This is a genomic window from Massilia sp. YIM B02443, from assembly GCF_030411955.1.
Lineage (GTDB): Bacteria > Pseudomonadota > Gammaproteobacteria > Burkholderiales > Burkholderiaceae_D > Telluria.
Genome location: NZ_JASNRA010000010.1, coordinates 41,681 through 155,368 on the forward strand (window position 1 = coordinate 41,681; position 113,688 = coordinate 155,368).

Consider the following 113,688-nt stretch of genomic DNA (forward strand, 5'->3'; position numbering starts at 1 on the left):
GGGTTGGCGGCTCCGCCGCCAACCCTACGATGCAACGCAAGCGGTAAGCATCACGCAGCGCCGGTCCCGGCCTGCAGCGCGTCGATCAGGGTGCGCGTCGAGCGCACCCGCCCCATGCGCGGGAAGATCGTGCCGCAGGCGAAATGGTGGGCCTCGCCCTCCATCGAACTCATCGCATCCTCGGCAAACACCAGTTTATAGTTGCGGTCGAACGCCGCGCGCGCCGTCGATTCGACGCCGAAGTTGGTGGCGATGCCGCCCATGACCAGCGTGTCGATGCCGCGCCGCCGCAGCAGCTGGTCCAGTTCGGTGCCATAGAAGGCGCCCCACTGGCGCTTGACGATCACCACGTCCTGCGCTTCGACGCCGGCCTCCGGCGCCAGCTGCGCGGCATCCGGCGGCGCTGCCGGCGCGCCTGGCGGACGCATCGGTGAATCCGCTGGCAATGCGGGCAATTCGTTCACCAGCACCCGCACGTACACCACCAGCGCGCCGCGTTCGCGCATTTCTTGCGCCAGCAGCACGCAGTTGCCGACCACTTTCTCGGCGCTGTGCGGCGCCAGTTCGCGTTTGACGTTGCTGTTCTGAAGATCGATCAGGACCAGCGCCGTGCGCGCCGGGTCCAGGGTGAGTTGGTCCATAAAGATATCCTCCTGGACCGCAGTATTCCGCAATCGCGATCCACCCGGCGCACGGCCGGGTAGATCCTGACTTCACTTACGGCAGCGGCTTGCCGTCGGTGTCGATGCGGCGCACCTCGCCCAGGTTCAGGGCGCGGATGTCCTTCTCGACCTTGCTCATGTCGCCCACCACCACCCACACCAGCCGGTCCGGCACGAAGCTGCGTGCCGCCAGCGCGTTGGCCGCCTGCGGCGTCAGCGCCAATGCCTTTTCGGTATAGGTGTTGTAGTAGTCTTCCGGCAGTCCGTACTGCAGGATGGTCGAATACGCGCCACTGAGCTGGCCCGCGGTCTCGAAGCTGCCCGGCAGGCGCAGCGTGCGGTTTTCCAGCGCGAACTTCAGTTCGTCATTGGCGATCGGCTTGCCGCCGGCGATGTTGCGGTATTCCTGCACCAGTTCGCGCAGCGCGTCGCCGGTCTTGTCGGTCTGCACCGGCGAGACGCTGATGAACGGACGCTGGCCGATCGCCGCCGGCAGCTGGCTGCGCACGCCGTACGACCAGTGCTTGTCTTCGCGCAGGTTCATGTTGATGCGCGAGCTGAAGGTGCCGCCGAACACGTCGTTGACGATCTCGAGCGGCAGCGCGTCCGGGCTGTTGCGCGGCGGCGCCAGCTGGGCGCCCACGATCACGCTCTGCAGCGCGCCGGGACGGTCGACCACGTAGACCAGGGGCTTGGCCGGCGCCGCGACCTGGGTGATCACCTTCTTCGGCACCTCGCCCGCCTTCCACGAGGCGAACGCCTTTTCCAGCTGCGGCGTGATCTCGGCCAGCGTGGTGTCGCCCACCACCAGCAAGGTGGCGTTGTTCGGCTTGAACCAGGTGGCGTGGTACCTGGCCAGGTCGGCGCGGGTCATGCGCCCGACCGACTGCTCGGTGCCGGTGCCGGTGAACGGGCGCGCATACACGTGGTCGGGGCCATACAACAGCGCCGGCATCAGGCGCAGCGCCAGCGTCGACGGCTCGGCCTTCTCGCGCGCGATCGCGGCCAGGCGGTCCTGCTGCAGGCGCGCGAACTCGTTCTGCGGGAAGGCCGGATGCAGGATCAGGTCGGAATAGATGCCGAGCGCCTGCGGCAGCGTGGCCTTGAGCGCGTTCATGCTGACGAATGAGCCGTCCAGGTTGGCGCCGGCGCTGAAGGTCGCGCCCAGGCGCTCCAGGTCTTCGCCGATCTCGAGCGACTTGCGGGTGGCGGTGCCTTCTTCCAGCATGCGCAGCGCCAGGCTGGCCACGCCCGGCATGTCGGGCGCGTCCGACGCATAGCCGCTGTCGACCAGCAGTTGCAGGTTCACCACCGGCGCTTCATGGCGCTCAGCCAGCACCACCTTCAGGCCGTTCGACAGCGTGGCCTTCTGCATCGGCGGCAGCTTGAGCGACATCGGCTTGCCGGTCGCCGGTTCCTTGCTGCGGTCCAGGCCCGTATTCACGGCGGCGAGACCGGTCGGGAACGGGTCGATCTGCAGCACGAAGTCGCCGTCGCTGAGCCAGTCGTTCATCGCCTTCTTCACCGTGGCCGGCGTAGCGTCCTTGATGCGCTGCAGGTAGACCTTGTAGCAGTCCGGATTGCCGGTATAGGTCTGGCACGAAGCCAGCAGGTCGCTCTTGCCGCCGAAGCCGCCGACACGCTCGACCATGCGCGTGTACTGGGCCAGGATGGTGGTCTTGGCCAGGCGCAGTTCTTCTTCCGTGGGGCCGCTCTTCATCAGCGCGCGCAATTCCTCGTCGGCGATGCGCTCCATCTTCGCCACGTCGGCGCCAGGGCGCGCGGTGAGCGTGATGTCGAACTGGCCGCCGATTTCCGACGCGTCGTCGCTGGCCGAGGCGCTGGTGGCCAGTTGATCCTTGTAAACCAGGCGCTTGTACAGGCGCGAGGTCTTGCCCTGCCCCAGCACGTTGGCCGCCAGGTCGAGCAGCGCTTCCTCGGGCGTGTGCGCGCCCGGCACGTTCCAGGTGCGGTAGATGCGGGTCTGCGGCACGCGGTCCTGGGCCACCGTGCGGTGGGTGCCCGTACGCTTGGCGATCCAGGCGTCGTGCTTGGCCAGCGGCGGGCCCGGAGGGATGGCGCCATAGTACTGCTCGACCTTCTTGCGCGCTTCTTCCGGGGAGATATCGCCCGACAGCACCAGCACGGTGTTGTTGGGGCCGTAGTTACCCTTGAACCAGTCCTGGACGTCGGTCATCGAAGCCGCATCGAGGTCTTCCATCTTGCCGATCACGGTCCAGGAATACGGGTGGCCGACCGGGTAGGTATTCGTCACCAGCAGCTCGTAGGCGATCCCGTAGGGCATGTTCTCGCGCTGGCGCTTTTCGTTCTGCACCACGCCGCGCTGCAGGTCGAGCTTCTTCTGGTCCACGGTGCCGAGCAGGTAGCCCATGCGGTCGCTCTCGGCAAACAGGGCATAGTCCAGCATCGAAGTCGGCACGTTCTGGAAGTAGTTGGTGCGGTCGGTGTTGGTGGTGCCGTTCAGGTCGGTCGCACCGATGCGCTCCATCGCGTTCAGGTAGGTCTTGTTGAAGTTGTCGCTGCCGCTGAACATCAGGTGCTCGAACAGGTGGGCGAAGCCGGTCTTGCCCGGCTTTTCGTTCTTGGAACCGACGTGGTACCAGGTGTTGATCGCCACCACCGGGGTCTTGCGGTCCTCGTGCACCAGCACCGTCAGGCCGTTCTTCAGCGTGAATTTGGTGTACTTGATGTCGGGGATCGGAATGTCCGGGGTCGCTGCGGCGGACTTGGCCGGCGCGGCGTGGGCGGCGGTGACGCTGGTGGCCAGCAGCAGGGCTGCGGCCAGGCGGATGGGGCGACGAACGGTTACTGCCATGCTGCTCCTCCTGAAAGGGTGCGGGAAGGACGGGGCGACGGTCTTGAACGACGGTCGAAGAACGGCCGGGGCCGTTGTCCATTCTAGGCAGTTTTCAGGATGGCAACAAACAAAAGTGTGCTGGCATCGATGCGCGGCGCCAGATCATGCGCCCCGCATTCAGAAAGTGTCGTCACTGCGGCACGATCCGCAGCAGGCGGCCCCGACCAAGCATTTAGGTATGAACTTCTCGACAATATCCGCCATACACAATCCATTCAAAAAATGATTATAGATTTGATATCTTGGTTGTTTTGCCGCGTTTTGCCACATTTTATCTGCACGTTTCGCGTTTTAAGCGTATCATTGTCGGATCAGTGAACCAGCGTAAGGGCACCCTACATGATTCAACGACGAGCTTTCCTCAAAAGTTCCCTCCTCCTCGCTTCCTCCTCCCTCAGCCTGCCCGGATTTGCCAATCAGCTTGCCAATAATGCATCAGCCGCCACCGCTTCCGGCGATTGCTGCCTGCGTTTCTACAATACGCATACCGGCGAAAAATTGAAGAGCACGTTCTGGGCAGAAGGCGAGTTCATCCCGGATGCGCTGAAAGACATCAACAAAGTGCTGCGCGACCACCGCAGCAACAAGATCGCGGACATCGATCCGCAACTGCTGCTGCTGCTGGGCCAGCTGAACGACAAGCTCGACAACAGCAAGGAACTGCACATCATCTCGGGCTACCGCGCCCCCGAATCGAACGCCTTCCTGCGCAGCCACGGCAGCGGCGGCGTCGCCAAGCGCAGCCTGCACATGGACGGCAAGGCGATCGACATCCGCCTGCCGGGCACCGACCTGCGCACGCTGCACAAGGCGGCGATGTCGCTCAAGGGCGGCGGCGTCGGCTACTACGCCAGCTCGCAGTTCGTCCACATGGACACCGGCCGCGTCCGGTATTGGTAAGCACCATGGCGCGGCTGCAGATCGCCCGCTCCATGCTGGGACTGGCCCTCGCGGCCGGTTTCCTGGCCCCTGCCCCGTCTCCGGCGCACGCCGCCGGCCAGACCACGGTCAACGTCAAGTCGACCCGCGACCCGGTCGACAAGTCCTACCGCAAGATGATCCGCGGCATGGAGCGCTTCGAACGCGAGCGCGCCTTCGCCCCGAACGCCACCCTGCGCTTCCAGCTGCTGCCGCGCCTGCCGTCGGTCGACATGACCGGCATCACGCTGCGCATCGCCGGCGATACCGTCTCGGTGCCGGTGAAAGTGGAAACCGACAACACCTTCGTCCTGCCGCGCAATGAACAGGCGCTGCAGCAGGACGCCGCCGTGCTCGCCAGCCGCAAGACCAGCAGCATGACCTGGCGCGCGCGCATCGAGTCGCCCGGCGTGCCGGCCGGCAGCCGCCGCCTGGGCGACCTGCGCCTGGAATGCCGGGTCGGCAAGGAAGCCGGGTTGGTCTCGAACAGCTCGCCGATGTTCGGCTGGATCTCGGATGCGCTCAGCACGCCGGAAGGCGTGTGCACCAGCCCCGACGGCAACTACCTGTTCTTTGCCGAGCGGCCGATCTTTTCGGTGACGCTGCGCGCTGGCGATCGCGTCGAAACGCTGCCGTTCTCGATGCTGTATGCCGGCGGCGAGCAGACGCCCGACATGCTGCCCTTCTGCGATTGCCAGGTGCTGCTCGACCGCACTTATTACGTGCCATTGTGGGACGCCAGCTGGCCGGACGATACGCTGGTCGAATTCGAGTACATGCTTGACGCACCGGAGGCGCCATGACGATCCGTTCACTGGCCGGCGCGCTGGTCTTGTCGTTGACCGTGGCCGCTTGCGCCACCCAATCCGCAGCGCCACCCGGCACGCAGGTAGCGGCCGAGCGTTTGCAACAAACGGTGGTGGCCGGCCGCACCACGAAGGCTGAAGTATTGGCCGCGTTCGGGCCGACCAGGTCGATCCGCTTCGACAGCGGCTACGAAGCGTGGGTCTATCAATCGCCCGCCGGCGGCGGCCGCTTTACGGAGTTCGTGCTGCTGATCGATCCGCAGGGCGTGGTCAGCAAGACCCGCACCCGCGCGCCGGGCACGCTGTAAGCAGGCCGCTTCAGCGCTCGGTCGCCAGCTCCGGCATCAGGCGGTTGATCACGCTGTAGTTGATTGCAGTCCACCACTCCGATCCTTCTCCCTGCAGGGCGTTTTCCGAGGCCTCGATCGCGCGGTGGTCTTCGCTGACCAGGTAATCCTCGACGTCGTTGAGCGAAGCAAAACTGAACACCGAGACCGCGTCGATCTTGCTGCCCTCCGGGTCTTCCTGGGTCGAGCCGATATTGTGCAGCTGGGCATAGCGCCTCACGAACTCGCGCGTGGATGCCTGCGCCAGCACCAGGTCCGCATGCTCGCCCAGCAGGCGGCGCTGGAACTCTTCGCGCGACAGGCCGGGCGCGCGCATGTGGATCTTCACCAGGCTGATCGGATCGCGATGGCGTTCGCTCGGGATCAGGATGAATTCGCGCGTGATCTCGCGCGTGACCATGCGGAACGCCACCTGTTCGTCGGCCACGATGCGCTGGTCGAACTTTTCCTGTTTCAGTGTCTTTTCGATGTCGTCCTGCTCGGCGTAGGTGATGTAGGCGAAGCCGTCCCAGCGCGGTCGGCGCAGCGGCGGCACGTGCCGTTCCGGGTCCGACGGCAGGCGGCCATCGGCACCGATCATGGCGCGGTACGGCGGCGGGAACAGCGATGACGGGCCGGACGCGATGCGGTGCACCTGGTCGTAGCGCAGCACCAGCTTCGACGAACTGCCCGGCTCGTCCCATGCGAATTTGGGACCATGCACCTTGCGCCAGTATTCGTCCCAGTGTTCGAAGGCGAGGTTCGGATTGGCTTCCAGCGCCAGCGCCTGCGGCTGTTGTGCAGGATCGCGCACCTCGTTGCCATCTTTATCTTTAGACGATCCGGGATCCTGCGGCCGCTCGCCGCGCGGCGTGGCGTCGCTACGGGTAAGGAAGGTCGGCGTCACGATCAGGGGCTTGGTGGTAGAGCCCTGCGTTGCGCCCAGCGGTGGGCGGTGCAGGTTGTCGCTGCGGTCAAAATCGGTTGGCATGGCAAACTCCTCAATGGTCGGTTGATTCACTGCGGGATGCTGCTGGCGGACCACGGGCCGTGGTCCGCGCGAATTCATTGCTCGTCGCGGTAAGGCGGATAGTCGATATAGCCTTCGGCGCCGCCGCCGTAATAGGTCTCGCGCACCGGCTTGGCCAGCGGAAGGCCCTGCTGCAGGCGCGCCACCAGGTCCGGGTTGGCGATGAACGGCTGGCCGAAGGCGGCCAGGTCGATCAGGCCGGCGTCGACCAGTTCCTGCGCGCGCTGCAAGGTCATGGCGCCGGCCAGGATCAGGGCGGTGCTGCCGATCTCCCCTTTGATCGTGCGCAGCAGCTCTTCGGTGCGGGCGCTGGCCGACTGCGCGCCGGCTTCCGGCGACTCCTGGCCCTTCATCGCGTAATTCGACTGGTCCATCACGTGCACGTAGGCGATGCCGCGCTTGCCCAGCTCGGCGCTCAGGGCGCGGTAGGTCTCCAGCGTGTCGGCATACGGCGGCATGTCGAACAGCTGGCCGTAAGGCGAGATGCGGATGCCGACGCGCTCGGCGCCGATGCGCGCGACGATGGCGTCGACCACCTCGACCGCGAAGCGGATGCGGTTCTCGAGGCTGTTCGAATAGGCGTCCGTCCGGTCATTGACCAGCGGATTGAGGAACTGCTCGAACAGGTAGCCGTTGGCGGCGTGGATCTCGACGCCATCGAAACCGGCGCGCACGGCGTTCTGGGCGGCGGTGGCGAAGTCCTGCACGATGCGCCGCACTTCGTCGGTCGTCAACGCGCGCGGGGTCGAGGTCGGCACGAAGCCCGGCTGGCCGGCCTCGTCGTAGGCAAACGCCACCGCACCCTCGGCGCGTTTGCTGCTGGCGCTGACCGGCGCCTGGCCGTCCGCCTGGAGCGAGGTATGCGAAACGCGGCCGACGTGCCACAGCTGCGCGAACATGCGCCCGCCGACGGCGCGCACGGAATCCGTGCTCAGGCGCCAGCCAGCGATCTGCGCCTCGGTAAAGATGCCCGGATTGAACAGGTAGCCCTGGCCCTCGCGCGAGATCGGCGTGCCTTCGCTGACGATCAGGCCGGCGCTGGCGCGTTGGGCGTAATACAGCGCGGTCATGGTGTCGGCGGTATCGTGCGGGGCGCGCGAACGGGTCATGGGCGCCATCACGATGCGGTTGCGCAGTGTGATGCCGTTCAATGCGTAGGGTTGAAACAGATCGACCATTAACAATTTCCTCCTTGATGCAGACAATGTTTAGCGGGTAGCAGGCGCGTCCGGCGCCAGCTTGACGATCAGCACCACGGCCAGCACGGCCAGCAGCGCGATGGCGGCCGACAGGTAGCCGATATTGCCGGCGCCCCACGACGAGATCCCGACGCCGCCGATCAGCGCGCCCAATGCGATGCCGCCGTTGGCGGCCGAGACATTGATGGTGCCGGCCAGCGCCTGTGCGCCGGAGGCGGCCTTCATCACGCGGATCTGGCAGATCGGGTACAGCGCGGTATTCGCGATGCCCCACACGCCGAGCGCAACGGCGAAGCCGATGCCGATGCCGGTGTGATGGGCAAGCGCCATGGTCGCGGCCATGCCCAGCGCCAGCACGACGCAGAACAGCGCGGTGGTGGCGAGCGGCTTGCGGTCCACCCACAGCCCGCCCAGCCAGTTGCCGACCAGGCCGACGGCGCCAAAGCCCATCAGCCACCAGCCAACCTGGGCCGGCGCGATGCCGGCCGACTTCTCCAGCATCTCGGCCAGGTAGGTGTAGCCGGTGAACATGGCGGTGAACACCAGGATCGACAGCGCGACATTCGCCAGGAAGAACGGGCTCTTCAGGATGCGGGTCTGGGCGCGCATCGCCACCGGTTGCGCGGCGCGCACGGCCGGCATGCTGATCGCGATCAGCACCGCGATCACCAGCGACAGAACCGCCAGCAAGGCGAAGGCGCCGCGCCAGCCGATCGCATCCGATGCCAGCGTCCCGATCGGAATGCCGAACAGCATGGCGGCGGAAATGCCGAGGTACACGGTGGACACGGCGCGGCCGCTTCGCTCCGGCCCGGCGATCTGCCCGGCCGTCTCGCTGGCGGTGCCCCAGAACACCGGCAGCGCCAGCGCCGGCACCAGGCGCGCGATCGCCAGCACCCAGATGTTCGGCGCCACCGCGGCCAGGCCATTGGCGGCCGCGAACAGCACCAAGATGGCGATGAACAGGCGCTTGCGGTCGATATGGGCCAGCCAGGCGGTCAGGAACGGTCCGCAGAGCATGACCACGACCGCGAACAGGGTCACCAGCTGGCCGGCGCTGGCCACGCTGATGTTCAGGTCGCGCGCGAGTGCCGGCAACAGGCCGACGATCAGGAATTCGGTGGTGACGATGACGAAAGCGGCGACCGCCAGGATGGCGATCGACGCCGCGCCGCCCTTGGCCGGGGAATGCGTTGCCCCGGCGTCGGCGGCGGATTGAACAGCTGGCATTACAAGTACTCCAAGAATTATCCAACGTGCATCTTATGGGAGATGAAAATTCTTCTGTTGGATATAATTTCCTCTCTAATATGGAAATAAATTCCAGTTAAGGGAAGCAATGACGCCTGCAGAACGCCTGAAAGGCCTGGAAACTTTTGTCGCCGTGGCCGACGCCGGCAGCTTCACCGCCGCCGCCGACCGCCTGAACCTCACCAACTCGGCGGTCGGCAAGGCGATCGCGCGCCTGGAAGGACGCCTCAACCGGCCACTATTCGACCGCAGCACGCGGCGCCTGGAAATGACCGACGCCGGCGCCGCCTTCTACAAGGTGTGCGTGCGCGTGCTGGACGAGCTGGAAAGCGCGGAGCGCATGCTGTCATCGCCGCAGATCGCGCCGTCGGGCCGGCTGCGGGTGGACATGCCGGCGACGTTCGGGCGCATGCATGGCGTCCCGGCGCTGCTGACGTTCGCCGAGAAATATCCGCAAGTTACGCCGCACGTGTCGTTCACCGACCGTTTCGTCGACCCTGTCGAGGATGGGCTGGACGTCGTGGTGCGCATCGGCGGCGGCGATACCTGGCCGGCGGCATTGGGCCACGAATGCCTGGGCCACGAAGAACTGGTGTTCTGCGCCGCGCCCGCCTACCTGGCGCGGCACGGCGCACCGCGCGCGCTCGACGACCTGCTGGAACACGACGCGGTGCTGTACGGGCGCGCGGATGGCAGCGCCAGTCCGTGGCTGCTCAGGGATCCCGGCAAGGATCGCAGCACAGCGCTGGCGCGCCAGCACGTGGATGGACGGATCGTGCTTGGGCAGGCCGAAGCCCAGGTGGCGGCGGTGGAGGCCGGACTCGGCATTGCCCAGCTCGCCACCTGGGTGGTCGAGCAGCAATTGCGCGAAGGCCGGCTGCAGATCATCCTGCCCGAGCTGGCGACGCAGGGATTGCCCTTGCATATCGTATGGCAGCGTAGCCGCCAGCATCTGCCCAAGGTGCAGGCGCTGATCGCGCATTTCGGGCAGACGCTGGGTATCCGGATGGGAGCGCATACGGATGGCGCAGCGGGCAGGGTCACGGACGAACGCGCCGCGAGCGCTGCCTGAAACCGCCATCCATCGATACCCGGAGCCGTTCAGGACGGCTGCTGATCAAGCCTGGCGTCGCTTCCTGGCCGCGGCGAAGCCCGCAACACCCAGGCCGAGCAACGCCAGCGAATGCGGTTCGGGCACTGGCGTCGCCGGGCCGAACACCTCGTCGCGCACGCTGGCCGCGATATCCGGATAGTTCGTGAACACGCCATCCACCCCCAGCTGATAGGAAGCCTCATACAGGGCCGGATCGTTCAGGTAGGTGTATGGCATGACCGTCAGCCCGGCATCGTGTGCGGCCGTCACGCAGGCGGCGCCGAGCTGGCGGATCGACGGACCGATACCGTCGGCGATCGCGGCAACCGACGCTGCCGCGGCTGCCGTGGTGGGGCAAACGCCGAGATAGCTCACGGGGATCGACGAGTTGGCGTTCAGGTATTCGACTTGCGCCGCATTGAAAGACTGGGTCAGCGCCCGGCCCGTGGTGGTGAAGTAACCGTTGTATTTAGGGTTGGTCAGGCCGGCAAGGATGGCTTCCGCCACGCCCAGTCCGGTCTGCTTCGCTTCGGGGAAGACGCCGACCGCGATGCCGGTGTCGAGATAATGGTTGTAGGCGAGATCGAGGAAGTTCTCGTACGAAGCGAAGCTGTACGACACCGCGGGATCGAAGTAGGTCTTGTCCGTGCAGTAGCCGGCGGCATTGCGGCAGGTGACGGACAGTTGTTGCAACTGCGCCAGGGTGAATTGCCTCACGTCGTAAGTGCCATTGCTGGAACGCAGCGCGGCAATCTCGGGATGCGTCGCGGCATAGGCCACCACGTTCGTGGTCGCGTTCAGGGTGCCGTCATGCAGCATGACGGCTTTGCCGTCGGCGGTCAGGTACACGTCGCCCTCGATGTAGTCGGCGCCCATCTTCATGGCCAGCTGGTAGGACTGTACCGATTCCTCCGGCAGGTAGCCGCTGGCGCCGCGATGGGCGATGACCACAGGGCGCTCGCCGCTGAGCGTCGACACAGGCATTGCATGGACTGCAACCGGGCTCAGCATCGCGGCGGCAACTGGCAGAAGATACACATACGACGATTTTTTCATGGGAAGCACACTCTCACAGGTATGGTTTTTTCGCGTATCAACACTGCCAGCAGAGCGACAGTGAATGGGCCAACAATCCAGCAATATCGCCCCTTATAGAACAAAGTCGTGGCACGCAGCTTCAACGATAGGGGGGCGACGCTGACGAGAGGTATGCTAGCCAAGAGTTATGACAATGCTATGAATACACGGCGCTAAATCTTGCAATGGAAACATCGACACTGATGTGTCCAGCGCGCACATAAGCACAGATCAAACTTTGTGCGGACAGCTTTGCCATACACTGGTGCCGGGGGCTTGATTTCTCATGCATTCGTGGAAATCGCCAGCACAATTGTTCAGCAGGAAAAAACTCTGTCGGATAACCATGGGGGCGAGCATGCTGACCGGACATCTGCGCGGATTGCTTCGACTACTGACTGCCCTGGTCATCGCCATGGCGCTGAACGCCTGCGGCGGTGGCGGCGGCAGCCCCGGCACGACCGGGCCGGTCGCACCCGTCCCCATCACCACCGGTACGCTGAGCGTCACCACCGCCGGCCTGCCCGCCGGCGCCAGCGCCGCCGTGCGCATCACCGGCCCCGACAATTACCAGCTGGGCCTGACCGGATCGCAGACCGTGGAAGGCCTGGCTCCCGGCAGCTACACCGTCACCGCCGCGCCGGTCACCACCGGCGACGCCACCTACCAGCCCGCGCCCGCGTCGCAGACCGTGACCGTCGCCGCCGGCAACAACGCCAGCGCTTCGGTGGCGTATTCCGGCGGCGCGCTGGCGCTGGCCACCACCGTCGTCGTCTCCGGCCTCGACAGCCCCAGCTGGCTCGCATCGCCCCCGGGCGACACGCGCCTGTTCATCCTCGAGCGACGCGGCCGGATCCGCATCGTCGAGAACGGCGTCGTGCGCGGCGCACCCTTCCTCGACATCATCCCGCGCGTCGGCTTCGAGGGCGAAGGCGGCCTGCTGTCGCTGGCCTTCGATCCGCAGTTCGCGCGCAACGGCTACTTCTACCTCTACTACATCGACCTGCAGCGCAACATCACCATCGAGCGCTTCAGCGTGGGCCAGAATCCGATGCTGGCCGATCCGACTTCCGGTCTGGTGATCCTGAAGGTGCCGCATCCCGACTTCCTGAACCACTTCGGCGGCCAGGTCGTCTTCGGCCCGGACGGTTACCTGTACCTGGGCACCGGCGACGGCGGCGGCGCCGGCGACCCGCAAGGCAATGCGCGCAACCCGCAATCCCTGCTGGGCAAGCTGTTGCGGCTGGACGTAGCGCGCGCCACCATCGCCCAGCCATATGCAATCCCGGCCGACAATCCCTATCGCGACGGCCTCGCCGCACGGCCCGAGATCTGGGCTTCGGGCGTGCGCAACCCGTGGCGCTTCAGCTTCGACGACGGCCGCCTGTACCTGTCCGACGTCGGCCAGGACGAGCGCGAGGAAGTCAACATCGCCGGCGCCGGCCAGGGCGGGCTCAACTACGGCTGGAACGTCATGGAAGGCATCGCCTGCTACCAGGCCGGCAGCTGCGATCGCAACGGCCTGACCTTGCCCGTCTACGATTACGCCCACGGCACGGACGACGTCAACGGCTGCTCGATCACCGGCGGCTTCGTGTATCGCGGACGGGCGCTGCCCGAGCTGGCGGGACGCTACCTGTTCTCCGATTTCTGCCGCGGCTGGCTCAAGAGCTTCTACGCCAGCAGCGGCGGCGCGATCGCCGAGCAGCGCGACTGGAACTTGCCGAATATCGGCCGGGTGGTGTCGTTCGGGCAGGATGCCGAGGGCGAGCTGTACATGATCACGACGAGCGGCAGCATCCATAAAATCGTCCGCGCCGCCGCGCAATGAGGCTAGAATCAATACATGACCCGCTTACAACTCACCTTCCCCGAAGACCAGTTCTATTATTCGACGCCGCTCACCGTGCGCGTCACGGACATCAATGCCGCCAACCACCTGGGCAACGAGTCGATGATCTCGATGATCTCGGAAGCCCGGGCGCGCTTTTTGTTCGAATTCGGCGTCGCCGAGACCGAGCGCGACGGCACCGGCATCATCGTCACCGACCTGGCCGCCACCTACCGCGCCGAAGCGTATGCACGCGACCAGCTGCTGTTCGAGGTGGGCGTGATGGACTTCAACAAGTATGGCGGCGACCTGACCTTCCGCATCACCCGCCCGCGCGACAAGAAACTGATCGCCATGGCCAAGTCCGGCTTCGTCTTCTTCAACTACAAGACCAGCCAGGTGGTGGCGATGCCGGATGATTTCCGCGCCAAGTTCGAGCGGGTGAACTGGATCGATTGAGCTGACCGGCTCGTTCGGCGCAAGCGGCCGGCCGCCCCGGTCCTGTCGTCGGCGCCAGCAACATCGCAGGACCATCCAGCATCGCACGAACCAGATGACGCGTTACGATCGCGGCGATGCTGCGCGTTTCACTTGCCTGTCGCGTTCGGCCGCCTGTTCCTTGCGCAAGCCGGCTTCAAACCCGGCGCCCGCCGGCAGCTGGACGGCGCCGGCCGCGTCCTCTCCACTCACATCCTCGGCGATGCGAAACCCTTCGCCGACACTGCTGCGGTTATCCAGGCCGGCATGCGCGCGGATCGTAGGGCTGGCGCCCACCGCACCATTGTTGTAATGGCCGCCACGATGAATCGCCATCGTCGAACCGTGGAATGCGCTGCAGTTCTCGGTCCATGCACGGCCATCCTTCGGCGCATTTTCATACGTCAGGTGCTGGCAGTCCTCGACCAGTTCGCGGACGTTGCCAAGCATGTCGTACAGGCCGAAGGCATTCGCTTGATACATGCCGACCACGGTCGTCAGTTCCGCCTGGTCGTCGCATGCGATGGCGTCGCGCGCCTTGCCGGTGATGCGCGTGATCGCGGCCTTGCCGGCATGGTCGAAGACATTCGCGAACCTGCACAGGTCGGCAGGATTGTCGCCGAACGGGTAGCGGCTGTCGCTGCGCGCACGTGCGGCGTATTCCCACTCCGCCTCGCTGGGCAGACGGTAATGCCTGCCGGTCTGTTTCGAGAGCCATTCGAGGTAGGCGTGGGCATCGCTCCAGCTCACGCACATCACCGGGTGATACTCGGTCGGTGCGTTGACCGGCGAATTCCAGCCGACCTTGCCGTTTTCGATTCCCCAGTCATTCGCCACCAGTTTCCAGCAATCGCTGCCGGTCTGGTAGCCGGTGGCGTCGACGAACTGGCGAAACTGTCCGACCGTCGTTTCATACCTGGACAGCCTGAACGTCTTGACCTGCACCTGATGCACCGGCACCGACGCAGGGAAATTGGCGTCCACCGGGTTGGCGCTGCTGCCCATGGCGAACTGGCCGCCCGGAATCGTGACCATCGGCGCAACGATCACGGGATCGGCAGCCAACAGCTGGCCACTTGCGCACGTCATCGCGATGAACAGCAAAGCGCTAACTATTTTTCGCATCGTATTGTCCTTAGAGAGTGAGAGGTAACATGTCCATCATATGTAGCCCAGCTCCAGGCCACGCAGCACCGCGCGCACGCGGTCGCGCACCAGCAGCTTGGCCAGGATGCTCGAAACGTGGTTCTTGATCGTGCCTTCGCTGGGACCGAGGGCGGCGGCGATCTCGCCGTTGTTGAATCCCGCCGCCATCAGCGCCAGGATCTCGGTTTCGCGGCCGGTCAGCGGCGTGCCATCCGCCAGGGCGGCGCTGCCGCTGCGCTGTTCGTACGCGGCCCGGGTGCGCTCGGTCAACGCCGGCCGGAACAGGGTGGCGCCGGCGGCGACGCTCCGGATCCCATCGGCCAGGCGCTCGAGTGAAATGTCCTTGAGCAGGAAACCCCTGGCGCCCGCGCGCATGCCCTCGAACAGGGCCTCATCGTCATCGAAGGTGGTCAAGAGGATGGTGGGCGGAAGCTTGCCCTGCTGCGCGCGCAGCAAGTCGATCCCCGAGCATTGCGGCATGCGCACGTCCAGCAGCAGCACGTCGGGACGGGCCTCGGCCAGCACGGCCATGGCAGCCGCACCGTCGGCCGCTTCGGCGACGACGCGAATGTCGGCGGTCAGGTCGAGCAGGCCGCGGATACCGCTGCGCACCAGCATCTGGTCGTCCACCAGCACAACCCGGGTCATCGCGCAGCCTCTGCAACGGGCAGCGTGAGCTCGATGGCGAACCCGTGTGGCCGGCGCCAACCGGCCTGCATGCGGCCGCCCAGCAATTCGGCGCGCTCGCGCATGCCGCGCAAGCCATTACCCTCGCTGAGGCCGGCGTTGCCGGGACCGTCGTCGTCCGCGCGCATCGTCAACCCATCCCTGCTGCGCACGATGTCGATCTTGATGGTCGCGGCGCTGGAATGGCGCATGGCGTTGCTGATGGCTTCCTGGACACTGCAGAACAATGCGTGCGCCTGTGCCGGCGATGCATCGGCGCACGCCTCGTCCATCGTCAGCACCACGCGTGGCCGCGGGATGCCTGCACACAGTGTGGCAAGCGCACGCTGCAGATCGATCGACTGCACGCTACGCTCGGCACTCACCACGCTACGCACTTCGGCGAGCAGCGACATGGCCAGTTCGGAAGCATTGCGCAGCGCTTCAGGGACGGGTTGGTTGGCCTGGCGCACTGCGATGTCGAGATGCAGCTTGAGCGCTGTCAGATGATGGCCGACGCTGTCGTGCAGATCGCGTGCGATGCGCATGCGTTCCGCGTCGCGCACCATGTCGCCGAGGAGCGCCTGGGTGGCCAGCAGCTCGGCATGTGCCGCGGACAGTGTATGGCGCCCGCGGCGCTCGCGCGCGGCCAGATGCACGATACCGAACACGATCGTATGCATCAGCACTTCCATGCCGAGGAACAGCAAGGCCACCCGCATCCGGTCTCCCTGGAAGTGGGCCGAGCCGGCCTGCATGACCAGCCTGATGGCGACGGCAACCAGCATCTGTGCGATCACCCACGCCAGGCCACGCCAGAGCGGCAGCAACAGCGCCAGCTCCACCGAGCAGACCAGCAGCAGTTCCGAATTGCCGGGCAGGCCGAGCAGCGTCTGGGGGACCAGCCACAGCAGGTTGCGCCCACCGGAGCGCCGCGCCTGCGGCCGCACACAGCGCCATGCCAGCAGCGCGAACAGCGACGTCTGCAGCAGCGTGACGGCAAGGTACAGATGATGGATATGCGCGTTGCGGGCGAATTGTTCCGTACCTGGCGGCGCCGCCGCCGGGAACTGGTCGGCCAGGGTGACGGCGAAACGGCCAAGCGGCGTGCGCAGGTCGTCGGCAAGCAGCCCGCGCATGTCGATGACGGCAAGATTGAAACCACCGAGCAGCAGCGTCAGGCCGACGACGGCGATGACGCCCAGATAGCGGTCATAGCGTTGGAAAAAAGTGTTCAAGCAAAAGTCCCGTACAGCGCCACCGATACCATCGTGCGCGAGCAATGATGAAAGATGGTGAATTCTACAAAGCAAGTTTAAGTATGGACAGTGCTGAAAGTCATGGTTGGATACGGCGCCGCGCGAGGCGGTGACCGCAAGGCGTTTATGTTGAAAAATAGTGGGAACTTTCGCAGGGCCAGGACGGAATACGGTAAAAGAGACCGCCATGACGACCACATCCCGCCCCGACGCCAGCTACGGCAAGTACGCCGACCAGACCGATAGCGACCTGCTGCGCCAGCTCCGCACCGGCAAGGCCGAGGCGTTCACGGCGCTGTACCGCCGGCACCAGGGTCCGCTGTACCGCTTCGCGCTGCTGCGCTGCGGCTCATCCGACGCCGCCGCCGACATCGTGCAGGAAGCCTTCATGGGGCTGCTGAACGGCCGCCTGCAGTTCGACCCGCTGCGCGGCCAGCTGCAGCACTTCCTGTTCGGCGTGGCGCGCAACCTGGCGCTCAAGCTGGACGAGGCGCGCCGGCGCCAGCCGACGGCACCCGTTGCGCCCGAGCCGGACGACGACGGGGCCGATCTGGAACTGGCCATGGAAGCGGCGTGCGAGGATTCCGGCCCGCTGGCGCGACTGCTCGACAACGAAACGGCCGAGGAAGTGCGGCGCGCGCTGGCCCTGCTGCCGCCGCATTACCGCGACCCGGTCATCCTGTACGAACTGCACGACATGACTTACCAGGAAATCGCCGACATCTGCCAGGTCGACCTGGGCACCGTGCGCTCGCGCCTGTCGCGCGGACGGGCGGCGCTGGCCAAGCGGCTGCACGCGCTGCATCCCGCGCACCCGGCATGAAGGAAAGGAACACCATGGACACCAGACACGATAGCCCCGACGCCCTGCTCGATGCGCACTTCGCTGCGCTGCGCGGCGAGCTGGCCGCCCACGACGCCCCGCGCTGCGTCGAGAAGGAACTGATGCAGGCTTTCACGCGTCAGTTCGCCAGGCAGCGCCCGTGGTACCGGCGCTGGTCGCTGCCGCACTGGGGCGCCGCCGGCGCCTTTGCCTCCGTCGCCGCCGCCGTGCTGCTGCTGGTGCTGGCGCCGCAGCGGCTGGTGACGGTGGGGCCGGCGCCCGTCGGCTTCGACGACGGCGCCGCCTTCATCGCGCTCGAGTCGCTCGAACGCATCGCCCGGGAACCCGATGCGCGCCTGGTCGAGGCCGACCTGCCGCAGACCGCGCTGGCGCCGCTGGGCGTGCCGGTCGATCCGCAGAACGCGGACGGCACCGTGCGCGCCGAGATGCTGCTGGCGGCGGACGGCCATCCGCTGGCGCTGCGCCTGAGCGCGAGCAACTGACACCAATATGTGAATCGCTGACGAGGACATCATGAAAGCACTCCACCTCCTGCTCGCGGCCATTGCCGCCGGCATCGCCACCCCGGCCCTGGCCGAAGACCTTGCACTCCTGCCGGGCGAGGCCGGGCCGGCCATGGCCGCGGCCGAGCCGGCGCCGCCGCGCGCGCCAGGCCTGATCACCTATATGGGCAGCGGGCGCGTCATCAAGAACCAGCCCTACAGTGCCGAGATCGTGTCCGAGCGCGTGCAGCAGCTGGCCGACGGCAACCAGATCGTCAACAAATCGACCTCGATGAGCTACCGCGACAGCGCCGGCCGCACCCGCACCGAAGTGCGCGACGAGCACGGCGCCGTCAAGAGCATCACCATCGACGACCCGGTGCAGCGCAAGCGCTGGAGCCTGGATCCGAAGCGCAAGACCGCGACCAACCTCGAGATGACGGAAGAGATGGCCCGCGCCGGCGCCGAGATGGCGCGCGCGCAGGCCGAGCACGCGCGCGCCGCGGCGCAGGCGGTACGCGCCGCGGCGGCCCAGGCGCGGCTGGCGGCGCAGCAGGAGCGCGACGTCGCCCGCAGCGCGGCCCAACAGGCGCGCCTGAGCGCGGCCCAGGAACGCGAGATCGCCCGCAGCGCCGCAGCGGCGGCCGCCGCGCAGGTGGCGCAATTGCGCCGCGAAGGCAAGCTGCCCGAGGACGGACAGCTCATCATCAAGGAAGTCCAGCGCGGCGACGGGCCGAAGGAAGTGCGCATCCGTATCGCCCCGCCGCCACCGGCGCCGCCTGCGCCACCCGCTCCACCGGCAGCGCCGGCCATCGCGGCGCCGCCCACCCCTCCTGCCCCGGCAGCCCTCCCGGCCCCGCCCGCGCCACCGGCTCCGCCGCAGCTCACCCGGCTCGCAGCCCAGATCGGCCCCATGATCACCGGCGCCGCCGCCGACGCCAAATGGTCGCGCAACACCTCCACGCGCGACCTCGGCACGCGCAATTTCTTCGGCGTAGCGGCCAAGGGCGTGCAGCGCAGCTACCAGATCCCGGCCGGCGAGATCGGCAACCGCCAGGCGATCATGGTCAGCAACGAAACCTGGACCTCGCCCGACCTGCAGATCATCGTCTATCACAAGCGCAGCGACCCACGCAGCGGCGCGCTGACTTACCAGCTTGCCAGCCTGAGCCGCACCGAGCCGGCGCCGGCGCTGTTCTCGGTGCCGTCCGACTACACGGTGCGCGACCCCCTGCGCACGATGCGGCAGACCATCGTCGAGCACGGATCGAACAGGCAGGAGACCGGCCACGGCACGCCGGCGAAACGCGACTGACATGCGGCGCAGCCGTGACCGATCGGCAACCGTTGTACGGATGAAGTTCGATCAAGCTGGCCGGCGTAGCCCGGCCGGCCCGGCAAACGACAACGGCGCCCGCGGGCGCCGTTGTCGTTTGCAGCTGCGTGCTTCAGCCGCCGCGCTTCTTCTCGAGAATGGTCTTGTCGAACCAGTCGTCGATCATGCGTTTTTCGTAGCGCAGCGGATCGCTGTCCGACGCGCGGCTGATGCGCTGCTGGTAGGCCATGTCGGACAGCTTGGCTTCGCCAGCCTTGAGCACCTGGCCGTTCTGGCTCAGCGAATAGCGCAGGTTCATGATCGGCCAGTCGGCCATCCCCTTCATCACGCGCAGGTCGCGTCCGGCGCGCGGGGCCGGGTATTCGCGGCCCGCCAGGTCGATGTCGGTGACTTCGATCGTCAGGTCCTGTCCTTGCGGCAGCTTTTCGCCGAGCTTGTTGAAATGCTCGGTAATGCGCTCGAGCACGTTTTCGCGGTCCCATGGCGAGAACGGCAGATCGGCAAACTTGTCCGAATCGACATACGTCACTTTCACTTCCGCGGACGCCATCCCGGCGCTCAGCGCGAGCAGGCCCGCCAGGGCCGTTTTCATCCATACCGTTTTCATCGTTCGTTCTCCCATGCTGTCAGCTTCCGATCCAGAATATACGCCGCTTTCACCGCTCGCGCTCGCTTGGCCCGGTCCCGTTTCGTCGCAGTTTTGTATCCAAATGTTAGGTTCCGTACAGGACCATAAATGGAGGCGGTTCAAGATGGCACAAGGGGAGGTCAACCGTGCCAGAAGGTCCATCGCTCTATATTCTCAAAGAACAGACTGCCCGTTTCGTCGGGCAGGAAATCGTCCATGCCGGCGGCAACGTACGCGCCCTCGATCCGCAACGCCTGGTCGGCCAGCGTATCCTCAAGCTGCATACCTGGGGCAAGCATTTCCTGATCGAGATGCCGGACCTGGTGGTGCGCATCCACTTTTTATTGTTCGGTACGTACCGCATCGACGAGGACCGCGACAAGGTCCCGCGCCTGTCGGTCAAGGTGGCCGATGGCGGCGAGATGAATTTCTACGCCTGCGCGGTCAAGGAGATCGACCGCGCCACCTTCGAGGCGTATGACTTCAGCGCCGACGTGATGTCCGAAACGTGGGACCCGAAACGCGCGCGCAAGAAGCTGCGCGCCGATCCCGGCATGCTGGCCTGCGACGCCCTGCTCGACCAGGACATCTTCTCGGGCGTGGGCAACATCATCAAGAACGAGGTGCTGTTCCGTATCCGCGTCCATCCCCTGTCCACCGTGGGCGCCCTGCCCGCGCCCAAGCTGCGCGCCCTGGTCGACGAGGCGCGCCAGTACAGCTTCGACTTTCTGGAGTGGAAAAAGCAGTGGGTGCTGAAGCAGCACTGGCTGGCGCACGCCAAAACCATCTGCCCGCGCTGCGATATCCCGTTCACCAAGGCCAAACTGGGCAAGACACAGCGGCGCAGCTTCTATTGCGAGCGTTGCCAGAAACGTTACGAATAAGGCGCGTTGTGTACTGACAGCAACGAATCATCCGAGGCGGGTGAAGTTGTGACATCTTTGAATCACAACTTCAATATTGCATCTTGTTACGGGTCAATGGTCGTACTACAATCAAATTGACTCTGAGCATCTTTAGATCTAAAACAAAGTCTGCTCGGCAACTGACCCATTACCCGATATCGGATTCGTCATGTCCTTCCTCTCCGCCGCCGCGCCCAAGCTCGCCCCATGGAAAGTATTGCTGGTCGATGACGAACCCGACATCCACGACATCACGAAGCTGACCCTGTCGCGCTTCCGCCTAGACGGCCGTGCCCTTTCCTTCGTGCACGCCTACAGCGGCGCCGAAGCCAAGGAAGTGCTGGCGCGCGAGAACGACATCGCGCTGGTGTTCCTGGACGTGGTGATGGAGCGCGAAGACAGCGGCCTGGAAGTGGCGCGCTGGATGCGCCAGGACCTCGACAACCAATTTACCCGCATCGTGCTGCGCACCGGCCAGCCGGGTCAGGCGCCGGAAGAGCGCGTGATCGTCGACTACGACATCAACGACTACAAGGAAAAGACCGAGCTCGACCGCACCAAGCTGTTCACCACCACCTTCGCCGCCCTGCGCGCCTACCGCGACATCATGAAGGTCGAGGAAGCGCGCCGCGTGCAGCAGACCTACCGCGAAGGCCTGGAGCGCGTGATCGCCGCCTCCAGCCACATCTTCCAGCAGCGCAGCCTGAAGGACTTCGCCAACGGCCTGCTGCAGCAGGTGGTGGCGCTGCTGCGCCTGGAGCAGAGCATGCTGCTGCGCCTGAAGGCGGCCAGCGTGATCACCGGCCAGAGCCAGTACGAAGTGCTGGCCCAGATCGGCGACATGGGCGAGGACGAGATGGGCCCGGAACTGGTGGCCCAGCTCGACGACGCGCGCAAGAACCGCATCTCGCGCCTGCACGGCGACACCTATGTCGGCTATTTCCCCAACAACAGCGGCAAGGCCTCGCTGCTGGTGCTCAAGGGCGTGGAAGAGATTTCGGACATCGACGCCCAGCTGCTGGAAGTGTTCTGCTCGGGCGTGGCGATTGCCTTCGACAATATCCTGTTGAACCAGGAAATCACCGACACCCAGGCCGAATTGATCCTGCGCCTGGGCGACGTGGTCGAATCGCGCTCGCACGAAGCCGGCAACCACGTGCGCCGCATGTCCCAGGTGTGCCACATGCTGGCCCAGGTCTCGGGCATGCCCGAGGACGAGACCGCGGTCTTGATGCACGCCGCGCCGATGCACGACGTCGGCAAGATCGCCACGCCCGACGCCGTGCTGCTCAAACCCGGCCGCCTGACCGAGGACGAATGGGAAATCATGAAGCAGCACCCGACCGTGGGGCTGCAGATCCTGGACGGCTCGCAGCGTCCGATCCTGAAAGCGGCGGCGGTGATCGCGCACCAGCACCACGAGCGCTTCGACGGCAACGGTTATCCGCAGGGGCTGCGCGGGCACGATATTCACCCGTATGCGCGGATCGTGGCGGTGGCCGACGTGTTCGATGCGCTGAGCCACAAGCGTTGCTACAAGGATGCGTGGCCGCCGGCGAAAGTCACCGAGCATCTGCGCGAAGTGGCGGGGCATCATCTGGATCCGTATTACGTCGATCTGCTGATCAAGAATATGGATCGGGCGTTGGAAATTAACGCGAAGTGGCCTGATTAGGCTGGTTGGACGCGTGGACGGGGAACCCGGCTGCGCGCCCCGGCCCCCCCCCCTACTATCAAACTGCCACTTTTTCCTTGCGCTGCGAACGCGGGAAACGCAGGTGGTAACGCAAACCCTCCGCCGGCGCGCTTTCTACGCGCACGGTTCCACCCAAGGCCCCGGTCACCAGGTTGTACAGGATGTGCGCACCCAGTCCACTGCCGCCGGTGCCGCGCTTGGTCGTGAAGAACGGATCAAACAGCTTGTCCAGCGTGTCCTTGTCCATACCCGCCCCGTCGTCCGCGTAATCGAACACCACCCAGCCATCCGCCTCGATCCCGGCACGCACCGTGATGTTGCCGGCCTGCTCGCGCTCGAACCCGTGCACCAGCGAATTCATCACCATATTGGTGACGATCTGCGACACCGCCCCCGGATAGCTGTCCAGCACCAGATCCTTCGGACAGCTGACGTCGACCTTGACCGGCCGCCCCTTCAATTTCGGCTGCAGCGACAGCAGCACTTCGTTCAGGTAGGCCTCGAGATTGAAGCTGCGGATGTCGCCCGACGACTGGTCGACCGCCACCTGCTTGAAGCTGCGCACCAGGCTGGCCGCGCGCTGGGTGTTGGTGGTCAGTATCCGCAATGACTGGTCGACGATATCGAAGAAGCTGCCCAGGCTGTCCTCGGTCATCTCGCCTGCCGCCAGTTCTTCGCGCGTGAGCTTGAGTTCCTGCACCAGGTGGCTGGTGGCGGTCACGCAGATGCCCAGCGGCGTGTTGATCTCGTGCGCCACGCCGGCCACCAGCCGTCCGAGCGAGGCCAGCTTCTCTTGCCGCACCAGTTCCGACTGCGCTTCCTGCAGCGCATGCAGGGCGTCGTTCAGGGCCGCATTCTGCTGCTCGAGTTCGAGCTTGGCGCGGCGGATCTTGCGGTCGGCCTGCATGCGCGCGATCGCCACCGCCACGTGGCTGGCCATGAAAGCCAGCAGGTCGAGCTCGGCCTTGGTGTAGACGATCGCCGGGTCGTAGCTCTGCACCACCAGCACGCCGTAGGGCTGGTCGTGGACCAGCATCGGCGCGCCCATCCAGCTGGCGATCTCGGTATTGCCGAGCGGCTCCTTGACCACGCCGTTCGCCACCAGTTGCCGGAAGCTGCCCAGATCGTGCAGCTGGGCCTGCTTGCTCGACAACACGTACGAGCACATCGCCATGCCGAACGGGAAGCGTTGCATCGGCGGCGTGCTGTCCTTTTCGTCGACAAAATACGGGATGCTGATTTCCTGCGTCTCGGGGTGGTACAAGCCGATCAGGAAATTGTCGGCCACCATCAGCTCGCCGATGATGCGGTGCAGGCTGGCGCTCAACTGATCGGTGTCGAGCGCCTGCGCCGACAGGTCGGCGATCTGGTACAGCGCGTGCTGCACCTGCTCGGCGCGGCGCCGCTCGGCCACCTCGTGCGCCAGCGCGGCGGTGCGTTCCTGCACCGCGCGCTCGAGCCGGTCCATGCTCTGCAGCCCCTGCAGCGCGTTCGAGACATGGTTCGCGATCAGGGCGAACAGGGCTTCGTCCTCGGCGCTGTAGGTTTGTGCTTTGGAATAGCTCTGGATGACGATCGCACCCAGCAGCTGGTGGTTCTGGTCGAGCAGCGGGCAGCCCATCCAGTGTTCCGGCGCGCTGCCGTTGCCGTAGCTGGCGCCGCCGGATCCGCGCGCTGCGAAGTCGGCGCTGGTCAGCGTCAGCGGAGCGCGGTTGAGCAGCACCCAGGCAGTGGGCGACTGCTCGGGCGAGGCCAGGCGGATAGGCGCGCCGGGGTCCGGCGCTTCGTCGGCTTCATCGACGAAATAGACGAAGCGCACAGTGCCGTCTTCACGGTCGGCCAGCGCCACATAGAAATTGGCCGCGTACATGATGCGGCCCAGCGCGCGGTGCACGGCCTCGATGAATGCGCTGATGTCGCTGCAGCCGGTCGACAGTTGCCCGATCTCGAGCAGCATCGACTGGACCGCTTCCAGCCGGTCTAAACGTTCCATCCCATCCCCTACACAAATTAACTATAGAATTAAAAATGCGTAGAGGAAATATTAGCAGCTTGCCGGGGCGCTGGATCGGCCGCCACCAGCTAAATATTGCTCTGGAAAATTACTGACGCGGCGCGCGGAAGTCGTTCTCGATCCAGGCCTTGGCCGAGTCCTGGGTCAGCTTGAAGCTGGCCGCCACGCGCACGCGCGCCACCTGTTCGCCCATCTCGTCGGTAGCCGCCAGCATCGCATACGGATCGTCGTCGTCCGGCACGATGTCGAGCGTCACCTTCAGTTCGCCCTCTTCGGTCATGATGTACAGGTTCTTGTGCAGGATCGCGTGCATGTGCTGCTCGTGGCGGCGGATCACTTCGGACGCGGTCTTGATCAGGGTATTGAAGGCGTTGACGTCGAGCGGCTTCGGGTTCTTCTTGTCGCGGCCCATGGTCCAGGGACCGACCAGCGCCGGTTCCGACACGCCGTCCTTGTACATCGCCACCGCCCAACCGTCGTCGTCCTCGTTCTTGATCACGCGCGCGGTCCAGCCATTGCCTTGCCACAGGCGCGGTTCCTGCACCGGGCCGTCTTCGTCTTCGCCGTCGTGATCCTGGAGTTGCTCGTTCATGGTGTCAGTGTCCTTCGGCGATCTTGCGCCCAAAACCAAGATCATAGAGGAAACCGACCCCATGAAAAAGCCCGCTTGATTAAGCGAAACCGAGGCAGCGCCAGCCGGGGCCTGGCGGTGGTGTGACCGGCGGGCCGACCGGGGTGCGCAACGGGTCGATCGTCGGCGGCGGCGTGTGCCGGTTGAAGGGGTTGATGATAATCGGCGGAATGGCGGGTGGCGCCGATGGCGGATCTTTGGGACCAGCATTCGCAATGGGCAGGCGGTCCAGGAATCCATGCAACGATACAGCCATAGGATCCTCCTGTAACAGAGCAGGCTGTCAGTATAGGAAACCCTGTTGGTATTGCAAGCAGAAATTGCCCGCGATTTCAGTGCGATGCTTCATCGCCCGTACGCACGTTTCAGCCCGCCAAAATTGCGGACTGTCGCATGCCGATGGCCGCCACCGGCGTGCGCGCCTACAGTGGCATCACACAACGCTCAACCAAGCGATCAACCAAGCGACCAACCAAGGAGAACACCATGAAGCGCGCCGCCCCCTACGTCATCCTCTTCCTTTTCGCCATGGTGCTGTGGAACGCCTTGAGCTGGGGCGGCGACGGCATGCAGGTCTACTACGACGGCGACGAGTTCGACGGCCCGCTCGGCTTCCTGCTGGCCACCCTGTTCGCGGGCGGCGGCACGCTGATCGCGGTGCTGGTGACGGCGGTGGTGGGCGTGGTGCTGGCGGTGGTGTTCGCCGGCGTCGGCGTGATCGTGATCGGCGCGCTGTGCGTGGCGATGCTGACCGTGACGCTGGCGGTGTCGCCCCTGCTGCTGCCGCTGGCGTTGCCGCTGGCCCTGATCTGGTACTTCATGCACCGCTCGCGCAAAGAGCGCCTGGCGCGCAGCGCCGCCGTCTGAAAAAGACAACGTCTTCCCTTCACGACCGGGCTTTGTCCCGGTCTTTTTATTCCAGCGTTCAGGCCGCCTTCTTGGCCACGTACTGCTCGTAGCCGCGTGCGCGCAAGGCGCAGGCCGGACACACGCCGCAGCCATGCCCCCACGGATGCGCCGCGCCGCGCTCGCCCAGGTAGCAGGTGTGGGTGTCGAAGCGGATCAGGTCGACCAGCGCGTCGCCGCCTTCCTGCTGCGCCAGTTCCCAGGTCTGGGACTTGTCGATCCACATCAGCGGCGTCTCGACCTTCAGGCGCGTCGCCATGCCGAGGTTGAGCGCCACCTGCAGCGCCTTCATGGTGTCGTCGCGGCAATCCGGATAGCCCGAGAAATCGGTCTCGCACATGCCGCCCACCAGCACGTTCAGGCCGCGCCGGTAAGCCACCGTGGCCGCCACCGTCATGAACAGCAGGTTACGGCCGGGCACGAAGGTATTCGGCAGGCCGTTTTCCTGCATCGCGATTTCCACGTTGCTGGTCAGCGCCGTATCCGAGATCTTCGAGATCAGCGACAGGTCGATCATATGGTCGTCGCCCAGGCGCGCATCCCACGCCGGATCCAGGGCGCGCATTTTCGCGAGCAGCCCCGGACGCACCGACAATTCGATCGCATGGCGCTGGCCATAATCGAAACCGATCGTCTCGACGCGCGCATAGCGCTGCAGCGCCCAGGCCAGGCAGGTGGTGGAGTCTTGGCCGCCGCTGAACAGCACGAGCGCGGTATCGGAAGAAGGCAGGGTCATAGTGTGAAAGGCGTTGAAAACGGCGGGGAAACCGCGAATTCTGGCACAAATCCGGCGCCGCCGTGCGGGCGCGTCGAGGCGCACACACAACATTACGCGTCCGACATCGACTTTGCCAATCAGATAAGATGACAAGAAGTATGCCTATGGAGTGCCACGTTGCCGACACAATCACTTTCCCGCCGCCTGCATCCCCTGCCCCGCCTGCTGATGGGGGCCGGCGTATTGCTTCTTTCCTCAGCCGCATTGGCCCAGGAAACTGAACAGGCGGACACGCCGGCAAACGCATCCATCAACGCTTCGCCAGCGGCCCAGCAAGCGCAAACAGCCGACCAGGCGCCGCCATCGGCCGCCACCCGGCAAGCCGAACAGACCAGCGCCACGCTGCAGGCCGCCGGCCCGCAAGGCGTCGACTACCGCGTGCGCATCGACGCCCCGCGCCAGCTGGAAGAGCTGCTCGAAGAAAACCTCGACCTGATGCGCTGGCGCGGCAACAGCCGGGTCGACCTGGAGCAATTGCGGCGCCTGGTCAAGGAAGCGCCGGAACAGGTGCGCAAGCTGATCGCCACCGAAGGCTACTATTCGCCCAAGGTCTCGGCCGGCCTCGACACCGGCGGCGCCCAGCCGGTGGCGCGCGTGATCGTCGATCCGGGCGAGCCGGTCACGGTCGGCGACGTCGACCTGGTGCTGCAGGGCTTTGTCCCGTTCGAGGAAGGCGGCGCGCCGTTCGACGCCGCCGCCCTGCGCAACCGCTGGAGCATGCCGGTCGGCGCGCGCTTCCGCATGGGCGACTGGGAAGACGCCAAGCGCGGCCTGCTGCGCGACGTGGCGCAGACGCGCTTCCCGCGCGCGCGCCTGGTCGAGACCAGCGCCACGGTCGACCCCGATTCGCGCCGCGTGCTGCTGCGGGTGGTGCTCGACAGCGGCCCCGAGATGCGTTTCGGCGAGCTGCGCATCCGCGGCCTGAAACGCTATCCGCGCACCGTGATCACCAACCTCAACAAGATCAACCCGGGCGACGAGTACAGCGAAGCGGCGCTGCAGGCACTGCAGTCGCGGGTGCAGGACACCGGCTACTTCAGCAGCGTCGAAGTCAGCGTCGACATGCGCGCCGTGCTGGCGGCCGAGATCAAGGACATCAAGGAAGACGACGACCTCGACGCCAATCCGGCCACGCCCGCCGCCGGGTCTTCCACTGATACTGCGGCCGGCACGGCTCCTGCGAACGCCGTCGCCGCCACCACGCCGGCCAACGGCGCCGGCCCCACCACCCTGCCGGTGGTGATCCGCGTCACCGAAAACAAGCAGAAGAACGTCGAGGCCGGCCTGGGCTTCTCGACCGACACCGGCGCGCGCGCCCAGCTCGGCTACGACGACCTGAACGTGTTCGGCAAGCGCTTCAAGAGCGACCTGATCTACGAACAGCGGCGCCAGACCGCGCGCGGCGAATTCTTCTGGCCGACCACCGCCAAGGGCTACAACGACAGCGTCAGCGCCGGCGTCGAGCGCGAAGACCTGCGCGGCGAGATCACCACCCTGGCCAGCATCGCGGCGCGCCGCGCCTGGGGTTCGCCCCTGCTCGAGCGCAGCCTGACGCTCGAAGTACTGGCCGAAAAGCGCGAGGTGCAGGGCCTGGAGCCCACCTACACGCGCAGCATCCCGCTTACCTACAGCATCACCCGCCGCAAGCTCGACAGCCTGATCCAGCCGACCAACGGCTACGTGCTCAATGCCCAGGTCGGCGGCGCCGTGCTGCCGATCCTGACCGACGAAAAATTCCTGCGCGGTTACCTGCGCGGCATCGGCTACAAGCCGCTGGGCGAAAAAGGCACGCTGGTCGTGCGCGCCGAACTGGGCGCCGTGGTCTCGAAAGAAAAGCTGGGCGTGCCGAGCACCTTCCTGTTCCGCGCCGGCGGCGACCAGTCGGTGCGCGGCTATGGCTACCAGGAACTGGGCGTGCAGGAAAACGGCGCCACCGTGGGCGGCAAGGTCCTGGCCACCGCCAGCGCCGAATACCAGTACTGGTTCAAGCCGCCGTGGGGCGCGGCCGTGTTCTACGACGTCGGCAACGCCGCCGACAGCTTCGGCGCGATCAATCCGAAATCCGGCTACGGCGTCGGTGCGCGCTGGCGCAGCCCGGTCGGCCCGATCAACGTCGACCTGGCCTACGGCCACGCGGTGCGCAAGGCGCGCCTGCACTTCTCACTTGGATTCACGTTCTGATGGATACACCTGACAACAACGCGGCGAGGGACAGCACCCCTGCGCCCGCACACAAGCAGCGCAAATGGCCGCGCCGCGTCGCCATCGGCGTCGCCGTCACCGGCGTCATCATCGGCGGCACCCTGTGGTACCTGGGCCGCGAGACCACGCTGCAGATGATCGCGCAGCGCGTCGCCAATTCCACCGGCGGCAAGCTGACCCTGCAGGGCGTGTCCGGTTCGCTGTACGGCGCCATGCACATCGAGCGCCTGGTGTGGCGCACGCCGGAACAGGTGATCACGGCCGAGAAGATCGACGTCGACTGGTCGCCGGCCCAGATCCTGTCGCGCGGCATCCTGGTCGACAAATTGTGGGCCGCCAGCGTGCGCATGCAGACGCTCAAGGAAAGCGAAGACGAGCCGACCGTGCTGCCGGCCAGCCTGGCCCCGCCGTTCAAGGTGGAACTGGACGACGCGCGGCTGGCGCGCATGACGATCGTGAACCTGGCCGGCGCCGAAACCCGGGTCGACAACATCCGCGCGCGCGTCAAGGGCGACAAGCAGACTTGGGTGGTCCAGAACGCCGCGGCCGCGACGCCGTTCGGCCAGGTGGCAGCCAACCTGACGCTGGGCGCGCAGCGCCCGTTCAAGATTGGCGCCACCGGCAGCCTGACGCAATCGCAGGCCAGCGCCGGCGCCCGCGCCGCCCAGCTGAACCTGAAAGTCGGCGGCGACTTGCAGAACGCCACGCTGGTCGACGCCAGCGGCCAGGCCGGCCGCGCGCTGGGCGACGCCCACTTCGAGATCGCGCCGTTCGCCGAGATTCCCTTGCGCTCCCTGCGCATCAGCGGCCGTAACGTCGATCCGGGCTTCTTCAATCCGGCGCTGCCGACCGCCGACCTGAATTTCGCCGTCGCCGGCAAGCTCGACGCGAACCGCAACATCAGCGGCAACGTCGACATCAGCAACGACGGCCCGGCCGGCACCATCGACCAGGGGCGCCTGCCGCTGCGCGCGGCGCGCGGCCAGCTGGGCGGCAATCTGTCGGCATTGAACGTGTCCGACGTGCTGCTCGACTTCGGCGCCGCGGGTAAATTCACCGGCACCGGCGGCGTGCAGCGCGGCAAAGACGAAGAAGGCATCGGCACCGCGCGCTTCGCGCTGCATACCGACCGCATCGACCTGAAACAGCTTCACTCGGCGCTGAAGCCGACCGCGATCAAGGGCGACATCGCGGTCACCAATGAAGCCGAGCGCCAGACGCTGGAAGCGAACCTGAGCGACGCCGGCCTGCGCCTGAGCGCCCTGGCCACGCTGGAGAACAACGTGGCCACGTTGCGCGAAGCCCGCCTGTCGGCCGGCCGCGGCAGCATCAGCGCCAGCGGCAGCATGAACCTGGACGACAAGAAGGCATTCAAGGCGACGCTGACGTCGAACCGCTTCGACCCGTCCGCCTTTGGCGACCTGCCGGTGGCCGACATCAACGCCACCGTCAACGCCGCCGGCGCCGTGGCGCCCGAGTGGCGCGTGGACGCCGATTTCGCGATCAGGAACAGCCGCCTGATGAACCAGGCCCTGAGCGGTAAAGGCAAGCTGAGCGCCGACGCCAAACGCATCAGCGGCATCGACGCCGACCTGGCGCTGGGCCAGAACACGGTGGCCATGAACGGCGCCTTCGGCGGCGCCGGCGACCGCCTGCAATGGCGCCTCGATGGCAAGCAGCTGGCGGCGGTGCGCAGCGACCTGTATGGCGCGGTCGCCGCCAACGGCGTCGCCAGCGGCACCATGGCCGCGCCGCGCACCACCTTCGAAGTCGACGCCCGCGACCTGGGCTGGGTCGCGGCCCAGCGCAAGAACGGCAGCGGCAATTTGCGCGCCAGTGGCGAAGCCTGGCTGGGCGGCCCGGAAGGCGCGCGCGCGGTCGAGGTCAAGGCCAGCGGCTCCACGCAGCGCTTCAACCCGGCCGCCTTCGGCTCGCCACTGGCGGCCAGCATCAATTCCACCTTCAGCGGCAGCGGCCGCGCCGGCGCCGACTGGCGCGGCAACGTCGACCTGCAAGTCAAGGATTCGACGCTGTCGAACTCCCCGTTCTGGGGCCATGCGCGCCTGAACGCCGACCGCCGCCACGTCTCGAACGCCGACGTCGACCTGCACGTCGGCCCCAACGTGGTCGCCGCCAAGGGCGCGTTCGGCGCCGCGCGCGACGTCCTGAACTGGCGCATCGACGCGCCGCAGCTGGCCGCGCTCGGCCCCGAGTTCGGCGGCGTGCTGCGCGGCTCGGGCGCCCTGTCGGGCAGCACCGAGACGCCGTCGCTGACCGCCTCGCTCGAAGGCCAGAATTTGAAACTCATGAGCGTGCACACGGTGCGCGCGCTGCGCGCCAGCGCCAACCTGGGCGCCGGCCGCGGCGCCAGCGACCCGCTGGTGACCGACGTGCAGGTGACCGGCTACGCCAGCGGCGAGACGCGCGTATCGTCGCTGCGCCTGCAGACCAGCGGCACCCGCGGCGCGCACACGCTGCGCCTGTCGGCGCTGGGCGACGGCTTTGACGCCAATACCGAGATCCGCGGCGGCTTGAATCGCGACACCTGGAGCGGCACCCTGGCCGCGCTGCAGAACCGTGGCCGCTACGCCATGTCGCTGCAAAAGCCGGTGCCGGTGACGATCGCCGGCGCGCCGGGTTCGGGCCCGATGGGCCTGGCCAGCCCGGAGCGCATCAGCTTCGAAGGCGCCGTGGTCCAGCTGGCCAGCGGCAGCATTACCGTGGACACGCTCACCAAGAACGGCCCGCGCTGGGCCAGCCGCGGCCACGCCGACAACGTGCCGCTGACGTATCTAGCCCAATTCTCGCCGGCGATCGGCGCCAACGCGCGCGGCGACCTGACCCTGGGCGCCGCGTGGTCGGTCGACATGCGCGCCCCGCAGGCGGCCGGCGCCGCGCCTTCGCTGGCCGGCAACGTGCGCGTGTTCCGCGAGCGCGGCGACGCCATCGTCGGCGGCGACACCCCGGTGCCGCTCGGCCTGCGCCAGTTCCAGGCCAGCGCCGACGTCGCCGGCAGCAGCCTGCGCGTGCGCCTCGACCTGGATGGCGAGCGCACCGGCCGCGCGAATGTCGAAGCCAACGCCCAGATGCTGGGCGGGAAGCTGGAAAAAGACAGCCCGCTGCGCATGACGGCCAACGCCGACATGCCGTCGATCGCCTGGCTTGCCTCGCTGGCCGGCCAGCCGGGACTGGAACTGGACGGCGCGCTGCGCCTGGCTCTCTCCGCCGGCGGCACCATCGGCGCGCCGAGCCTGAACGGCGACATGAACGGCGACCGGCTGGCGGTGCGCTGGCCCGAGCAGGGCGTGCGCCTGCAGAACGGCCAGCTGCGCGCCCAGCTCGGCGGCGACCAGCTGCGCCTGGAGCGCCTGACCTTCCAGGGCCGCCAGGGCAGCGCCGCCGCCTCCGGCTACGTGCGCTTCGCCGACGGCCAGCCGAGCGCCGAAGTGCGCCTGGTGCTGGACAAGCTCGAAGCGCTGTCGCGCCCCGACCGCACCGTGCAGGTCAGCGGCAACGCCTCGTTGGTGCGCGACGCCAGCCGCTTCGCGCTGGAAGGCAAATTCCGCGCCGACCGCGCGCTGATCGAATTCGCCCCGCAGGGCGGCCCGACCATCTCGGACGACGTGATCGTACTCGGTCGCGGCCTTGAAAAGCCGACGCCGACCAGCAAGGAAAAGGAAGTGCCGCTGACGGTCGACCTCACCGCCGACCTGGGCGACGAGTTCCGCCTGCGCGCGATGGGCATCGACGCCACCCTGGCCGGCAGCGCGCGGGTACGCATGACGGGCAGCGGCCAGCCGCGCATCAACGGCACCATCCGTGCCCTGAACGGCACCTATGCGGCCTACGGCCAGCGGCTGTCGATCGAGCGCGCCAACCTGACCTTCAGCGGCCCGTACGACAATCCCTCGCTCGACGTGCTGGCGGTGCGCAAGCGCCCCGAGGGCGAGCAGCTGTCCGAGACCAACGTCGAAGCCGGCGTGCAGGTGCGCGGCACCGCGCAGTCGCCGACCGCGCGCCTGGTGTCGACCCCGAACGTGTCCGACAGCGACAAGCTGTCGTGGCTGGTGCTGGGCCACGGCATGGAAACCACCAGCGGCAGCGAGAAGGACGTGCTGACCGCCGCCGCGGGCGCCCTGCTGGGCGGCGCGGGCGGCACCGGCGGTTTCCAGACCAAGCTGGCCACCTCGCTCGGGGTGGACGAAGTGGGCCTGAAGCAGCGCGACATGGGCAGCGACGCGTCGGCGCTGGAAAGCACCGTGGTCACGGTCGGCAAGCGCATCTCGTCGCGCGCCTACCTGAGCTTCGAGCAGGGCGCCAGCACGGCGTCGAGCCTGGTGAGCCTGCGTTATAAACTCAATCCGCGCATCTCGCTGCGCTTCCAGACCGGCACCAACAGCGCGCTCGACGTGCTGTATTCGTGGGCCTTCGACTGAGGCCCCTGGGGGCCGGCGCTTGACGGCGCTGGCCCCGCGACATCGCATCCGCCGGCGCAGATGCTCCGGACCGCGCCCGATCCCCCATCATCCGGTCGTGCTCGCGCAATCGACGAAACACTGATTTGCGGGCGCGCCAGACTCCAGCTTTCATCCTTCGTGGCGCCGGCTCCAACACGCCACTCGACTGCCATCGCAGCTGCCAGACGCGTCCGTATATATCCGGTATGGGCGCGAGCAACCATGCAAACCGGTCAAATACAGCCACCGTCACGCACATCATTTATTTAATCCTGCCTTGACCGATTATAAAGGCCGCAGCGAATTCCAATTCATCTTGCACTGCGAATAAAAAAGTTTTCCCAAAATAATATATGGCGCAACTTGTCGATATTCCTTACACATACACATTAATACAATCTCCCACAAACTATTCATATAAGATTTGATGCGTTAATTGCATATCGGGCTGCAGGCACCGATCGTTTATTAATGATTGGTCTTAATATCCTCTTGATGTCCGGATCGTTCATCCAGCCGGCGTACGAAATGCATCCGCATGTGGTTTGTTATTAATGTTTATTTCAGGAAGAAACTCACCATGATCCGAAAAGTAGCGATGGCCATCACGGCTGCCTTGTTGACAAATTCCGCTGTGGCGGCAACGATCGATTTCGAATCGCAGGACGGGGGTTACGGTTATTTCGACTACAGCTTTCGCGAAGATGGATTTAAAGTAAGTTACTCGGCGATTGATCCATTTGGATTTTATCTTATGGATAATCCTGCCGACCATTTAGGTATGTGCAGCAGTACCGGCTGCGCTTCAAATGGAACCACGGCGTTTTATGGTTTCAACGGGAGCAGCATTACCTTCGATCGCGAGGACAAAGGTTTGTTCTCCTTTACATCGCTGGATGTTGCCACGACCTTTCTCACATACGGTCGTCCCGTGAATCTGACGCTCACCGCGATGGGATTGAATGGTATTATCACGAACACGATCTTCGTGGACGCAAATCTGGCCGAATCATTTTCAAATTTCAACTTTAATGACTTTGCCAATATTTCGTCCCTGACGATCACGGGTGGCCAGGAATTGTCGGAATTTGCAATCGACAACGTTGTCCTCACGCCAGCAGAGGTTCCGGAACCTGCGGCCTGGGCGACGCTGATTGCCGGCCTCGGCATCATTTCCTCGGTTCGCCGCCGGCGCTCGCGCGGTGGCCCTGCCCGTTAGAAGCCCGCTTTCCGCTATCCATGCCATGCGATATACCACCGCCAGACTGCTCCTGCGCCCGCCCGTGGAAGACGACGTAGCGCCGCTGTACGCCATCTACGGCGACGCCGCCACCAACACCTTCAATCCGGCCGGGCCCCTGCCCGACGCCGAGCGTGCGCAGGCGGTGCTGGCCGGCTGGCTGGCGCAGTGGCGCGCACGCGGGCTGGGGCCGTGGGCGATCGCGGCGCAGGATGATCCTGCTCACGTGATCGGCTTCGGCGGCATTTCACTGCATCCTTACCTGGAGCAGGAACGCGTGAACCTCGGCTACCGCTTTGCGACGGCGGCCTGGGGCCGGGGCTATGCCACCGAACTGGGACTGGCGGCGCTGGCCTTCGGTTTCGATGAACACCACTGCGACGAGATCTTCGGCCTGGTGCGCCCGCAGCATGCGGCGTCGATCCGGGTGCTGGAGAAGATCGGGATGGCGCGCTTCGCTACGCTCGACGACGTGCCGGGACAGGCGCCCAGCCTGGTCTACCGGGCCCTGCGTCAGGGCCAGGGCTGACTAGCTCACCCGCAGCAGCGCCCGGAAGCCGCGCGCCGCGTAATACGACTGCGCGCCGTTGTGGTACACGAACACGCGCCCATAGCGGCGGTCGCCGAACAGCGCGCCATCCTGCGCGCGGATCTCGGGCGGGGTGGCGATCCAGCTCGAAGTGCGGGTATCGAATTCGCCCAGTTCCTGCAGCGCGCGGTACTGCGTCTCGTCGAGCAGCGCGACGCCCATCTTCCCGGCCAGGTCGAGCGCACTGCCGTGCGGCTTGTGTTCCTTGCGCGCGGCGCGCGCGGCGCCGTCGTAGCACAGGCTGCGGCGCCCGGCCGGGGTCTCGGGCGCGCAGTCGCAGAAGGTCAGCGCCGCGCCCGGCGCCAGCACCACGACGTCCGGCTCGCCGCCGCTGGCTTCCATCGCATCCAGTGCGTCGAGGGCGGCCGGATGGGCTTCCAACCGCGCCTGCACCATTTGCCAGTCCAGGTCCGCATGGCGCCGCATATTGTTGTCGAAACGGGTCTTCAAGGTCGCAAGCAAGTCGTCGCGTTGGCGTGGTTGCATGATGATCCTCCAGATGAATGAGCGATGGCGCCGCAGGCCAGACTAGCACGGCGCGGCCCGGCCCGGATGGGTCGCGCGCAGGCCTGCGCCGGCGGCGGCGTTCTGGTGCCAGAATGGCTTCGTGAGGAAAGACTACGTTCGCGAGGCGCATTGAGACCGACGATCGATCATCCGGACAGCCACGTCACCCGCCTGAGCGTCAAGAAGCGCCCGGTGGTGCGGCTGGTGGTGCTCGTGACGGCGCTGGCGTGCGCGTTGCTGGCCGCCTTCACCGGCTGGTTCGTGTGGCATTCGCAGCAGACCCAGATCCGCCAGACCGAAGTGGCCAATGCCAACGTGGCGCGCATGGTCGGCGCCCAGGTGGAAGCGGCGATGAAGGCCACCTCGCTGGCGCTGGCCAACGTGGTCGAGCGGGTCGAGCACGACGGCACGGCGCAGGCCAGCCTGGCGCGGCTGCAGCGCCACCTGGTCGAACTGACCCGCACCACGCCCGAGCTGCACGGCATCTTCGTGTATGGCGCCGACGGCAGCTGGCTTGCCACCTCGCTGCCGGAAACCACCCTGGGCAACAACGCCGACCGTTCCTATTTCCGCTACCACCTCGAGCATCCGGGGCGCGCCATCCACATCGCCCCGCCGGTCAAGAGCCGCTCCACCGGCGTGTGGGTGCTGCCGGTGTCGCGCCGCATCGACCATCCCGACGGCAGCTTCGCCGGCGTGGCCCTGATCACCTTGAAAGTGAATTTCTTCGAGCGCATCTACGACGAGCTGGACGTGGGCCGCACCGGCACCGTGCTGCTGGCGCTGGCCGACGGCACCGTGGTCTACCGCCGCCCCTTCGACGAGCGCGTGATCGGCACCAACCTGGCGCAAGGCGTGGTGTTCCAGGCGATCAAAAAGCGGCCGATCGGGTCCGAATTCATGGTCGCGCGGGTCGACAATATCGAGCGCCTGTACAGCTATCGCCGGGTCGACCGCTTCGCCTTCGTGATCGCCGTCGGCCAGACCAGGGACGAACTGCTGGCCGGCTGGAAGCGTTCCAGCCTGGTGATCGCCGCGGTGGCGCTGCTGGTCGGCCTGGTGTTCGTCCTGTTCGCGGCCAGGCTGCTCAAGCAGTTCGCGATCCGCGACCGGCTCGACCAGAAGCTGCGCGCCTATTCCGAGGTGCTCGAACGCGACAACCTCGGGCTGCAGCAGCTCGCGCATACCGATACATTGACCGGCCTGGCCAACCGGCGCCGCTTCGACGAGGTATTGGCGCACGAACTGCGGCGCGCCGCGCTGGCCGGCAGCGCGCTGGCGCTGGTGCTGCTGGACGTGGATTACTTCAAGAAGTACAACGACCGCCATGGCCACCCGGCCGGCGACGCCTGCCTGCAGGCGGTGGCGCGCATCCTGGCGGAGCAGGTCAACCGCAACCGCGACCTGCCGGCGCGCTACGGCGGCGAGGAGTTCGCCCTGGTCCTGCCCGACACCGACGCCGCCGGCGCGCTGGCGGTGGCCGAGCGCATCCGCGCCGCGATCGAGGCCATGGGCGCGGCGCATGCCGATTCGCCGTTCGGCGTGGTCACGGCCAGCGCCGGGCTGGCCGTGCTCGCACCCGGCGACGCGGGCGATGGCGCAGCTGCCGGCCTGCTGGCCCGCGCCGACGCGCAGCTGTACCGGGCCAAAGAATCCGGCCGCAACCGGGTGGCAGACGAGCGCGGCGCTGGCTGAAGCTCAATCCGGCGGGCCGGCAACCACGGCCAGCTCGGCGGACCGCGACGCAGCCCCGCCTTTGGCGCCGCGCAGCCAGATCTCGGTCTTCATGATGAAGTCGAATTCGCGCAGGTTGGCGACGCGCCCGAACCTGGCCGCGCCCAGCAGCGCTTCCCACTGGCGCGCATCGACCAGTCCCAGCGCCACCGCATGCGAGGCGTCGGTCCGAAAGCGGCGGCGCGCGTCGTCGCCGCGCCAGTAGGCTGCCTCCTGCGCCAGCGAACCGCCCTTCGACGTGCGCTCCAGGATGGGCGCCGGCACCCGGCCGGCGAAGGCGCTGCGCTGCAGGGTGCGGTCGGGCCGCAGATGCGTTTCATAGCGGCCCAGGATCGCCGCCGAAAACTCCACCAGCGGCAGGCTCAGGAGCGGATGGCGGAACCCGATTTCCGGCATCAGGTGCCCGGGCGCGACCCGGTTCGCCACCAGCATGCGCAGGTTGCGCCAGAAGTCGCTGCGCGCGGCACTGGCCTCGCGCGGCAGGTTCATGTCGGCTGGCGCCAGCGCCGCGCAGCGCTCCATGAAGTCCCGGCAGTAGGCGTAATGCGGGGTGAATCCGGTGACGCCGGCGCCGCCGAACAGGGGCCGCAGGCCGAAGCGCCACAGCTGGCTGACGAACAGCCGCTGCGGCGTGCCGTCGGGGGGCGCGGTGCGGATCGTGCGCAGCGCCTGCCCCAGGCGGCCGGCGCGCAGCAGGTCCGCCAGCCAGGTCGGCGCCATGCCGCGCCCATGGAACACGTCGTCGCCGCCCACGCCGGTCACCACCGCGTCGTGGCGGCCGGCCACCAGTTCGCGCAGCACCTTGCGCAGCGTGCCGCTGAACTCGTTGCCCGGCTCGGCCCAGTCATGCACGCTGTCCCAGTCGATGAAGTCGTCGTCCGGCCGCATCACGATGCGCTGCGCCAGGTCCAGCTGCTGCGCTAGCGGCGCGGCGTAGCCGATATCGTCGTCGTGCGGGCTGCCCCAGGTGACGGCATGCAGGCGGCGCGCGCCGGCGCCGCGCCGGGCCAGCGCCACCACCGTGCTCGAATCGAGGCCGCCCGAGAGTTCGAACAGCGGATTGCGCAGCCCCGCGCATTCGCGCGCGACCGCCTGCTCGACCTGGCGCACCAGTTCCTGCTCGGCTTCGGCGCGCGTATGCGACCAGGCGAACTGCGCGGCCGCCGGGGTCACCGCCGCGCCCTGCTGCGTCGTGCGCGTGCCGATGCGCACGTGGCGGCCATGCGCCAGCCGGCGCACGCCCTCGTACGGCGTCAGGTCGGAGGCGCCGTGGCCGAAGCGCAGCCAGGACGCGAAGTAGTCGAGGCAGCGCCCACGCGCGCCGCCGCTGGCCAGCAAGCCGTCCAGCGTGTCGGCGATGCGGCACAGCGCGCCTTCGGCGCCATCCTCGCGCGCAAAGAACAGCGGGCGCTGGCCCAGCGCGTCCTGCACCAGTGTCAGCACGCCCTGCCGGTGGTCGAGCACGGCGATGCCGAACGCACCCAGCACGTGGCGCGCCAGCCGGCATTCCCAGCGCAGCCACGCGGCATGGGCCAGTTCGTGCGGGTCGCGCAGCCCGGGCTGGCCGAGCAGCGCAGCGACCTCGCCCGGGTTGGCGATGTAGCCCGAAAAGAACAGCGACAGGCCGCTGCGCCGCAGCGGTGGGCTGCTGGCGCGCAGCGTGCCCTGTCCAAGGTCGAAGACGGCGGCCCAGTTGCCGGTCTCAAGCCGCTGCGGCGACCGGGTCATGTGCTTGTCCGATGATGCTGATGCCGTGCCAGCGGTCCATCGCCGCGCCGCGCTCGAGGATCGCCGCGCCGTCCAGTTCCACCCACGCGTGGGCGTCGAAGGGACAGGCCCTGAAGCCGATCCGGTGCACCGCCGCGAAGCCGAGCGCGCGCAGGAACAGGAACAGCGAGAACGAGCGCACCAGGCAGTCGCGGTCGGGATTGCGGTTGGCGAACAGGAGTTCGGCCTGCAAAAAGGCGCGCAACACTTGCGGCGGCTCTGGTGTGCGTGCCGGCGCCGGCGTCGACGCCGGCGCCATGCTTTCGGCCAGCGCGTACAGCGCCTCGAAGCGGCCGTCCGCCAGCAGCCGGCGCACGCGGCGGTTGACCTGCCACGCCAGCAGGCGCGGCGCCAAGCGCCCCCATGCCGGCGGCCGGGCTGCGGACGCGCCGGCCGGCGCCGGCGTGGCGCGTGTGGTCCGGGCCGCGCCGTAGGATTGCACCCAGCGTTCGGCATCGCGGCCGGACAGCCCGGCGTAGCGGCCGTCGCGCACGTTCAGCACGTACACGAGATCGCCCAGCGCACGCCACAGCAGATGGCCGCCCGGCGCGCTCACTTATTCGTAGGAGTAGTTGTGGCCGACTTCCCAGCCGCCGTCGCGGTTGTTCCCGTGCGCCCAGACGCCGGTGATTTCTCCGACCGCGCCGAGGTCTTCGAAGGTGAAGCCGTCGAGAGTGTCCTGCTTGTCCTGCTGTTGCTGGTCCTGGCTAGTGGTATTCATGCATTGCTCCTGTCATGGTGAAATGGGCAGGTGCGGGGGCGCAGCGTCCAAAGACGCGATCGCTCCGCCACGCTCCTGTAACGGGGTTGGATCCGCTTTTTTCAGCGCACATGCGAATTTTTTGCGTGGCGGGAAATTATCGCGCGCCGGCCGGCAGCGCGCTAGCTGTAAGAACTGACAGGAGGGGAGAGGATGGCGCAGGCCGGCGTGGCTGCCGGCCCGGCGTCATGTGTGGATGAAACGCGGATCAGGACAGCATGCTAGGCTTCGGATCGGGCACCGGCTCTTCGTCGTGCGGCAGGTGCACCGGCTGGTGCGGAGTGTCGAACGGTTCCGGCAGCGGCTCCTCGGCCGGCGCCGGATCGGGTGCGCGGTGTGCGTAAATGGCCGGATTGAACCGGTGCGTGGGCAGCGGCAGGGACGTGGACGTGGCGTGCATGGACGGGCTCTCCATTTCAAGAATCGGATCGGCCAACCTTAGCACGCGCTCGCGCGGTGCGGCGCGCGCCGGGGGTCGGCTACAATGCTCGGATTGTTGAACACTGCCGTTTGCGCTCCATGGAACTCACGATCACCACCCTGGCCCTGCTCGTCCTGACCCCGCTGCTGGTCTGGCGCATCTACACCCGCATCAAGAGCCGCATGACGCGCCAGCGCTCGATCGTGTCGCGCCACTACACCGGGGTGCTGGTGTTCGGCGCCATGATCCTGGTGCCGGCGGCCCAGCTGCTGGGCAACCCGTACAACCTGGCGGCGCTGCTGGCGGGCGCGGCGGGCGGCATCGGCTACGGGGTGTGGGGACTCAAGCTGAGCCGCTTCGAGGCCACCCAGCAAGGCTACTGGTACACGCCCAACGCGCGGCTGGGGATCGTGATGGCCATGATCCTGGTGGCGCGGCTGCTGTATTACGGGATCGAGATCTATGCCAACCAGGGCAAGGACATTCCGACGCCGCAGCTGACCGAGTCGCCGCTGACCATGTTGTGCGTGGGGCTGACGGCGGGGTATTTCGGCTGCTATTCGGCAGGCTTGCTGCGCTGGCGGCGGCGCATGCGCAAGGAGATCGATGCGCCATGATCGTCGGCTGACGATACGAACAAGGGCCCCATGTCGGGTCCCTTGTTTTTTACCGCAAGCGCCGCTTACGCCGCCGCCTTCTCCGCTTCTTTCCGGCGCTGCAGCACGAAGATCGGCTGCGCCCACTGCATGTCCTTCTTCTTCTTGCTCGTGATGAGCGTCAGTTCCGAAGGGTCGTACACGTCGGTGTTGTGCGTCAGCGGCGTCGTCATCAGGTACTGGGCGTCGGTGTTCTTCAGGAACTCGCCGACCAGCTGGATGTTGCGGATGTCCAGGTGGGCGAACGGTTCGTCGATGAACACGAAGCCGCCCGAACCTTCTTCCGATTTCAACAGGCCGATCAGCAGCACCAGCGACTTCATCACCTGCTGGCCGCCCGAGGCTTCGCCGTCGTTCATCCCGATCTGGTCCTTGCCGTCGAACTTGAAGCGCACGTGCAGGCCGGCCTGGGCCAGCTGCACATCGTCGTTCTCCAGGCGCACCGGGTCGGCCTGCACGTCGATGCCGGCCAGCGCGCCCAGTTCCTTGATGTTCTTGGTATAGGCCTTGATGGTGTAGCGCAGGCGCTCGATGTAGGCCCCGCGCGCATTGCCGGTGGCTTCGATCGCGCGGTTGTTCTGGTAGCGCCGTTCCTCGGTCTCGTTCTGGCGGCTGTCCAGCTGCTCGTTCAGGCGCGCGTACTGGTCGACCACGGTCGCATCCAGTTCCCAGTCGTCGCGCGCCAGCGACAGCTCGAGCGAACCGAGTCGCAGGCTGACCTGGTGCGCGTTCTGGTGCTTGGCCACCAGGTCGCCGCGCCACTCCGGATTCTTCCAGTTGGCGGGCACCGTGCGCCAGTTGCGGCGCAGGTCCAACAGCGCCTTGGCGTGCTCGCTGCGCTGGTCGATCTGGCGGCGGTGGTTCAGGCGCATGCCGGCTTCGGCTTCCGACAGGGCCATGCGCGCGTTCTGCCACACGGTGTCGGCGCGGGTACGATTCACGGTGGCGTTCTTGCTCAGGGTCTGCAACTCGCCCAGGCGTGCCCCCACTTCCAGGCGTTCGGCCTTGAGCGGCTCGAGCGCGCGCGCCGCTTCCTCGAATTCGGCCTGGCGCGCCGACAGTTCCTTGGCCGCGTCGACGCCGGCGATACGGGTCTTGAGGGCGCCCACTTCGGCCGCCAGCTTCGAGATCGCCAGCGTCAGCGCGTCTTCCTTCTGCTCCAGCGCCGGCAGCGACTTCTGGATCGCCTCCAGGCGCTGGGTCTTGCCGGCCGCGCCGAAGCGGTAGCGCGACGCTTCCACGAACAGCGAGCGGCCGCCGCGCCGTTCGCGGTGGTAGGCGTCGGGCGTGATCCATTCGTCCGAACGGCTCTTGAAGCCGTCGTCGACCGAGTCCACGCGTTCGATGCGTTCCAGTTGATCGATCAGCCAGCCCGGCGCCTTGCCCGAGAAGCGCACCACCGACAGCAGGCTGTCGTCCTTCACCACCGGGGCGTTGACGCAGTCCGGCACGATGAAGTGGCGATAGCGCTCCTTCTCGGCCAGGCGGTAGGCCGCCGGGGCGTCCTTGGCGTTCTCCAGCAGCACCACCGAGGCGTAGCCACCGAGCACGCCTTCGACCGCGCCCTGCCACTTCGGATCGGTGACTTCGACGATGTCCGACAGCATGGCGTGGGCGATGCCCTCGTCGCGCAGCGCGCGCCGCATCAGGCGCTGCGCTTCCGGTTCCGGCATCGCGCTCTTGCCCTGCAGCGCCGAGATGGTCGCCATTTCGGCGGCTATTTTTGAGCTGATGGCGTCGCGCGCGGCGCGCTGGCGGGTCAGCTCGGCGTCCTTCTCGTCCAGCTGTTTCGCCACTTCGGCGATGTCGGCGCCGGCGTCCGCGGAGAGTTTCTGCAGGCGTTCGCGCTGCTCGAGCAGGCTTTCCAAAGGCTTGAGGCGGGTGTTGACTTCGCCCAGGCGCTTGGCCAACGCGCTGTTTTCTTCTTCCAGCTGCACTTCGAGCTTTTGCGCTTCGGTCAGGGCGCGCTGCTGGGCCGCCAACTGGCTGCGCTTTTCGGCCAGCTGGCTGTCGGCCTGCACCAGCGGCTTCTTCGCTTCGCGCAGGTTGCGGCTGTTGTTGGCGGCCTTTTCGCGCGCTTCGTGGTACTCCAGCGCCGGCAGCACTTCTTCTTTCAGCGTCTTCTGTTCCTTGTGCAGGTCCGACCACTGATGGTGGTTCGAGACGCGCAGGCGCAGGCCTTCCAGGTTGATGCGCGAGGTTTCCAGCTCGGCCTCGAAGCGCTTGAGTTCCGTCTCGGTGTCGCGCTGGTGGCGCTTGGCCTCGTCGTAGGCGTCCAGCACTTCCTTGTCGCCGAACACCTGGAACACCAGGTCCAGCAGCTGGCGCGGCGCGTATTCGCACAGCTTGTCGGTCTCGCCCTGCTCCAGCGCCAGCACCTTCGACATCGCCGGCGACAGGCCGGCCGAGGCCAGGCGTTTGCGATAGTTCTCCACGCCGAGCCAGTCGGTGGCTTCGGTGACTTCCTCGATCTCGACGTTCCCCGGTCGCATCAGGTACTGGCGCTTCCAGTCGCCGCCGTTTTTCTGCACCTGGCAGAACAGCGTCACTTCGTCGTCGGCGAAGAAGCCCGAATGGCGGAACGGCCGGTTCGACAGCTGGCGCCCGACCGGCTTGTTGTCGACCACGGCGCGCAGCCAGGCGCTTTGCTGGCCCGAGTGGCGCGCATAGTGTTTATACGTGCGCCCCATCGAGCAATCGAGCCCGAACAGGGTGCGCATCGCGTCCAGCAGCGTGGTCTTGCCCGAGCCGTTCTGGCCGGCGATGGTGATGATCTTGGCGTCGAGCGGGATGTTCTTGATGCGCTGCCAGTAATCCCAGTGGACCAGTTCGAGTGATTTAATGTGGAACATCGGCTATCTCAATTCGGGGTGTCTGGAGTGTCGGCGTCGGGGCGCTCGAGCGCCGCCGCGTCGTTGGCGCCGTCGCTGGCGGCGTCATTCGCGGCTGCGGCATCGGGCGTGTCGACCGCGGCGACCTTGCGCGGCGCGGCCGCGATCGGCGCGCGCTTGAAGACTTCGGACAGCGCGCCGTTGATGATGCGTTCCTTGAGCACGTCGGTGTCCATCATCAGGTCGAGCAAGGGGCCTTCCAGGATCACGTCGCCACGGCGCTCGATGAAGCCGAGCTTCGACAGCACGCCCAGGTTCATGTCCATGCGCGTCTTCTTGCCAAGCTTGTCGCCGAAGTCCGACAGCAGCGCGGTGTACGAAATGCCGATCGAGGTGTCTTCGGCGCGCGGGATCGGCGTGTCCTTGTCGAACATGTCCGACTGGTCGTCGATCACGGTGGTGTGGGTCTCCTGGCGCTCGCGCTTCGGGAGAATGATCTGCGCCCACAGCACCACCAGCAAGGCCACGCCGTCGCGCGTCAGGCCGAAGTTATTGTTCTGCCAGATGTCCTTGGCGCCGAAGATCTTCGGTTCGACGTTGCGGTGCAGGGCGATGGTGACGTGGTCGGCGTAGACGTTGTCGAGCAGTTTCAGGCCCGACTCCAGCAGCCGCTTGTCGACTTCGGCGCGGAACTGGTCGTCCGACAGCGCGCGCTTGACCATCTTGTCGTCGCGGCGCAGGGTCTGGTGCGTGAGCAGGCGCGCGATCAGGATTTGTGCATCGTCATTCATGGGGCGTGCCGGTGTCGGTTGGTGAATCGAGATTGAGGGAAAGCGTGGCGATCGACATGGCCGCCACTTCCGGGTCGTCCAGCGCGATCATCTGGTCCTGCGCTTCGAAGCTCAGGGGCAGGCGCGCCAGGTCGGCGGTCGCGCCCTGCAGGCTGGCCTCGGCCGCGTCGCCCAGCAGCGGCAGCATCGAGGCGCGGTAGGACGCCACCGCGAAGCTGGCCGGCAGCAGGGACTCGTGCAGCGCCACCTTGCGCGGCCCGACTTCGGAAAATTCGGGGAAGTTGCCCAGGTTGGCGAAATCGGCCAGCTTGGTGATCCAGTCGTTCAGTTCGACCATCATGGCCGGGTTGTCGTTGACCGTCAGCGGCGCATCCTGGCCGCTCGGCAGGCCTTTGGGGCCGGTCGAGATCACGCGCTCGGCCAGCAGCTCGGTCTCGGCCACGTCGATCATCTCGGCCGGGGTGCCGAACAGCGGCGTCACCGGACGGTCGATCGCGCCCGCGGCCAGGCTGGCCAGGTCGTCGTGCGCCAGCAGCCAGCGTTTCACGTCGGTAGTCGACAGGCCGGACTGGCCCAGGTGCACGCGCTGGCGCTCGATCTGGTTCAGGGCGCGCGAGAACATGCCCTGCATGTTCAACAGAGCACTCTGCGCCCTGCCGATCGCCTGCGCCGCGCGGTGGGTGGCGGAATCGGCGCGTTCGTCCGAGGTGATCGCGCGCAGGATCACCGAACCCTTTTCGACCCAGTCGCAGGCCATGTGCCACTTGGCCTGCGAGGTGCGCAGGCGGAATTCGGAGCCGGAGGCGATGGCGTCGCGGAATTCCTCGGTCAGCTCGACCAGGCGCCCCAGCAGGTGTTTCAGCTGGTCGACGGTGACGCCGCCCACGGCCTGGGCCCCGGCCACCTGCGACAGCAGGAAGCCCATCTCGGCTTCGTCGTCTTCCGGTTTGCCCAGCGCCAGCAGCGTCTCCAATGCGGCCAGCACGTTCCTTGCCAGCGGCGTGATGCGGTACACGGCGGCCGGCGCGTCCCAGGCCAGCAGGCCATGGCCGCGCAGGCGGTTGAGCACCGTTTCCAGGCTCTCGGGGATCAGGTAGGCCAGCTTCTGGTTGATGTCGGCGCGCGAGAACGCCGAGCTGGCGGTGTCGCCGGCCAGTTCGCGCAGGACCAGCAGGCGCACCAGCACGCCGTCCTGGGTGCCGTGGAACAGGGCGGTAAACGCCGACAGCATCGGCTGGGCGCGCTTGAGGTGGAAGACCTGCTCGATCTCGTCGGGAGCGATGCCTTCGTGGAAGTGCGCCTGCAGCGGGTCCAGCTGTTCCGGATCCTGCGTCGCGCTCAGGGAGTCGGCAGCGAGGGCCGCGCCGGCAAGTGGGTCGATCATCGTCTTGGTACCAGTCTCGTGCGCGGTCTGCCGTGAATGGCCGGCAAGCGCCGCGGGGGCGTCAGTATAACAGTTTAGACTGGGCAATTAACGGTAGACAGCCCCCGCCGGGGGCTGGAATTGCAGGAAAGACACAGCTGGAGCAAGCGCTTACATTGCCAGATTTGCAACCTGGAGTCGCGCCAGTGGCGTAACCAGACAGCCTTTACTGCTTGGTTACCGAGCGCAGGGTTTGCTCGATGGTTTCCTTGTCGCCCTCCGTGAAACGGATCTTGACCGGATACCATTCCTGGCTCGGCGCCAGCCAGACGTCGATGGCCTGGTCGCGGCTATCCTTCAACGGCTTGCGCGACACCATCACCGCCTCCACCTCGCCCACGCCGGTCTTGACCTTTTCGCGCTTGACCACCTTGAAGGTCCACGCTTCGGCGTCGCGCCGGCCGGCCACGAAGAACGGCCATTCGCTGCCCGGCTTGAACTTGTCGCCGGCGGCGCGCGCCACGGCGGCCAGCTGCCAGGTGACCGAGACGCGGTCCTGCTCGCCGCCCTTGAGTGGATAGCTCTTGTCGCCGTCCTCGAAGCGGATGGTCTTGCTCTCGCGGTCGAAGGTGACCGTGGTCGGGTCCTTGCGCATGCGCTTTTCCCAGAACTGACCCGGGGCCAGGCCGTAGGCGTCGATCGTTCCTTCGCTGCGGTCGTCGGTCAGCGTGCCCAGGATCGCCACACGCGATTCGAGCCGGGTGCTGTACTTGCCGTCGCCGGCGCGCCAGGTGAGTTGCGCCTCGCCTTTCAGCGCCAGACCGCGCTGGCGCGCCGCCAGGTCATAGGTCAGGTCGGCCGACGGCGGCAACGCGAAGGCGCGCTTGACTGCCGGATGGGCAGATTGGGCGGTCTGGGCAGTGGCGACATTTCCGAATGCCAAGGCCAGCAGCACGCCGGCGCCGGCTTTTTGAATGTTGTTCATATGCATGACGATATCAATGTCCTGAATGGTTCAAGACGATATTATTCACTGTTTGCGTGGTCACCGCTCCACTGGCCTCGGTATTGCGAATCCGCACCGGATACCAGCCGTGTCCCGGCGCCAGCCAGATGTCGAGTTGCGACTTATACGACCCAGGTTGTGGCGGTCGGCTCAAGTGCAAGGTCTCGAGGCGTCCGAGCCGGGTGTCGATCTGCTCGCGCCCGACCACCTTGAAGCGGTACATCGTGGCGTCGCGGTCTTCGCCGACGAAGATGTCGATGTTGCCGCTCATCTGTTTCGGGTCGCCGCGCGCGATTGCCGCCAGCTGCAGCGGCACGCTGGCCTTGTCCTGGGCGCCCGGCACCAGCGGGTAGCTGGCCTGCGAGCCCGAGAACGTCAGGCGGTTGCCGCCCCAGTCGAAATGGGTCGCGGTCAGCGACCGGCCGCGCCGCTTCTCGGTCATCTTGATCGGCGCGAAGCCGGTGGCGGCCACCGCCCCTTCGCTGCTGAGCACGACCAGGTTGACGCGCGTAAACACCACGCGGATGCCGGCTTCGACCTTGATGCGGTAGGTGTCGGCGTCGAGCTGCCAGTCGAGCAGGGCTTCGCCCGACCATTCGGTGCCGTCGGCGTCGGTGCGCGCGACGTCGAGCGTGATCGCGGCCGGCGGCGGCATGTCGACCACGTAGCGACGCGCTTCCGGTGGCGGCGGTGCGGCCGGCGGCGGCGCCGGTTCGGGCGGCGCGGGTTGCGGCGCGGGTTGCGGCGCCGGCGCTGCAGGAGCCGCCGCGACGCCCTCGCCGCTGGACGCCGCTTCGACCGGCGCAGCCTGGGCAGCGCCGTCGTTGGCGCCGATCATGACCGGCGTGCCGAGCTCGGCTGGCAATGGCGCGATCTCGGGCAAGGGTGGCGGCGGCGCCGACGGCGGCAACGGCAGCGGCGCCGGCTCGGTCGGCGGCGCGGGCGCGGCGGCCGGCAGCAGTTCGGCCACCAGCGTGCCGCCCACGTCCGCGCCGCCATGGCGCGGCAAGTCCAGCCGGGTCTGGAACAGACCCAGCGCCATCCAGTGCAACAGGACAACCAGCGCGGCCAGCACGAAGGAGCGGCGCCGGCGCGGGAAAAACGGAGCGGATTGCATCCCGCTAGTGTAGCGCGGGCGCGACCGTGCTGCGCCGTACTGCCGTGCTGCGGTTTTGTCCGGGCCGCCGTAATCTGCTACGCTAGCCGCACCAACAACGGAGACCCGCCATGCTCAAGCCGCCCATGCCTGGAATGACCGATACGCTGGAATTCGTCAAGAACCTGTGGGGCGGCATGCAGATTCCGGGCGTCATGCCCGGCATGCCGGGCATGCCCGCCCCCGCCCTCTCGGTGGACGAACTGGACAAGAAAATCGCCGACCTGAAGGCGGTCGAGGCCTGGCTCAACCTGAACCTGGGCATGCTGCGCGGCACGATCCAGGCGCTGGAAATCCAGCGCGGCACGCTGGCCACGCTGCGCGCCATGGGCGACAGCATGGCGCAAGCCATGAACCAGACCGGCGCCGCCAGCGATGCGGCCATGGCGCCGTTTGCCCAATTCTTCAGCCAGGCAGCGCAGGCCGCGATGGCGCCGAAGGGGTCGCCTGCGGCGTCCGCCTCGCAGGCGGGCACGCCAGAGCCGCCGTCCGCTGCGCAATCGGCGTCACAAGACAATCCTCAGTCCGGCGCCGAAGCGCCGCACGCCGGCATGCCGGCCGCCGTCGCCTGGTGGAACCTGCTGCAGGACCAGTTCCGCCAGGCCGTGGCCAGCGCCATGCCGCCGGATGCCGGCGCCAATCCTGACCCATCGGGCGCCGCGTCGCCGGCGCCGTCCCCTGCCGGCGGATCGCCGCTGGACGTGTCGGGCGGCGCGCCGGATGCCGGCACGTCGGGCGACGCCGGTCGGCAAACCGATGGCGGCGGCGGCCAATCGGGCGGCGGCGCGCCCAACGGCAACACCGCCAGCGGCCGCCGCACCGCGCGCAGCAAGGCCGACAAGACCTGACACCCCGCAAATTTCCTTTTGATGCGCCCGCTGGCAGGCGCGCACTAACCGTGCTGAACTGACCGGGCGGCCCCGCACGCCCGGCCGCGCCCCTTCCAGGAGGCGCACATGCTGCCCAGCGACCATTCCCACCTGACCCCGTCGCAGATCGACGACCTGCGGCGCAAGCTCGACGCCTGCGACTGCCATCCACCGCCGCAGGCGCGCAGCGTCAGCGAGCTGGCCGACGCCTTCGCCACCCTGCGCCGCCGCAACGATTTGCCGCCCTCGAGCACGATCGACGCCGACACCCTGCGCTGCCTCGAGGCCGGCGCCGGCGTGCTGTTCAACGAAGTACTGCGCGACGAGCTCGACATGCTGCGTCCCGAAGCGGATGTCGATCCCAACAGCGACCCTGACGGCGCCCTGCCGCCCGACCGCGCCCGCCTGCTCGGCCGCGCCCATGGCGGCATGCTGACCGGCCTGGCAATCTCGGGCGGCGGCCTGCGCAGCGCCACCTTCGGCCTGGGTGCGCTGCAGGCACTGGCCGCGCACGGCCTGCTGCGCCGCATCGACTACCTGTCCACCGTTTCGGGCGGCGGCTTCATCGGCGGCTGGCTGTCCAAGTGCCTGCATGCGCACGGCGGCGATATCCGCCAGGTGGAAGCGCTGCTGGCGCCGGGCGCCGGCGGCACCGAGGCGCCCGAGGTGCGCTTTCTGCGCCAGCACAGCAACTACCTGTCGCCGCAGGGCGGCATGTTCAGCGCCGACACCTGGACCCTGCTCGGCACCTACGTGCGCAACACGGGGCTGAACCTGGCGATGCTGGTGGCCTGGATGTGCGCCCTGCTGCTGCTGCCGCGCTTTGCCGTGTGGGCCGTGCATCGGGTGGTGGCGCCGGACGGACCGTGGGCGGGCTGGGGCGACCTGGCCTGGGTCGCCGGCGTATTGCTGTTTCTGTTCGCCGTGTTCTGTATCGCTCTTTCGATATCCAGCAAGCCCGAAAGTTCGCAGGGGATGCGGCGCTTTCCCCTGTCGCAGGGTGCGGTACTGTGGTGCATCAACCTGCCGCTGCTGCTGGCGGGCTTTCTCGGCAGCGTCGGGCTGTGGCGCCACGGCGGCGCGCTGGGCGCGCTCGGTTCCGGCCTGACGGGCTCGGTGCTGCCGGCGCAGCTGGCCGGCCGTCCCTACTGGCTGCTGGCGCCGGGACTGGTCTATTTCATCGTCTGGGCCTGCGGCTGGTACCTGGCGCACGATCGCGCCAGCCCTTACCGGCATGCCGGCTACGCCATCTGCGCCGCCGGCGGCGCGACGGTGGCGCTGGTGCTGCTCGAAGCCGGGCGCGCATTTGCACCCGAGATCGTGCCCGGCGGCGCAAGCAGTGGCGAACGCCTGTCGCAGCTGCTGTGCGGCGGCGCCGCCCTGCTGCTGATCGCGGCCGGCGCGCTGGCCTTGCACGCGCGCATGCGCGCCCATCCGCCGCTGCGCGACCTGACCCGCGCCGAACTGGGCGAAGGCTTTTCGCATTTCATCTGCGCCATGGGCGCGCTCACGCTCGGCACCGTGCTGCTGCTGGCCGGGCTGACGTGGCTGCCGGAACCGGGCAGGCATCCGGTGCTGAACAACGCCATCGCCCTGGCCAGCTTCGGCATGCCGCTATTGACAGCGCTGTTCGGCGTCACCATGACCCTGATGATCGGCCTGATCGGCCGCCTGTACAGCGACGCCAGCCGCGAATGGTGGAGCCGCCAAGGCGCCTGGGCCGCCATCCTGGCGCTGGGCTGGCTGGCGGTGTACGGCGTCGGCTTCTTCGTGGCGCCGCTGCTGCACTGGGCCTGGCTGACCTATGCGCTGTGGTCGAACCTGGGCACGCTGGCCGGCTGGCTGGCGATGACGGCCTTCGGCCTGAAGGCCGGCAGCGGCATCGGCACTGGCGGCGGTGCGCGTACGGCGGCCTCGGCGCGGCTGGACCTGGCGGCGCGATTGGCCCCCTACGTGTTCACGCTCGGCATCGTGGCCTTGCTCAGCGCCCTGGTGCAGGCCGTGGTGGCGCTGCCTTCTGTTCATTGTCCGGGCAAGGACCTGGCCTGCGTGTATGCAGCGCATGCGCGCGCCACCCTGGCCACCGACGGCGCCACGCTTCTGCTGGCTTTCGGCGGCTTCCTCGGCGCCGCGCTGCTGCTCGGCTGGCGGGTCGACATCAACAAGTTCTCGCTCTACATGCTGTACCGCAACCGCATCGTGCGCGCCTTCTTCGGCGCCAGCAACCGCACGCGCCGCCCGCACCCGTTCACCGGCTTCGACCCGGCCGACGACGTGCTGCTGGCCGACCTGCGCTACCAGCGTCCCTACCCGATCGTGAATACTTCACTCAATTTTGTCAGCGGCGAAGAGCTGGCGTGGCAGACGCGGCGCACCGCCTCGTTTGCGTTCACGCCGCGCTGGTGCGGCTATGAGCTGGCGTCGGCCCCGGCGGCGGACGCCGGCTGCTACCGGCCGACCGACCAGTACGCCTCGCGCTCGGGCGTCGGCAGCGACGACGACGCCGGCGTGCGGCTGGGCATGGCGGTGGCGCTGTCGGGCGCGGCGGCCAGCCCGAACATGGGTGCGCACTCGTCGGCGCCGCTGAATTTCCTGATGACGATGTTTAATGTGCGCTTGGGGCGCTGGTGTCCGAACCCGCGACGCAAGGCCTGGACCAGCGCCTCGCCGCCGATTGGCCTGTTCAGCCTGCTGGCCGAGCTGTTCGGCCAGGCCGATGCCGAAGCCAGCTACGTACACCTGTCCGACGGCGGCCACTTCGACAATCTCGGCATCTACGAGCTGGTGCGGCGCCGCTGCAAACTGGTGATCGCACTCGACGTCGGCAGCGACCGCCAGCTGGCGTTCGAAGACCTGGGCAACACGATCCGGCGCTGCGGCACTGACCTGCACGTGCGGATCGACCTCGACGTCTCACGCATGGATGCCGCATCCAACGGCCTGTGCGGCGCCAGCTGCGCGGCGGGCAAGATCCGCTACAGCCTGGCCGACCGCGGCGCGGTCGATGGTGTGCTCCTGTACGTCAAGCCGGCGATTGTCGGCAGCGAGAATGCGGACTTGCTGAATTACCGGCGGCTGCATCCGGACTATCCGCATGAAAGCATCGCCGACCAGTGGTTCGACGAAGCGCAGTTCGAAAGTTATCGCGCGCTGGGGTATCACATCCTCGATTGCGCGCTGGGCGAGGCGGCGCGGCTGGCATTGCGGCCGGATGGGGAGCTCGATATTGCACGGCTGTGCGAGGTACTGCTTGGCCGGCATGGCCCAGCACTGGCGGCGGGACCAGGCAACGGGCCTTGAGCGCGCGCCTGTCCGAGCCAACGGGCACGCCCAACAGCGGCGATCCGCTGACCGCCGCACCGCGCCGCGTCATTTGATCGTCTGCGGCCAAGTAACGAGCATGCGGCGCCGCCCTAGAGAACGGCAGGAGTGCTCTTCGCCGCATCCGTCCGCTCGAGCCGCTTGACCAGCAACTGGTCGACCCGGTAATGATCGACGTCCAGCACTTCGAAGCGCATCCCTTCGTGCTCGACGCTGTCGGTCGGCTTGGGCACCTTGCGCAGCATGTACATCATGAATCCGGCCGCCGTTTCGTAATGCTCTTCTTCCGGCAGCGATTCGAGTTCGAGCACCCGTTTCATGTCGGCCACCGGGGTGCTGCCGTCGATCAGCCATGAGCCATCGTCGCGCTGCATGGCCTGCTGGTCCGCCTCCAGCGGGCCGCCCCAGCGCCCCATCACGGTCACCATGATGTCGCTCAGCGTGATCACGCCGACCACCAGCGCGTATTCGTTGATGACGACGGCGAAGGTCTCCTTGGTCGAACGGAAACGGTCCAGCAATTCGGACAGCGTCAGCGTATCCGGAATCATCAATACCTTGCGGATGCTCGATTCGTTCAGGTGGAATTGCGACTGGTTGTTCAGCAGGCGCACCAGGATGTCGCGCGTATCGACATAGCCGATCACGCGGTCGATCACGCCATCGCACACCGGGAATTTCGACAGCGAGTGCTGGGCGATCTTTTGCCGGATGCTTTCTTCCGATTCCTTCAGCGTGAAGAACACCACGTTGTCGCGCGTGGTCATGGTCGACGTCACCGCGCGCGATTCGAGTTCGAACACGTTCTCGATGAAATGCTGTTCCTGCTTCTGCAATACCCCGGCCTGGGCGCCCGCTTCCACCACGGCCGAGATTTCATCGAAGGTGATGCGGTCTTCGCGCGTCATCTCCACGCCGAACAGGCGGAACAGCATGTTCGCCACCTTGTTCAGCGCCCAGGAAAACGGCCGGAAGATGCGGATGATCAGCAGCACCGGACGAATCACGGCCATCGCCGTGGTTTCCGGCGCAATCATCGCCAGGCGCTTGGGCATCAAATCGGAAAACAGCACGAACAAGGTGGTGACGAACACGAACGACAGCACGAAGGCCACGTTGTCCTGTCCCGGTCCGCTATAGAACAACGACAGCCAGTCGAAGAAATACGGCCGCAACGCCCCTTCCCCCAGGATACCGCCGAGAATCGCGATCGCATTCAAGCCCAGCTGCGACGCCGCGAAGAAATCGGCCGATTGCGCCTGCAGCGACATCACTTTCTGCGCCCGCTCGTCACCCGCTTCGGCCAGCAGTTTCAGTTTGATCTTGCGTGCGCCGGCCAGCGAGATTTCGCTCAGCGACAGGAAGCCGGCGGCCAGCACCAGCACCGTCAGTACAGCCAGATGTTCGAACAAGCTCATGGGATACTCGGCATTCTTATTGTCGGAAAGTCTTCTTTATACAAACAATTTATCACGTGCGAGCGTACTGATCGCGACAGTTGCCGGATGGCTGATGCGGCGCTCGGTGGTCAGCGCATACACCTGCTCCACCACCGCGTCGACCTGGCCGATCGCCACCACCTGGTACTGGCTGCACACCTGCGGCGCGATCACCGACGGCGCGAAGAACACCCCCGCACCCGACTGGCCAAAGGCCTGCATCATGGCGCTGTCGTCGAATTCGCCAACGATGTGCGGGTGGACTTCGCTGCGTTCCAGCCAGCGCAGCAGGCGTTGGTGGATGGCGAAATCCTCGCCGGGAAGCAACATCGGCGCATTGTGCAGGCAGGCCGGGAAGTCCGGTCCCAGCCGTTCGGCCAGCTCGGCCGTGGCGAAGGCGGTCATCGGGCTTTCGCCCAGCAAGTGGTTGTAGGCGCGCACGCTGAAATGCGGCGGGATCGGGCGGTCGGCCATCACCAGGTCGAGCCGGTGCACCGCCAGGTCGGCCACCAGGCTGTCCAGCCGGCCCTCGCGGCAGATCAGCTTGACCGGCTCGTCCAGCTTGAGGGCCGGCTCGACCAGCTGGCAGGCGATCAGCTTCGACACCGAATCGGCGCAGCCGACCCGGAACGTGGTGGTCGCGAACGACTGGTCGCGCACCAGCTCCAGCAGCTCGTCGCCGGTGCTGAAGATGTGCTCGGCATAGCTGAGGATGCGGCGGCCGGTTTCGGTCAGTTCCAGGTTGCGCCCGGCGCGGCGGAACAGTTCTACCCCCAGCGTCTCGGCGAATTCGGTCAGCTGCCCCGACACCGATTGCGGCGTCAGGTGCAGCTGGGCGGCGGCCTTGGCGATGCTGCCGGTTTTCGCCACCATCCAGAAATAACGCAGGTGCTTATAGTTGAGTGATGCCATGCCTCACCTCGTAAACATCGAATAAATCGAATCCAGAACCAATGATATTCGAATTGTACGATGGATGCAGGCCCCATATAGTGTGGCATTCATTCACTACCTCGGGAGAAACATAATGCACTTGTACTTTGGGAGGACCTCATGAACGGTCTGGAAACAATTGCTAGCGGCCCGATGTGGGCTGCCTTCGTCGGCTTCGTGCTGATCATGCTGGCGCTCGACCTGTTCGTCTTCGGCGGCAACAAGGCGCACAAGGTCAGTGTCAAGGAAGCCGGGATCTGGTCGCTGGTCTGGGTCAGCCTGGCGCTGCTGTTCAATGGCGGCCTGTGGTGGTACCTGAACGGCACGGTCGGCTCGGAAATCGCCGACCAGAAAGCGCTCGAATTCTTCTCGGGCTACCTGATCGAGAAAGCGCTGTCGGTCGATAACGTGTTCGTGTTCCTGCTGATCTTCACCGCCTTCCAGGTGCCGCAGCAGTACCAGCGTCGCGTGCTGATCTACGGCGTGCTGGGCGCCATCATCATGCGTGCCATCATGATCAGTGCCGGCGCATGGGTGGTGAGCGAATTCAGCTGGGTCCTGTACATCTTCGGCGCGTTCCTGCTGTTCACCGGTATCCGCATGCTGGTGGCGGTCGACGAAGAGCCGGACGTGGCCAACAACCCGGTGCTGAAGCTGGCGCGCAAGCACCTGCGGGTGGCCGACGGCGACCATGGCGAGAAGTTCTTCATCAAGAAGGATGGCCTGCGCTTCGTGACGCCGCTGTTCCTGGTGCTGATCCTGATCGAGGTGACCGACCTGATCTTCGCGGTGGACTCGATCCCGGCGATCTTCGCGATCACGACCGACCCGTTCATCGTGTTCACGTCGAACATGTTCGCGATCCTGGGCTTGCGTGCGCTGTACTTCCTGCTGGTTGACGTGGCCGACCGCTTCCACCTGCTCAAGTACGGCCTGGCGATGGTGCTGACCTTCATCGGTGTCAAGATGCTGATCATGCCGTGGTACCACGTGCCGGTGCAGGCGTCGCTGACGGTGGTGGCGGTGCTGATCGCGGGCAGCTGTATCGCCAGCGTGTTGATCACCAAGAAGGACGACGCCAAGTAAGCACAGGCAGTCGTTGAAAGAGGCCCGGGTTCCGGGCCTCTTTTTTTTTTGCGCGCTGCAAGCGCGTTTCAATAACCGCGGCGCGAACGGGCCGGCCGCGCGGAAGGCGGCTTGGCCAGCGGCTTGCTCATTGGCTTGTTCATTGGCTTGCTCAGCGGCTTATTCACCGGCTTCAGCGCCGGCTTGTCGTCCGGCGCCGGCGCATCCGCCTTGGCCTCGTCCGTCGCGCCCTGCTCCTGTTCGGGCTTGGGCAGCAGGGCATTCACTTGCTCCATCAGCTGCGCGAAGCGTCCCTGCCCCGGCTGCAGCTTGTCGACCCGCTCCAGGATCGCGCGCGCCTCGAGTTCGAGTTCCTCGTCGTAGCCGCGCTGCTGCATGTGCGACACCAGGATCTGCACCGCGTTGAACAGCACCCGCACATTGTCCGGCACCCGCTCGCGCGCATGGCGCATCCATTCCACCGCTTCGCGCAGCTTGCCGCTCTTCCACAGCACCACGCCCTGGTTCATCAGGTCGACCGCGTCCTTGCGCGCGGCGCGGATCATCGCGGCGCCTTCCTCGGACAGGCGCGCCTTGTCGAAGATCTTCTGGATCTCGTCCTGCAGCAGCGTGTTGTCGTGGTTGTTGCGCACCACGTGGCACAGCACTTCGCCCGGCGTGTCCTTGAGGCCGACCGCGAACAGCATGGTCGCCATCTCGATACAGATCGCGCTGTTGGGACGCGCCGGGTCTTGCTGCAGCATCGCTTCCAGTTCGTCGCCGGCGCGGCGCGCGTTGTTGCCGTCGCCGCTTTCATGAAACACCAGGCCCTCGGTGATCTTGGCGCGCAGGCGCATGAACTCGTGCTCGGTCCCAAATTCGCGCTGCGCCAGCAGCAGCAACTGCAGCGCGTCCTTGGTCTCGTTCTTCAGGCCGCACACGCGTGCCAGGCCGAGGTAGGCGTCAGGCGTCTTGCGGATCGAGTATTCGCCGATCACCAGGCACTTGCGGAAAGCCTTTTCGGCCAGCGGGATGTTCCCGAGCCGCAGTGCGGCCTGGCCCAGGCTGCGCTGGCGCGGCACCGAATTCGGTGACAGCCTGGCGCCGCGCTCCAGGACCGCGGCCGCTTCCTCGTGCTGGCCCATGCCCTGGTAGGCCAGCGCCAGCTGGTCGTAGGCGTCGATGTAGTGGCGGTTCTCGGCGACGATGGTCTGGAACATCTGGCGCGCCTGCTCGAATTCGCCGTCGGCCAGGCGGATCTTGCCCAGGCCGGCGCGCGCCCAGTGGTATTCGCGCTGCGCCAGCACCTGCTCGTACACCTCGCGCGCGCGCGCCGGCTGGCCGCTGCGCTCGAACATGCGCGCCTTCATGCGCAGCAGGTCGATCAGGTGGGTCTTGCCGGTAGCGGCGATCTGCTCGTCGCACAGGCGCGCCGCGCGCAGGTAGTCCTTTTCAATGACCGCCTGGTCGATCGGGCGCAGCACCTGCTTCTTGCGCCACACGCGGTTCAGGCGGGTGAGCAGCACGCCCTCGGTGATCGGCTTGACCAGGTAGGCGTCCGGCTGGTGCTCGGCCGCGCCCATCACCGATTCGACGCTCTTCTCGGCCGACACCATCACGAACACCGAGGACGGCAGCAGCAGCTGGCGCACGCGCGCTTCTTCCAGCACCTGCTGGCCGTTCTTGCCCTCGCCCAGGTTGTAGTCGCACACGACCACGTCGTAGCGCAGCTTGGCCAGCAGCGCCATCGCTTCGCCGCCGCTCGAGGCCTGGTCGATGTTCTTGGCGCCCAGGTTGCGCAGGCTTTCGCGCAGCAGCTGGCGCACGCCGATGAAGTCGTCGACCACCAGGCAGTTCTTGCTGGCCCAGTCGATCTGTTCCAGCACTTTGACAGGGGCCGCCGGAGCGGCCGGCGCTGCCGGCGCGTCCGATGCGACGGCAGCGCTGTCGGCGGTCGTGTTGGGCGTGCTCATGGCAGGGTCAGGATGAAACAGCCGCCGCCCAGCCTGCCGCCATTCTCGAGACGCACCGCGCCGACCCGCTCGCGATGGCGGTGCATGCGCGCCACTTCGCTGGCGAAGTACAGGCCCAGGCCGGCGCTGTTGGTCAGGAAGTCGACGCCACCGGCCGCCGACCCTGCCGCCAGCAGCGCCGGCGGGAAGCCGCCGCCATTGTCCTCGACCCGGATCTCGACGCCGTCGTCGTCGATGCCGCGCACGCTCAGGGCGATGCGGTCGCGCGTGTAATGCACGGCGTTGTTGACCGCATGCGAGACCACGCCCACGATCAGGTCTTCGTCGACGTGCGCCACCAGCTCAGGATCGACGTCGAGTTCGAGCGCGATGCCGCGCGACTCCAGCAGCACGCGCGCCAGCGCCACCACCTGCTCCACCAGCTGGCCCGCTTCCAGTGGCTGCATGTCGAACGGATAGGCGGGCTTGCCGACCTGCTTGTACAGCGCCAGCAGCTGCATCAGGTTGTCGTTCAGGCGGCGCGTCTGGTACAGCATCTGCGCCATCTGCGGATACGCCTTCTCGGTCTGCGGCGACGCATCGTCGAGCAGGCGTTCCAGCGTGCCGGACAGGACGCTGATCGAGTTCTTCATGTCGTGCGCGGTGGACGCCAGGAACAGGAACAGCTCGGGCGAATGTTGCGAATCTTCCATCCGGACGGCCTCCTTGGCCGCATAAAGTTGCTACGCGTAAATTATACCCGCGCGGATTTGACATTTCGCGCGCCGTGACAGCGTACTACGTCACCTTTTGCGCCGACACAACGGTCAAGCTTCGTCGTCGATGCTTGCCGGCGCACGGCTGCTGCGGCGTGCGCGCAGCACGAAGCGCGCCGGATCGAGCGCGTCGACCAGCGCCATCTCGAGCGGCAGGGGTTCGCCCTCCAGCTGCGCCGCCAGCAACTCGGCCGCCAGCGGCGCCCAGATCAGGCCGCGCGAGGCGTAGCCGAGCAGGCCGTGCAGGCACGGGTGGCGCGGCACGTCGCGCAGGCGCTCGGTGGCGCCGGCGGCGGCGAAATCCGGCAGGCGGCCGACCAGCGGCAGCCGGTCCGGCGCCACGCAGCGAAAACCCACGCGCCCCAGCAGCGGCGCGCCCAGCGCGGCCCCCGGATCGGACACCAGCGCGCGCAGGCGCTCCACGTTTTCATCGTGGCTGGCGGCGCGCAGTTGCGGATCGTCGTCGAGATCGTAGGTGGCGCCGGCGCAGGTGACGCCGCTGCCGGACGGCGTCAGGTAGGCTTCGCGGCACAGCACCAGCGGCAGTTGCGGCGCGTGCTCCGGCGCCAGGTGCGTGACCTGGCCGCGCAGCGCCTGCAGCGGCAGGTCGCGCGTCTGCCCCATCTGGCGCGCGCCGGCGCCGCTGGCCAGCACCACGGTCGGGGCGCGGCCCAGTTCTTCTCCATCGACGGCGCGCGCCAGCCAGTCGTCGCCGTCGCGTTCGAGCCGGACGTCGCCGGCGCCGAAGCGCGTGGTCAGCAAACCGCCGCACGACGCCAGCATCGCCGCGCACACGCTGGCGGGACGCGCCCAGCCGCCCTGCGGGAACAGCCAGCCGCCATCGGGCGCCGGCAGGCCAAGCAAGGCCGCTGCCTGATCCGGTTCGAGCCAGCGCGCGAAGTCGCCCGGCACCGTGCCCGCGGCCGCGATCGCGCGCGACACCGCCGCGTGGCCGGCGTCGCGCGCCAGCTGCAGCACGCCGCACTGGGCGCCGTCGAAGGCGCGGCCGATGCCGCCCAGCCCCTGCCAGTAACGCAGCGCGTACAGGTAGGCCGCGCGCGTGAGGCGGGTCGGGATGTTGTCGTCGCGCGAGAGCAGCGGCATGAAGATGCCGGCCAGGTTGCCCGAGGCTTCCATCGCCGCATGCGGATGACGCTCGATCAAGGTGACCTGCCAGCCGCGCGCGCACAGGCGCGCGGCGGCGGCGCAGCCGGCCACGCCGGCGCCCAGCACCAGCGCGCGCCGTTCGGGCGGGGGCGTGACGGGCAGGCGCGGCTTGCGGCTGGCGAAGACGGCATCTCCATCGCCATCGAAGACGAAGCCCTGCGCCTGCAGTGCTGCGCGCTGCCCGCCGTCGAGGCCGGGCGCGGTGAGCCAAGCGCCGAGCGTCGTCAGGCGTGCCAGCGGCCGTACGAAATCAGTGCCATCCACGGCATGCAGGCGGATCGCGTCGAGGTGCGCATTCAGTTGTGTCAGGGCGCCCTCCAATGGCGCCGCAATCAAATCGAGCGTGACGTTGGCATCGGGCTGCGGGATACGGTGAAAGCCCGGCTGCAAACCGCCGGCCAGCGCGATCACGTGCAGGCGGGCAGGCCGCTGCGGATCGGCGCGCCAGGCTTCGACCAGTTCGGTGAAGCGGCGGCCATCGCCATGGTCACTGTCGAAGACGGTATAGCGCGCGCGGCCGTGCCAATGTTCGGTGAGCTGCATGCTCAACGCCTCGTGCGGCAGATGCAATCCGGAGCATGGTCGTCCACCATGCCGATGCCCTGCATGTAGGCATAGACGATGGTCGAGCCGACGAACTTGAAGCCGCGCTTGGAGAGGTCTTTCGAGAGGCGGTCCGACAGCTCGGTGCGCGCCGGGCGCTCCGCGCTGGCCCAGTCGTTCACGATCGGCTGGCCGTCGACGAAGCCCCACAGGTAGTCGTTCAGCGTGACGCCCTGCGCGCGCAGCGCCAGGTAAGCCTTCGCGTTAGTGATCGCGGCGGCGACCTTCAGCCGGTTGCGCACGATGCCGGCGTTGGCCAGCAGCCCGGCCACCTTGGCGTCGTCGTAGGCCGCGATTTTTTCCGCGTCCCAGCCGTCGAAGGCGGCGCGGTAGTTGTCGCGCTTGTTCAAGATGGTTTCCCACGACAGCCCGGCCTGCGCGCCTTCGAGGTTGAGCATCTCGAACAGGGTGGTCTCGTCGTGGCAGGGCACGCCCCACTCGTTGTCGTGATAGGCGAGGTAGCGCGGGTTGAGCGGGTTGGCCCAGGAGCAGCGGATGATCGTCATCGCGCCAGTATAAATCAGGCCACCGGCTGCATCGTCAGGTCCAGCACTGCCACCATCTCGCCTTCCTCGTCGATCCCGGTGTCGACGAAACCGAAGCTGCCGTAGAAGCTGGACGCGACCGCGTTGCCGGGCACGTAGCTGAGCCACACCTTGCAGGCGGCAGGATCGCTGCGGATCTCGTCCAGCAGCGCCTGCAGCGCGGCCCGGCCAAGCCCGCGCCCCTGGTGATGGCGGTCGACCATGAAGCGCCAGATGCCGTACTCGCCCTCTTCGTCTTCGACGCCATCGAGCACGACGAACATCATGAAGCCGACGAGCTCCTCGCCCGCGTAGATGGCGCGCGTGTGGTAGTTCGGATAGAAGCTGGCCTGCGCGATCGAATACGAATTCGAGGCCAGGTATTCGCGCTGGTGCGGATGCAGTTCGAGATCGGTGACCGCTTCGAAGTTGTCCCGGGTGACCGGGCGCAGCGTCACGCTTGGCGCCGCCGTCACTTGCCGCCCTTGGGCTGCTTGCGGATGCAGGCCAGCACCTCGTCGATGCGGCCGTCGTTCACCAGCTGCGCCGGCGTGCGCCCGCCCAGCTCGGCCAGCGGCGCGTTCATCCAGCGGTCGGCCGCCTCAATGCTGCCAAGCACGCCGCGCGCCTCGTGCATCACGGCGTAATACGACTGCGCCTTGCGCGATTGCTGCTGGAAGCGGGCCTGCAGCGCGGAGAGGTTGTCGGGAGATGGGCGTTCGGGATCGGTCATGGAAAGCACTGAAGTAAGAGACGGGGCGGGCCTGGCGTCGCAGGCTACAGCACATCATACCGCGTCGCCGTCCTGCCGAGGTACGACCCTCAGCCGGCGTAGCCCTGATCCTTGTTACGGCGCCAGCGGCGCGCCAACGCCAGGCCCAATGCGGCCAGCGGCAGCAGAATCAGCGTGCCCGGTTCCTGTACCTCGGTAGCGTCCGGGATGATCACCTGGCCACTGCCGCCGACCGCATCGATGCTGCCCGCGTAGGTGCCGAACGCAAGCTGGGAATACGAGGTGAACACCAGCAGGTAGTCGGTGTCGGCCTGCAACGCCCGGGTGATCAGGGACAGGAAGCCGAAGCCGCCGTCGTCATTGACCTGCAGCAGGTTGGACAACGGCTCCGCCGCCCTGAAGCCGCCCTGATACAGCGCCAGATAGGTGTCATGATTGTGCGCGTCGAAAGCGGTCGCTTCGATGGCATACGTGCCGGCTTGACTGACCCGGAATCCGATCACGTCATAGGCGTAATGATGGTCGGGCTGGCTGACCGTCATCATCGACCTCGGCCGATTGAAGAAGCTGTCGCTTGGACTGAGCTCACCGGAAAACGTGAATGGCACCGCATGTGTCGGCTGCACGACGAAGGCGCACATGGCAAGCGCCAGCTTGCGTACTGCGGATGGTGGAGAACGAAACATAGGGCATCCCTCTCGACAGGAAGCGTCGGTTTCTCAGGCGTGAGTGTCGCCATCCACTATAAATTTTTCTCACAAACAACATTTAACGTCGAGCAACCACATCGCATTGAGTGAAAATTGGTGATTCTTCAAGCCAATGGAAGCGTCACAATCGTTGCTTTCCAATCACGTCGCCAATGGAGTCCGGATGTACTGCCCTGCTCGCTTTGCCCAGACCGATCCAGCCGCCCTGCACGCCCTGATCGCCGCCCATCCGCTGGGCATGCTGGTGACGTCCCACGACGGCTTGCCGGATGCGGACCACTTGCCGTTCGAGCTGGTGACAGGACAGGATACGGGCGCCGTGCATGGGATCCTGCGCGCCCACGTGGCGCGTGGCAATCCGGTGTGGCGCCGCGCCGGACAACGCGTGCTGGCGGTGTTTGGCGGGCCGTCCGGCTATGTCACGCCAGACCGGATCGAGAAAGCCGAGACAGGTGGAAAGGTGGTGCCGACCTGGGTCTATGACGTGGTGCACGTGCACGGTGTGTTGCGCACGGTCGACGATGCGGCCTGGCTGCGGGCCCTGGTGACGCGCCAGACCGGGCGCCAGGAGGCGATGCAGCCAGATCCGTGGTCGGTCGACGATGCGCCTCCGGCCTACACCGCGGCGCTGCTCAAGGCCATCGTCGGCATCGAGATCGTCGTCGAGCGGATCGAAGGCAAGTGGAAGCGCGAACCAGAGCCACGGAAATAACGGCGCAGAAATGGCGACGCGGGCCGAAGCCCGCGCCGCTACCTCCGTAAAGGGAACCCCGGCATGGCGCCGCTGGTTCCCTTCATGGCGGATTACATGCCGGCGTGCGACGAACCGGTCGTGCCCGACGAACCCGACGAGCCCTTCGAACCCGACGCCAGCTGTTCGGCGTGCTTCAGGTGCTCTTCGACCACCGGGATCATCTTGGTGACCTGCGCCTTGACGTCGGCGTCCTTGGTGTCCTTCTCGGCCTTCTTCAGCTTGGCCAGGGTTTCCTTGTGCGCCGCCACGCCGCCCTGCTTGGCGTAGGCTTTGTCGAAGTCGGCGCCGCTCATCTTTTCCAGCTTGGCCGACTGCGCCTTGTGCTTGGCGTCCAGCTCGGTCGGCAGGGTCACGCCCTTCGACTGGGCCAGGGTCTGCACTTCGGTCAGCGCCGCGCCGTGGTCGGCGATCATCTTGTCGGCGAAGGCCTTGACGTCGGCATTCTGGCTCTTGCTTTGCGCCAGCTTACCCATAGCGACTTCAGCCATGTTCGACATGCCCATGTCCATGATGGCCTTGCGGTCGGCAGCGGCCAGCTTGGCGGCGCCGGCGGCGGCAGGAGCGTTGCCCGCCGGTGCAGTTTGCGCTTGCACGCCGACCGAACCGAACATCGCCGCAGCGACCGACACTGCCAGCAGGCCCTTGATGACTTGTTTCTTTTGCATGTTGTTCTCCTGTCTGATATAGATGGGGATCGCGCGCCGGCCCAATGCGGCCACGCTCACCTGATTGTTCTTGACCATATGTCCGGTGCCATTGATCGCCGCGTCCGGCGGCCGATTGTCAACGACACAAGATCGAGCAAAATCGAGTGTATCGCTGTGTGTTCAAGACCAGCGCGCGATACCTTTAGGAAATGACAATAAAAAAAGCCAGCCGAAAACGGCTGGCTTTGACCAGGAAATGCCGTTCCTTCAAACTTACGTAAAACTATTTACAGCTTGCTTTACTGTTGAATTCCTGCTTCGTCGAAGCTGGTTTCACCCTGCAATTTTGCAGGGCCAGAGCCGTCTTCTCCACAGGCTGACACGGTGGAACTCACCGCCGTATGATAAGACTACATAGGTTTGAATGAGTTCCAAGCTAACTGCTAAAACCCCGATTTAAGAACGGAACTGCAGCGCCGCGGTCAGGTCGCCAGGCCCGCGCGCNTAGGTTTGAATGAGTTCCAAGCTAACTGCTAAAACCCCGATTTAAGAACGGAACTGCAGCGCCGCGGTCAGGTCGCCAGGCCCGCGCGCACCGCGCTTCGCGAACGCTTCGTTGCGTGCCGCCAGGCCTTCCAGCAGCGGCAGGCCGTGCAGGCGCGTGATGAAGCGCAGGATCGAGGTGGTGTCGTAGAAATTGTGATCGACCGCGCCGCGCTTGGCGTGCGGCGACACCACGATGGCGGGGATGCGCGAGCCCGGGCCCCAGCGGTCGCCCTGCGGCGGCGCCACGTGGTCCCACCAGCCGCCGTTCTCGTCGAAGGTGATCACCACCACCATGTCCTTCCACTGCGGCGACTTCTTGAGGTGCTCGATGACGTTGGCCACGTGGGCGTCGCCCGACTCGATGTCGGAATAGCCCGCATGCAGGTTCAGGTTGCCCTGCGGCTTGTAGAACGCCACCGCCGGCAGCTTGCCCGCCACCGCGTCGGCGATGAACTTGTTCGAGATCGGACTGTCGCCCAGGCCGCCGTCGCGCAGGTGTTCGGCACGCTCTTTGGTGCCCGGCGCGAACTGCTTGAAGTAGTTGAGCGGTTGGTGGTGGTACTGGAAGTTCGGCCGCTCGCCGGCGCCGCGGCCGTCCAGCGCCGCCTGCATGCCGCCGCCGTACCAGGCCCAGCTCACGCCGCGCCGCGACAGCAGGTCGCCGATGGTGTCGTAGGTCTGTGGCGGCAGGGTCGATGCGTCCTTCGGGTCGGCATGCAGCGGATCGCCGTCGTAGGCCGGACGCACCCAGCTCGGCTGGTACGGCGGCGCCATGGTGTTGACCGCGTAGCCGTCCGGCGTCATGGCGCCGTTGCGCACGAACTTCGGCTTGCCGTCCAGCGCCGACTTGGGCGAATCCGGCGCCAGCGCCAGGCGTACGCCCTGCGGGCCGTCTTCGAGCACCGCGATCTTGTTTTTGGCCGCGGTCTCGTGGGCGTTGAAGTATTCCGGCACCCGGCCGCTGATCAGGAACTGGTGGTTCAGGTAAGAGCCGCCGAAAGCCGCCATGAAGAAGTTGTCGCACAGCGTGAATTCGCGCGCGATCTGCCACAGGCCCAGGTTCTTCGAGGTCTCGCCGTAATGGCCCATCACCATGCCGCCGGCGTCGGACCAGGCCGTGAACATGTCGTTCTTGCCGCCGTTGATCTGCATCTGGTTGTGATAGAACTGGTGCACCAGGTCGCGCGTGATGATCGACTCCGGCAGCGGCTTGCCGTCGGCGTCCTTCAGTGCGTACGGCGCGTTCGGCAGGTTGGCCGACTGTTCCTCGGTGGTGATGTAGTCCTTGCCGCCGATGTTCTGGCGGCCCGGCACCACCCCGCCCCAGGTCTTGGGCAAGGTGGGCAGGACCGAACCGTCGCGGTCGCGCTGCTGCACGGCGGCCGCGGGCGCGTCGGCCAGCGGCGCGGCCAGGCCGGGGAAGCCGGCGAACAGGTTGTTGAAGCTGCGGTTCTCGAGGTAGATCACGACCACGTTCTTGACGTGGGCACGCAGCTTGGCGTCGAGCGAGCCCTTGGCGGCCGGCCTGGCGGCAGGGGTGGCGGCACTGGCCGCGCCCGGCAGCGCGCCGGCGCCGGCCACCACGCCGGCGGCCGCGGCGGCCTGGAAGATGCGCCTGCGCGCGGGATTGTCGGGCTGGATCGTGGAACGGTCGTCGTGGTCTTGCTCGTGCACGTGCTTCTCCTGATGGCGGCCGGCATGGCCGCAAAAGAAGAATTATCCGCGCAATTTACAGCTGGAAACAAGCAATACCGGCCTCGGCCGTCAAACGGTTGTCACATTCCGACGGCAGAATGGCTTTGCTCTTGGGAAGGGCATTGGCGGCGCGAGCCGCCCTACCGGCGCCGGCGGTCGGGAAATATACCGGCACCAATTCAGTTCGCTTCGCGGCGACATCCAACCTCCGGCATCGGCCGGAGGCCCGATAGACGGCCTTAGCCGTAGAGCGGAATCAGGATATCGAACGCATTGTCCGGCCGCTCGCCATCGTCGGCGCCCGGCGTGAATCGGCGGTCGTAGCGCTCCAGACGGAATGCTTCTTCGTCCGGCACCATCCCCAGCTGCTCGATCGCGGCAAAGCCGGTCGTATACGTGGTCTGCAGGCGCGACACCGGACCGCGATGGGTCAGCACGGCGTAGCGCCGCGCCGGGATGCGGATCCCGATCATGCCCGGCGGCAGATCGTTGAGATCGGCCACTTCGGTGGCGATGCACTCGATGTGCACGCCCGCGTTTTCCTGCACGCTGACGCCGTAGCGCAGGTCTTTTTTCTCGCCCAGCTCTTCTTCGCGTCCCAGGAAGTCTTTCCAGACTTCCGGAATATCCGCTTCCAGAACCGATAACGGAGCCGCGATAGGCAGGCCGGCGAGCTTCATTTCAGGTAGTGTAACGGTTGAGATGTGCATGATATCGTCTATGCCAAAGGACGAAACGATTATAGCCTTAACTCTTCGACAATATTGGTACGCACGCAATCGTGCGCGTGACATTGTCGGTTCCAGGCGACTACTACGGGAGACAGCCAATGCAAGCCTCGCTCAAAGCCCTGCTCAGGGAACTCGAAACCTTCGGCCGCCAGCATGATTCCAGCGTTGCCGAGCGCACCGGCCGCATGCTCAACATCACGCCCGACACCGGCGAATTCCTGGCCGTATTGACGCGCTCGATGGGCGCCACCCGCATCCTCGAAGTCGGCACCTCGAACGGCTATTCGACGCTGTGGCTGGCCGACGCCGCCGGCGCCGCCGGCACGGTGACGACGCTCGAGCTGGCGCCCGAGAAGGCGACGCTGGCGCGCGCCAACTTCGCGCGCGCCGGGCTGCACGAGCGCATCCGCCTGGTCGAGGGCGAGGCCGGCGCCTTCCTGGCCGGGTGCGACAGCGCCAGCGTCGACCTGCTGTTCCTCGATTCCGAGCGGCGCGCCTATGCCGGCTGGTGGCCCGAGCTGGCGCGCGTGCTGCGCCCGGGCGGGCTGCTGGTGGTCGACAATGCGGTCTCGCATGCGCAGGAGCTGGCGCCGTTCATGCAGGCGGTGCGCGAGGAAGCCGGCTGGAGCACCAGCCTGGTCCCGGTCGGCAAGGGCGAATTCCTGGCCGTCAAACACTGACGCGACCTGGCTGCAGCGGCCGGGTTTGCATTCCATCCCGCGTTTTATGCAATCCATCGCATGGCCCGCGTCGCCGGGACCGGCGCTGCCTAGAATGGCTTCATCAACTCACCGGAGACAGCCATGAAACGCATCGCGCTTGCAGCCCTTCTTACCCTTGCCACCCTGTCGACCCAGGCCGCCGAACAGGTGCGCAACGCGACCCCGTTCAAGACCATCAATGCGCAGGGCCCGGTCAGCCTGGTGGTCGAAGTCGGCAAGGCCCACTCGATCCGCGTCGAAGGCTCGCAGCACTTCATCGACCGTGTCACCAGCGAGATCGTCAACGGCGAACTGCGCCTGGGCTACAAGGAAAAGAACAACGTCAGCATCAAGGACAATGACCGGGTGGTGGTGACCACGCCCGACCTGACCCGCTTCACCGGCGAAGGCGCCGGCCTGGTGGTGCTCAACGGCGTGCGCACCGAGCGCTTCGACGTCGACTACCGCGGCGCCGGCAAGCTGCAGATGAACGGCCGCGTCGAGCGCCTGCGCCTGGACGCCGAAGGCGTCGGCGAAGTCGATGCGAAAGACCTGGTGACGCAGGACGCCGACGTGCGCTTCCGCGGCATCGGCGCGGTCAGCGTGCATGCGAAGAACCGGCTGCAGGCCGAGGTACAGGGCATGGGCGAGCTGACCTATTACGGCAAGCCGCGCTCGCTCAGCAAATCGGTGTCGGGCATCGGCAGCGTAGTGGCTGGCCGCTGATTCAGTCGTTGACCAGTTCCAGCAGCACCTGCGCGTGGCACGGCCCATCGAGGCGGCACCAGCAGGCCAGGTTATGCCCGCGGAGCGCGCTCTTCGCTTCCTGGGCGACGCGCTGCCCGGCCGGATCGTCGCGCAGCCAGCGCCGGTAAGCCGCCACCGCCTGTTCCACGCTCGGCATGGCGACGTAGCGCCCTACCTGCGTGCCCGGCGCGAACTCGGGCAGCACCGAGAACGGATTGCCCCAGCGCCCGGGGCGCGCCACCGAGATCGTATCGGGCGGCATGCGCCAGCCCTTCTTCCTGCTCAACTGCACCCGCTGCGGTGTCATTGCGGCCTTTCATGACGATGCGTGCCGGCCGCTCCGGCGGCCGTTTACCCTTCCGTCATCATACCGGCACGGCGGGCGCGGCGTCGCCGCAGCTGTCGGCCAGGAAGTCGACCAGCCGGTGCACGGTGTCGACCCTGGCGGCATAGATGATGTAGCGGCCTTCCTGGCGCGGCACGACCAGGCCGGCGTGGGTCAGCTCCTTCAGGTGGAACGACAGCGAGGATGCCGGCATCTGCAGCGACGCGGCGATACTGCTGGCGGACTGGCCGCGGGGGCCGGCCTGCACCAGCAGGCGGAACGCGGCGAAGCGCGATTCCTGGGCAAGCGCGGCGAGCGCCGCGATGGCGAGATTGGTTTGCATGCGATGACCAGTGGTTTCGGTGGCGTGGCCGCAGCGGCCACGCTTCGAATTCTGTCGAATGACTTTGACAGAGTGATGACAAGCGCGCAAAGTGCGCCCGTCTCAGTCGGTCTTGACGATGGCCAGGAAGCGCTGCAGCAGCTCGTTGAGGTTATGGCTGCCGCCGTCGCCGATGAAGCGCCCTCCCCTGACTTCGCATTCGATCCAGTCGGCCTTGCGCCGGCACTGGCGCGAGAACGGCACGACCAGGTCGGCCCAGGCGGTAGCCGAGAGATCGATCTCGACGTGCCAGCCCGGTTTGTCGGTGGCGGCGATCGACATGCCGCTGAGGCGTCCCCAGGGATTGTCACATTGTTGACCCATGATGCAAGCCTTGATGCTGGTGTTACGGGTGATGCGGTTGGCGCGGACGATGCCCTGTCCGCGCCGTGGGTTGCTTACTGTGCGTTTGCCGCGATGGCTTCGGCGTGCGGCACGGCGACGTCGGCCGCTGCGCGCTGTTGCGCCGCGTCGTCCATCAGCTCGTACCACATCGCGTTGAGCACCCCAAAGGCGGCTGCCAGCGGCAGGCCGAGTAACCAGGCGAAATACCACATGATTGATTTCCTTTTGTCGAATGGGTTGTCGGATCAGTAGGCGTGCGTCTTGCCGCCGCTGATGTCGCTCGGATTCACCTTGCCCCACAGGACCTTGTAGACCCAGCTGGTGTAGGCGATGATCAGGGGCAGGAAGATGCAGGTCGCGACCAGCATGATGAACAGCGTCAGGTGGCTCGACGACGAATCCCACACCGTCAGGCTGGCCTGCGGCTGGATCGAGGACGGCAGGATGAACGGGAACATCGAGGCGCCCACGCTCAGCACAATGCCGGCGATCGACAGGCTCGAGGTCAGCATGGCGACGCCTTCCCAGCGCCGCACCAGCGCCATCACGGTGAGCAAGGCGCCGACGATGCCGGCGGCCGGGGCCAGCTGGGTCCACGGGTGGGCTGCGTAGTTGGCGAACCACATGCCGGCCACGCCGCTTTCCACGGTCTTGAACAGCGGGTTCGACGGACCGACGGTGTTGATCGCGCTGGTGATGCGGTAGCCGTCCACGAAGCTCCACAGCAGCGCACCGGCCAGCGCATACAGGATCACCGTGGCCAGCGCGGCGCGGATGCCCCAGGTACGGGAACGCGAGGCGACCGGACCGTCGGTCTTGAGCACCAGCCAGGTGGCGCCGTGCATGATCAGCATCGCCATCGACACCAGGCCGGCTAGCAGCGCGAACGGGTTGAGCAGGCCGAAGAAGGTGCCCTCATAGAAGATCTGCATGTCCGGCGTGAAGCGGAACGGCACGCCCTGCAGCACGTTGCCCATGGCGACGCCGAAGATCAGCGAAGGCACGAAGCCGCCCACGAACAGGCCCCAGTCCCAGGTATTGCGCCAGCGCGCTTCTTCGCGCTTGCTGCGGTACTTGAAGGCGACCGGACGGATGATCAGCGCCAGCAGCACCGCCGCCATGGCCAGATAAAAGCCCGAGAACGAGACCGCGTACAGCTGCGGCCAGGCGGCGAAGATGGCGCCGCCGCCCAGCACCAGCCAGACCTGGTTGCCTTCCCAGACCGGGCCGACCGAGTTGATGACGACGCGGCGTTCGAGGTCGGTCTTGGCCACGAACGGCAGCAGCGTGCCGGTGCCGAGGTCGAAGCCGTCGGTGACGGCGAAGGCGAGCAGCAGCACGCCCAGCAGCAGCCACCAGATGACACGCAGGGTGTCGTAATCGAGAAGCATGTGAAGAATCATGATGGTTTTACTCCGCAGTGATCATTGGGGCGGTGCGCATGGCCGGCGTGGTGCCGATCAGCGGGCTGTGGGCGCCCTGGGCGTGGGCAGGCTCGGCTTCCGGGCCCTTGCGAATGGCCTTGAGCATCAGCTTCATCTCGACGATGATCAGGATCGTGTACAGCACCACGAAGCCGATCAGGGTGCCCAGCACGGTCTGGATGCCCAGGTTCGACACCGCGACCGCGGTCGGCAGCACGCCTTCGATGGCCCATGGCTGGCGACCCAGTTCGGCCACGATCCAGCCGGCTTCGGCGGCGATCCACGGCAGTGGGATCGACCACACGGCCACTTTCAGCAGCCAGGGATAGGCGTCCAGCTTGCGCTTGGCCGACAGCCAGAAGAACACGGCGTTGAGCACGATGAAGAAGATGCCCAGCGCGACCATGATGCGGAACGACCAGAACAGCGGCGCGACCTGCGGCACGGTGTCCAGCGCGGCCTGCGCGATCTGGGCGTCGCTGGCCTGGCGCGGATCGTCGATGTAGCGCTTGAGCAGCAGCGCGTAACCGAGCACGCCGCTATGCTCTTCGAAGCGGGCCTTCAGGTCGGCCGGCACCGGGGTGTTGCCACCGAGGGCGCGGATCTGCTCCAGCGCGTCGTACGCCTGGATGCCTTGGCGGATGCGCACTTCGGCCAGCTGCACCAGGTCGTGGATGCCCGGGATTTCGGTTTCCAGCGAACGGGTGCCGATCAGGCCCATCACGAACGGGATGTGGACTGCGTAGTGGGTCTCGCGCGCATCCTGGTCGGGGAAGCCGAAGGCGGTGAAGGCGGCCGGCGCACGCTCGGTGTTCCACATGGCTTCGACCGCGGCCAGTTTCATCTTCTGGTGTTCGGTGGCCATGTAGCCGCTTTCGTCACCCAGCACCACCACCGACAGCGAGGCGGCCAGGCCGAACGAGGCAGCCACCGTCATCGAGCGCTTGGCCAGGTCGATGTGACGCCCCTTGAGCAGGAACCAGGCCGAGATGCCGAGCACGAACATGGCGGCGATCACATAGCCGGCCGAGACGGTGTGCACGAACTTGGCCTGCGCCACCGGGTTGGCCAGCACGGCGCCGAAGTCGGATACTTCCATGCGCATGGTCTGCGGGTTCAGGGCCGAGCCGACCGGGTTCTGCATCCAGCCGTTGGCGATCAGGATCCACAGCGCCGAGAAGTTGGTGCCGAGCGCGGTCAGCCAGGTCACCACCAGGTGCTGGCGCTTCGACAGGCGGTCCCACCCGAAGAAGAACAGGCCGACGAACGTCGCTTCGAGGAAGAACGCCATCAGGCCTTCGATCGCCAGCGGCGCGCCGAACACGTCGCCGACGTAGTGGCTGTAGTAGCTCCAGTTCATCCCGAACTGGAACTCCATCACCAGGCCGGTCGAGACGCCGATGGCGAAGTTAATACCGAACAGCACACCCCAGAACTTCGTCATCTGGCGCCAGATCGGGCGGCCGGTCATCACGTACACGGTTTCCATGATGGCCAGCAGCATCGACAACCCCAGCGTCAGGGGGACGAACAGGAAGTGGTACAGCGCCGTGAGGGCGAACTGTAGTCGGGAGAGCCCGACAACGTCGAGATCCATGGTGAATCCTTTCTTATTGATTAATTAAGGTGGGCAATTCAGTGACGGCGCAGCGTGCCCAGCGCCGTGTCGAATTCGCGGGTGCCGCGCCGCAGGTCGGCGACGATGCATCCCTTGTTCATGACCAGCAGGCGGTCGGCGATTTCCGCTTCGCGCCGCAGGTGGGTGGCCAGCAGCACCGTGCGTCCCGCCGCGTGGCGCGCCAGGCGCGCCAGCACGTCGCTGGCGGTGGCGCCGTCCAGCGCTTCGGTCGGTTCGTCCAGCAGCCAGAAGTCGGCGCCGCGCAGCAGCAGGCGCGCCAGCGCCAGGCGGCGCGACTGGCCGCCCGACAAACCCAGGCCGCCCTCGCCGAGGCGCGTGTCCAGGCCCTGGGCCAGGGCGCGCACGTCGGCTTCCAGGCCGGCTGCGCGCAGCGCATCCCACAGCTGTTCGTCGCTGGCGCCTGGATCGGCCAGGCGCAGGTTGTCGCGCAGGCTGTCCTGGAACAGTTCCGTGCGCTGGGTGAGCCAGGTGCAGGGACGGGCCAGCACTTCGCCCGATTGCGCCACGACTTCGCCGGCGGCCAGCGCCAGCAGCGTCGATTTACCTGCGCCGCTGGCGCCGATGACGGCGACGCGTTCGCCGGCGTCGATGCGCAGCGTGATGTCGTGCAGGGCCGCGCCATCGCGGCCGGCGTGGACGACCGTGGCGCCGTACAGGCACAGGGCGTCGCTGTCATGGCCGGCGGGTGCGGCGATCGCGGTGTCTTCATCGCGCAGGCGCGGTCCGAGGCGGCGCGCGGCCAGCCAGCTGCGGCCGGCCTCGATGGCGCCGCGGCGCAGCGCCGCGAACGGCTCCAGCGCGGCCAGCGCGATCAGCAAGGCCAGCGCAGCGCTCGGCGCGCCCAGCCCCTGGTATTGCGCCAGCGCGCCGACCGCCAGCAGGGTCGCCGCCACCGTCAGGTGCCCGCCGACCGCATAGGTCCAACCGGCGCCGGTGTCGAGCCGGTGCAGCGCATCGTCGGCGCGCGCCAGTCTGGCGTCGGTGTGCGTCAAGGCTTCGCACTGCGCGCCCAGGCGCCCGACCATGGCCAGGTCGGTCTGGCCGGCGACCAGGTCGATCGCCCCGGCGCGCAGCCGTTCCAGGGCGCGGGCGCGGCGCAGCGCCACCTTGCGGCCGGCGCGGGCGGCGACCAGCGCGGCGCCCAGGCCGAAGGCCAGCAGCCAGGCGAATAGCGCCAGGCCGAGGCGCCAGTCCATCATGCCCAGCACCAGGCCGCCCAGCAGCGCCGCGCCAAAGGCGGCAATGGCCGGCACCAGCAGACGCAGGTAGATCGCATCCAGTGCGTCGATGTCGCTGGTCAGGCGGAACAGCAGGCGCGCCGGACGACGCAACAGTGCGCGTGCCGCCTGCGGCTGGGCCCAGCCGCGGAACAGCCGTTCGCGCAGCGCGGCCAGCACGCCCAGGGTGGCGTCGTGGGTCACCACGCGCTCGGCGTAGCGCCCGAAGGTGCGGCCCAGGGCCAGCAGGCGGATCGAGGCGCTCGGCACGAACACGTTGAAGCCGGCCAGTCCGGCGGCCGTGAGGCCGGCCAGCGCGGTGGCGGTGATGAACCAGCCCGAGGTGCCCAGCAGCGCCATCCCGGCCAGCACCACCAGCGTCGACAGAAAAGCGCCGAGCAGCATGCGGCGCCCGCCGTTGCGGGCGAACAGGGCCAATACAGGAGTCAGATCGTTGGGACGTTTCGCATTCATGCCGCGCTCCGTTTGGTAAGGGGTTCGCCGAGGCGCACCACGCGGCCCAGGCGCGCGGCCAGGGCCAGGTCATGGGTGGCCACGATCAGGGTGCGGTCCTGGGCCAGCTGCAGCAGGGTGTCGATCACGGCGTCGGCGGTGTCGCGGTCGAGGTGGGCGGTCGGTTCGTCGACCAGCAGCAGGCCGGCCTGCGGCGCGGCGACCGCGCGCGCCAGCGCCAGGCGCACCAGTTCGCCGCCGGACAGGCCGCTGCCGCCCTCGCCCAGGCTGTCGTCGGGTGTGGCGTGCTGCACGTGGCCCAGGCCGGCGCGCTGCACGGCGGCGGTGACGGTGACGTGCGAGACGCCCGGCCGGCCCAGCGCCACGTTGGCGCGCACCGAGCCGGAGAACACGTGCGGCTTCTGGCCGATCCAGGCCATGCGGGTGCGCAGGTCGGCGGCGGTGTGCTCGTCCAGCGGCACGCCGCCGATGCGCACCGCGCCCGCAGTAGGGGCCACCAGGCCGGCGACGATCGACAGCAGCGTGGTCTTGCCGCTGCCGCTCGGGCCCACCAGCGCAATGTGCTCGCCGGCGCGGATATACAGGTCTTCGTTGTCGAACAGCGCGGCTTCGCCGGCGTGGCCGAAGCGCAGGCCTTCGATGTCGACCGACGGCGCCTGTGGCACCCTGCCGGGCCGGCTGCGCAGGCGCTGCGGGTTCAGTGCGCCGGGCAGCGCCAGCGCGTCCTGCTGCAGTTTGCCGAGCGCTTCCAGCGCCGCTTCGCCGGACGCCTTGTCGTGCCACACCGCCGCCAGTTCGCGCAGCGGCTCGAAGAAGGCTGGCGCCAGCAGCAGCACGAACAGGCCCTGCTCCAGGCTCAAGCGCACGCCCCAGCTGCCCGGGCCGATCTCGCCCAGCAGATGGAAACCCACGTACACGGCGACCAGCGCCACGCCCAGCGCCGAGAACAGTTCCAGCGCGGTCGAGGAGAGAAAAGCGATGCGCAGCACGCGCATGGTGCTGGCGCGCACGTTTTCGGCGCTGTCGCGCACGCGCCGGGCGGTAGCGTCCACCGCATCGAGCGCGCGCAGCGTCGACAGGCCGCGCAGGCGGTCGAGCAGGAAGCCGCTCATGCCGCCAATGACCTGCAGCTGCGCTTCACTGGCGGCCTTGGCGCGCCAGCCGATGACGGCCATGAAGATCGGGATCAGGGGCGCGGCCAGCACCAGGATCAGCGCCGCCATCCACGAGTGATACGCCACCACCAGCGCGATCGCCGGCGGCACCAGCATCGTGCGCATGCGCGCCGGCTGGTAGCGCACCAGCCATGGCAGCACGGCTTCGGCTTGCTCGGCCAGCACGCTGGCGGCCTGGCCGGACGGCAGGCGCGCACGGTCCAGCGGCGAGCGCGCCGCCAGGCTGGCTGCAGCATCGGCGCGCATCTGCGCCAGCTGCAGGCGCGAGGCGGCGAACAGGCGGCGCGCGCCCCAGGCTTCGCTGCTGGCGCGGATCACGCCCAGCGCCAGGTAGGCGACCGCCGGGACCAGCATCTCGAACAGGCCGGCGCCGTTGGCCAACTGCTGAACGGCCCAAGCCAGCAGCGCGGCCTGCGGGATCCACAGCAGCGCGGCGCTGCTCATCACCAGCGTGCCGAGGTTACCGGCAGCAGCGCGCGGCGACCGGCCGGGCGCGCTCGGCTTGTTGCGTCGGGTGCTTCGAGACATGGTCTTTCTCCAGCAGATTTCGGGAGCGGCAGGCGTGCGTGCCCTCCTGCCGGCCTTGAACAGGCGGCATGCGGGCGCGGCGGGCCGCGGTGTCGTCAGGGGTGTGCGGGGGTCAGGCCAGCGACGGAGGCGCGCGGCTCGGGTGGGAAGCATCGACCACGGCGGTCGATGGCAGATCCGGTTCCGGGAAGGCGATGGCAGGTTGCACGGCGGCGCATGCCAGCAAGGCGTTGGCGGCAATGCAGGCGGCAGCCAGCCCGGCCTGCGCCAGATGCTCCGCCGATTCGGCGCTGAGATGTTCGATTGGACCGTTTTCCAGCGCCAGCAGGCGGCCGGCGTCGATGCAGCCTTCGACCAGCGCCTTGCCGGCGCCGGAGGCCATGAACGCGTTCAGCGACGGACGCAGCACGCCCCACAGGATCGCCAGGGCGGCGAGCCAGAGGATGAAGGGGCGGGTGCGGTGCGGGTTCATGGTCGATCAGCTGTGTTGCGGCGCAAAATACATTTTGAATTTTCAGGAATTAGTGAAAGTATGCACCCAAAATCTGTTGCTGTCAGCAAATTGAACAGATAGCAGAGTGAGTTAGTCAGGTATTGACGGCGCTTTCCTGTTACCACGACAGAAACGCACTCGTATCCTGTGAAGCGCGGGCCTACGTGGGATAATTCAGGTTTCAAGAACATCGAAAAGTTGGCAACCATGACTCCACTCGTCCAAACTTTTGTCAGCCACTTCGGCGAGATGGGCAGCCGCTGGGGCATCAACCGGACCGTGGGCCAGATCTACGCCCTGCTGTTCGTCAGCGAGCACCAGCTCAACGCGGACGACATCGGCGAGAAGCTCGGCATCTCGCGCTCCAACGTCAGCATCGGCCTCAAGGAACTGCAATCCTGGGGCCTAGTGCGCCTGACCCGCATCCCGGGCGACCGCCGCGAATACTTCGGTTCGCTGGGCGACGTGTGGGAAATCTTCCGCGTGGTGGCGGCCGAACGGCGCCGCCGTGAAGTCGCGCCCACGCTGTCGGTGCTGCGCGAATCGCTGATGGCCAACGCCAAGAACCCAGAAGACAAGTTCGCCCAGGAGCGCATGCGCGAGATGCACGAGCTGGTCGACCTGGCGAATAACTGGTTCGACGACCTGCAGCGCCTGTCGCCGGAATCGATGTCGCAGCTGATGAAGATGGGTTCCAAGGTGCAGAAGCTGCTGTCGGCCAAGGACCGTCTGTTCGGCGCCGGCGCCAGGGAAGGCAAGGAAGTGAAAGAAGACTGACGGTCGGCGCGCCGTGCTCAGGGCCTGTCCCGGCAGGTTATAGCCGTGCTCGCCGTTTTTCGTTGACGGGCTAGACTGGCGTTTTGATTGCCCCTCTACCCTTTCTCATGAACATAGTCTGTATTGCCTGGGGCTCGCTGCTGTGGAAGCCGGGTTCCCTCAAGCTGGCCTCGGGCTGGCATCCCGGCGGCCCCAGGCTGCCACTCGAATTCGTGCGCCAGAGCGACGACAGTCCGGAGCTGGCGCTGGTGCTGTGCGAGAGCGCGCGCCCGATGCCTACGTATTGGGCCTATCTCGGTACCGATGATCTCGATGAAGCTCGCGCCATGCTGCAGGAGCGCGAAAAGATCACGCCCGGGAAGCCGCATTGGGTCGGCAGCGTCCCAAGCGTCGATGGCGCCACGGCTGATGCGCGCATCGCCGCCTGGCTGGAGAAAAAACGCCTCGACGCCGCGGTGTGGACCGCAGTGCCGCCGAAGTTCGACGGCGAAAACGGCAACGTGCCGTCGCCGGACCAGGTGGTGGCCTGGCTGGACAGCTGCGAAGGTGAGCAGCGCGACGCGGCCGAGGACTATATCCGCCGCACTCCGGCGCACATCGACACCCGTTACCGCCGCATCATCGAAGCGCGCCTGGGCTGGACGCCGCTGCGCGAGGCGCACGTCACGCACATGCGCTGACCGGATCGCGGCTGCAGGCCAAATTGCCCCTGTACAGCCGCGCCCATGTTTCAACCTAACAATAATGTGAGGTGTCCGGTCTAGGGACGGCAAGCTAAGCTTCTTGAGTGAAACTTTGCTGAACCGACGATGACAACGCTCCCGACGACCTCACTCGACAAACTGAGCACGCTCGGGCTGGTCACCGGCGAGCAGCGTGGCGCCATCCTCGCCCACCCCGACTATGTGGCCTTTGCCCAGCTTGGACAGCCGGACCAGCAACTGTTGTGGGCCTACCGGCACGGCTTGATCTCGCATCAGGAACTCGACGCCATGACCACGCTCGAGGAAACCGAGCGTGACCGGATCGTCGACACCGTCAATGAACAGATCGCCGACGAGATCTGCGACCACCACCGCCTGCTGGCGGACCAGTTGCTGATGCTGGGCCTGATCACGGACCAGCAGCGCGAGGAAGCGGCGCCGGACAATTATATGTGGCGCATCGACTCGGCAGCCGACATGCTGGTCGCGCTTTACGAAGACCACGTCGTCCCGGCCCAGGACATCGTCGTCCTGCGCGAACGCGCCAAGGCCGAACGGCACCTGATCGACGGCGCCCGCCGCCTGCAGATCGTAGAGCAGGTGCACGGGCGCCTTGCGGCGGATCCGGAGTATGCCAGGCACATGGCGCGGCCAGCACAGGCGCCCCCGGTATCGGACCACGTGCTGCTTGTCATCGGCTTCCTGTGCTACTGGATGCTGCTGGTCGAAGAATGGCTTGCCGTCGGCATCGGCGTGCTGGGGGTTTGGATGATGGGCGGCCATCGCGGCCTGCTCAACCTGCTGTTCTGCGCGCTGGCCTGGTACAGCTTTTTGTGGCCGTGAGCGGGATCGTCCTGCGCCCGTGCCACGGCCACATCGCAGCACCTCAATCGAATTTGCTGAAGTCCGGCTTGCGCTTTTCGAAGAAGGCAGTGAAGGCTTCTTTCGCCTCGGCGCCTTGCAGCATGGCGCTGAAACGCTCGTTCTCGGCGGCGATCGCCTCCCGGATCATCGGCGCGCGGGCGCGCTTCATCAGCGCCTTGGTGGTGCGGATCGAAGCGGGCGGCAGCTTGGCCAGCCTGGCGGCCTGGCCCTGGGCGAAGGCCAGCAGCTCGGGCGCCGGCAGCACGCGCGCGACGATGCCCATCTCCAGCGCTTCCTGGGCCAGGAAGGCTTCGCCCAGCAGCAGCTTTTCGGCGGCGCGGGTGTAGCCGGCCGCTTGCGCGACCAACAGCGACGAGGCGAATTCGGGGCACAGGCCGAGTTGGGTGAACGGCATCGAGAACTTCGCGTTATCGGCGGCGTAGACGAGGTCGCAGTGCATCAGGAGCGTGGTGCCGATGCCGACGGCGGCGCCGGCCACTGCAGCGACCACCGGCTTGGTGCAGCTCTCCAAGGCGGTCATGAACTGGAACACCGGTCGCTGCTCGGTCATCGCGCCTTCGCCGGCGTTGTTCAGGAAGTCGTCGAGGTCGTTACCGGCGGTGAAGATCTCGGGTTTGCCGGTGATCAGGATGGCGCGCACGGCGCTGTCGGCTTCGGCGGCGCGCAGGGCGTCGGCCATGGTCTGGTACATGGCGCCGGTGATGGCGTTCTTGCGTTCCAGGCGGTCGAATTCGAGGTTGAGGATGCCGTCGGATTGGGTGGTGAGGATGGACATGCTGCGGTCTCCGGGGGTGTTCTTGTGCTGGTTGGACGCGTCGGCGGCGAAGCCGCCAACCCTACGGCGCGATATGCGGCGCCGGCGCGTTGATTCGAAAGCTGGATGGACGCGTGGGCGGGAGACCCCCCCACCCTACGGGTAGTTGGATCTTCCGCCCACGCGGTGCTACGCGGCGGTCGCTGATGCGCGCCGCCGTTCATGCATTACACGCGCTCGATGATGCCGGCCGCACCCATGCCGGCGCCGACGCACATCGTCACCATGCCGTACTTCAGGTTGTTGCGGCGCAGGGCGTGCACCACGGTCGCGGCGCGGATCGCGCCGGTCGCGCCCAGCGGGTGGCCGAGGGCGATCGCGCCGCCCATCGGGTTGACCTTCGACTGGTCCAGGCCCAGGTCGCGGATCACGGCCAGCGCCTGCGCGGCGAAGGCTTCGTTCAGTTCGATCCAGTCCAGCTGGTCCTGGGTGATGCCGGCGGCGCGCAAGGCCGCAGGAATCGCTTCCTTCGGACCGATGCCCATGATCTCCGGCGGCACGCCGCGCACGGCGAAAGAGGAGAACTTGGCCAGCGGAGTCAGGTTGTGCTCCTTCAGGATCTTTTCGCTGACCACGATCAGGGCGCCGGCGCCATCCGACATCTGCGACGAGGTGGCGGCGGTGACGGTGCCCTTGGCCGCGAACACCGGCTTCAGTTTCGCCATCGATTCGATGCTGGCGTCGGCGCGCGGGCCTTCGTCGGTGTCGACGGTGCGGGTCTTGACGTCGACCTGGCCGGTGGCCAGGTTCGGCGTGCGGGTGACGACTTCCACCGGGGTGATCTCGTCCTTGAAGTACCCCGCTTGCTGGGCGGCGATGGCGCGGCGGTGCGATTCCAGGCCGAAGGCGTCCTGGTCTTCGCGCGACACCTTCCACTGGGTCGCCACCTTCTCGGCGGTCAGGCCCATGCCGTAGGCCAGGCCCACGTTCTCGTCCTTGAAGGTTTCCATGTTGATCGACGGGTGGTGGCCCATCATCGGCACCATCGACATCGATTCGACGCCGCCGGCGATCATCACGTCGGCCTCGCCCACGCGGATGCGGTCGGCGGCCATCGCCAGCGCGGTGATGCCCGAGGCGCAGTAGCGGTTGACGGTGACGCCGCCCACGGTGTGCGGCAGGCCGGCCAGCACCACCGAGTTACGGGCGATGTTGAAGCCCTGCTCCGCTTCCGGGAACGAGCAGCCGACGATGGCGTCGATGATCAGGGCCGGGTCCAGGTTCGGCACGGCGGCCATGGCGCCCTTGATGGCGTGCACCAGGAGGTCGTCCGGGCGGGTGGTCTTGAACATGCCGCGCGGCGCCTTGCCGATCGGGGTACGGGTCGCGGCGACGATGTATGCGTCTTGAAGTTGTTTGCTCATGTCAGTAATCCTGTTCTTTAGGCTTGTCAGTTGCGGACTGCTCAGTTGCGTACAGGTTTCCCGGTCTGCATCATGCCCATGATCCGTTCCTGGGTCTTCGGATTGTTCAGCAGAGCGACGAAAGCCTTGCGTTCCAGGTCGAGGATCCACTGTTCGCTCACCACGCTGCCCTGGTCGATGTCGCCGCCGGTCACGATCTCGGCGATGGTGTCGCCCAGGTGGTAGTCGTAGGCCGAGATGAAGCCGCCGTCGCGCATATTGACCATCTGGCCGCGGATGGTGCCCCAGCCGTAGCGGCCGGTGACCGGGAAGGTCTTGCGTGCCGGCGCGCGATAACCGGCGTCGAACATGGCGCGCGCGGTCGTCTTGGCGACGTGCAGCAGCTCATAGGCGTTGAAGACGATGATGTCGTCTTCCTTCAGGTAGCCCATGGCTTTGGCTTCCAGCGCGGACTTGGACACTTGCGCGGTGGCCGCGTTCATGAAGCCGGTCTTCAGGAATTGCAGGATGTCGTTGCCCTTGGCTTCCGTTGCCGCGCGCAGGGCAGCCTCTTTCAGGCCGCCGCCGGCCGGCACCAGGCCGACGCCGACTTCCACCAGGCCGATGTACGACTCGATCGAGGCGACACGCTTCGACGCATGCAGCGCCAGTTCGCAGCCGCCGCCCAGCGCCAGGCCGGCCACCGCGGCGACCACCGGGATGTTCGAATACTTCATCGCCATGAAGGTGTCCTGCAGCTCGCGCACGATCGGCTCCATCGCCTTCGCGCCGCCGGCCATGAAGGCCGGCAGGGCCGATTGCAGGTCGGCGCCGGCCGAGAACGCGCCGCCTTCGGCCGCGTCGGTGTTCCAGATCACCACGCCCTTGTAGCCTTGTTCAGCTTCCTTCAGCGCGCGCTGGATGCCCTTGATCACGCCGTCGCCGATGACGTGCATCTTGGTCTTGAGCGAGATGACCAGCACTTCGTCGTCCGAGTGCCACAGGCGCACCGAGTCGTCTTCGAACACGGTGGTGCCGAAGGTTTTCGCGTCGGTCGTGGTCGAGCCAACGACTGGCGCGCGGAACTGCTGGCGCTTGTACACCGGCAGGTCGGAGACAGGCACGTACGCATTTTTCGTGACCGAGTACGAACCCTCGGCGGTGTGCACGCCCTTCTCGGCGACCGAGCCTTCGAACACCCAGGCCGGCAGCGGCGCATTGCTCAGCGCCTTGCCGGCGTCGATGTCTTCCTTCACCCACTGCGCGATCTGGGTCCAGCCGGCGGCTTGCCAGGTCTCGAACGGACCGACGCTCCAGCCGAAGCCCCAGCGCATCGCGAAGTCGATGTCGCGCGCATTGTCGGCGATGGTGTCGAGGTGGAAGGCGATGTAGTGGAAGGCGTCGCGGAAGATCGCCCACAGGAACTGCGCCTGCGGGTTGGTCGAATCGCGCATGGCCTTGAACTTCTTGACCGGGTCTTTCTCTTTGAGGATGCGGCCGACGATGTCGGCGGCTTTCGCGCCGCTCGGCACGTATTCGCCGGTCGCGAAGTCGAGGCGCTGGATGTCCTTGCCGACCTTCTTGTAGAAGCCCGCGCCCGATTTCTGGCCCAGCGCGCCCTTCTCGATCAGTTTCGCCAGGATGTCAGGCGTCTTGTAGACGCTGAAGAACGGGTCGTCCTTCAGGTTGTCCTGCATGGTCTTGATCACGTGGCCCATGGTGTCCAGGCCGACCACGTCCGCGGTGCGGAAGGTGCCCGACTTGGCGCGGCCGAGTTTTGCGCCGGTGAGGTCGTCGACCACGTCCACGGAGAGGCCGAATTTCTCGGCTTCGACGATGGTGGCCAGCATGCCGAAGATGCCGACGCGGTTGGCGATGAAGTTCGGCGTGTCCTTGGCGCGCACCACGCCCTTGCCCAGGGTCGAGGTCAGGAAGGTCTCGAGCTGGTCGAGGATTTCAGGGCGCGTGGCTTCGGTCGGGATCAGTTCGACCAGGTGCATGTAGCGCGGCGGGTTGAAGAAGTGCACGCCGCAGAAGCGTTCCTTCAGGCCGGCGTCGAAGCCTTCGGCCAGCTTGTTGATCGACAGGCCCGAGGTGTTGGAAGCGAAGATCGCGTGCGGGGCGATGTGCGGGGCGACCTTGGCGTACAGGTCGTGTTTCCAGTCCATGCGCTCGGCGATGGCTTCGATGATCAGGTCGCAGCCAGCCAGCACGTCGAGGTTGTCCTCGTAGTTGGCGACTTCGATCAGCGCCGCGTCGTCCTTGTTGCCCAGCGGGGCCGGCGACAGCTTTTTCAGGTTCTCGATGGCGCGCAGGACGATGGAATTCTTATTGGACGGACCGCCGGAGCTTTGCTCCGGCTTGGCGGGCAGGTCGAACAGGACAACCGGGACCTTGGCGTTCACGCAGTGCGCAGCGATCTGCGCACCCATCACGCCGGCGCCGAGGACGGCGACTTTCTTGACGATGAAATTGGACATGTTTATTCCTTGTTTGAGCGCGGTCCCTGCCTGGCATGGCCGGGCAGGGACCGCGAGTTCAGCGTGACGGTGAATTAAAACAGCTCGGCATCCAGCGCCAGCAGATTCGACGCGCCCGAGCGGGCCTGGCGGATCAGCATCGCGGTTTCCGGATACAGGCGCGCGAAGTAGAAGCGCGCGGTGGCCAGCTTGGCTTCGTAGAACTTGTCGCCCGAGTCCAGCTTGGCCAGTGCGATCTTCGCCATCTGCGCGAAGAAGTAGCTGTACACCAGGTGGCCGGCCACGCGCAGGTAAGGCACGGCCGCGGCGCCCACTTCGTCCGGGCTCTGGAAGGCCTTCATGCCGATTTCCATGGTCAGCTTGGTGACCTTCTCGCCCAGCTCGCCCAGCGGCGTGATGAACTCGGACAGGTTCTCGTCCAGGCCGTTCTCTTCGACGAAGGCCTTGATCTTCTCGCCGAACTTGCGCAGCTTGGCGCCGTTGTCCATCAGGATCTTGCGGCCCAACAGGTCGAGCGACTGCACGGTATTCGTGCCTTCGTAGATCATGTTGATGCGGGCGTCGCGCACGTACTGCTCCATGCCCCATTCCGAGATGTAGCCGTGGCCGCCGTACACCTGCAGCGCTTCGGAGGTGGCGATCCAGCCGTTGTCGGTGATGAAGGCCTTGATGATCGGGGTCAGGAGCGCGACTTCGTCGGCCGCTTCCTTGCGCACGTCTTCGTCCGGGTGGTTCAGTTCGCGGTCGATCTGCAGCGCCATGTACGAGGTGAAGGCGCGGCCGCCTTCGGCGTAGGCTTTCGCGGTCAGCAGCATGCGGCGCACGTCCGGGTGCACGATGATCGGGTCGGCCGGCTTGTCCGGCGCCTTCGGGCCCGACAGGCTGCGCATCTGGATGCGGTCCTTGGCGTAGGCCAGCGCGTTCTGGTACGCGACTTCGGTCAGGCCCAGCGATTGCATGCCGACGCCCAGGCGCGCCGCGTTCATGAACACGAACATCGCCTGCAGGCCCTTGTGCGGCTGGCCGATCAGGGTGCCGCGCGCATTGTCCAGGTTCATCTGGCAGGTGGCGTTGCCGTGGATGCCCATCTTTTCTTCGATGGCGCCGCAGGCGATGCCGTTGCGCTCGCCCAGCGAGCCGTCGTCGTTCGGCAGGAATTTCGGCACCAGGAACAGCGAGATGCCTTTCGAGCCTTCCGGAGCGTCCGGCAGGCGCGCCAGCACCAGGTGGACGATGTTCTCGGCCATGTCGTGTTCGCCGGCCGAGATGAAGATCTTCGAGCCGGTGATCAGGTAGGTGCCGTCGGCCTGCGGTTCGGCCTTCGAGCGCAGCAGGCCCAGGTCGGTGCCGCAGTGCGCTTCGGTCAGGCACATGGTGCCGGTCCACTCGCCCGAGACCAGCTTCGGCAGGTACAGGCGTTTCTGGTCGTCGGTGCCGTGCTCCAGCAGGCACTCATAGGCGCCGTGTGACAGGCCCGGGTACATCGACCAGGCCTGGTTCGACGAGTTCAGCATCTCGTAGAACGAATTGTTCAGCGTGACCGGCAGGCCCTGGCCGCCGTATTCGGGATCGCACGCCAGCGCGGCCCAGCCGCCTTCGACATACTGTTTATACGCTTCCTTGAAACCCTTCGGGGTGGTGACGGTCTTGTCGGCCGCGCTGAAATGGCAGCCTTCGCGGTCGCCCGAGTGGTTCAGCGGGAACAGCACTTCCTGCGTGAACTTCGCGCCTTCTTCCAGCACCTGGTTGATGATGTCGGCGTCGATTTCCTCGTACTTCGGCAGACTCTTGAATTCCTCGGTGACGTTGAGGAATTCGTGCAACACGAACTGCATATCCCGAAGTGGCGCGACGTACTGACCCATGGTTTTCTCCTGACGAAGGGTAATGATGTTGGACTTGGCCGGCGGCTTATGCCGCCTGGTGGTCTTGCTGTGCTGTTGCTTGTTCCGGCACTGCTTGTGGATTGCGGTAATTCTCGATCAGGCGCGCAAAGGCAGCCTCGGCGCGTTCGACCGCACCGGGATTGCGCAGGAAGCGGGCGTCATGGTGCAGGGCCAGGATCAGGCCGTGCATCTCGAACACCAGCTGCTCGGCATCCAGCCCGGCATGCAGGTGGCCGGCCTCGATCGCCTGGCGCACGCTGCGCAGCAGCGCGCCCTGCCAGGCACGGACCATCGACACCAGCTCTTCGCGGATCGGGCCTTCGCGGTCGTCGTACTCGACCGCACCGCTGATGTAGATGCAGCCGGAAGCGATCTCGACCGACACCCGCTTGACCCAGCGCGTGTACATCGCGACCAGGCGCGGCAGGCCGCGGGTTTCCTTGATGCTCGGGAAAAACACTTCCTGCTCGAAGCGGTGGTGATACAGCTTGACCACCTCCAGCTGCAGGTCTTCGCGCGAACCGAAGTGGGCGAACACGCCCGACTTGCTCATGTTCATCCGGTCGGCCAGCAGGCCGATGGTCAGCCCTTCGAGACCGTTGCGGCTGGCGAGCTCGAGCGCGACGTCGAGGATCGCGGCCCGCGTCTGTTCGCCCTTGCGCATGAATTTGGTTGAAGCGTTGATAGTATCCCCTGAGTCGAAAAAATCCGAACGCTCGTACTATTATCTATCAGGCTTGGAATGTCAAACGGGAACTTAGAGTTGGCGTTCTATTGATGCAAAACAATGCTTGGCACAGTGAGAATGCGCCGTGGGTGGATCGTTCAGCTTGAAAAACAGTGGACGACCGATTTGTCGATTCAGCTATAAAGGTACCGCATTTTTGCGGGCGCAGGTGTTCCGATTGCGGGGTTGGTGTACCGGGGATACAAGCCCGGTGCTCGATGGTTGCCCAAGCGATATTCTTGGGGAAGCTTTCTTTCTCGCGCCCCCAATTGTCACTTTAGTTCATTATCCAAGAGTTACCATCTTTTCGACAATAGATCCTTATAACAACCATGGAGAGGAGACACAGATGAGCAACGCGCAGCAGATCATGGAAGTCATGGAACCGACCGACATCGCCCTGCGTGAGGCGATTCATTCGTTCGCAGACGAGGATGAAGAGAAATCCAATGAGGCGATGATGGCCGATTTTCTGGTGATTCTCGGTCGCGCCTGTGCCCGCCTGGACGAAGGCGCCACGCCAGAACAGGCCGTTGCCGATCTGGTCTTCCATGGAATGGAGCGCGAAAGCGCCGAGACCATCGTCCAGAAGGCAGAGGAGACGGTGGAGGCGAACCGGGGCAAGGGACGGGGCGTGGATAGCTCGCAGGCAACGGGCAACTGGCTCACGCGTTTCGGCATCCTGGTAATTGTCCTGCTGGCAGTGCTGGTCTATATGTACGCGGGCGGCTGAATGGCCGGCTACCGTTTCAAATCCATGAAAATATCAAACCCTGCATTTGTCCGATACAACCTTGTCACGCTGCTGGCTGGGATCGTTCTGCTTACCGGTCCGAGCGGCTGCAAGCGCAATGAGCAAGCCGCCCCGGCGCCGGAGCCGGAGGTGCACAACGCACCACCGGCATTCTCCGGCACGGCCGTCGCGCCTGCCACGGCTCCCGCGGCAAGCGCGATTGACACGCCGGAAAAGCAGCGCAAACGCTCCTGGATGCGGGCGATCTTCGGCCAAGCCTATGCGCCTGAGAAGGATGAAGCACTGGCCGAGCTCGATATCGATGGCGCCAGGGAATACCATCAAATGACACTGGCATCGGCCAGCACGCTGCCTGACGGCCGCGTCGCTGTGCTTGTCAACGGTTCGCCGTCCGATCAGGACGGGAATGACCTTGCCGGACACGGTTCGCCTGGCGTACTGAACGTGTATATCCTGCGCACCGATGACGGTGGATGGCAAGTCGTCGAGCGGCACGAGAACCTGTCATCCATGGGCTCGCATGGCAACATCGGCAGCATCGAGTGGATCATACCGAGCGCCGGCAAGGCCGGCTTCATCGTGACATCAGGCGGTACGTGGCAAGGCTACTCGATCGCTGTCGCGAACATCTTTGAACTGGGCTCGCCCATTCGCGAACTCGGGAACCTGCTGATCGGCTCCACCAACGAGGGCGCATGCGAGCCAGACACTGAATGCTGGGACGTGAACGGCAAGATTCGCTTCGCCGGCAGATCCGATGCTGACACTCCGCCCGACATGCTGGTCGATTTTGCGGGCAAACGCTACCGGGTTATCGACAACCAGCCCGACAAATACAGCGAACGCCTCGACAGCACGATCAAGGAGACCGCACGCTATCGGTTCGATGGCAACACCTATGTGTTAACGGAGGGTGTCAACCCGGTGCCGGAGGTCTGACCTCGACCCGGCTTATTCGTCGTCGACCCCACCCACGCGCGTCATCGCACGCCGGTCGCGCTTGGTCGGCCGCCCCTTGATCTCCAGGCTCGGCTCCGGATACAGCCTGCGCGCCACCTTGTCGTTCTCGCGCCGCGCGATGCTTTCGTCGGTTTCGAAATACAGCGTGCGCGCCACCGGCGCCGGGCCGCGCGAACCGGAAATCGCGGCCACGATCACTTCCCAGCGATCCGAACCGTTGTCGATCAGGATCTTGTCGTTCATCTTGACCGTGCGCGCCGGCTTGACCGGTTCGCCGCCGATGCGCACGCGGCCGCGGTCGACCGCGTCCTGGGCCAGCGAGCGGGTCTTGAAGAAGCGCGCCGCCCACAGCCATTTGTCGAGTCTTACATTGTCTTTATCTTCGCTCATTCTCTTTCATTCTCTAGTCCAGTTCCATCCTCAGGTGTAGCCGATCGTGACCACCCGCATCACCAGCTTGTACAGCATGTAGGCGGCTCCGTGGCTGGCCCGCTCGAGCCAGCCGGTATGCGCGAACTCCTGAGCGCAGACCTCGACCCCGTCCGCGATGCCGCGCTCGATATGCGCGCGCAAGGTGGCGGCGAAGACCGGGTCGTTCACCACCACGTTGGCTTCCTGGTTGACGAACAGCGACAGGCCGTCGCAATTGCTCGAACCCACCGTGGCCCAGTCGTCGTCCACCACCGCGACCTTGGCATGCAGCTGGGTCTTGCGGTATTCGACCACCCGGATGCCGTCGGCCAGCAGCTTGGGATAGAAGGAATGGGCCACCGCATCCTGGATGCGGAACTCGCCCACCCCGATCAGCAGCGTCACCTTCACGCCACGCCGCGCCGCGTGCGCCAGCGCCTTGCGGAACTTGCGCCCAGGGGCGAAGTACGGCGTTGCCAGCAGCACGCTGTCGCGCGCGTGGCCCAGCGCCTGCAGATACGCCTTCTGGATCGTGGCGCGGTTGCGCAGGTTGTCACGCACCACAAATGCGGCCCGGGCCGGACTTTCGCAAGAGGGAATCGGCTGCTTGCGCATTTCGCTGAACAATTGCAGGCGCTTGCGCAGGCGCAGGCGCCCGGTGCGCATCCACTGCCCTGCCGCCTCGTGATGAATCTGGGCCACCAGCGGCCCGCGCACGCGCACCGTGAAATCCCAGCGCGGCGCCGGCAGGCGGTGGCCGTCGGCGTGGTCGCACAGCCAGTCGTCGTTGACGTTGATGCCGCCCACGAAGGCGACCTCGCGGTCGATCACCGCGATCTTGCGGTGCGAGCGGGCAATGCCGCGCCGGCACAGGGGATTGAACACGCGGTACTGGACACCGGCGGCAGTGAGTTCCGGCCCGAGCCGGCCGCAGCAGCGGTGGCCGGTGCCGAACCAGTCGACCAGCACCCGCACCTTGACACCGCGGCGGGCGGCGCGGATCAGGGCGTCGCGTACGGCGCGGCCGGTATCGTCCTCGGCGAAGATATAGGTTTCGAACAGCACCTCGTACTGCGCCGCGTCGAGCGCCGCGATCAAGGCCGGAAAGAAGGCGACGCCGCTTTCCAACAGGGTGATGTCGTTGTTGTCGACGAAGGCGAGGCTGCGCATGGCCGGCGGACCGGCTCAGCGCGTCGCGCAGTGCTTCGCCGGATCGGCCAGCTCCAGTTCGGCCACGATCGGCGCGTGGTCGGACAGCTTGGCCCACAGGGGGCCGTGCATCACCTTGGCATTGTTGACCTTGAAGCCGCGCACGTAGATGCGGTCGAGGCGGAACCACGGCAGCGCGGCCGGGAAGGTGCGCGCCGGCGCCAGGCGCGGCTGGCGGCCGGCCCAGCTGCGCACCATGTCGCCCAGCGGCGAGCGCGGACCGAGTTCGTCGAACACCTCGGTTACGCCGAGGCCATGGCGCAGCTTGTCGCTCAGGGTGTTGCGCCAGTCGTTGAAGTCGCCGGCGATGATCACCGGTTCGCCGTTCGGCGCCGACGAATTCACGGCCTCGATCAGCGATTGCGTCTGGCGCCCGCGGCTGCCTTCGAACAGGCCCAGGTGCACCACGTAGCAGTGCACCTTGCATTCGGGCGTGCCGAGCACGCAGTGCAGGATGCCGCGCTGCTCGTAGGCGTGGTCCGAGACGTCGTGGTTGTGCGAGTTCTCGATCGGCCAGCACGAGAGCAATGCATTGCCGTGGTGGCCGTGGTCGTACACCGCGTTCATGCCGTAGGCCGTGTGGTGGGCGTCGGGAGCGAAGTAGTCGTACTGGGCGGTCTCGGGCCAGTAGCGGTGGCCGCGCTCTTCCTTGCCGTACCTGGCCTGGAACCGGTCATGCCGGCCCTGCACCTCTTGCAGGAAGACGATGTTGGCGTCGAATTCGGCAATCGCCTTCTTCAGGGCGATCACGCGAGGCGTGCTGCGCAGCGAGGAGACGCCCTTATGAATATTGTAGGTGGCTACACGAATTTTCATGGGAACATTCTACCCGGATCGGGCCGGCGTTCTCGTGAAACGGGCCCAATCGTGCGCCTCATGGAGCGCCGGGTGGACGCAGCGGCGGAGGGAGTGGCCGGCGCGCTGGCCGGCGGATGCCGTGCGTGGAAGACGAGCGGTCGAGCGGCTGGTCAGCCCAGCGCCAGCGCCTCGTCGTAGATCGCTTCGTGGCCGGACACGATCATGCGGCGCGGCTTGCGCTCCGGCTGGTCCGTTTTCTTCTCGACCGGCGCCAGCGGGCCGCTCAGGCGCAGGCCGCCAAACAGGTCGATGTAAATACAATCGTCACCCAGAGTGATTTCTTTCACTTTCTTGTCGTGTTTGAGTTCGGGGTTATTCAATTTAGTCCTCCAGAATCATCCGCTAAAAAGTACATCTTTCAGGTCTCACCACCAGGTGATCTGTTGACGATATTCTACCGATTTCCATCTGTCAAACGTTGAATATATGGTGTTTATCGCTGGGATATGAATTTCCTATGGTTATCAAACCGCTATTTTTGCTGTAACAGGGTGTAATTTCATAGGGGGATTTTGTAACGACGCCCGTCATATGGGCGTTTCCGCACAGATGACGGGTCAAAATAGCACTCTCGTACTTTTGCTGAAAAACGTCATTTTCGACTTTTCCGCAAGTAACAAAATCTTACAATTTGAACTGGTATTGACCCTGTTTTATAAGGGTTGTTTTTCCAGGGAAATGTTAATTTCCAAGTTGGCGAGGCAGCTGGAGGATGGCTTCGGCGTTCGACGACGAGAAGCAGCGGTCGGCCGCTTCGAGCCAAGGCAGCCAGGCGTGCTGCAGGTGCTCGCGAGGGCTGAGGACGATGGGGATGTCGCGTGGGACGCAGACCGAGAACACGTGCTCGGTGTTATGGGTGACGCCGGGGGCGTAGCGGTGGCGCCAGACCGGATAGATTTCGTAGATGTTGGACAGGCCCCAGTCGCGCAGGCGGATCAGTTCGCCGTCGGCCTGGATGCCGGTTTCCTCGAACAGTTCGCGCGCGGCGGTCAAAAGCAGCGGCTCGTCCGGTGCGTCGAGCGATCCGGTGACCGATTGCCAGAAGCCCGGGCGGTCGGCGCGTTCGAGCAGCAGCACTTCCATGGCGGAAGTGTGGATGACGACCAGGACCGATTCGGGGATCTTGTGGGGTTTCATGCGAGCGTCAGAAGACGTAGGGTTGGCGGCTCGGCCGCCAACCCTACGACGGCAAAGCCGCCTAAATGACCTTACGCCACCTTCTGCTCGTTACGCAGACGGATGTGCAGTTCCTTCAGCTGCTTCTCGTCCACTTCCGACGGCGCATTGGTCAACAGATCCTGCGCGCGCTGGGTTTTCGGGAAGGCGATCACGTCGCGGATCGACTCGGAGCCGGTCATCAAGGTGATCAGGCGGTCCAGGCCGAAGGCCAGGCCACCGTGCGGCGGCGCGCCGTACTGCAGGGCGTCCAGCAGGAAGCCGAACTTCAGCTGCGCTTCCTCGGCGCCGATCTTCAGCGCGCGGAACACCTTGCTCTGCACTTCTTCGCGGTGGATACGGATCGAACCGCCACCCAGTTCCCAGCCGTTCAGGACCATGTCGTAGGCCTTGGCGATGCAGGCGCCCGGATTGGTTTCCAGCATGTCCTCGTGGCCGTCCTTCGGCGCGGTGAACGGGTGGTGGGTCGCGGTCCAGCGGTCGCCGTCTTCGTCGTATTCGAACATCGGGAAGTCGATCACCCACAGCGGCGCCCAGACGTCGTCGAACAGGCCGGCCTTCTTGCCGAATTCCGAGTGGCCGATCTTCACGCGCAGCGCGCCGATGGCGTCGTTGACCACTTTCGCCTTGTCGGCGCCGAAGAAGATCAGGTCGCCGTCCTGGGCGCCGGTCAGCTCCAGGATCTGGGTCAGGACCTCGTCCGAGATGTTCTTGACGATCGGCGACTGCAGGCCATCGCGGCCCTTGGCCTTCTCATTGACCTTGATGTAGGCCAGGCCCTTGGCGCCGTAGATCGCCACGAACTGGGTGTAGGCGTCGATTTCCGAACGCGGCATCGAACCGCCCTGCGGCACGCGCATGCCGACCACGCGGCCGTTCGGCAGGTTGGCGGCGCTGTTGAACACCTTGAACTCGACCGACTTCATCAGTTCGGTCAGCTCGGTGAACTCGAGCTTGACGCGCATGTCCGGCTTGTCCGAACCGTACTTGCCCATGGCGGTAGCGAAGTCCATCACCGGGAACGGGTTCGGCAGGTCGACACCGGCGGTGTTCTTGAACACGACGCGCATCATTTCCTCGAACAGATCGCGGATTTCCTGCTCGTTCAGGAACGAGGTTTCGCAGTCGATCTGGGTGAATTCAGGCTGGCGGTCGGCGCGCAGGTCTTCGTCGCGGAAGCACTTGGTGATCTGGTAGTAGCGGTCGAAGTTGGCGACCATCAGCAGCTGCTTGAACAGCTGCGGCGACTGCGGCAGCGCGAAGAAGTTACCGGCATTCACACGCGACGGCACCAGGTAGTCGCGCGCGCCTTCCGGGGTCGACTTGGTCAGCATCGGGGTTTCGATGTCGATGAAGCCCAGGTTGTCCAGGTACTTGCGGACTTCCATCGAGACTTTATAGCGCAGCTTCAGGTTGTGCTGCATCTGCTGGCGGCGCAGGTCGAGCACGCGGTGGGTCAGGCGGGTGGTTTCCGACAGGTTGTCGTCGTCCAGCTGGAACGGCACCGGCACCGACGCGTTCAGCACCTCGACTTCGCTGGCGTTGATCTCGATCTTGCCCGACTTCAGGTTGGCATTCGCGGTGCCTTCCAGGCGGTTGGTCACGGTGCCGACGATGCGCAGGCAGTACTCGTTGCGCACGCCTTCGGCGGCCTTGAACACCGCGGCGTTGTCGGGATGGCAGACGACCTGCACCAGGCCTTCGCGGTCGCGCAGGTCGATGAAGATCACGCCGCCGTGGTCGCGGCGACGGTGCACCCAGCCGCACAGGCTGACGGTTTGGCCCAGCAGTTCCTCGGTGACGAGGCCGCAGTAGTTGGTACGCATGGAGGTCATGGTTTTCGTTCCAGGTTGGTTAAATTGGCGGGCCGGGGCCCCTATTCTGTGCTTGTGTTCTATTTGGCCGATGGCGCGGCCGGCACGCTGGCAGGGGCCACCACGCCCATCGAGACGATGTACTTCAGCGCCGCGTCGACCGACATGTCCAGTTCGCGCACGCGGCTGCGTTCCATCATCAGGAAGAAGCCCGAAGTCGGATTCGGGGTGGTCGGCACGTACACGCTGACGTAGTCGCCCACCAGGTGGTTGGTCACGTCCCCGCCCGGCACGCCGGTCAGGAAGGCGACGGTGTACGAATCGGCGTGCGGATACGGGATCAGCACTGCCTGGCGGAAGGCGTTGCCCGAGGACGAGAACAGCGTGTCCGACACCTGCTTGACGCTGCCGTACAGCGAGCTGACCACCGGCACGCGCTTGATCAGGCGCTCGCCCAGGCGCATCACGTAGTTGCCGACCAGGTTGTTGGCCAGCACGCCGGTCAGGAACACGATGGCCAGCGTCAGCACCGCGCCCACGCCGGGGATGTCGGCGCCGAGCAGCACGCGCGGCTGCCAGGCTTCCGGCACGAACAGCAGCGACTGGTCGAGCGTGCTGATGATCAGGTTCAGCACCCAGGCGGTGATCGCCAGGGGCACCAGGACCAGCAGGCCGGTGAGGAAGTATTTGCGCATCGGATTCCCGTTGTTCTTGTTGGGGCGCGGCCGCGCGGCCGGCGCCGGATCAGGTACCGCTCTTGTCGCCGCCGCTGCTGCTGGTGCCGCTTGAAGCAGGCGCGGCCGCAGGCGTTGCCGGTGCGCTCGATTCGGCGGCAGCCGGCGCAGGCGCGCCGTTGCCGTTATTGGCGTTGCTGGCGGTGCCGGTAGCCGGCGGCGTGCCGCCACGGAAATCGGTCACGTACCAGCCGGTGCCCTTGAGCTGGAAGCCGGCGGCGGTCACTTGTTTCTTGAAGGACGGCTTGGCGCACGACGGGCACACGGTCAGGACCGGGTCCGATATCTTTTGCAGTACATCTTTGGTGAAACCGCATTCTTCGCAGCGGTAGGCGTAAATCGGCATGCTTAATGCTCCGCAAAAATCTTCAAAACCCTGAATTATAAAGCTTTTACGAAGGGATTTGCCGTTTGGGCGGCATGGCGCTGGCATGAACGCCTGGCGCTGGCAAGCGGCGCACCGCGATTGTTGTTTTTCGCCATCGCTACAGGTGTTTCGTTTGCTCAAGCATTGGCTTCGATGTTTTAATACGAACTCTTCACCGAATGTTGGCAACAGGGAATCACTGCTGCTCTCCGCTAAGAAGAAACAGAAGATGGCGCGGTCTTGCATCAGCGCGGTCCATAGAAGAACACTTGCTTAAAGCCCGCGCCAGCGGGCTTTTCTTTTTCAGCGGGCTTTTCTTTTTTATGCCCGCGCGAGCGGGCTTTTTCTTTGGGCGGTTGGATTTTGTCGTGATGGGGGCTTGCCGAAGCCGATGAGGTTTGCGCGAGCCGGTTGGACGCGTTGGCGGCTGTGCCGCCGACGCGTTCAACGATCGCTCGCCAACCGCGCCCTCAACCGAACATTCCAACAACCCCCAACACCGCCAGCGTCGCAAACCCCGCCACCACGCAGCTGACAAACACCAGCATGCGATTGGTGCGGCGTTGCTCCACCAGCAGCAGCGCCAGCAAATCGGCATTGGCCACGTGCCCATGTGCGCCGCCATGCGCGATCTTCGGATGCGCTTCGCGTTCCAGCGCCTGATGCACCAGGCGCGGCAGCTGAGGGAAGATCTGGGCGTAGCGCGGCGCTTCGGCGCGCAGGCGTTCCACCAGGCCCTGCCAGCCGACCTGGTCCGACATCCAGCGCTCGAGGTGCGGTTTCGCCGTCTTCCACAGGTCCAGGTCGGGATCGAGCTGGCGCCCCAGGCCTTCGATATTCAGCAGCGTCTTTTGCAGCAGCACCAGCTGCGGCTGCACCTCGACGTTGAAGCGGCGCGAGGTCTGGAACAGGCGCAGCAGGATCTGGCCGAACGAGATGTCCTTCAATGGCCGATCAAAAATCGGCTCGCAGCAGGCGCGCACGGCGGACTCGAGTTCGTCGACGCGCGTGCTCGGCGGCGCCCAGCCGGATTCGATGTGGGCCTCGGCCACGCGCTTGTAGTCGCGCCGGAAGAAGGCCAGGAAGTTTTGCGACAGGTAATCCTTGTCGAAGTCGTTCAGGGTGCCGACGATGCCGAAGTCGAGCGCGATGTAGCGCCCAAAAGTTTCCGGCTCGACCGACACCAGGATGTTCCCCGGGTGCATGTCGGCGTGGAAGAAGCCGTCGCGGAAGACCTGGGTGAAGAAGATTTCCACGCCATCGCTCGACAGCTTCTTGAGGTCGATGCCCTCGGCCGCCAGGCGGTCGATCTGCGACACCGGGATGCCGCGCATGCGCTCCATCACGATCACGCTGCTCGAGCAATAGTCCCAGTACATTTCCGGCACCATCAGCAGGGTCGAACCGGCGAAGTTGCGGCGCAGCTGGCTGGCGTTCGCCGCTTCGCGCATCAGGTCCAGCTCGTCATGCAGGTATTTGTCGAATTCGGCCACGACTTCACGCGGCTTCAGGCGGCGCGCCTCGCCCCACACTTTCTCGATCAGGCCGGCTGCCAGGTGCATCAGCGCCATGTCTTCGTCGATCAGCTTCTTCATGCCCGGACGCAGCACCTTGACCGCGACGTCCTTGCCGTCCTTCAGGCGCGCGAAGTGGACCTGGGCGATCGAAGCCGAGGCCACCGGCTCACGCTCGAAATGGGCAAACAATTGGTCGGGATGGGCGCCCAGCGATTGCGTGATCTGGGCCACGGCCAGATCGGAACCGAACGGCGGCACCCGGTCCTGCAGCAGCGCCAGCTCGTCGGCGATGTCGGGCGGCACCAGGTCGCGCCGGGTCGACAGCACCTGGCCGAACTTGACGAAGATCGGGCCCAGCTCTTCCAGCGCCTGGCGCAGGCGGATCGCGCGCGGCGAGGTGATGCGGCGCCAGAAGAAGAAGGTGTTCATCAGGCGCGCGGTGCGCGGCGCATTGATGCTGGTGACGGCGATTTCGTCCAGGCCGTACTTGGTGAAGACGGTGAGAATGCGCAGCAGGCGCAGGAATTTCAATATCATCGACGATCCGGATTCAGGTCTGCGCTGGGAAGAATGGTGGAGCCCGCCGCCGGCTTGGCGGCATCAAGTTGCGCCAGCTTCTGTTCAAGGCGGGCGATGCGCTTGGCGGTGCGCTCGACGTCGTCGCGCAGGCGCACGACATCGGCGGCAAAGGCGTCGCGCTGGCGCGGGCGCACCAGCACCGGGCGCTCCTCGGCCAGGAATTCGGCAACGTTTTCCGCCAGGCGGCGCCCTGCCCCGCCGGCGCCCTCCAGCGCGCCACGGCCGAGCTGGGTCAGGCGGCGCGCGCCGAGTGGCCCGACCACGCGTTCGAGGTCGTGCTCGGCATCCCAGCGCAGGCCGTTGGCCAGCTGCGAGATCGTGTTGGCGAACTCGGCGTCGCCGTCGATCTTCACGTACGACAGGGCGCGGCTGCGGTCTTGCAGGATCAATGGCAGGTCGGCCAGCTTGACGCGGATGGTGACGTGGGCTTCCTCGACCTTGTCGGCGGCCTCGAACATGCCGTCGCCCGCCACCCGCAGACACAGGCGCACGGCGCCGGTGTCGACGCACACATACTTGCCAGCATGGCGCGCCAGCGCCTTACGGGCCCAGTCTTCCTGGGCCAGCAAGTGGTTGATCACGGCCGCGGCCGGCACGTCGATGGCATGGCGCGGGGACAAGGTGGTGGGCATACTGGGAAACATGGGAGCCTGGGCTAAAAAAACAAAACCGCCCGGGGTAAAGCGGGCGGTCTCGATCTTACCAGTTTGCCGGGCGCAAACCCGGCGACACGAAATGTTTGTCGAAAAATAATTCGACGGGATGGCGTCAAGCCACCTGCTGGATACCGGCCAGCACCCAGCCGCCCGAACCGGCCAACGGCTTGGACATGTTCCACACCTCGACGTAGGGCTCGGCCGGCGCGTTCGGGGCATTGCGGATCATGCCGTTGAACTGCACGCTCGCCAGGTAGTCGGTGGCGGTCTTCTCGATGCCCAGCAGCTGGGCGTCGATGCTGACCACGTCGGTGAAGTCGGCTTCGCCATTGCGTTCCTGGATCTGCATCTTCAGCTCGGCGAACACTTCGGGCGAGGTGAATTCGCGCAGGTCGTTGGTGTCGCCGCGGTCCCAGGCCGCCTGCATGCGGATGAAGGACGACTTGGCATGGCGCAGGAAGCTCTCGCTGTCGAAGTCCGACGGCACGCCCCATTGCTGGTGCGCTGGAGCAGCAGCTGCCGAGCTACCGAAGCCGGTACCCTTGTCCAGCGCAACGCCGCCGTTCTGGCCTTGATAGGCGGTCGGCTGCTGGCGCAGGCCCGAACCGATCTCAGGCGTGGCAACCGCGCCGGCCGGCTGCGGCTTGAAGCCGCCGAAGCCGGCACCCGCGGTCGCGGCCGATGGATTGGCCACGGTGTCCTTGCGGCGGAACATGCGCACGATGAACATGATGGCCAGGCCCAGCAGCGCGATCATCAGGATGGTCGAGATCGCGCTGGCCAGCGCGCCGCCGATGCCGAAGTGCGACAGCAGCGCGCCCAGGCCGAGGCCGAGCAGCGCGCCGCCCAGGATGCCCTTCCACATGCTCGGACGCTTGGTGGCGGCCGCGGCGGCGGCGCCGGTGGCGCCGGCGGCGGCTGCCGGAGCGGCCTGGTTCGGGGTCTGGCGCTGCAGGTTAGGCGTCGGCGCAGGCGCCGGGGCCGGCATCTGGCGCACGGCCTGCGACTGGCGTCCCACCGAGCGCTTGCCGCCCAGCGGTCGGGCGAAGGCGTCAGCGACCATCGAGAAGGCGCTGACCGCCAGAATCGTCGTCACCAAAAATTTTTTCATCGTCTCGTCCTTGGAATGATTGTCCACTTACAGCTTGCTGCACGCTTCGCAGCGTGCCTTACATCTTGATCCCGGTGTGCAGCGCAGCCACGCCGCCGGTCAGGTTGTAGTACTGCACCCGTTCCAGTCCCGCGTCCAGCATCATGCCCTTGAGCGTGTCCTGGTCGGGGTGCATGCGGATCGATTCGGCCAGGTAGCGGTAGCTTTCGGCATCGCCCGCGATTTTCTGGCCCAGCCACGGCAGCACCGAGAACGAATACAGGTCGTACGGTTTCTGCAGCGGCGCGATCACTTTCGAGAATTCCAGCACCAGCAGCTTGCCGCCCGGCTTCAGTACGCGGCGCATTTCTGCCAGCGCCTGGTCCTTGTGCGTCATGTTGCGCAGGCCGAAGGCCACGCTCACGCGGTCGAAATAATTGTCCGGGAACGGCAGCTTTTCGGCGTCACACAACATGGTTGGGGTGACAAGCCCTTTATTCAAGAGACGATCGCGGCCAACGCGCAGCATCGACTCGTTGATGTCGGTGAGCCAGACTTCGCCGCTCTTGCCGGCCTGCTTCGCGAACGCCTTGGCCAGGTCGCCGGTGCCGCCGGCGATATCCAGCACCTTGAAGCCGGGACGCACGCCGGCCTGGGCGATCGTGAACATCTTCCAGGCGCGGTGCAGCCCGGCCGACATCAGGTCGTTCATGACGTCGTACTTCGATGCGACCGAGTGGAAAACCTTGGCGACTTCCTGGACCTTCTGGTCCTCGGCGACGGTCTTGTAGCCGAAGTGGGTGGTATTGGTCATATGTGCATGCGGGTTAGGGTTGCCAGCATTATACAAGCAGCCAAAAGCGGGGGACGCGCCTTGGCTCGCACCGCTGCTCATCGCCGTGGCCGTTCCCCGCCTACGCGTGTTGGGTAGCCACAACGGCTGTCCGGAATGTCATCGCGCAGCGCACGCCGCGCTTCCCTGGCACGCGCAGCGCCCGTAAGATCGGTAGCAATCAAATAATGATTCTGCGTATTGTTCGATATGACATCGAAAACTTTCCGTGCAAGATTGGAAAGTTACTTAAAATTGTATTAATGTTTGTGCGACATGCAGATGCCATTTCGGGTTTAATGGAATCGCTTTTCGTGCCTGGCAGCATGCCGTCTTGCGGCTGCAGGCACCCAAGGTGAGTCATTGCAACATGCACCGGGGCTCACAATAACGAAGCCGCCCCTGATGGAGATGCGGCGATAACGAGGACAACGGTGACAGTCAAACGTCTTATTTGTGTCAGCAGTGAAGGCAGTGCCCGCGCGCGCGCCTGCCATGGCGAACTGCCGGGCTGGGACGTGTGCGTGGTCGACAGCCTGGCGGCGGCGCGCAAGGTACTGGCGCAGCAGCATTACGGCGTCGGCCTGCTGCTCGACCGCAGCGATGGCAACCATCCCGCGACCGATGACGCCGAGCTCGAGCGCTTCCTGCGCCAGCACCACAGCATGCGCTGGGTCGGCGTGTTCGATGCGCCGCGCATCGACCAGCCCGTCCTGCGCGAGCTGATCGCCGCCCACCTGTTCGATTTCCATACCCGCCCGGCCGACACCCTGCGCCTGCAGCATTCGCTCGGCCACGCGCACGGCATGGCGACCCTGGGCAAGGCGGTGCCACCCTATAAACGCATGGCGCGCGACGGCCACATCGACGGCAACTCGGCCGCCATCGTGCGCCTGCGCGCCCACATCGACAAGATCGCCGCGGTCGACGCGCCGGTGCTGATCTCGGGCGAGAGCGGCAGCGGCAAGGAACTGGCGGCCCAGGAAATCCACCTGCGCTCGCAGCGCGCAGCCGGCCCCTTCATCGCGATCAATTGCGCGGCGGTGGCGCCGGCGCTGATCCATTCCGAACTGTTCGGCCATGAACGCGGCGCCTTCACCGGCGCCAGCCGCGACAAGCAGGGCCTGATCGAAGCCGCCTCGGGCGGCAGCATCTTCCTGGACGAGATCGGCGACCTGCCGCTCGACCTGCAGGCCAGTCTGCTGCGCTTCCTGCAGGAGCGCGTGATCTACCGCGTCGGCGGCACGCGCACGATTCCCGTCGATGCGCGCGTGATCGCCGCCACCCACGTCAACCTGCCGCAGGCGGTGGCCGAAGGACGTTTCCGCGAAGATTTGTACTATCGCCTGAGCGTGTTCCCGATCCGGGTGCCGCCGCTGCGCGAACGCAAGGAAGACTTGCCGGTGCTGACCGACCTGATCTTCAGCAAGTACGCGGCCGAGCGCAGCCCGCAATTGAAAGGCGTCAGTCGCGAGGCGCTACAGGCGATGGCGCGCTACGACTGGCCGGGCAATGTGCGCGAGCTGGTCAACCGCGTGCGGCGCGCCATGGTGCTGGCCGAGCACCGCCTGATCATGCCGGAAGACCTCGATCTGCCGGGCGCGGGCCCGATCGTCGCGGTGGCCGAAGGCCTGGGCAGTTCGCGCCTGAGCGCCGAGCGCAGCGCCATCTTCGACAGCCTGAGCCGCAGCGGCAACAACATCAGCCAGGCCGCACGCGACCTGGGTGTCTCACGCATGACACTGTATCGGCTGATGGCCAAGCATTCGATCTCGACGTAAGTGTCGCCCTTCCCCCTTCGTCGTCCTGCTCCTACGCGGTTTCCCCAATCAATTCAAGCACTTCGCTCCAGCGCGCTTGCCACACGGCAGCGCGCTGCGGGTGCTGCATCACTCTATGCGCAGCGCATGGCGTTCACAAATTGATACAGTTTTGTGACGCGAATGACAACTCTGTCGCACTCTTGTGACAATCTCACGCAAGCGCCTTGTCGCCGTTCATCATCCCTTCTCCTACTCACTGAACTCATCAAAATAGTCCTACATAATCAAGCACTTGCAAACTTGGATGGAGCTGGCACGCGAACTGCTAATAGACAGGTGGACCGGGTGTCATGACGACCTCGGGAAACTTAATTCAGTGACATTTAGGGGAGCAACAATGAAGCGCACTATCCTGGCAACCGCAATCGCCCTGGCTTTCGGCATGGCCCACGCACAACAAACCACGCCGACCGACGGCGGCAGCTACACCGACAGCAGCACGGTCACTGATACCCGCAACAGCAACAACACGACTGACACCCGCAACACGTCCACCACCACCAACACCAGCTCGGTCGCCGACAGCAACAACACCAACACCCAGACCGACAGCAGCAACAACAGCACCAATACCTCGACCAACACCAACACCAACACGAACACGAACTCGAGCAACAGCAACAACACCGCCGACAGCAGCAACAACAGCACCAACACGAACACCAACACCACGACCAACACGGCCGACACCCGCAACACCAGCACCAACACCAACAGCAGCACCAACGACAGCAACAACAGCAGCACGGTCGACAACCGCACGACCAACACCAACACCAACACCAATACCAACACCAACAACGAAAACCGCTCGGTGAACACCGACACCCGCAACACCAACACCGAAACCACGACGATCGACAGCAACGACACCACCGACGTCGCCAACACCACGACGACGACCACGACCAACACCGACGACCGTTCGGGCCAGAACAACAGCTCGGGCGACGCCCGCGCCGCTGCGGCCGGCTCGGCCGCTGCCAACGGCGGCAACGCCAGCTCGTCGCTGGCCAACTCGTTCAACACTTCGTCGGCCACCGCGACCAGCTCGCTGACCGGCAGCGTGAACGGCAACACCATCACCAACATTGGCAACACCGCCGCCAACTACGGCTCGGCTGCCGGCGCATCGGGTAACGGCGCAGCGGGCGCGGCCGGCACCGGCGGCTCGGCCACCGGCAACGGCGCGGCAGGCGGCGCAGCGACCGGCGCAGCCGGCGCAGCAGGTGGCGCGGGCGGCTATGCAGCCGGCGGCGCGGCGTCGACCGGCGCCTCGACCGTCGGCAACGCCTCGGGCGGCGCAGGCGGCGCCAGCGGCGCGGCTGATGCGGCCGGCGGTTCGGGCGCGGCTGGCGCGGCTGGCGGCTACGCTGCTGGCGGCAACGGCGCGGCAGGCGGCGTCGGCACCGGCGGTTCGGGTGCGGCAGGCGGCGCAGCCAACGGCGGCTCGGGCGCGGCTGGCGGCGCAGCCACCGGCGGCGCAGGCGGCTCGACCGGCTCGCTGGCCGGCGGCAACGGCGGCGCCAACGGCGCCATCGCTTCGGGCGCCGGCGGCGCAGGCGGCGCCAACGGCGCGGCAACCGGCGGCGCAGGCGCGGCCGGCGGCGCAGGCGCGGCAGGCGGCATGGGCGGCGCGGGCGCGGCCGGCGGTTCGTCGGCAGGCTCGAGCTTGACCGCATCGAACGGCGCGCAAGGCGGCGCGGCTGCCATCGGCGACGCGACCTCCACCTCGGGTTCGGGCGGCATGCCAGGCTCGGGCACTGAAACCGCAGGCACCGGCGGCGCCAGCGGCACCGCCACCAACACCGGCGGCACCAGCACCGCAGGCTCGCCGACCAGCGGCGCATCGAGCAACACCGCGGGCGAATCGATGGCCGGCGCCGGCGGCGCCGGTGCTGCAGGCGCGGCAGGCGGCTCGGGCGCAGCAGGCGGCGCGGGCGCGGCAGGTTCGAACACTTCGGGCGCCGGCGCAGCGGGCGGCTCGTCGACCGGCGGCACCGCCGGTAACGGCGCGGCACTGGCAGGCACCGGCGGCGCCGGCGCCAGCGGCACCGCAGGCGCGGGCGGTTCGGGCGCGGCCGGCACCGGCGGCGCGGGCGGCGCAGGCGCGACCGGCACCGGCGGCGCAGGCGGCGCGGGCCAGGGCGGCACGGCCGGCACCGGCGGCATGGGCGGTTCGGGCGCAGAAGCAACCGCATCGACCGGCACCGGCGGCGCGGGCGGCTCCTCGACCGGCGGCTCGGCCACCGGCGGTTCGGCCACCTCGGGTGACGCTACCTCGGGCGCCGGCGGCGCAGGCGGCAACGGCGGCGCCACCACCGGCGGCGCCGGCGGCAGCGGCGGCGAACTGGTGGCCGGCGCAGGCACCGGCGGCTTCGGCGGCAACGGCACCGGCGGCAACGGCGGCACCGCCAACGTGAGCGCAGGCGAATTCAATATGTCGAACTCGATGAGCGGCATCGCCCAGTCGGCTGCAGGCATCTCGATCATCAGCCAGAACAACGGCTTCTCGTCGCTGATCCAGCAGAGCGTCAACGTGCAGTCGAACATGAACGTCGGCGGCCAGCAGTAATGGCGAATGGGTCTTCAGCCGGGCGTCCACGCGGCGCCTGGCCGGAGGCTCCAGGCATCAATCCGCCACGCGCCATTCGACGCGTGGCGGTTTTTCGAGCGAGGCATCATGAAACGGATTACCCCTCTCCTGCTGGCGGCGCTGGTTGCCTTGCCGGTCGCGGCCCAGGCCGGCGAACCGGACAAGCTGCCGGTGAACGTGAGCTTCCTGGACACGGTGCAGGTCGCACCGGGCAAGGATGCGGATCCGGCCGACGGCTGGGGCAAGACGGCCGACACCGCATCGCTGGGCGAGCTGCGCGGCGGCGCCGACACGGTGTTCACCGAAGCATCGGCGACCCTCAGCGGCACGGTCGGCAGCAACGTCGCCAACAACGTCACCACCGGCTTCAACGTGATCGACAACGGTTCGTTCTCGGGCGCGTCGGGCTTGCCGGTCGTGATCCAGAACAGCGGCGCCAATGTGCTGATCCAGAACGCCACCGTCATCAACCTGCAACTGCAATAAGCATGAAACGAAGCCTCTTGTCTGCTGCTTTGCTAAGCGGCTTCCTGCTGGCGCCGGTCACGGCGTCGGCGCTCGACCTGGCCGTCATCCCGCGCGTCAACGTGCCGGTGACCAGCCTCAAGGACATCAAATTCCAGCGCACCACGCGCCAGCAATACGACTACAGCTGCGGCGCGGCGGCGGTCGCCACCCTGCTTTCGCACCATTACGCCACCCCGACCCCGGAACAGGACGTGTTCCAGCAGATGTACGCCAACGGCGACAAGGCCAAGATCCACAAGGAAGGCTTTTCCATGCTGGACATGCAGCGCTTCCTGGCCACGCGCGGTTTCCGCGCCGACGGCTTCAAGCTGCCGATCGAAAAACTGATCAAGGAAAAACTTCCGGCCATCGTGCTGGTGACCGACCGCGGCTTCAATCACTTCGTGGTGGTCAAGGGATCCGAGGATGGCCGCATCCTGCTGGGCGACCCGTCCACCGGCAACCGCGTGGTGAGCATGGAACGGTTCCAGGAAATCTGGCGCAACAAGCTGCTGTTCGTGATCCACAGCCACAAGGACGGCGTGGCCTTCAACACCCCCGAGGACTGGCGCGGCGCCCCGCGCGCGCCGCTCGGCACCGGGATGCACCAGGACCAGCTCAGCGCCTCGCTGCCGAAGTTCGGCCCGGGCGATTTTTAAAGGACACCGCCATGCGCTGGACCGTTTTCAAACGACTCTCCCTACTGGCCGCAGCCTTTGCTGCCGCGCTCGGCACGTTGCCAGTGCAGGCGTCGGATACCGCGCTGGACGACACCGCGCTGTCCGCCTTCGGCGCACCGGTCGCGGCCGACACGCTGGACGGCGCCCGCGGCGGCTTCGAAGTCGCCGGCGGCCTCAACCTCGCGCTCGGCATCGAGCGCGTGGTGTCGGTCAACGGCGAGGTGCTGTCGCGCACCAATATCTCGATTCCCGACCTGGCGGCGATGACCTCGGACCAGGCGCGCCTGGCCCAGGATGCGCTCGGCTCGGCCAAGCTGATCCAGCTCGGCGGCAACAACTTCGTGGCCAGCGACATCGCCCTCAACAATGGCGCGACCCTGCTCCAGAACACCCTGGACGGCCAGGACATCCGCGCCGCGACCACCATCTCGTCCACCGTCAACAGCATGTCGCTGCTGAAGGACATGAACTTCCAGTCGACGATTCGTGAAGGAATCGTGCGCTCTGCCGGAAACTTGTAAAATTAATAATTATCACACTGGAGAATCCGGATGTACCAACACGTCGCGCGGCTTGGCGCCGCCGGCCTGGCGGCCGCCCTGCTGGCGCCGCCCGTCCTTGCGCAGCAACCTGTGGCCGATTCCGGCGCTCAGGAACAAAAGAACGAACTGTCGCAGCTGAAGAACGAGCTGGCCGAACAGCGCGCATTGGTCAACCGGCTGGTGGAAGAGCTGCAGGCGCAGCGCGCGCAGCTGCAGCGCATGCAGGCCGCCCCTGCCCTGGCGCCCGCGCCGGCACTGGCGCAGCAGGACGTGCCGCTGACCGATCCGACACCGCTGAACGGCGCTCCGTTCGCAATACCGACCGCAGGCGCCGACGGCGTCACGCTGTCGCAGCTGCGCGGCACCGGCGGCGCCGGCTTCATGAGCGGCGACATGAGCGGCCAGGCCCCGGTGGCCCAGCCGCCGCAGTTGCCGCCGGCCGTGACCGGCGTGCCGGCTCCGGTGCCGCCGCAGCAGCGTCCGAATCAACCGACCGTGCCCGCCCCTGCCCCGGCCCAGCCGGCGGCGCAACAGCAGGCGCAGACCCAGCAGCGTCCGCCGCAGCAGGGCCAGCAACCGCAGCAGGCGAACAACAACCAGCAGCCCAACAAGCCGCCCGAGATCGCCCCGATCACCGACCAGCCGGGCGTGCTGACGCCGCGCGGCACCTACGTGGTGGAGCCTGCCGCGCAGTTCGGCTATTCGTCTAGCAACCGGGTGGCGCTGGTCGGCTACACCGTGATCCCGGCGCTCCTGATCGGCCTGGTGGACGTGCGTGAAATCAAGCGCAACACCTTCACCACCTCGATCACCGGCCGCACCGGCCTCTCCAACCGGATGGAAGTCGAGGTCAAGGTGCCGTACGTGTACCGTTCCGACGCCACGGTCAGCCGCGAACTGTTCACCGGCACCGCGGTCGAGCGCGTGTTCGACACCACCGGCAAGGCGATGGGCGACATCGAGGTCGCCGGACGCTACCAGCTCAACAACGGCGGCGCCGACAAGGGCTATTACATCGCCGGCCTGCGCTACAAGAGCCGCACCGGGCGCGATCCGTTCGAAGTCGTGACCGACTGCGACCGCCGCTGCATCGGCGAAAACGTGACCGGCACCGGCCTGCCGCTGAGCCTGCCGACCGGCTCGGGCTTCCACTCGCTGCAGGGCAGCCTGACCTGGCTGTATCCGTCCGACCCGGCGGTCTTCTTCGGCAACCTGAGCTACCTGCACAACTTCAAGCGCGACGATGTCACGCGCCTGGTGCGCAACGGCGAGCGCGAGCCGCTCGGCACGCTCGAGCCGGGCAATGTGATCGGCTTTAACTTCGGCATGGGCCTGGCGCTGAACGACAAGGCCTCGCTCAGCCTCGGCTACGACCACAGCACGATCGCGCGCATGCGCCAGAACGGCAGCATCGTGCCGGGCTCGGTGCGCACCCAGCTCGGCACCCTGCTGCTGGGCTACTCGTACCGCCTCAGTCCGCAGCGTTCGCTGAACATCGCGGTGGGCGCCGGCGTCACCCGCGACACGCCGGACGTGACGCTGACGGTGCGCCTGCCGATGACGTTCTGACGACCTCCCGGCCGCAGTTGGCATGCGGCCGGGATAAGCCTGGAAAGCGTTGTAAAAAAACTTCGCACGATTGCAAAATCTTGCTGAAATTTTATGGATTATCTCTATAATCAGATTCGCAACGTTGAGTGTTTCGCTGGTCCAGTCCTCCGATTCGCCTGCGAAGCATCACAGAGACAACTTAAAAATTTGAGGGAATTAACATGGCGACTGGCATTGTCAAATGGTTCAACGACGCTAAAGGTTTCGGCTTCATCACTCCTGACGGCGGCGGCGAAGACGTCTTCGCGCACTTCTCGGCGATCAACGCCACCGGTTTCAAGTCGCTGCAGGAAAACCAGCGCGTGACCTTCGACATCACCGCTGGCCCGAAAGGCAAGCAGGCTGCCAACATCCAGCCGCAAGCGTAATGTCGCTGTCCGCCTGATTGGCGGGACATAAACGAAAAGAGCACGTCCGCGGACGTGCTCTTTGTCGTTTACGGCAGCAATATCGGTACTTGCGCGATCGCATCACTTGAGCTGGAGGAATTGGTCACACTTGACGGGTTTTTGAATGTCAACATGCGCCTGCAGCGACTGGCGCCACTCAAGGACCCTGCGAATGAATGCTTCCGTGCCTGCCGCCATCCTCACCGATAGCAATCGACCGCTCCGCCTGCGAATCTGGAACCAGTCCGGCGTCAGCGAAGACGTCTTGCTGGTCAAGCATGTCAGTGGAACCGAAACGATGTGCGGAGGGATCGAGTATCACCTCCTGTGCGTCGCGACCCGCGTCGGCATGCCGCTCAAGGAATTCGTCGCCAATCCTGTCGAACTGCAGTTCGTGACCGACACCGGCGACCTGCGCTCTGTATGCGGCATTGTCGCCGAAGCTGCGGAAGGACAGAGCGATGGCGGCCTGGCGACTTATCAGCTGACCGTACGCGACGCCTTTGCGCTGCTCGACAAGACCTGCAATACCCGGGTTTTCCTTAACCTGAATGAAGTCGACATCACCGCCATCCTCCTCAAGGAGTGGCGTGTCGCCAATCCTGTCGCCGCCACCGTATTCGAATACGACCTCCGGCATCTCAAAACCTATCCGGCGCGCGACTTCACCATGCAACTCAACGAGTCGACCGCCGCCTTCCTGCGCAGGCTGTGGAAACGGCGCGGCATTGCCTGGTTCGTCCAGGCCGGCTCGTCGATCGAAGCGAACAGCGACCGCCCGCCGGTGCATACGCTGGTCTTGTTCGACGATGCATGGGGATTGAAAAAGAACGTGGCGGGCACGATCCGCTTCCATCGGGACGACGCCACCGAAACCCGCGACACGATCACCGCATGGCATGCCGTTCGCACGCTGACGAGCGGCGTCGTCACACGCCGCAGCTGGGATGTCGCGCAAGCCCGGATGATCATGAGCCATGAAACCGGATTGAACGATCAAGGGACGTTCGGCAATCGCCTCACTGCCGGCCTGGACGATTATCTGATCGATGCGCCGCATGCAGGCAGCAACAGCGCCGATTACCTCGACCTAGGACGCTCCCGGATCCAGCGTCATGAATACGAAGCCAAGTATTTTCACGGCGAAGGAAGCGACCGCAATATGTGCGTCGGCCAGTGGAACGGCATTGCCGGCCACCCCGAGCTCGACTCGCACACTGCCAGCGAGCGCGAATTCGTGGTCGTCGAATTGCATGTCGAGGCCGAGAACAATCTGCCGAAAGCCCTGGACGAACGCGTGCGCCGTCTGTTCGCGCTGAACCATTGGCACAAAGGCAGCACCAGCCTGCAACAGGCCAGCGCCGAGCGCGGCGTGCGCTATACCAACCGATTTACCTGCGTGCGGCGCGGCATTCCGATCGTGCCGGCCTACGATCCCCGCATCGACCTGCCGCGCACCACACTGCAGTATGTGACCGTGGTAGGGCCGGTGAATGAAGAAATCCATTGCGATGAATTCGGGCGGGTCAAGATCCGCTTTCCCGGCTGCCGTGAAGAAGATCATGAGCACGCCCAGGGTGCAGGCGCATCGGACTCCGACCGGGATTCGGCGTGGGTGCAGGTGGCAAATCCCTGGGCCGGTGCGCAGTATGGGTCGATCTCCCTGCCGCGTGTCGGCCATCAGGTTTTGTGCGACTTCGTTGGGGGAGATCCGGACCAACCGTTGATTATTGGCCGCGCTCATGGCGGCTTGAACCCGCCGCCTTCATTCAATCGCCGCAGCCGTCTGCCCGGAGACAAATATTTATCGGGCATCGTCAGCAAGGAAGGACGCGCCGGGCGTTACAACCAGCTGCGCCTCGACGACACGCCCGGGCAAATCAGCGTCCAGCTGGCCAGCGCACACGGCCAGAGCCAGCTTAATCTCGGCTATCTCACCCATCCTCGCTGCGATGGCAAGGCTAACGCGCGCGGCGCCGGCTTCGAACTGGCGACGAACGACAGCGGCGCGATTCGCACGGCGAAGTCGCTTCTGATTTCGGCATGGAAGCGGCTCGACGCCTGCGGCACGCAACTGAGCGGCGACGAACACCTGGCGCTGATGCAGGATTGCCTCGACCTGTTCAAGTCGCTCGGGCAGTACGCGGCCGAACATCAGGCGTTAGCGGTCGATCCGGCGTCGCAAGAAGAGCTGAAATCCCATCTCGACGCTTCCGGCGGAGCTAAAAACAGCGATGAAAATGACGAACCTACGCTAAGCGTGACGGCACCGTCCGGGGTCGCCTTCAGCACGCCGAAAACCCTGGTCAGCTACGCGGGCGTCAATATCGATTCGGTGGCGCAGCAGCACTTGCAGCTGACCAGTGGAGCGCGCTTCAATCTGAATGCCGGCAAGGGCATCTCGCTGTTTTCTCACATGGATGGCATCACCCAGGTGGCGCACAAGGGAAAGTTTGTGATGCAAAGCCAGCATGACGACATGGGCATCGATGCGGCCAAGGATTTGAAGGTCACGGCAGGCAAGCGCATGGTGTTCATGGCCGAGGACGAAATCACGCTGATCGTCAGCGGCGGCGCTTACCTCAAGCTCAAAGGCGGCGCCGTCGAAATCGGCGGGCCGGGGGCGATGACGATCAAGACCGACGGACACCATTGGAATGGACCGGCCAGCGGCAAGACCGAATTGCCGACCTTCAGCGCCGGCGAATTCGGCCGCATTCCACGGCTGTTGCGAGCGACCGATGGCAAGCCGGTGGAAGGGATGAAGGTGCATGTGGAACGTTCGGGAGATAGCCCTGTTTCGGGCCAGACCAACGGCGCTGGTGAAGCTGAAAAGATCACCGCCGATCACTTGCAGCAGTTGAAGGCTACTTTTTATAAACCGCTGAAGTAACGCCAACCCACGACGACATCATGCTACCTTTTTCTTCTGAACGCGGCGAAATCGCATCCAGCCCGCTCGACGATCCGGCCAATTGTGTACTGGGTTCCGGATGCGGGACGGTATTCGTTACATTAAAGCCTCTCGATGTATTCACGCAGTTACCATTGCCCGGCATCGTGATCTTCGTTCATGGTGTGAATTCGGATGGCGAATGGTATAAGACAACGGAAGAAGGTTTGTGCGAGGGGCTCAATGAGCGCCTGAAGCGATGCAAGGAACATCTGTTTCACGCAACGGCGGCAGGTGGAACTTTGACGCCAGTGAAATATTTTCCTGAGCTTACTCCCGACGGTTTCGTCAATCCAAAGATGGGCGCAACCAATTTCATTGAGCCAACGGAGAATTTTTCGCCAGTCATCCAGTTTCGCTGGGGGTACAAGGCAAGCGCCGAAGAACTGCAAGCCTATAGCGACGGAATCTACCTGAACGAGCATCGTTACTGGGGTGGTGGTCCGTTCGCCAATGGCTGCACGGCACTGGCCGATCTCTGGGGCGATGGCCTGACAAGCCGGCTGTTCCTGTGGATGCATGTGCAGCACCTGAATCCCACTCCTGACCGCAAGGTATATTCCTGTCCCCCGCGCCCGTACTTCGTGCTGGCCGCATTGCGCCTTGCCAAACTGGTCGAATCGATCCGCAAAAAACAGGCCGACGTTCCCATCACGATTGTCTGCCACAGCCAAGGCAATATGATCGGCATGGCAGCTGCCTTCCTTGGTGAACGCCTGGCTTCCGTCACTGACCCAAGGGGACAATCCGGCAGATGTGTCGCCGACAACTACGTGCTGTGCAACCCTCCATATAGCTTGGTCGAAAGCAACTTCAAACAGGCCTGGACAGAACGCGGCATGGAAGACGCCGAGGGAAATAATGGGCGTCAGACAGTAGAAGCCAGGCTCGGTACTCTGCGCGCTTTCTTTGACATCGTTAAACAGCAAGCAGGTACGCAACAGTCGCCTGAGAGCATCGACGAAGCCATGAAAAACGAAGTACACGGTTTCGATGCCAAGACAGACCGCGAAAGTTACGGCTACGGCCCTACGAAATCGACTCACGGTCGTGTCACCCTGTACTTCAATCCCCACGATAAGGTCATTTCATCGACCACCATCCAAGGCATCGGCTGGCGTGGTCTCAGCAAAGAAGAGATCGATGCTGCAGGTGGAGCAGGCGTTTTTTCGCAGCGGGTGTTTGCTCAAGGTTTTGACGTTGGCAGCAAGGGTATCTACGACTTCTGGGACAACCACCACAAAAAACCCAAGCCCGGAAGCAAGGATTTCTGGTTTCCTCACTCCCAGGACGCATGCTATTCCCTATCGAAAGGGATTGATGCCAATCCCACTGCCCTTGGAAAAATCCTGACCTTCTCGATGGCACCGTTCATGATCGTCGCGACCAGTCTGTACAAGGAGCCCATCAATGCCCTGCCCCCCAAGACATGGAAAACACCTTTGTTCGCTCCAGAACTGCCAGTGCCATTCAAGCCGCAAGCGGTACGCTTTGGAACAGCCAGTAAACATTTCGACCAGGGCATGGACGCGCCAGGGGAATACCGCGACAAAAACCAGACGCGCGATGTTGGCTCTCCATACGCGGGCGATCGGAAAATGCCAGAGCATGCGACCGAAGGATCCGGGCTCAAAAACACTGATGCTGCGGCAGGCAATGCCGAAACCGAAGCATCGCTGCTGTATGAGCACCACGCCATGCTGCGAATGGAGGCGAAACGTGAGGGGCTCTACAAAACGTCAGATGACGTCGGAATGGAGGACCGCCCAAAAACTGCTGACGCCAACTACACGAAATGGCGAACCCAAAAAATCAAGGATAGTCTGGCGGAATGCATCGATACCCATGCGACCGATCATTCAACGATCATGACCAATGGCGAACATGCCCGGATGGCTTTGGCATATGACATGGCAATCGGGGTATGCAATATCAAGCAGGAAGATTTTTTGGAGTTTCGAATTGCTGCCGACTGGCGACTTCTCAAAGGACTTAGCAAAGACAAGACGGAGAGCATCTTTCCTGAATATTTTGAACGAGGAGTCGTTAATAAAGTATCGGTTGCCGAGTGGTCAAAAACTGGTGAAGGCGGAATGCCATCTAAGATCATAGATAAACGAAAATTGATTTTCTAAACCAATCGATCATCCATATGAAAACGATTATTGCGAGTCTTTGGTTGCGCCTTACTTATAGTATTTGTCTATTTTTTCTAACTTTAATTATTTCACTCTGGATAATGTGGCACACTGAATCCAGCTCATCACTGCGATTTACCAACGGAGATATCATGATTCGAACATTTTTGATTCCTGCGATGGTTGCACTGTCATTCTTTTCGATATCAACAGCAGCTTCTTCCACGACAAAATCGATTGTAGAGGAACCCGCTAAAGCTTTGCCGACCTCAAAGAAACCATATATAGCGCAAGTAGTAGGGCTGCAATGGCTCAATCCGCTACAAAGAAAAGATTACTCCACCGAATGGCAATTACTTTGGACGATGGGACTCGCACACCCTAATAAGAATGACGATATGGTAAAGTCTGAACCGGAGCTATTCACTTCCGTTCAACCGGTTCTTGCTATTGCCGCCAACCTGGGAGACGAAAATTTCAAAGGATTTTTTTGGAAATACATACATGCAGCAATATCTCCCTTTAGAGACATTTACTTCAGCGATCCCAAATATTTTTACAATGCTCATTCCATCAAAGATAAGACGTCACGCCGAGAACTAGCAGGGATTCGCGTCGAGCATGCTCTTCCTCATGGGAAGATAACAGAAAGTGAAGCCACAGAGATTATTGAGGAAATGATCGTCGGGAGTTTCGATATCGGCAACCCACATTTTCCTAAGTCATGGACACACAATATACCTCCGGACATTCGTCTTACAATGGGAGACACCAACGCTGGCTTCACATCACTTGCACGTGGACTCAAATATCTTGAAGAAAACCCATCAAAAACCGTATGGGTAATGAACTGGGATGCGCCAAGCTTTCCCAAAAGCGGAAAACTTAACGAAAACATTGTCTTGCTCGTGCTTGCCGGTCCCGATTACAAAACCGAACGCGCAGCACTGGCGTGGCTTTCCCATCCTGCTAAGACTGACGTCAGCGCATTCGAATCGGGTTCAAACCTGCCGTCCCAATCGGCACAGGCATGGAAAACTGTTTTCAACGAAGCTGCGCTGAATGCCGGCAAAAAGCCAGCGGACATCGGGTTCCTGATCCATGACGCGAACACTGTCCACCCAAAATCATCCGATCGACTGGCCAACCTCGCCCGTACCGTGACCGAGGAAATTCCCGAGCTCGATTTCATGAAGCAGACGTTCAATACCTCTGCCGTGTTGGGTGAAATGGGAGCCGGTACCGCGCTCACTAACGTCGCCCTCGCCATTGCCTACGCTAATCACTTCGGCAAGAACGTATTGGTAGCAGGAACCAGCGACGAGGCTCAGCCGACGGCAACGGTCGTCCTGCCACCCGCGGTGGTCCGCCCAATCAAGCCGGATGAACCCTGGTTTCGGGCACGAAGTGGCAATTACACTTATTTGACTTGGTGGGGCATACGGCATGATGCGCCGCCGGACGAGCAGGGCTATTCGAGATAAGGACGCCTTTCGCTGCTAGACGGCAGCTGATCTCACCTCGAATCACAGGAGACTAACAATGAAGCGCGTCATCCGATTAGGCGACCCCACCACCCACGGCGGCAAGGTCACCGCCGCCGCGCCCAACAGCACGGCAATGGGCGTCGCCGTAGCGCGCA

The 113,688-nt window shown here is 65.7% G+C and carries 101 protein-coding genes (1 of these 101 running past the window's edge); 40 read left to right on the forward strand and 61 right to left on the reverse strand.

Features of this window, described 5'->3' with window-relative positions:
• Window positions 1-50 precede the first annotated feature (50 nt).
• The gene (locus tag QPK27_RS12115; protein WP_290418497.1) at window positions 51-641 is read right to left on the reverse strand and encodes an isochorismatase family protein; all 591 of its coding nucleotides are present in this window, start codon (window positions 639-641) and stop codon (window positions 51-53) included.
• Between the two features lie 76 nt (window positions 642-717).
• Window positions 718-3,498, reverse strand: a complete 2,781-nt coding sequence (locus tag QPK27_RS12120; RefSeq protein WP_290418498.1) for a pitrilysin family protein — start codon at window positions 3,496-3,498, stop codon at window positions 718-720.
• Between the two features lie 381 nt (window positions 3,499-3,879).
• Between QPK27_RS12120 and QPK27_RS12125 the strand changes: the two genes are divergently transcribed.
• The 3 genes from QPK27_RS12125 to QPK27_RS12135 are packed head-to-tail and all read left to right on the forward strand — an operon-like array spanning window position 3,880 to window position 5,572.
• Window positions 3,880-4,440 carry a DUF882 domain-containing protein gene (locus QPK27_RS12125; protein ID WP_290418499.1) on the forward strand — a complete coding sequence of 187 codons (561 nt, stop codon included), beginning with the start codon at window positions 3,880-3,882 and terminating at the stop codon, window positions 4,438-4,440.
• 5 nt (window positions 4,441-4,445) lie between these two features.
• Window positions 4,446-5,261 (forward strand): hypothetical protein, encoded by an 816-nt coding sequence (locus QPK27_RS12130; protein ID WP_290418500.1) that lies wholly within the window; start codon window positions 4,446-4,448, stop codon window positions 5,259-5,261.
• A complete protein-coding gene (locus QPK27_RS12135; protein WP_290418501.1) occupies window positions 5,258-5,572 on the forward strand; it encodes a hypothetical protein in 315 nt (104 codons plus the stop codon). Before QPK27_RS12130 ends, QPK27_RS12135 begins: the two co-directional genes overlap by 4 nt.
• A 10-nt stretch (window positions 5,573-5,582) precedes the next feature.
• On the opposite strand, the gene QPK27_RS12140 is transcribed toward QPK27_RS12135, so the two are convergent.
• From QPK27_RS12140 to QPK27_RS12150, 3 genes are all read right to left on the reverse strand, one after another.
• Window positions 5,583-6,581: an EthD domain-containing protein gene (locus tag QPK27_RS12140; RefSeq protein WP_290418502.1), complete on the reverse strand. Its 999-nt coding sequence runs from the start codon at window positions 6,579-6,581 to the stop codon at window positions 5,583-5,585.
• A gap of 74 nt (window positions 6,582-6,655) precedes the next feature.
• Window positions 6,656-7,798: an alkene reductase gene (locus QPK27_RS12145; RefSeq protein ID WP_290418503.1), complete on the reverse strand. Its 1,143-nt coding sequence runs from the start codon at window positions 7,796-7,798 to the stop codon at window positions 6,656-6,658.
• Window positions 7,799-7,828: 30 nt separating this feature from the next.
• Entirely contained in the window at window positions 7,829-9,049 is a 1,221-nt protein-coding gene (locus QPK27_RS12150; RefSeq protein WP_290418504.1) for an MFS transporter, read from the reverse strand.
• Window positions 9,050-9,158: 109 nt separating this feature from the next.
• On the opposite strand from QPK27_RS12150, the gene QPK27_RS12155 reads away from it, so the two are divergent.
• Entirely contained in the window at window positions 9,159-10,142 is a 984-nt protein-coding gene (locus QPK27_RS12155; protein WP_290418505.1) for a LysR family transcriptional regulator, read from the forward strand.
• A 45-nt stretch (window positions 10,143-10,187) separates the two neighbouring features.
• Here QPK27_RS12155 and QPK27_RS12160 read toward each other — a convergent pair whose 3' ends face one another.
• Entirely contained in the window at window positions 10,188-11,219 is a 1,032-nt protein-coding gene (locus QPK27_RS12160; protein ID WP_290418506.1) for a glycerophosphodiester phosphodiesterase family protein, read from the reverse strand.
• Between the two features lie 379 nt (window positions 11,220-11,598).
• Here QPK27_RS12160 and QPK27_RS12165 point away from each other — a divergent pair, with 379 nt between their 5' ends.
• Both QPK27_RS12165 and QPK27_RS12170 read left to right on the forward strand, forming a co-directional pair.
• A complete protein-coding gene (locus tag QPK27_RS12165; protein ID WP_290418507.1) occupies window positions 11,599-13,071 on the forward strand; it encodes a PQQ-dependent sugar dehydrogenase in 1,473 nt (490 codons plus the stop codon).
• Window positions 13,072-13,086: 15 nt separating this feature from the next.
• Window positions 13,087-13,530 (forward strand): thioesterase family protein, encoded by a 444-nt coding sequence (locus tag QPK27_RS12170; protein WP_290418508.1) that lies wholly within the window; start codon window positions 13,087-13,089, stop codon window positions 13,528-13,530.
• 102 nt (window positions 13,531-13,632) lie between these two features.
• Here the strand turns inward: QPK27_RS12170 and QPK27_RS12175 are convergent, their stop codons facing one another.
• From QPK27_RS12175 to QPK27_RS12185, 3 genes are read right to left on the reverse strand one after another with little or no spacing between them, the layout of a single operon-like run.
• Window positions 13,633-14,673, reverse strand: a complete 1,041-nt coding sequence (locus tag QPK27_RS12175; protein WP_290418509.1) for a formylglycine-generating enzyme family protein — start codon at window positions 14,671-14,673, stop codon at window positions 13,633-13,635.
• A gap of 36 nt (window positions 14,674-14,709) precedes the next feature.
• On the reverse strand, window positions 14,710-15,342 hold the full coding sequence (locus tag QPK27_RS12180; protein ID WP_290418510.1) for a response regulator transcription factor: 633 nt from the start codon (window positions 15,340-15,342) through the stop codon (window positions 14,710-14,712).
• Window positions 15,339-16,598, reverse strand: a complete 1,260-nt coding sequence (locus QPK27_RS12185; protein ID WP_290418511.1) for a sensor histidine kinase — start codon at window positions 16,596-16,598, stop codon at window positions 15,339-15,341. Before QPK27_RS12185 ends, QPK27_RS12180 begins: the two co-directional genes overlap by 4 nt.
• A gap of 208 nt (window positions 16,599-16,806) precedes the next feature.
• Here QPK27_RS12185 and QPK27_RS12190 point away from each other — a divergent pair, with 208 nt between their 5' ends.
• The 3 genes from QPK27_RS12190 to QPK27_RS12200 are packed head-to-tail and all read left to right on the forward strand — an operon-like array spanning window position 16,807 to window position 19,260.
• Window positions 16,807-17,442 (forward strand): RNA polymerase sigma factor, encoded by a 636-nt coding sequence (locus QPK27_RS12190; protein ID WP_290418512.1) that lies wholly within the window; start codon window positions 16,807-16,809, stop codon window positions 17,440-17,442.
• 14 nt (window positions 17,443-17,456) lie between these two features.
• A complete protein-coding gene (locus QPK27_RS12195; RefSeq protein WP_290418513.1) occupies window positions 17,457-17,945 on the forward strand; it encodes a hypothetical protein in 489 nt (162 codons plus the stop codon).
• Window positions 17,946-17,976: 31 nt separating this feature from the next.
• On the forward strand, window positions 17,977-19,260 hold the full coding sequence (locus tag QPK27_RS12200; protein WP_290418514.1) for a hypothetical protein: 1,284 nt from the start codon (window positions 17,977-17,979) through the stop codon (window positions 19,258-19,260).
• Between the two features lie 133 nt (window positions 19,261-19,393).
• On the opposite strand, the gene QPK27_RS12205 is transcribed toward QPK27_RS12200, so the two are convergent.
• Window positions 19,394-19,888: a DUF3016 domain-containing protein gene (locus QPK27_RS12205; RefSeq protein WP_290418515.1), complete on the reverse strand. Its 495-nt coding sequence runs from the start codon at window positions 19,886-19,888 to the stop codon at window positions 19,394-19,396.
• 167 nt (window positions 19,889-20,055) lie between these two features.
• Here QPK27_RS12205 and QPK27_RS25475 point away from each other — a divergent pair, with 167 nt between their 5' ends.
• Together QPK27_RS25475 and QPK27_RS12215 are read left to right on the forward strand one after the other, a co-directional pair.
• Complete coding sequence (locus QPK27_RS25475) at window positions 20,056-20,793, forward strand: DNA-formamidopyrimidine glycosylase family protein (RefSeq protein WP_290418516.1); 738 nt, start codon at window positions 20,056-20,058, stop codon at window positions 20,791-20,793.
• A gap of 190 nt (window positions 20,794-20,983) precedes the next feature.
• Window positions 20,984-22,489, forward strand: coding sequence for a DUF3369 domain-containing protein (locus QPK27_RS12215; RefSeq protein ID WP_290418517.1), 1,506 nt, complete (start codon window positions 20,984-20,986; stop codon window positions 22,487-22,489).
• A gap of 58 nt (window positions 22,490-22,547) precedes the next feature.
• Here the strand turns inward: QPK27_RS12215 and QPK27_RS12220 are convergent, their stop codons facing one another.
• Together QPK27_RS12220 and QPK27_RS12225 are read right to left on the reverse strand one after the other, a co-directional pair.
• The gene (locus QPK27_RS12220) at window positions 22,548-24,503 is read right to left on the reverse strand and encodes a GAF domain-containing protein (RefSeq protein ID WP_290418518.1); all 1,956 of its coding nucleotides are present in this window, start codon (window positions 24,501-24,503) and stop codon (window positions 22,548-22,550) included.
• Between the two features lie 109 nt (window positions 24,504-24,612).
• Complete coding sequence (locus tag QPK27_RS12225) at window positions 24,613-25,116, reverse strand: hypothetical protein (protein ID WP_290418519.1); 504 nt, start codon at window positions 25,114-25,116, stop codon at window positions 24,613-24,615.
• Between the two features lie 525 nt (window positions 25,117-25,641).
• On the opposite strand from QPK27_RS12225, the gene QPK27_RS12230 reads away from it, so the two are divergent.
• Complete coding sequence (locus QPK27_RS12230; RefSeq protein WP_290418520.1) at window positions 25,642-26,022, forward strand: hypothetical protein; 381 nt, start codon at window positions 25,642-25,644, stop codon at window positions 26,020-26,022.
• A gap of 58 nt (window positions 26,023-26,080) precedes the next feature.
• On the opposite strand, the gene queC is transcribed toward QPK27_RS12230, so the two are convergent.
• A complete protein-coding gene (queC, locus tag QPK27_RS12235; protein ID WP_290418521.1) occupies window positions 26,081-26,797 on the reverse strand; it encodes a 7-cyano-7-deazaguanine synthase QueC in 717 nt (238 codons plus the stop codon).
• A gap of 210 nt (window positions 26,798-27,007) precedes the next feature.
• Between queC and QPK27_RS12240 the strand changes: the two genes are divergently transcribed.
• The 4 genes from QPK27_RS12240 (at window position 27,008) to QPK27_RS12255 (ending at window position 35,267) form a co-directional block, all read left to right on the forward strand.
• Window positions 27,008-29,020 (forward strand): autotransporter assembly complex family protein, encoded by a 2,013-nt coding sequence (locus tag QPK27_RS12240; protein ID WP_374047059.1) that lies wholly within the window; start codon window positions 27,008-27,010, stop codon window positions 29,018-29,020.
• Window positions 29,020-33,477: a translocation/assembly module TamB domain-containing protein gene (locus tag QPK27_RS12245; RefSeq protein WP_290418522.1), complete on the forward strand. Its 4,458-nt coding sequence runs from the start codon at window positions 29,020-29,022 to the stop codon at window positions 33,475-33,477. Before QPK27_RS12240 ends, QPK27_RS12245 begins: the two co-directional genes overlap by 1 nt.
• A gap of 601 nt (window positions 33,478-34,078) precedes the next feature.
• Window positions 34,079-34,717 (forward strand): NF038120 family PEP-CTERM protein, encoded by a 639-nt coding sequence (locus QPK27_RS12250; RefSeq protein WP_290418523.1) that lies wholly within the window; start codon window positions 34,079-34,081, stop codon window positions 34,715-34,717.
• Window positions 34,718-34,742: 25 nt separating this feature from the next.
• Entirely contained in the window at window positions 34,743-35,267 is a 525-nt protein-coding gene (locus tag QPK27_RS12255) for a GNAT family N-acetyltransferase (protein WP_290418524.1), read from the forward strand.
• On the opposite strand, the gene QPK27_RS12260 is transcribed toward QPK27_RS12255, so the two are convergent.
• Window positions 35,268-35,813 carry a DUF4256 domain-containing protein gene (locus tag QPK27_RS12260; protein WP_290418525.1) on the reverse strand — a complete coding sequence of 182 codons (546 nt, stop codon included), beginning with the start codon at window positions 35,811-35,813 and terminating at the stop codon, window positions 35,268-35,270. It lies immediately after the preceding gene.
• A 150-nt stretch (window positions 35,814-35,963) separates the two neighbouring features.
• On the opposite strand from QPK27_RS12260, the gene QPK27_RS12265 reads away from it, so the two are divergent.
• Window positions 35,964-37,529 (forward strand): diguanylate cyclase, encoded by a 1,566-nt coding sequence (locus QPK27_RS12265; RefSeq protein ID WP_290418526.1) that lies wholly within the window; start codon window positions 35,964-35,966, stop codon window positions 37,527-37,529.
• A 3-nt stretch (window positions 37,530-37,532) separates the two neighbouring features.
• Here the strand turns inward: QPK27_RS12265 and QPK27_RS12270 are convergent, their stop codons facing one another.
• The 4 genes from QPK27_RS12270 to QPK27_RS12285 all read right to left on the reverse strand — a co-directional run bounded on the left by QPK27_RS12270 (window position 37,533) and on the right by QPK27_RS12285 (window position 40,495).
• Window positions 37,533-39,296 (reverse strand): asparagine synthase-related protein, encoded by a 1,764-nt coding sequence (locus tag QPK27_RS12270; RefSeq protein ID WP_290418527.1) that lies wholly within the window; start codon window positions 39,294-39,296, stop codon window positions 37,533-37,535.
• On the reverse strand, window positions 39,271-39,891 hold the full coding sequence (locus QPK27_RS12275) for a lasso peptide biosynthesis B2 protein (protein WP_290418528.1): 621 nt from the start codon (window positions 39,889-39,891) through the stop codon (window positions 39,271-39,273). Before QPK27_RS12275 ends, QPK27_RS12270 begins: the two co-directional genes overlap by 26 nt.
• Window positions 39,892-40,056 (reverse strand): hypothetical protein, encoded by a 165-nt coding sequence (locus QPK27_RS12280; RefSeq protein ID WP_290418529.1) that lies wholly within the window; start codon window positions 40,054-40,056, stop codon window positions 39,892-39,894.
• 247 nt (window positions 40,057-40,303) lie between these two features.
• The gene (locus QPK27_RS12285) at window positions 40,304-40,495 is read right to left on the reverse strand and encodes a hypothetical protein (protein WP_290418530.1); all 192 of its coding nucleotides are present in this window, start codon (window positions 40,493-40,495) and stop codon (window positions 40,304-40,306) included.
• A 119-nt stretch (window positions 40,496-40,614) separates the two neighbouring features.
• Between QPK27_RS12285 and QPK27_RS12290 the strand changes: the two genes are divergently transcribed.
• Complete coding sequence (locus tag QPK27_RS12290) at window positions 40,615-41,133, forward strand: hypothetical protein (RefSeq protein WP_290418531.1); 519 nt, start codon at window positions 40,615-40,617, stop codon at window positions 41,131-41,133.
• 65 nt (window positions 41,134-41,198) lie between these two features.
• On the opposite strand, the gene QPK27_RS12295 is transcribed toward QPK27_RS12290, so the two are convergent.
• From QPK27_RS12295 to QPK27_RS12315, 5 genes are all read right to left on the reverse strand, one after another.
• Window positions 41,199-44,024 carry an ATP-binding protein gene (locus QPK27_RS12295; protein WP_290418532.1) on the reverse strand — a complete coding sequence of 942 codons (2,826 nt, stop codon included), beginning with the start codon at window positions 44,022-44,024 and terminating at the stop codon, window positions 41,199-41,201.
• An 8-nt stretch (window positions 44,025-44,032) separates the two neighbouring features.
• Window positions 44,033-44,794: a hypothetical protein gene (locus QPK27_RS12300; protein WP_290418533.1), complete on the reverse strand. Its 762-nt coding sequence runs from the start codon at window positions 44,792-44,794 to the stop codon at window positions 44,033-44,035.
• On the reverse strand, window positions 44,787-46,178 hold the full coding sequence (locus QPK27_RS12305) for a hypothetical protein (protein ID WP_290418534.1): 1,392 nt from the start codon (window positions 46,176-46,178) through the stop codon (window positions 44,787-44,789). The genes QPK27_RS12300 and QPK27_RS12305 overlap by 8 nt, the downstream gene beginning before the upstream one ends.
• Before the next feature lie 205 nt (window positions 46,179-46,383).
• Window positions 46,384-47,148 (reverse strand): DUF3108 domain-containing protein, encoded by a 765-nt coding sequence (locus tag QPK27_RS12310; RefSeq protein ID WP_290418535.1) that lies wholly within the window; start codon window positions 47,146-47,148, stop codon window positions 46,384-46,386.
• Window positions 47,149-47,155: 7 nt separating this feature from the next.
• Window positions 47,156-48,280 (reverse strand): DUF3108 domain-containing protein, encoded by a 1,125-nt coding sequence (locus QPK27_RS12315; RefSeq protein ID WP_290418536.1) that lies wholly within the window; start codon window positions 48,278-48,280, stop codon window positions 47,156-47,158.
• A 110-nt stretch (window positions 48,281-48,390) separates the two neighbouring features.
• On the opposite strand from QPK27_RS12315, the gene QPK27_RS12320 reads away from it, so the two are divergent.
• Complete coding sequence (locus QPK27_RS12320) at window positions 48,391-49,167, forward strand: PhaM family polyhydroxyalkanoate granule multifunctional regulatory protein (protein ID WP_290418537.1); 777 nt, start codon at window positions 48,391-48,393, stop codon at window positions 49,165-49,167.
• A gap of 108 nt (window positions 49,168-49,275) precedes the next feature.
• A complete protein-coding gene (locus QPK27_RS12325; RefSeq protein ID WP_290418538.1) occupies window positions 49,276-52,488 on the forward strand; it encodes a hypothetical protein in 3,213 nt (1,070 codons plus the stop codon).
• A 113-nt stretch (window positions 52,489-52,601) separates the two neighbouring features.
• Here the strand turns inward: QPK27_RS12325 and QPK27_RS12330 are convergent, their stop codons facing one another.
• Both QPK27_RS12330 and nhaR read right to left on the reverse strand, forming a co-directional pair.
• Window positions 52,602-53,927 carry a hemolysin family protein gene (locus tag QPK27_RS12330; protein WP_290418539.1) on the reverse strand — a complete coding sequence of 442 codons (1,326 nt, stop codon included), beginning with the start codon at window positions 53,925-53,927 and terminating at the stop codon, window positions 52,602-52,604.
• Window positions 53,928-53,963: 36 nt separating this feature from the next.
• The gene (nhaR, locus tag QPK27_RS12335; protein ID WP_290418540.1) at window positions 53,964-54,860 is read right to left on the reverse strand and encodes a transcriptional activator NhaR; all 897 of its coding nucleotides are present in this window, start codon (window positions 54,858-54,860) and stop codon (window positions 53,964-53,966) included.
• 141 nt (window positions 54,861-55,001) lie between these two features.
• On the opposite strand from nhaR, the gene QPK27_RS12340 reads away from it, so the two are divergent.
• Window positions 55,002-55,967, forward strand: a complete 966-nt coding sequence (locus QPK27_RS12340) for a TerC family protein (RefSeq protein WP_290418541.1) — start codon at window positions 55,002-55,004, stop codon at window positions 55,965-55,967.
• Between the two features lie 68 nt (window positions 55,968-56,035).
• Here QPK27_RS12340 and QPK27_RS12345 read toward each other — a convergent pair whose 3' ends face one another.
• The 7 genes from QPK27_RS12345 to QPK27_RS12375 all read right to left on the reverse strand — a co-directional run bounded on the left by QPK27_RS12345 (window position 56,036) and on the right by QPK27_RS12375 (window position 62,387).
• Window positions 56,036-57,919, reverse strand: a complete 1,884-nt coding sequence (locus QPK27_RS12345; protein WP_290418542.1) for a tetratricopeptide repeat protein — start codon at window positions 57,917-57,919, stop codon at window positions 56,036-56,038.
• Window positions 57,916-58,611: a sensor histidine kinase KdpD gene (locus QPK27_RS12350; RefSeq protein ID WP_290418543.1), complete on the reverse strand. Its 696-nt coding sequence runs from the start codon at window positions 58,609-58,611 to the stop codon at window positions 57,916-57,918. Before QPK27_RS12350 ends, QPK27_RS12345 begins: the two co-directional genes overlap by 4 nt.
• A 114-nt stretch (window positions 58,612-58,725) precedes the next feature.
• Window positions 58,726-60,384 carry an FAD-dependent 5-carboxymethylaminomethyl-2-thiouridine(34) oxidoreductase MnmC gene (mnmC, locus tag QPK27_RS12355; protein ID WP_290418544.1) on the reverse strand — a complete coding sequence of 553 codons (1,659 nt, stop codon included), beginning with the start codon at window positions 60,382-60,384 and terminating at the stop codon, window positions 58,726-58,728.
• 2 nt (window positions 60,385-60,386) lie between these two features.
• Entirely contained in the window at window positions 60,387-60,950 is a 564-nt protein-coding gene (locus tag QPK27_RS12360; protein WP_290418545.1) for a DNA-3-methyladenine glycosylase I, read from the reverse strand.
• A 14-nt stretch (window positions 60,951-60,964) separates the two neighbouring features.
• Window positions 60,965-61,444 (reverse strand): GNAT family N-acetyltransferase, encoded by a 480-nt coding sequence (locus QPK27_RS12365; RefSeq protein WP_290418546.1) that lies wholly within the window; start codon window positions 61,442-61,444, stop codon window positions 60,965-60,967.
• Window positions 61,441-61,701 (reverse strand): antitoxin Xre/MbcA/ParS toxin-binding domain-containing protein, encoded by a 261-nt coding sequence (locus tag QPK27_RS12370; RefSeq protein WP_290418547.1) that lies wholly within the window; start codon window positions 61,699-61,701, stop codon window positions 61,441-61,443. The genes QPK27_RS12365 and QPK27_RS12370 overlap by 4 nt, the downstream gene beginning before the upstream one ends.
• A gap of 89 nt (window positions 61,702-61,790) precedes the next feature.
• Window positions 61,791-62,387, reverse strand: a complete 597-nt coding sequence (locus QPK27_RS12375; RefSeq protein WP_290418548.1) for a PEP-CTERM sorting domain-containing protein — start codon at window positions 62,385-62,387, stop codon at window positions 61,791-61,793.
• 187 nt (window positions 62,388-62,574) lie between these two features.
• Between QPK27_RS12375 and QPK27_RS12380 the strand changes: the two genes are divergently transcribed.
• Window positions 62,575-63,123, forward strand: coding sequence for an FMN-binding negative transcriptional regulator (locus QPK27_RS12380; protein WP_290418549.1), 549 nt, complete (start codon window positions 62,575-62,577; stop codon window positions 63,121-63,123).
• A gap of 92 nt (window positions 63,124-63,215) precedes the next feature.
• On the opposite strand, the gene QPK27_RS12385 is transcribed toward QPK27_RS12380, so the two are convergent.
• The 3 genes from QPK27_RS12385 to QPK27_RS12395 form a co-directional block, all read right to left on the reverse strand.
• Window positions 63,216-63,830, reverse strand: coding sequence for a DUF4142 domain-containing protein (locus tag QPK27_RS12385; RefSeq protein ID WP_290418550.1), 615 nt, complete (start codon window positions 63,828-63,830; stop codon window positions 63,216-63,218).
• Window positions 63,831-64,358: 528 nt separating this feature from the next.
• The gene (locus tag QPK27_RS12390) at window positions 64,359-66,032 is read right to left on the reverse strand and encodes an acid phosphatase (protein WP_290418551.1); all 1,674 of its coding nucleotides are present in this window, start codon (window positions 66,030-66,032) and stop codon (window positions 64,359-64,361) included.
• A gap of 260 nt (window positions 66,033-66,292) precedes the next feature.
• Window positions 66,293-66,763: a GyrI-like domain-containing protein gene (locus tag QPK27_RS12395; RefSeq protein ID WP_290418552.1), complete on the reverse strand. Its 471-nt coding sequence runs from the start codon at window positions 66,761-66,763 to the stop codon at window positions 66,293-66,295.
• Between the two features lie 119 nt (window positions 66,764-66,882).
• On the opposite strand from QPK27_RS12395, the gene QPK27_RS12400 reads away from it, so the two are divergent.
• Together QPK27_RS12400 and QPK27_RS12405 are read left to right on the forward strand one after the other, a co-directional pair.
• Window positions 66,883-67,464 (forward strand): O-methyltransferase, encoded by a 582-nt coding sequence (locus QPK27_RS12400; protein WP_290418553.1) that lies wholly within the window; start codon window positions 66,883-66,885, stop codon window positions 67,462-67,464.
• 123 nt (window positions 67,465-67,587) lie between these two features.
• On the forward strand, window positions 67,588-68,211 hold the full coding sequence (locus QPK27_RS12405; protein WP_290418554.1) for a GIN domain-containing protein: 624 nt from the start codon (window positions 67,588-67,590) through the stop codon (window positions 68,209-68,211).
• 1 nt (window position 68,212) lies between these two features.
• Here the strand turns inward: QPK27_RS12405 and QPK27_RS12410 are convergent, their stop codons facing one another.
• The 9 genes from QPK27_RS12410 to QPK27_RS12450 form a co-directional block, all read right to left on the reverse strand.
• Window positions 68,213-68,539, reverse strand: a complete 327-nt coding sequence (locus QPK27_RS12410) for a DUF4326 domain-containing protein (protein ID WP_290418555.1) — start codon at window positions 68,537-68,539, stop codon at window positions 68,213-68,215.
• Window positions 68,540-68,597: 58 nt separating this feature from the next.
• Window positions 68,598-68,900, reverse strand: a complete 303-nt coding sequence (locus QPK27_RS12415) for a helix-turn-helix transcriptional regulator (RefSeq protein ID WP_290418556.1) — start codon at window positions 68,898-68,900, stop codon at window positions 68,598-68,600.
• 102 nt (window positions 68,901-69,002) lie between these two features.
• Entirely contained in the window at window positions 69,003-69,263 is a 261-nt protein-coding gene (locus tag QPK27_RS12420; RefSeq protein ID WP_290418557.1) for an Imm53 family immunity protein, read from the reverse strand.
• A gap of 74 nt (window positions 69,264-69,337) precedes the next feature.
• A complete protein-coding gene (cydX, locus tag QPK27_RS12425; protein ID WP_290418558.1) occupies window positions 69,338-69,496 on the reverse strand; it encodes a cytochrome bd-I oxidase subunit CydX in 159 nt (52 codons plus the stop codon).
• A gap of 33 nt (window positions 69,497-69,529) precedes the next feature.
• Complete coding sequence (gene cydB / locus QPK27_RS12430; RefSeq protein ID WP_290418559.1) at window positions 69,530-70,687, reverse strand: cytochrome d ubiquinol oxidase subunit II; 1,158 nt, start codon at window positions 70,685-70,687, stop codon at window positions 69,530-69,532.
• Window positions 70,688-70,694: 7 nt separating this feature from the next.
• Window positions 70,695-72,305: a cytochrome ubiquinol oxidase subunit I gene (locus tag QPK27_RS12435; protein ID WP_290418560.1), complete on the reverse strand. Its 1,611-nt coding sequence runs from the start codon at window positions 72,303-72,305 to the stop codon at window positions 70,695-70,697.
• A 38-nt stretch (window positions 72,306-72,343) separates the two neighbouring features.
• A complete protein-coding gene (locus tag QPK27_RS12440) occupies window positions 72,344-74,038 on the reverse strand; it encodes an amino acid ABC transporter ATP-binding/permease protein (protein WP_290418561.1) in 1,695 nt (564 codons plus the stop codon).
• Entirely contained in the window at window positions 74,035-75,741 is a 1,707-nt protein-coding gene (cydD, locus tag QPK27_RS12445) for a thiol reductant ABC exporter subunit CydD (RefSeq protein WP_290418562.1), read from the reverse strand. The genes QPK27_RS12440 and cydD overlap by 4 nt, the downstream gene beginning before the upstream one ends.
• A 112-nt stretch (window positions 75,742-75,853) precedes the next feature.
• Window positions 75,854-76,213, reverse strand: coding sequence for a hypothetical protein (locus QPK27_RS12450; RefSeq protein WP_290418563.1), 360 nt, complete (start codon window positions 76,211-76,213; stop codon window positions 75,854-75,856).
• Window positions 76,214-76,441: 228 nt separating this feature from the next.
• On the opposite strand from QPK27_RS12450, the gene QPK27_RS12455 reads away from it, so the two are divergent.
• From QPK27_RS12455 to QPK27_RS12465, 3 genes are all read left to right on the forward strand, one after another.
• Window positions 76,442-77,011 (forward strand): GbsR/MarR family transcriptional regulator, encoded by a 570-nt coding sequence (locus QPK27_RS12455; protein WP_290418564.1) that lies wholly within the window; start codon window positions 76,442-76,444, stop codon window positions 77,009-77,011.
• Window positions 77,012-77,118: 107 nt separating this feature from the next.
• Window positions 77,119-77,691: a hypothetical protein gene (locus tag QPK27_RS12460; protein ID WP_290418565.1), complete on the forward strand. Its 573-nt coding sequence runs from the start codon at window positions 77,119-77,121 to the stop codon at window positions 77,689-77,691.
• A gap of 129 nt (window positions 77,692-77,820) precedes the next feature.
• Window positions 77,821-78,558 (forward strand): hypothetical protein, encoded by a 738-nt coding sequence (locus QPK27_RS12465; protein WP_290418566.1) that lies wholly within the window; start codon window positions 77,821-77,823, stop codon window positions 78,556-78,558.
• Window positions 78,559-78,601: 43 nt separating this feature from the next.
• Here QPK27_RS12465 and QPK27_RS12470 read toward each other — a convergent pair whose 3' ends face one another.
• From QPK27_RS12470 to QPK27_RS12490, 5 genes are all read right to left on the reverse strand, one after another.
• Complete coding sequence (locus tag QPK27_RS12470) at window positions 78,602-79,375, reverse strand: enoyl-CoA hydratase (RefSeq protein ID WP_290418567.1); 774 nt, start codon at window positions 79,373-79,375, stop codon at window positions 78,602-78,604.
• A gap of 206 nt (window positions 79,376-79,581) precedes the next feature.
• Window positions 79,582-80,778, reverse strand: coding sequence for an acetyl-CoA C-acyltransferase (locus QPK27_RS12475; RefSeq protein ID WP_290418568.1), 1,197 nt, complete (start codon window positions 80,776-80,778; stop codon window positions 79,582-79,584).
• A gap of 41 nt (window positions 80,779-80,819) precedes the next feature.
• On the reverse strand, window positions 80,820-83,237 hold the full coding sequence (locus QPK27_RS12480; protein WP_290418569.1) for a 3-hydroxyacyl-CoA dehydrogenase/enoyl-CoA hydratase family protein: 2,418 nt from the start codon (window positions 83,235-83,237) through the stop codon (window positions 80,820-80,822).
• A gap of 74 nt (window positions 83,238-83,311) precedes the next feature.
• Complete coding sequence (locus tag QPK27_RS12485) at window positions 83,312-85,102, reverse strand: acyl-CoA dehydrogenase C-terminal domain-containing protein (RefSeq protein WP_290418570.1); 1,791 nt, start codon at window positions 85,100-85,102, stop codon at window positions 83,312-83,314.
• A gap of 46 nt (window positions 85,103-85,148) precedes the next feature.
• Window positions 85,149-85,787 carry a TetR/AcrR family transcriptional regulator gene (locus QPK27_RS12490; protein ID WP_290418571.1) on the reverse strand — a complete coding sequence of 213 codons (639 nt, stop codon included), beginning with the start codon at window positions 85,785-85,787 and terminating at the stop codon, window positions 85,149-85,151.
• Window positions 85,788-86,199: 412 nt separating this feature from the next.
• On the opposite strand from QPK27_RS12490, the gene QPK27_RS12495 reads away from it, so the two are divergent.
• Both QPK27_RS12495 and QPK27_RS12500 read left to right on the forward strand, forming a co-directional pair.
• The gene (locus tag QPK27_RS12495) at window positions 86,200-86,583 is read left to right on the forward strand and encodes a hypothetical protein (RefSeq protein WP_290418572.1); all 384 of its coding nucleotides are present in this window, start codon (window positions 86,200-86,202) and stop codon (window positions 86,581-86,583) included.
• Window positions 86,584-87,543 (forward strand): hypothetical protein, encoded by a 960-nt coding sequence (locus QPK27_RS12500; protein WP_290418573.1) that lies wholly within the window; start codon window positions 86,584-86,586, stop codon window positions 87,541-87,543. It abuts the gene before it with no gap.
• 12 nt (window positions 87,544-87,555) lie between these two features.
• Here QPK27_RS12500 and QPK27_RS12505 read toward each other — a convergent pair whose 3' ends face one another.
• The 12 genes from QPK27_RS12505 to ubiE all read right to left on the reverse strand — a co-directional run bounded on the left by QPK27_RS12505 (window position 87,556) and on the right by ubiE (window position 98,789).
• The gene (locus tag QPK27_RS12505) at window positions 87,556-87,954 is read right to left on the reverse strand and encodes an RNA-binding S4 domain-containing protein (RefSeq protein ID WP_290418574.1); all 399 of its coding nucleotides are present in this window, start codon (window positions 87,952-87,954) and stop codon (window positions 87,556-87,558) included.
• Window positions 87,955-87,984: 30 nt separating this feature from the next.
• The gene (gene clsB, locus QPK27_RS12510) at window positions 87,985-89,145 is read right to left on the reverse strand and encodes a cardiolipin synthase ClsB (RefSeq protein WP_290418575.1); all 1,161 of its coding nucleotides are present in this window, start codon (window positions 89,143-89,145) and stop codon (window positions 87,985-87,987) included.
• 15 nt (window positions 89,146-89,160) lie between these two features.
• The gene (locus tag QPK27_RS12515) at window positions 89,161-90,000 is read right to left on the reverse strand and encodes an endonuclease/exonuclease/phosphatase family protein (protein WP_290418576.1); all 840 of its coding nucleotides are present in this window, start codon (window positions 89,998-90,000) and stop codon (window positions 89,161-89,163) included.
• A gap of 152 nt (window positions 90,001-90,152) precedes the next feature.
• On the reverse strand, window positions 90,153-90,329 hold the full coding sequence (locus QPK27_RS12520; RefSeq protein WP_290418577.1) for a hypothetical protein: 177 nt from the start codon (window positions 90,327-90,329) through the stop codon (window positions 90,153-90,155).
• 394 nt (window positions 90,330-90,723) lie between these two features.
• Window positions 90,724-91,179, reverse strand: coding sequence for a dihydroneopterin triphosphate diphosphatase (gene nudB / locus QPK27_RS12525; RefSeq protein WP_290418578.1), 456 nt, complete (start codon window positions 91,177-91,179; stop codon window positions 90,724-90,726).
• Between the two features lie 71 nt (window positions 91,180-91,250).
• Window positions 91,251-93,053, reverse strand: a complete 1,803-nt coding sequence (gene aspS / locus QPK27_RS12530; RefSeq protein WP_290418579.1) for an aspartate--tRNA ligase — start codon at window positions 93,051-93,053, stop codon at window positions 91,251-91,253.
• A 59-nt stretch (window positions 93,054-93,112) separates the two neighbouring features.
• Window positions 93,113-93,727, reverse strand: a complete 615-nt coding sequence (locus tag QPK27_RS12535) for a DUF502 domain-containing protein (RefSeq protein WP_290418580.1) — start codon at window positions 93,725-93,727, stop codon at window positions 93,113-93,115.
• 49 nt (window positions 93,728-93,776) lie between these two features.
• Window positions 93,777-94,112 (reverse strand): FmdB family zinc ribbon protein, encoded by a 336-nt coding sequence (locus QPK27_RS12540; protein WP_290418624.1) that lies wholly within the window; start codon window positions 94,110-94,112, stop codon window positions 93,777-93,779.
• Window positions 94,113-94,603: 491 nt separating this feature from the next.
• Window positions 94,604-96,187: a ubiquinone biosynthesis regulatory protein kinase UbiB gene (ubiB, locus tag QPK27_RS12545; protein ID WP_290418581.1), complete on the reverse strand. Its 1,584-nt coding sequence runs from the start codon at window positions 96,185-96,187 to the stop codon at window positions 94,604-94,606.
• Window positions 96,184-96,873 carry an SCP2 domain-containing protein gene (locus tag QPK27_RS12550; RefSeq protein ID WP_290418582.1) on the reverse strand — a complete coding sequence of 230 codons (690 nt, stop codon included), beginning with the start codon at window positions 96,871-96,873 and terminating at the stop codon, window positions 96,184-96,186. Before QPK27_RS12550 ends, ubiB begins: the two co-directional genes overlap by 4 nt.
• Window positions 96,874-96,997: 124 nt before the next feature.
• Window positions 96,998-97,996, reverse strand: a complete 999-nt coding sequence (locus tag QPK27_RS12555; RefSeq protein WP_290418583.1) for a Tim44 domain-containing protein — start codon at window positions 97,994-97,996, stop codon at window positions 96,998-97,000.
• A gap of 58 nt (window positions 97,997-98,054) precedes the next feature.
• A complete protein-coding gene (ubiE, locus tag QPK27_RS12560; RefSeq protein WP_290418584.1) occupies window positions 98,055-98,789 on the reverse strand; it encodes a bifunctional demethylmenaquinone methyltransferase/2-methoxy-6-polyprenyl-1,4-benzoquinol methylase UbiE in 735 nt (244 codons plus the stop codon).
• A 452-nt stretch (window positions 98,790-99,241) separates the two neighbouring features.
• Between ubiE and QPK27_RS12565 the strand changes: the two genes are divergently transcribed.
• The 11 genes from QPK27_RS12565 to QPK27_RS12615 all read left to right on the forward strand — a co-directional run.
• Window positions 99,242-100,588 (forward strand): sigma-54 dependent transcriptional regulator, encoded by a 1,347-nt coding sequence (locus tag QPK27_RS12565; protein ID WP_290418585.1) that lies wholly within the window; start codon window positions 99,242-99,244, stop codon window positions 100,586-100,588.
• Window positions 100,589-100,967: 379 nt separating this feature from the next.
• Window positions 100,968-103,205 (forward strand): hypothetical protein, encoded by a 2,238-nt coding sequence (locus QPK27_RS12570; protein WP_290418586.1) that lies wholly within the window; start codon window positions 100,968-100,970, stop codon window positions 103,203-103,205.
• A 108-nt stretch (window positions 103,206-103,313) separates the two neighbouring features.
• On the forward strand, window positions 103,314-103,712 hold the full coding sequence (locus QPK27_RS12575; protein ID WP_290418587.1) for a hypothetical protein: 399 nt from the start codon (window positions 103,314-103,316) through the stop codon (window positions 103,710-103,712).
• Between the two features lie 2 nt (window positions 103,713-103,714).
• A complete protein-coding gene (locus tag QPK27_RS12580; RefSeq protein ID WP_290418588.1) occupies window positions 103,715-104,392 on the forward strand; it encodes a C39 family peptidase in 678 nt (225 codons plus the stop codon).
• Window positions 104,393-104,403: 11 nt separating this feature from the next.
• Window positions 104,404-104,934: a hypothetical protein gene (locus tag QPK27_RS12585; RefSeq protein WP_290418589.1), complete on the forward strand. Its 531-nt coding sequence runs from the start codon at window positions 104,404-104,406 to the stop codon at window positions 104,932-104,934.
• 30 nt (window positions 104,935-104,964) lie between these two features.
• Window positions 104,965-106,524 carry a hypothetical protein gene (locus tag QPK27_RS12590; RefSeq protein ID WP_290418590.1) on the forward strand — a complete coding sequence of 520 codons (1,560 nt, stop codon included), beginning with the start codon at window positions 104,965-104,967 and terminating at the stop codon, window positions 106,522-106,524.
• A 203-nt stretch (window positions 106,525-106,727) separates the two neighbouring features.
• Complete coding sequence (locus tag QPK27_RS12595) at window positions 106,728-106,934, forward strand: cold-shock protein (protein ID WP_208277203.1); 207 nt, start codon at window positions 106,728-106,730, stop codon at window positions 106,932-106,934.
• Between the two features lie 193 nt (window positions 106,935-107,127).
• Complete coding sequence (locus QPK27_RS12600) at window positions 107,128-109,848, forward strand: type VI secretion system Vgr family protein (protein WP_290418591.1); 2,721 nt, start codon at window positions 107,128-107,130, stop codon at window positions 109,846-109,848.
• Window positions 109,849-109,868: 20 nt separating this feature from the next.
• Window positions 109,869-112,043, forward strand: coding sequence for a DUF3274 domain-containing protein (locus tag QPK27_RS12605; RefSeq protein ID WP_290418592.1), 2,175 nt, complete (start codon window positions 109,869-109,871; stop codon window positions 112,041-112,043).
• Between the two features lie 17 nt (window positions 112,044-112,060).
• Window positions 112,061-113,530: a hypothetical protein gene (locus tag QPK27_RS12610; RefSeq protein ID WP_290418593.1), complete on the forward strand. Its 1,470-nt coding sequence runs from the start codon at window positions 112,061-112,063 to the stop codon at window positions 113,528-113,530.
• Window positions 113,531-113,588: 58 nt separating this feature from the next.
• On the forward strand, window positions 113,589-113,688 hold the start of the coding sequence (locus QPK27_RS12615; RefSeq protein ID WP_290418594.1) for a PAAR domain-containing protein. The gene runs 164 nt beyond the window's last position; the window shows 100 of its 264 coding nt (coding positions 1-100); it begins with the start codon at window positions 113,589-113,591; its stop codon lies off the right edge, out of view.

Bases quoted from the DNA above. Each gene is read 5' to 3' on its own strand.
- QPK27_RS12115 (WP_290418497.1), bottom strand. From the start codon at position 641: ATGGACCAACTCACCCTGGACCCGGCGCGCACGGCGCTGGTCCTGATC.
- QPK27_RS12120 (WP_290418498.1), bottom strand. From the start codon at position 3,498: ATGGCAGTAACCGTTCGTCGCCCCATCCGCCTGGCCGCAGCCCTGCTG.
- QPK27_RS12125 (WP_290418499.1), top strand. From the start codon at position 3,880: ATGATTCAACGACGAGCTTTCCTCAAAAGTTCCCTCCTCCTCGCTTCC.
- QPK27_RS12130 (WP_290418500.1), top strand. From the start codon at position 4,446: ATGGCGCGGCTGCAGATCGCCCGCTCCATGCTGGGACTGGCCCTCGCG.
- QPK27_RS12135 (WP_290418501.1), top strand. From the start codon at position 5,258: ATGACGATCCGTTCACTGGCCGGCGCGCTGGTCTTGTCGTTGACCGTG.
- QPK27_RS12140 (WP_290418502.1), bottom strand. From the start codon at position 6,581: ATGCCAACCGATTTTGACCGCAGCGACAACCTGCACCGCCCACCGCTG.
- QPK27_RS12145 (WP_290418503.1), bottom strand. From the start codon at position 7,798: ATGGTCGATCTGTTTCAACCCTACGCATTGAACGGCATCACACTGCGC.
- QPK27_RS12150 (WP_290418504.1), bottom strand. From the start codon at position 9,049: ATGCCAGCTGTTCAATCCGCCGCCGACGCCGGGGCAACGCATTCCCCG.
- QPK27_RS12155 (WP_290418505.1), top strand. From the start codon at position 9,159: ATGACGCCTGCAGAACGCCTGAAAGGCCTGGAAACTTTTGTCGCCGTG.
- QPK27_RS12160 (WP_290418506.1), bottom strand. From the start codon at position 11,219: ATGAAAAAATCGTCGTATGTGTATCTTCTGCCAGTTGCCGCCGCGATG.
- QPK27_RS12165 (WP_290418507.1), top strand. From the start codon at position 11,599: ATGCTGACCGGACATCTGCGCGGATTGCTTCGACTACTGACTGCCCTG.
- QPK27_RS12170 (WP_290418508.1), top strand. From the start codon at position 13,087: ATGACCCGCTTACAACTCACCTTCCCCGAAGACCAGTTCTATTATTCG.
- QPK27_RS12175 (WP_290418509.1), bottom strand. From the start codon at position 14,673: ATGCGAAAAATAGTTAGCGCTTTGCTGTTCATCGCGATGACGTGCGCA.
- QPK27_RS12180 (WP_290418510.1), bottom strand. From the start codon at position 15,342: ATGACCCGGGTTGTGCTGGTGGACGACCAGATGCTGGTGCGCAGCGGT.
- QPK27_RS12190 (WP_290418512.1), top strand. From the start codon at position 16,807: ATGACGACCACATCCCGCCCCGACGCCAGCTACGGCAAGTACGCCGAC.
- QPK27_RS12195 (WP_290418513.1), top strand. From the start codon at position 17,457: ATGGACACCAGACACGATAGCCCCGACGCCCTGCTCGATGCGCACTTC.
- QPK27_RS12200 (WP_290418514.1), top strand. From the start codon at position 17,977: ATGAAAGCACTCCACCTCCTGCTCGCGGCCATTGCCGCCGGCATCGCC.
- QPK27_RS12205 (WP_290418515.1), bottom strand. From the start codon at position 19,888: ATGAAAACGGTATGGATGAAAACGGCCCTGGCGGGCCTGCTCGCGCTG.
- QPK27_RS12215 (WP_290418517.1), top strand. From the start codon at position 20,984: ATGTCCTTCCTCTCCGCCGCCGCGCCCAAGCTCGCCCCATGGAAAGTA.
- QPK27_RS12220 (WP_290418518.1), bottom strand. From the start codon at position 24,503: ATGGAACGTTTAGACCGGCTGGAAGCGGTCCAGTCGATGCTGCTCGAG.
- QPK27_RS12225 (WP_290418519.1), bottom strand. From the start codon at position 25,116: ATGAACGAGCAACTCCAGGATCACGACGGCGAAGACGAAGACGGCCCG.
- QPK27_RS12230 (WP_290418520.1), top strand. From the start codon at position 25,642: ATGAAGCGCGCCGCCCCCTACGTCATCCTCTTCCTTTTCGCCATGGTG.
- queC (WP_290418521.1), bottom strand. From the start codon at position 26,797: ATGACCCTGCCTTCTTCCGATACCGCGCTCGTGCTGTTCAGCGGCGGC.
- QPK27_RS12240 (WP_374047059.1), top strand. From the start codon at position 27,008: ATGGGGGCCGGCGTATTGCTTCTTTCCTCAGCCGCATTGGCCCAGGAA.
- QPK27_RS12245 (WP_290418522.1), top strand. From the start codon at position 29,020: ATGGATACACCTGACAACAACGCGGCGAGGGACAGCACCCCTGCGCCC.
- QPK27_RS12250 (WP_290418523.1), top strand. From the start codon at position 34,079: ATGATCCGAAAAGTAGCGATGGCCATCACGGCTGCCTTGTTGACAAAT.
- QPK27_RS12255 (WP_290418524.1), top strand. From the start codon at position 34,743: ATGCGATATACCACCGCCAGACTGCTCCTGCGCCCGCCCGTGGAAGAC.
- QPK27_RS12260 (WP_290418525.1), bottom strand. From the start codon at position 35,813: ATGCAACCACGCCAACGCGACGACTTGCTTGCGACCTTGAAGACCCGT.
- QPK27_RS12270 (WP_290418527.1), bottom strand. From the start codon at position 39,296: ATGACCCGGTCGCCGCAGCGGCTTGAGACCGGCAACTGGGCCGCCGTC.
- QPK27_RS12280 (WP_290418529.1), bottom strand. From the start codon at position 40,056: ATGAATACCACTAGCCAGGACCAGCAACAGCAGGACAAGCAGGACACT.
- QPK27_RS12285 (WP_290418530.1), bottom strand. From the start codon at position 40,495: ATGCACGCCACGTCCACGTCCCTGCCGCTGCCCACGCACCGGTTCAAT.
- QPK27_RS12290 (WP_290418531.1), top strand. From the start codon at position 40,615: ATGGAACTCACGATCACCACCCTGGCCCTGCTCGTCCTGACCCCGCTG.
- QPK27_RS12295 (WP_290418532.1), bottom strand. From the start codon at position 44,024: ATGTTCCACATTAAATCACTCGAACTGGTCCACTGGGATTACTGGCAG.
- QPK27_RS12300 (WP_290418533.1), bottom strand. From the start codon at position 44,794: ATGAATGACGATGCACAAATCCTGATCGCGCGCCTGCTCACGCACCAG.
- QPK27_RS12305 (WP_290418534.1), bottom strand. From the start codon at position 46,178: ATGATCGACCCACTTGCCGGCGCGGCCCTCGCTGCCGACTCCCTGAGC.
- QPK27_RS12310 (WP_290418535.1), bottom strand. From the start codon at position 47,148: ATGCATATGAACAACATTCAAAAAGCCGGCGCCGGCGTGCTGCTGGCC.
- QPK27_RS12315 (WP_290418536.1), bottom strand. From the start codon at position 48,280: ATGCAATCCGCTCCGTTTTTCCCGCGCCGGCGCCGCTCCTTCGTGCTG.
- QPK27_RS12320 (WP_290418537.1), top strand. From the start codon at position 48,391: ATGCTCAAGCCGCCCATGCCTGGAATGACCGATACGCTGGAATTCGTC.
- QPK27_RS12325 (WP_290418538.1), top strand. From the start codon at position 49,276: ATGCTGCCCAGCGACCATTCCCACCTGACCCCGTCGCAGATCGACGAC.
- QPK27_RS12330 (WP_290418539.1), bottom strand. From the start codon at position 53,927: ATGAGCTTGTTCGAACATCTGGCTGTACTGACGGTGCTGGTGCTGGCC.
- nhaR (WP_290418540.1), bottom strand. From the start codon at position 54,860: ATGGCATCACTCAACTATAAGCACCTGCGTTATTTCTGGATGGTGGCG.
- QPK27_RS12340 (WP_290418541.1), top strand. From the start codon at position 55,002: ATGAACGGTCTGGAAACAATTGCTAGCGGCCCGATGTGGGCTGCCTTC.
- QPK27_RS12345 (WP_290418542.1), bottom strand. From the start codon at position 57,919: ATGAGCACGCCCAACACGACCGCCGACAGCGCTGCCGTCGCATCGGAC.
- QPK27_RS12350 (WP_290418543.1), bottom strand. From the start codon at position 58,611: ATGGAAGATTCGCAACATTCGCCCGAGCTGTTCCTGTTCCTGGCGTCC.
- mnmC (WP_290418544.1), bottom strand. From the start codon at position 60,384: ATGCAGCTCACCGAACATTGGCACGGCCGCGCGCGCTATACCGTCTTC.
- QPK27_RS12360 (WP_290418545.1), bottom strand. From the start codon at position 60,950: ATGACGATCATCCGCTGCTCCTGGGCCAACCCGCTCAACCCGCGCTAC.
- QPK27_RS12370 (WP_290418547.1), bottom strand. From the start codon at position 61,701: ATGACCGATCCCGAACGCCCATCTCCCGACAACCTCTCCGCGCTGCAG.
- QPK27_RS12375 (WP_290418548.1), bottom strand. From the start codon at position 62,387: ATGTTTCGTTCTCCACCATCCGCAGTACGCAAGCTGGCGCTTGCCATG.
- QPK27_RS12380 (WP_290418549.1), top strand. From the start codon at position 62,575: ATGTACTGCCCTGCTCGCTTTGCCCAGACCGATCCAGCCGCCCTGCAC.
- QPK27_RS12385 (WP_290418550.1), bottom strand. From the start codon at position 63,830: ATGCAAAAGAAACAAGTCATCAAGGGCCTGCTGGCAGTGTCGGTCGCT.
- QPK27_RS12395 (WP_290418552.1), bottom strand. From the start codon at position 66,763: ATGCACATCTCAACCGTTACACTACCTGAAATGAAGCTCGCCGGCCTG.
- QPK27_RS12400 (WP_290418553.1), top strand. From the start codon at position 66,883: ATGCAAGCCTCGCTCAAAGCCCTGCTCAGGGAACTCGAAACCTTCGGC.
- QPK27_RS12405 (WP_290418554.1), top strand. From the start codon at position 67,588: ATGAAACGCATCGCGCTTGCAGCCCTTCTTACCCTTGCCACCCTGTCG.
- QPK27_RS12410 (WP_290418555.1), bottom strand. From the start codon at position 68,539: ATGACACCGCAGCGGGTGCAGTTGAGCAGGAAGAAGGGCTGGCGCATG.
- QPK27_RS12415 (WP_290418556.1), bottom strand. From the start codon at position 68,900: ATGCAAACCAATCTCGCCATCGCGGCGCTCGCCGCGCTTGCCCAGGAA.
- QPK27_RS12420 (WP_290418557.1), bottom strand. From the start codon at position 69,263: ATGGGTCAACAATGTGACAATCCCTGGGGACGCCTCAGCGGCATGTCG.
- cydX (WP_290418558.1), bottom strand. From the start codon at position 69,496: ATGTGGTATTTCGCCTGGTTACTCGGCCTGCCGCTGGCAGCCGCCTTT.
- cydB (WP_290418559.1), bottom strand. From the start codon at position 70,687: ATGATTCTTCACATGCTTCTCGATTACGACACCCTGCGTGTCATCTGG.
- QPK27_RS12435 (WP_290418560.1), bottom strand. From the start codon at position 72,305: ATGGATCTCGACGTTGTCGGGCTCTCCCGACTACAGTTCGCCCTCACG.
- QPK27_RS12440 (WP_290418561.1), bottom strand. From the start codon at position 74,038: ATGAATGCGAAACGTCCCAACGATCTGACTCCTGTATTGGCCCTGTTC.
- cydD (WP_290418562.1), bottom strand. From the start codon at position 75,741: ATGTCTCGAAGCACCCGACGCAACAAGCCGAGCGCGCCCGGCCGGTCG.
- QPK27_RS12450 (WP_290418563.1), bottom strand. From the start codon at position 76,213: ATGAACCCGCACCGCACCCGCCCCTTCATCCTCTGGCTCGCCGCCCTG.
- QPK27_RS12455 (WP_290418564.1), top strand. From the start codon at position 76,442: ATGACTCCACTCGTCCAAACTTTTGTCAGCCACTTCGGCGAGATGGGC.
- QPK27_RS12460 (WP_290418565.1), top strand. From the start codon at position 77,119: ATGAACATAGTCTGTATTGCCTGGGGCTCGCTGCTGTGGAAGCCGGGT.
- QPK27_RS12465 (WP_290418566.1), top strand. From the start codon at position 77,821: ATGACAACGCTCCCGACGACCTCACTCGACAAACTGAGCACGCTCGGG.
- QPK27_RS12470 (WP_290418567.1), bottom strand. From the start codon at position 79,375: ATGTCCATCCTCACCACCCAATCCGACGGCATCCTCAACCTCGAATTC.
- QPK27_RS12475 (WP_290418568.1), bottom strand. From the start codon at position 80,778: ATGAGCAAACAACTTCAAGACGCATACATCGTCGCCGCGACCCGTACC.
- QPK27_RS12480 (WP_290418569.1), bottom strand. From the start codon at position 83,237: ATGTCCAATTTCATCGTCAAGAAAGTCGCCGTCCTCGGCGCCGGCGTG.
- QPK27_RS12485 (WP_290418570.1), bottom strand. From the start codon at position 85,102: ATGGGTCAGTACGTCGCGCCACTTCGGGATATGCAGTTCGTGTTGCAC.
- QPK27_RS12490 (WP_290418571.1), bottom strand. From the start codon at position 85,787: ATGCGCAAGGGCGAACAGACGCGGGCCGCGATCCTCGACGTCGCGCTC.
- QPK27_RS12495 (WP_290418572.1), top strand. From the start codon at position 86,200: ATGAGCAACGCGCAGCAGATCATGGAAGTCATGGAACCGACCGACATC.
- QPK27_RS12500 (WP_290418573.1), top strand. From the start codon at position 86,584: ATGGCCGGCTACCGTTTCAAATCCATGAAAATATCAAACCCTGCATTT.
- QPK27_RS12505 (WP_290418574.1), bottom strand. From the start codon at position 87,954: ATGAGCGAAGATAAAGACAATGTAAGACTCGACAAATGGCTGTGGGCG.
- clsB (WP_290418575.1), bottom strand. From the start codon at position 89,145: ATGCGCAGCCTCGCCTTCGTCGACAACAACGACATCACCCTGTTGGAA.
- QPK27_RS12515 (WP_290418576.1), bottom strand. From the start codon at position 90,000: ATGAAAATTCGTGTAGCCACCTACAATATTCATAAGGGCGTCTCCTCG.
- nudB (WP_290418578.1), bottom strand. From the start codon at position 91,179: ATGAAACCCCACAAGATCCCCGAATCGGTCCTGGTCGTCATCCACACT.
- aspS (WP_290418579.1), bottom strand. From the start codon at position 93,053: ATGACCTCCATGCGTACCAACTACTGCGGCCTCGTCACCGAGGAACTG.
- QPK27_RS12535 (WP_290418580.1), bottom strand. From the start codon at position 93,727: ATGCGCAAATACTTCCTCACCGGCCTGCTGGTCCTGGTGCCCCTGGCG.
- QPK27_RS12540 (WP_290418624.1), bottom strand. From the start codon at position 94,112: ATGCCGATTTACGCCTACCGCTGCGAAGAATGCGGTTTCACCAAAGAT.
- ubiB (WP_290418581.1), bottom strand. From the start codon at position 96,187: ATGATATTGAAATTCCTGCGCCTGCTGCGCATTCTCACCGTCTTCACC.
- QPK27_RS12550 (WP_290418582.1), bottom strand. From the start codon at position 96,873: ATGTTTCCCAGTATGCCCACCACCTTGTCCCCGCGCCATGCCATCGAC.
- QPK27_RS12555 (WP_290418583.1), bottom strand. From the start codon at position 97,996: ATGAAAAAATTTTTGGTGACGACGATTCTGGCGGTCAGCGCCTTCTCG.
- ubiE (WP_290418584.1), bottom strand. From the start codon at position 98,789: ATGACCAATACCACCCACTTCGGCTACAAGACCGTCGCCGAGGACCAG.
- QPK27_RS12570 (WP_290418586.1), top strand. From the start codon at position 100,968: ATGAAGCGCACTATCCTGGCAACCGCAATCGCCCTGGCTTTCGGCATG.
- QPK27_RS12575 (WP_290418587.1), top strand. From the start codon at position 103,314: ATGAAACGGATTACCCCTCTCCTGCTGGCGGCGCTGGTTGCCTTGCCG.
- QPK27_RS12580 (WP_290418588.1), top strand. From the start codon at position 103,715: ATGAAACGAAGCCTCTTGTCTGCTGCTTTGCTAAGCGGCTTCCTGCTG.
- QPK27_RS12585 (WP_290418589.1), top strand. From the start codon at position 104,404: ATGCGCTGGACCGTTTTCAAACGACTCTCCCTACTGGCCGCAGCCTTT.
- QPK27_RS12590 (WP_290418590.1), top strand. From the start codon at position 104,965: ATGTACCAACACGTCGCGCGGCTTGGCGCCGCCGGCCTGGCGGCCGCC.
- QPK27_RS12595 (WP_208277203.1), top strand. From the start codon at position 106,728: ATGGCGACTGGCATTGTCAAATGGTTCAACGACGCTAAAGGTTTCGGC.
- QPK27_RS12600 (WP_290418591.1), top strand. From the start codon at position 107,128: ATGAATGCTTCCGTGCCTGCCGCCATCCTCACCGATAGCAATCGACCG.
- QPK27_RS12605 (WP_290418592.1), top strand. From the start codon at position 109,869: ATGCTACCTTTTTCTTCTGAACGCGGCGAAATCGCATCCAGCCCGCTC.
- QPK27_RS12610 (WP_290418593.1), top strand. From the start codon at position 112,061: ATGAAAACGATTATTGCGAGTCTTTGGTTGCGCCTTACTTATAGTATT.